Below are 114740 nucleotides of genomic sequence, written 5' to 3' on the forward strand. Positions count from 1 at the left end.
TGGATCTCCGGCGCCAGGGCCCCGAACACGATGGGCCCGAGCAACAGGCCCGCCGCCATTTCGCCGATCACCGCGGGCTGGCCGAAATATTTCAGCACCAGGCCGCACCCCCGGGCCGCAGCCAGGATGACCACCAGCTGCAACAGCAGCATCGAATGCGTCACGGCGCGAGCGCCGGCGCAGGCGCGGGCGCGTGGATCGGCGCCGTGGGCATGCGCGCATACCACGCGTCGGCCAGGCACGGCGAAGGCGGGCCATCGTCGCGGAAGGCCGCCAGCTGCGCATCCAGTCCGTGATCGTCGATGTCGGGGTGCGTGCGCCGTGCCTCGTCGAGCATCTCCGCCGCCAACCAACGCATGCGCACGACGTTCGCGCGCAGGCGTGCTTCGAACTGCGTGTCGTCGAGCGTGTCGTTGAGCGCGCGATTCATCTCATGGAACCAGTCGATGCCCCACTGGTTGAGGAAGCGGCGATCGGGCACCAGCGGCCCGGTGTTGCGCTCGCCCCATTCGCGCAGCAGCGCCTGCATCGACAAGTTGAGGTCCCGGCCCTGCATGAAGGCATCGCGCAGGCGCCCGAGCAGCGAGATCGCCGTGAGCCGGCCCGCGAAGAACACCGGCGCCAGCAGCGCCCAGTAATAGGTGTAGTCCCAGATCACCTTGAGCGGCATGACCTGCGCATCGCCGAACAGGGGATATTGATCCTGGTAGAGCGTCAGCGTGTTTTCGTAGAAAGACACGTACAACTGTTCGTAGATCGAAGCGTAGGGCGCCACCGGTTGGCCCGCGCGGTCCTTCTCGATCAGGTCGACGATGAAGGTGTTGCTCATCGCGATGAAGTCGCTGCCCGGCGAATAGAACGGATCCAGGAACAGGCCCGCCTCGCCCGTGAGCGCCCAGCGGTCGCCGGAGAAGACCTGCTTGCAGCCGTAGGAGAAGTGGCGGAAGAACAGGAAGTCCTGCAGCGCGTGTTCGGGTTTGTCGACGGCGCGCGCGACGCCGGGCTGGTGCTCGCGCAGCCAGTCCATCGCCTTGGCGTGCGTGTTCATCGTGTCGAGCGGATGCATCTTCGCGTCGCACACGATGCCCAGCGAATGCGCGTTCGACGCCAGCGGGATCAGCCAGAACCAGTAGCCCGGGCCGCACATGTGGTTGGTCGAACGCCAGCGCGCCGGCGGATTGCAGCGGGCGAGCCAGTCCGGATCGTCGGACCACTGCTGCGGTTCGATGTAGCCATCCACGCGCCACCACACCGCGTTCGCGTCGTGGTCGTTGGGCTGCGCCAGATCGAGCTTGCGCTTGATCAGGCCGGCACGCCCCGCGGCGTCGACCACCCAACGCGCCGAAATCGTGTGCGCCGCGCCGCCGCGGTCGAAACCGACGACATGCGGCGCGTCGTCCTTCGACAGATCGATGGTGCGCACCGTCGTGTCGTCGAGGAACTTCGCGCCGAGCGCGCGCGCCTGCTCACCGAGGAAGTTCTCGAAGCGGCCGCGGTCGAGCTGCCACGAATGCGTGGGCAGCAATTCGCTCACGCCCAGCTCCGTGCACTGGTCGAGATCCTCGCGTCCTTCGCTGAAGAAGAAGCGGAAGCCGAACTTGCGCAGTTGTTGCGTTTCGAGGTGTTCGCGGAACCCCAGGACGTCGGCGAAGTAGTGCGCGCCGATCTCGACCGTCGATTCGCCGACCTTGAACGCCGCCTCGCGCACCGGATGCGTGCGCCGCTCGAGCACCGTGACCGCCAGCGACGGGTCGCGCTGCCGCAACTGGATCGCGAGAGTCAGGCCGGCGAGGCCACCCCCGAGGATGACGACGTCGGCCTGCGCGCTCATGGGCGATCCTGGAGGGAGTGTTCGTGTATCGGTTGCAGGGAGGCGCCCACGGTGCCGAACTCGCCCGTCGGATCATGGATGACCGGCGGGTGCGCGCGCGTGCGGCGATATTCTTCAAACGCGTTGCCGTAGCGCAGGATCTGCCGCGTGACGTGCGAGGTGATGCGCCACAGATCGCGCAAGGGGCGGAAGTGGCTCTTGCGGAACTGCGCGGCGGCGCCGGGGCCCTGGTACCGCGATTCGATGGGGACCGACACCACGCGCACGCCGAGTTCGCGTGCCGCGGAAATCAGGATCTGCGCTTCGAAGACGAAGTCTTCGCCGGGCACGTCGTCGAGCGCGCACACGTTCGCCGGATAAAAGCGCTGGCCGCTTTGCGTGTCGCAGATGCGGTAGCCGCATCCCCACGCGATGCCCCAGTCGCCGAATTCGTTGGCCAGGCGGCGATGCTTGGGCTGCTGCACGCGCTTGCGCACGCGCGAACCGATGATCAGCGCGCCCGGATACAACTGCGCGGCCTCGAGCAGGCGCGGAATATCGTCGGCGTGGTGCTGGCCATCGCCATCCATCGTCAACACGCCGTCGAACCCGCGCCGCAGGGCGTCGGCGAAGCCTTCGCGCAAGGATGCGCCCTTGCCTCGGCGTTGTTCGTGGCGAATCAAGGTGATCGGCAGGTCGCGCACGCAGTCGGAGGTGCCGTCGTCGGACCCATCGTCGATGACGAGCACGTTCGGGCAATGCGCGAGCGCGCCTTCGACGACTTCGCGGATCCGCAGCGACTCGTTGAGCGCCGGGATGACGATGCAGGTGCGACGCGCGAGATCCGTCATGCCGCTCATGCGATCGCCACCTGCAGGGTGCGCCCGCGTCCGGCGAACAGCTGCGCTTCACCCCGCGCACCGGCGAGCGCCTCGAACAAAGGCAGCATCTGCGCCATCGCGTTGCCGCCTGCGACATCGGAAAGACGCGCCGCCTCGGCGGGCCGTTGCCCTTGTTGCAACGTGACTTCGATCCGCGGCGCATCGGCCTTCGGCGTGCGCGACAACACCAGCGCGCCGCCCAGCAACCCCGCGCTCCTGGCAATCGACGTCAACGGACCGGTGGCGCTGCCGTCGTAACCGACCAGCAGGACCGCGTCCTCACCCGCCGCCAATTGCACGAGCGCTTCGATCAGGCCTTCGGCGAAGGTCGCGTCGTAGGCGCTGATCGCCGTGGTGGCTTCCGTGCAGCCCGCGCCGATGGTCCAGTAGCCGGCCGCGGCGTTGTGGACCGAGTTGTGGAAGCGCGTCGGCGAGATCGCACGCGGATCGGCGGCGAGCGTCGCGCACATGTAATCGGTGATGCCCAGGTCGCCGTGCGTGGAGGCGAAGACCGACGGCAAATCGCGCGGGTCGCGTCCGGCGGCGGTGCATGCGGCCAGTGCGACCTCGAGCGCGACCGCGACGGTGTCGGGCGCGCGACGGCGTTCGTTGGGCGCGAGCAATTGCGGCGACGGACGCGCGGGCGCGCCCTCGGGCAGCGCGCCATCGCGCACGTAGGCGCGTGCGGCGCTCCAGTCCGGCAGTCCGTTGCTCCAGAAGCCGATGCCTTCGATGGTGGCGGACAAGGGCGTCATGCCGCGAACACCAGCGAACAATTGTTGCCGCCGAAGCCGAAGGAGTTGTTCATCGCATATCGGATCGTGCGTTGTGCGTTGTCGAAGCGGATCTGCGCGCCGCAGGCCGCATCGCGCTGTTCGCTGTTGAGGATGCCGGGCAGCACGCCGTGTTCCAGCGCCAGCAATGCGCAGACCGATTCGACGATGCCGGCCGCGCCGAGCGTGTGCCCGGTCCAGCCCTTGGTCGAACTGGCGTGCAAGGTGTCGGGAAACAGTGCGGCGATGGCCTGCGCTTCGATCGTGTCGTTGGCGGGCGTCGCGGTGCCGTGCAGGTTGAGGTAGCCGATGTCGGCGGCCTGCACGCCCGCACGCGCGAGTGCATCGCCCATCGCCAGGCGCGCACCCAGGCCTTCGGGATGCGGCGCGGACATGTGGTGCGCATCGCTCGATTCGCCGTAGCCGCGCAAGGACAAACCGGGCGCCGCGCCGTCTTCGACGCGTTCGAGCAGCGCAAAGCCGCCGGCTTCGCCGAGCGACAGCCCGTCGCGCGTGGCATCGAAGGGTTTGCACTTGGCCTGCGAGACCAGGCCCAGCGCGTTGAAGCCGTACAGCACACTGCCGCACAGGGTGTCGACGCCGCCGACCAGCGCGGCATCGGCAAGCCCCGCCTGGATCAGGCGCGCGGCCTGCGCGAAGACTTTCGCGCTGGAAGAACAAGCGGTCGCGACCGTGACGCAGGGCCCTTCGAGCCCGGTCGCATGCGCGATGAAATCGCCGAGCGAATGCGGCGTGTGCACGATCGGGCGTTGCATGTCGCTTGGGAACGCGGGGCCGGCATCCGTCGTATCCAGGCGCGCGTAGGCTTCCTCGCTGGCGCCGATGCTGGAGGTGGAGGTGCCGACGACGATGGCGACGCGGTCGGCGCCGAAGCGATCGCGCGCTTCGCGGACCGCTTCGAGCATCCCGTCCTGTTGCAGCGACAGCCAGGCCAGCCGGTTGTTGCGGCATTCCCAATGCGCGAGCGACTCGGGCAGCGCTTCGGTCTCGAGCCCGTCGACGCGGCCGATCCAGCAGTCCAGGCGGTCTTCGCCGCCGAAATCATTGGGACGCAAGCCGCCGCGCCGGTCCCTGAGCGCATTCAGTTGTGCATCGCGCCCGCGGCCCAACGCGGTGGTCGCGGTGTAGCGACGGATCGCCAAGGGCGGAACGGGCGTGTTGGGCGAGCCTGGCGGCAGGGAAGACAAATGCAAACAAGGCTCCGGAATGCGGGTTCAGCGAAAGACGGGCCGAGTATAGCCATCGCCCCGTCGCCGGCCAGCGTGGCGCATCCGCCGCGGAAGTCGGATGATGTCGGCCTTCGGGCACGCTTTGTTTTCGACCCCACGCCCCCATCAAGCGGCCATGCCGTCCCACGTCTCCCATCGTTTGCGCCTTGCCGTCGACCGCGATGTCCTTCACACGGGCGTCGTGACGCTGCTTGCCTGCATGTTGAGCGCCGGCGTGGTCTACCTGGGCTACTTCTGGCACGTCCTGCGCGTGGCGCGTCGCGCGCCGACCACGCCCGAGCACGGCGACACGGTCCTGGTGTTCGGCAAACACGCACCGCATGGGCGCATCGACGCGGATTTCGCCGCGCGCCTGGAGCGCACCGCGGTGCTGTGGCGCGAACGCCCGCCGCGTGAAGTGATCCTCCTCGGCGGCGGCGCGCCCGACGAACCCACCGAGGCGGAAGTCGCGCAGGCCGCACTGCTCGCGCGCAACCTCGACGCCGGCCCGGCGTTGCGCCTGGAAGCGCAATCGCGCGACACCCTGCAGAACCTGCGCAACGCGCGCGCATTGATGGTCGGCGAAAACACGCGCCGCGTGACCCTGCTCAGCAGCCGCTACCACCTCGCGCGCTGCGCCCTGTTCGCCCGCCAGCTCGGTTACGACTGGGAGCTGTGCGCCGCCGAACCGCGTTTGCGCCTGAAGCCCACGACCCTGCTGCACATCGCGGCCGAAGCGTATTTCGTCTGCTGGACCGACCTGGGCACCCGCTGGGCGCGCCTGATCGGCTCGGACCGGATGCTCGCGCGCGTGACCTGAGGTCTCGGAAGGGTCCGCCGAATCGAGACGCCCGTCCCTCGAACAGGACCACCGGCATGGGCCGGCGACGGGGGTGGTTGCGCTAGGATCGGGCGCTTACGTATCCGTATCGGAGCAGGGGCATGGGTGTGAAGTTGGATCGCAGCGCTTGCGCGCTGGCTATTGGCGCGGGTCTCGCGCTCTCGTCGGGCGCCTTCGCCCAATCGCCTGCGAAGGTCACCACCGCCGATTACGACCGCGCGGTGAAGATGCTTTCGCCGAACACCAATCCGCTGGTCGACCATGACGCCAAGGGCGTGACCTGGCTCGACGACAAGTCTTTCGTCTGGTTCGACAACGACGCCAACGGCGTGCGCGTGGTGCGCACCGATGCGACGACCGGCAAGTCGGTCGCCGCCTTCGACGTCGCGCGCATGGCCAAGGGCCTGTCGGCGGCGACGGGCAAGCCGGTCGACGCCAAGCGCATCGACAAGTCGATCTACGGCGTCGGGCTCAACGCCGACGGCCGCTACGACTTCTCGGTGAAGGGCACGCATTACCTGTGCGAGGTCGCCAAGCCGCGCTGCGTCGCCAAGCCGGTCGCCAAGGGCAAGGACGGCGACGGCCCGGGCAACCTCTCGCCCGACGGCAAGCGCGAAGCCTTCATCCGCAACTGGAACCTGTGGGTGCGCGACATCGCCACGGGCAAGGAAACGCAGCTGACCAAGGACGGCGTCGAGAACTTCGGCTACGCCACCAACAACGCCGGCTGGGTGCACGACGACAGCGCGATCCTGGTGTGGTCGCCGGATTCGTCGAAGATCGCCACCTTCCAGCAGGACCAGCGCAAGACCAGCACGATGGCGGTGGTCGGCACCAACATCGGCGCGCCGAAGATCGAAACGTGGAAGTACCCGTTCGTCGGCGACAAGGACGTGACCATGATCGAGCGCGTCGTCATCGACGTGCCGACGCAGAAGCTGGTGCGCCTGAAGATGCCGGCCGACCAGCACCGTTCGACGCAGTGCGACGACGTCAGCTGCTTCGGCGGCTGGGAAGACGTGCAGTGGGCGAAGGACGGCAAGTCCATCGCCTTCGTCTCCACCGCGCGCGACCACACCAAGAGCTGGGTGCGCACGGCCGACGTCGCCACGGGCGCCGTGCATGAAGTCTTCGACGAAAGCGCGAAGAACTGGTTCGAATCGGGCATCAACGCCATCAACTGGCGCTACCTGCCGGAGAGCAACGAGATCCTGTGGTGGAGCCAGCGCAGCAACTGGGGCCACCTGTATCTGTACGACCTGGGCACCGGCAAGCTCAAGCGCCAGGTGACCGAAGGCGATTGGAACGTCGCCGAAGTGCTGCGTCTGGATCCGGCTTCGCGCACGGTGTGGTTCACCGGCGTGAACCGCGAGGAAGGCCACCACCCGTATCACCAGCACCTTTACAAGGTGAACCTGGATGCCGGCGCGCCGGTGCTGCTCTCGCCGGAAGACGCGCAGCACAGCTTCACGCTGTCGAAGGACGGCAAGTACGTCGTCGATTCGTATTCGACCACCGCCGTGCCGCCGGTCACCGTGCTGCGCGACGCGAACGACGGCAAGGTGCTCGCCGAAGTCGCCAAGGCCGACATCACCCGCCTGAAGGCCGCCGGCTGGGTGGCGCCCGAGCCGATCGTCGTGAAGGCGCGCGACGGCAAGACCGACCTGTACGGCATGCTGTTCAAGCCGTCCAACTTCGATCCGAACAAGAAGTACCCGATCATCAACTACATCTATCCGGGTCCGCAGGTCGGCTCGGTGCGCACCTACGCTTTCGCCCCCTCGCACGGCGACAACCAGGCGCTGGCGGAACTCGGGTTCGTGGTCGTGGCCATCGACGGCATGGGCACGCCGTATCGTTCCAAGGCCTTCCATGACGCCTACGCCAAGAACGTCGGCGACAACACGCTGCCCGACCAGATCACCGGCATGAAGCAGCTCGGCGAGCGCTTCCCCTGGATCGACCTGACGCGCGTGGGCATCTGGGGCCATTCGGGCGGCGGCAACGCCACGGGCACGGCGATGTTCCGTTACCCCGAGTTCTTCAAGGTCGGCATCGCCGAAAGCGGCAACCACGACAACCGCAGCTACGAAGACGACTGGGCGGAGAAGTGGCAGGGCCTGTTGGTCACGGGCAAGGACGGCAAGTCGAACTACGACGACCAGGCCAACCAGAACCACGCCGCCAAGTTCAAGGGCAAGCTGCTGCTCATGCACGGCCTGATGGACGACAACGTGCCGCCGCAGAGCACGCTGCTCGTCGTCGACGCGCTGATCAAGGCCAACAAGGACTTCGACCTGTTGCTCCTGCCGAACGCGCGCCACGGCTACGGCGAGTACTCGCCGTACGTGATGCGCAAGCGCTGGGACTACTTCGTGCAGAACCTGCTGGGCGCCGAACATCCCGACGCCTACGAAGTGAAGCTGCCGAAGTAACGCACCGCAGCAAACGCGGCAACCATGCGCCTTTGCGGCGCGTGAAGACGGGGCCTTCAGGCCCCGTCTTCATTGGTGAAATCGGCGTGCAGGTGATGTTGTATCGTCTTCACGATGACAGCAGCCGCCGACAACGGATATCGTGACCGCCTGCGTGGCGCCACCAACACGGCGCACGTGCGCCTGGACACGCGCTTCGCGCAAGGCATCCGCACGCCCGCGCAGTACCGCACCTACGTGCTGGGCATGCACGCCTTCGTCGCCAACGCCGAGCGTGCGCTGGCGCGGGCGCAGTTGCGCCCCACCTGGCGTGCGTGGCGCGATCCCGCGCGCACGGGCTGGCTCGACGAAGATTTGTCCGCGATCGGCCTGGCCGCGCTTGCCGACGGGCCGCCGATGTCGGTCGTCGACGATGCCGGCGCCGCCGGCCTGATGTACGTGATCGAAGGCTCCGCACTGGGCGCCACCCAATTGCTCGGCGATGCGCAGGCGTTGGGCCACGGCCCGGGCACGGGTGCCACCTTCCTATCGCGCCACGGCGGTTTCGGCGCAGGCAAGCGTTGGCGCGCTTTCGTCCAGGAACTCGAGCGCGCCGACTTCGACCCCGGCAGCGAACGCGCGATGCTCGAATCGGCCGCACGCGCCTTCGCCTGCGCCGAACACGAATTCCATCGCGCCGAACACGCGCAGACCACCTTTACCGACGGAACTTGATTCGATGGACCACGCAACGCCGAGCGCCCCGGGCGCCGAGGCCGACTGCGCGCGCGAGGCGATCCACCTCAGTGGTGCGATCCAGCCGCACGGCTACCTGATCAGCTGCTCCCTGCCGGACTGGACGGTCCGCCACGCCTCGGCGAACGTCGCCGAACTGCTCGACACGCCGCCCGACGAAGTCATCGGCCGCAGCCTGCGCGAACACGTCGCCGACGAAGTCCTGCAACCCCTGCTCGAAGTGCTCGACATGATGGAATCGGGCGCGCCGCCGCAGCGCGCGGCGATCGGCAACATCGGCGCGATGGCGCACCTGTGCGATTTCGTCGTGCACGTGGCCGGCGACCTGGTGCACGTCGAACTCGAGCCCCGCTCGAGCATCCCGCTGCGCCAGGCACCGACCGTGGTCGCGCAGCGCATGATCGCGCGCGCCAGCGGCAGCGCGGACATGCGCGGCTTCCACCAGCACACCGCGGACGAAATCCGCGAACTCACCGGCTACGACCGCGTGATGATCTATCGCTTCCGCCACGACGATGCCGGCGAAGTCATCGCCGAATCGCGCGCGCAGGACATGGAACCCTTCCTGGGGCTGCGCTTCCCGGCCGCCGACATTCCCGCGCAGGCGCGTGCGCTGTACGTGCGCAACCGCATCCGCGTGATTCCCGATGTCGCCTACGTGCCGGTGCCGATCCTGCCCGACCACGATGCGAACGGCGCCCCGCTGGACCTGAGCCAGCACATCCTGCGCAGCGTTTCGCCGGTGCACATCGAATACCTGAAGAACATGGGGCTGGCCGCGTCGATGTCGATTTCGATCGTCAGCGGCGGGCGCCTGTGGGGCCTGATCGCCTGCCACCATCGTCAACCGCGGCTGGTGCCGCCGTCGATCCGCGCGGCTGCCGACATGTTCAGCCTGTTCGTGTCGATGCGCGTGAGCGCCGCCGACCAGGAAATCGCATCCAGGCAGGACGACCGCGCGCGCGAGGCGCGCGAACAGCTCGCGCTGCGCCTCACGGGCCAGGAAGGGTTGTCGACCGCGCTGGCCGAAGCCATGCCGGTCCTCGCCGAAATGGTGCCCGCCGATGGCATCGCGCTGCGCAGCGATGGGCAATGGTCGACGCACGGCCGCGTGCCCTCGCTCGAAGGTTTGTCGCGCGCGCTGGAATGGGCGCGCACGCAGGGCGCGGATCGCCTGCCGGCGATCGACCACGCCACGCCGTGGGCATCGCCCGACGCGAACGACGGCCTCGCCGGCGTGCTCGCCGTGCCCTTCGGCCGACGCGACGACTGGTTGTTCTTCTTCCGCTGCGAACAGATCGAAGACGTGGTGTGGGCCGGCGATCCGCACAAGCCGATGGTGCCGACCGACGATGGCGTGCGCATCGCGCCGCGCAAGAGCTTCGCCAGTTGGCGCGAAACCGTGCGCGGCCATGCCTCGCCGTGGACCGACGCCGAGCGCGCCGCCGCCGAACGCCTGCGCTGGTTGTTGCAGGAACGCCCGTGGCAACCGCTGCCCAGCGAAAGCGAGGCAGCCAACGTCCGCGACATGCGCCTGTTCCGCCGCCGCCACGTGATCGCCGAACAGAAATCGCGGCTGGATCAACTCGGCGGATTGCTCGATGGCCTGGGGTATCTGGAAGATGCGGAGACTGCGCGCATCGGCGCACGCATCGCCGAGCTGGAAGCAGAATTGCGCCAACTGATGCATCGCGCGCCGATCGAATGACGGTGCGCGGCTTGGCAAACGCGCGCAGCGGCCGGTAACCTCGGGGCAACTCCCCCGCGAATTCCCCATGTCCGATGTCGCCCCGCGCACGCGCGCGCTCAATCCGCTGCCTTCGCTGATCTTCTCTTCGCGCTGGCTGCAGTTGCCGCTCTATCTGGGGTTGATCGTCGCGCAGGGCGTGTACGTCTACCTGTTCGTGAAGGAGCTGCTGCATCTGATCGCCGCGACGCCGCACCTGGGCGAGCAGGAGATCATGTTGATCGTGCTGGGCCTGATCGACGTGGTGATGATCAGCAATCTGCTCGTCATGGTGATCGTCGGCGGTTACGAAACCTTCGTTTCGCGGTTGCGACTGGAAGATCATCCGGACCAGCCGGAGTGGTTGAGCCACGTCAACGCGAGCGTGCTCAAGGTCAAGCTGGCGATGGCGATCATCGGCATTTCGTCGATCCACTTGCTCAAGAGTTTCATCGAGGTCGGCATGGTCGGCGGGCTGCCGCTGTGCAGCACGGCCGACGGGATCGCCGCGGTCCGCGCCATGGGCGAGGCGGGGCTGAACATGAAGGCCTGCACGACCATCACGAAGGACGGCGTGTTGTGGCAGACGATCATCCATAGCGTTTTCATCATTTCGGCCCTCGGCATCGCATGGACCGACAAGTTGATGACCGGGGCGGCGAGCAAGCGCGAGCACGTTCACGCGCATTGAGGGAATGGGGAATAGGGAATAGGGAATAGTTGATTCGCCGTAGGTCGCCATCGTTCCAAGTCGCCACGTACCAACCATTCCCCATTCCCCATTCCCCGCTTTCAAGCGGGCACGCGGTGCGATGCACCGTAAAATGCCCCCATGGATGTCTCCCACCTGCTAGACGCGCTGAACCCGGCCCAGCGCGAAGCCGTTACTGCGCCTTCCGGTCACTACCTCGTCCTCGCCGGCGCCGGCAGCGGCAAGACCCGCGTGCTGATGCACCGCATCGCGTGGCTCAACGAAGTGATGGGCGTGCCGCCGCACGGCATCCTCGCGGTCACTTTCACCAACAAGGCCGCCGGCGAACTCCGCCACCGCGCCGAACACCTGCTGCGCAATGGGTCGCGCGGCATGTGGATCGGCACCTTCCACGGCCTCGCCCACCGCCTGCTGCGCCTGCACTGGGCCGATGCGGGATTGCCCGAAGGCTTCCAGGTCCTCGACTCCGACGACCAGTTGCGCCTGGTCAAGCGCGTCGTGCAACAACTCGAACTCGACGACACGCGCTTCCCGCCGCGCCAGATCGCCTGGTGGATCAACGCGCAGAAAGACGAAGGCCGCCGCCCGCAGCACATCCAACCGGGCAGCGACTGGTTCATGGACACCATGCGCAAGGCGTACGCGGCCTACCAGGAACGCTGCGATCGCGCGGGCCTGGTCGACTTCGCCGAACTGCTGCTGCGCGCGCACGAACTGCTGCGCGACAACGCCGGCCTGCTCGCGCATTACCGCCATCGCTTCGGCGAACTGCTGATCGATGAATTCCAGGACACCAACGCGATCCAGTACGGTTTCGTGCGCCTGCTGGCGGGCGATACCGGCCGCGTGTTCGTGGTCGGCGACGACGACCAGGCGATCTACGGCTGGCGCGGCGCGAAAGTGGAGAACGTGCAGCGCTTCCTGCGCGACTACCCGGGCGCGAGCACGCTTCGCCTGGAACAGAACTACCGATCGACGTCGAACATCCTCAACGCCGCGAACGCCGTCATCGCGCACAACCCCGATCGCCTCGGCAAACAACTGTGGACCGACGCGGGCGCCGGCGATCCGATCGACCTGTACGCCGCGTACAACGAAATCGACGAATCGCGATACGTGATCGAACGCATCCGCCAATGGGTGCGCGACGGCGGCAGCCACCGTGATTGCGCGATCCTCTACCGCAGCAACGCACAATCGCGGGCCTTCGAAGAAGCGCTGCTCGGCGAGCAGATCCCCTACCGCGTCTATGGAGGCCAACGCTTCTTCGAGCGCGCGGAAATCAAGGACACGCTCGCCTACCTGCGCCTGGTGGCCAACCGCGCCGACGATGCCGCGTTCGAACGCGCCGTCAACACGCCCACGCGCGGGATCGGCGAACGCACGCTCGACGAAGTGCGCCGCACCGCGCGCGAGAACAGCCTGTCGCTCTGGGATGCCGCGCGCGCGACGAGCGAAGGCAACGTGCTGGCTGCACGCGCCCGCAATGCGCTGGCCGGCTTCCTCCTGCTGATCGAAGGCCTGCAGCTGGAAACCGCCGCGCTGCCGCTGCAGGAGAAGATCGACCACGTGCTGATGCGCAGCGGCCTGCGCGAGCACTTTGCGAACGAGTCGAAGGGCCAACTGGATTCGCGCACCGACAACCTCGACGAACTGGTGTCGGTCGCCTCGCGCTTCGTGCACGGCGACGACGAGGAGTCGGCCGCGCTCAGCGAACTGGTCGCCTTCCTCAGTTATGCCGCGCTCGAAGCGGGCGAGGGCCAGGCGCAGTCGGGCGAGGACGGCGTGCAGCTGATGACCCTGCACAGCGCGAAGGGCCTGGAGTTTCCGCTGGTGTTCCTCGCGGGCCTGGAAGAAGGCCTGTTCCCGAACACCAAGTCGCAGGAAGAACCCGGCCGCCTCGAAGAAGAGCGCCGCCTGGCCTACGTCGGCATCACGCGGGCGCGGCAGAAGCTGGTGCTCACCTACGCCGAAGCGCGTCGCATCCACGGCTCGGACATGTACGGCATTCCGTCGCGGTTCCTGCGCGAAATCCCGGCGCCGCTGATCAACGAAGTGCGGCCGCGCGTGCAGGTCTCGCGTTCGTACACACCGCATTCGGGGCGTCGCGAACATGCGATGGCTGCCGTGGAGGTTCCGCCGGTGAAGCTCGGCGCCAACGTCCGGCATCCCACCTTCGGCACCGGCGTGGTCACCGATTACGAAGGCAGCGGCCCGCACGCCCGCGTGCAGGTGAACTTCGACGATGTCGGTTCGAAATGGCTGGTGCTGGCGTACGCGAACTTGACGCCTGCCTGATCAACGCGCGTCAGCCACCGACGCCTGCAACGCACTGGCCAACGCGGCATCGCCGCTGACCAGCGCAGTCCACGCGAGCTCCAGCCCCTTGCGACGGCCTTTCTCGACGAGCTTCAGGCCATCGGGGCCGATCGTCAGCGTGTACACCTGGTCGCCGATCTGCACTTCGCGGCGCATGGGCTTGTCGAGCTTGGTCATCGCGTGCTCCCCGGAAGAGAATCACCAGCCATAAAGCTTGAAATAGACCGGCACGTTGCGCGTGCCGTCGCTGTTGCGGTCCAGGCGGCCGTCGCCGTCGGAATCGGTCACGTAATAGGTCGGGCCGTTCTTCGGCACCACGCGCACCATCGCCAGCGAGCCGCCGACGCGGTACTCGGTGACCACATCGCCGTTGGACTCGGTGCGCGTGGCTTGCTGCGCGCCTTCGGGCACCGGCGGCACCGCGTTGGGATCCTGCGGGGCGGTGGCGCAGCCTGCCGCGAGCGCGAACAGGGCGAGGGCGGCGAACCGGTGCGCTGAGCGATGACGGGTCATGTGAGCCCTCCTCCCTGCGGGTTACGGAAGCCAAGCATAGGTCCGGCCGCCGTAAAGCCCGAGTGTTCGACCCGGGCGCGTAGAATCCGCGGATGCCAAGACTGGTCCTGATCGACGGGTCCTCGTACCTGTACCGCGCGTTCCACGCGCTTCCGCCCCTCACCAACAGCGCCGGCGAGCCCACGGGCGCCCTGTTCGGCGTCGTGAACATGCTCCGGGCCACGCTCGCCGAGCAGCCCGACTGCGCGGCCTTCGTCGTCGACGCACCGGGCAAGACCTTCCGCGACGATCTGTATCCCGAGTACAAGGCCAACCGGTCGGCCATGCCCGACGACCTGCGCGCGCAGGTGCAGCCGATGTGCGAAATCGTGCAGGCGCTGGGGTTCCCGCTCCTGCGCGTGGATGGCGTGGAGGCCGACGATGTCATCGGCACGCTCGCGCTGGAAGCCGCGCGCGCCGGCAGCGAGGTCACGATCTCCACCGGCGACAAGGACTTCGCGCAATTGCTCGGGCCCTTCGACAACGGCGGCAGCATCCGCCTGGTCAACACGATGAGCGGCAGCGTGCTGGACTCCGACGAAAGCGTGATGGCGAAGTTCGGCGTCCTCCCGCACCAGATCGTCGACATGCTCGCGCTGATGGGCGATGCGGTGGACAACGTGAAGGGCGTGGACAAGTGCGGCCCGAAGACCGCGGCCAAATGGCTCGCCGAATATGGTTCGCTCGACGGCGTGATCACCAATGCCGAGAAGATCGGCGGCAAGATCGGCGAAAACCTGCGCGCCGCGTTGCCGCGCCTGCCGTTGAATCGCGAACTGGTGACGATCAAGACCGACGTCGCCCTGGATTCGGCGGCGCACCAGCTGGGCCTGCGCCCGCGCGACGTCGACACGCTGAAGATCCTCTACGCGCGCTACGGCTTCAACGCCGCGCTGAAGGAACTCGGCGGTACGCCGCCTGCACCGACCGAGCGCAAGGTGTCGATGCGCGGCACCGAAGCGGGCTGGGCCCGCACGGGTGCGGCGCCGGCCGAAGCGCCGGATGCGAAGCTCGGCGAAAAGGTCGGCTACGAAACGATCCTCACGCGCGAACAGTTCGATGCGTGGCTGGCGAAGCTGCAGGCGGCCGATGCCTTCGCCTTCGACACCGAAACCGATTCGCTGGACGCGCTCTGCGCCAACCTGGTCGGCCTGAGCATCGCGACCGAGCCTTACGCCGGCGCTTACATCCCGTTCGGCCACGATTACCCGGGCGCACCGGCGCAATTGCCGCGCGAGGACGTGCTCGCCGCGCTACGCCCGCTGTTCGCCGATGCGTCGAAGAAGAAGGTCGGCCAGCACGGCAAGTACGACCTCCACGTCCTGCGCTGCCACGGCGTGACCGTGCACGGCTACGACGACGACACGATGCTCGAAAGCTTCGTCTTCAACGCCGGTGCGAGCCGGCACGACATGGATTCGCTCGCCAAGCGGTATCTGGGTTACGACACCGTCCGCTACGAGGATGTCGCGGGCAAGGGCGCCAAGCAGATCCCGTTCTCGCATGTCTCGCTCGAGGATGCGACGCGCTACGCGGCCGAAGACGCCGACATCGTGCTGCGCCTGCATTCGGTGCTGGGCCCGAAGCTGGCCGCCGAGCCTTCGCTGGAAAGCGTCTACCGCACGATCGAAATTCCGTTGGTGCAGGTCCTGGAGCGCGTGGAAGCCAACGGCATCCTGGTCGATGTCGCCGAGTTGCGCCGCCAGTCCGCCGACCTGGGCAAGCGCATGCTCGAAGCGCAGCAGCAGGCGACCGCGCTCGCCGGCCGCACCTTCAGCCTGGACTCGCCCAAGCAGGTGGGCCAGTTGCTGTTCGACGAACTCAAGCTCCCCGTGCAGGTGAAAACCTCCACCGGCCAGCCCAGCGTGAACGAAGAAGCGCTCGAAGCCATCGCCGATCTGCACGAACTGCCGAAGATCATCCTGGAATACCGCGGCCTGGCGAAGTTGCGCAGCACCTACACCGACAAACTGCCGGACATGGTGAATCCCAACACCGGCCGCGTGCACACCAGCTACCACCAGGCCGGTGCGGCGACGGGGCGCCTGGCCTCGTCGGACCCGAACCTTCAGAACATCCCGATCCGCACCGACGACGGGCGCCGCATCCGCAAGGCGTTCATCGCCCCGGAAGGCCGCCGCATCGTCGCGCTCGACTATTCGCAGATCGAGCTGCGGATCATGGCGCACCTGTCGGAAGACCCGAACCTGCTGAAGGCCTTCGGCAGCGGCGCGGACATCCATCGCGCGACCGCGGCGGAAGTCTTCGGCAAGGCGATGGACGATGTGTCCAACAACGAGCGCCGCGCGGCGAAGGCGATCAACTTCGGCCTGATGTACGGCATGAGCGCCTTCGGACTGGCGCGGCAGCTCGGCATCGGCCGTGGTGAGGCGCAGGACTACATCGCGCTCTACTTCTCGCGTTACCCGGGCGTGCGGGATTACATGGAGCGCACGCGGCAGGACGCGCGCGAGAAGGGGTATGTCGAGACGGTCTTCGGCCGCCGGCTGCACCTGGAGAACATCCATGCCCGCAACCAGGGCCTGCGCGCGGGCGCCGAGCGCGCGGCGATCAATGCGCCGATGCAGGGCACGGCCGCGGATATCGTCAAACGCGCGATGATCGAGATCGATGCCTGGCTCGCCGGCGACGCACGTGCGCTGATGCTGTTGCAGGTCCACGATGAGCTCGTCTTCGAAGCCGACGCCGGTTTCGTCGACGAACTCATCGTTGGCGCGAGGGCGCGAATGGCCGCTGCTGCACAGCTGCGTGTCCCCCTGTTGGTGGATGCGGGCACCGGCGCCAACTGGGACGAAGCGCACTGACGAGCGCGTCTCAGGGATTAGGTTTGTGAGGCCTCTCCGGAAGCAATGAATTAAAACTGAATCCAACGGTTCCTTAACCTGAATCTTCACGAACCATCCATGTACGGGGTGGTCATATAGCTCGCGTCAGATGCAAGGTCTGACGCAGATCTCTCCCTCCCCTGGAGTGATCCCCGGAGCGGTGACTCCTCCCCAAGTCCCGTTCCCCAGCCCCGCCGGTCTCCCCCTGGCCAGCGGGGCTTTTTATTGCCTGTCGAAAAGTGGGCCTGCGATACAGTGCAGGCCGGAGCCGCCAAGGGGAAATGCATGTTCGAGCTGTCCATGCCCGTGTGGGAGTACCTGCTGCGGGCGGTCATCGTCTACGTCGTACTGCTCGGCATGATCCGGATCTCCGGCAAACGCACGATGGGCCAGTTCACGCCCTTCGACATGTTGCTGATCGTCCTGCTCGGCAATGCGGTGCAGAACGCGCTGCTCGGCAAGGACACCTCGCTGATCGGCGGACTGCTGCTCGCGGCGGTGCTGATCACGCTGAACTGGACGACCGGCTTCATCGCCTCGCGCAGCCGCATCGCCGAAAAGGTGATCGAAGGCGAGCCCATCGTGCTCGCCAAGGACGGCCTGTTGTTCAAGAAGGTGCTGCGCCGCGAACTGGTGAGCGAGAACGACTTCGAAGAAGCGCTGCGCCAGGCAGGCGAGCTGTCGCTGGAGGACGTGCGTTTCGCGATCCTGGAAACCGACGGGCAGATCAGCGTCGTGCCGAAGCGCAAGTCCGACGACGACTAGCCGGCACGCAACTCCGATAGCCAATCGCGCGGGCGCAGGTAGTCGGCCAGCCGGGCTTCGTCGCTGCCGGCTTCGGGTTGGAAGCCGTACTCCCACCGCACCAACGGCGGCAGGCTCATCAGGATCGACTCGGTGCGGCCGCCGCTCTGCAGCCCGAACAGCGTGCCGCGGTCGTACACCAGGTTGAATTCCACGTAGCGCCCGCGCCGATAGAGCTGGAAGTCGCGCTCGCCCTCGCCGAAGGGCATCGCGCGGCGGCGTTCGACGATCGGCAGGTAGGCGTCGAGGAAACCGTCGCCGACCGCGCGCTGGTAGGCGAAGTCGCGTTCGAAATCGGCGTGCAGGTCGTCGAAGAACAAGCCGCCGACGCCGCGCGTCTCATCGCGATGCTTGAGGAAGAAGTACTCGTCGCACCAGCGCTTGTGTGCCTGGTAGCGCTCATTGCCGCCGAAGGGCTCGCACAGCGCACGCGCCGTGCGATGCCAATGCAGGACGTCTTCGTCGAAGGGGTAGTACGGCGTGAGGTCGAAGCCGCCGCCGAACCACCACGCGACCGTCTGGCCATCGCGCATCGCGCGGAAGTGGCGCACGTTGGCGTGGGTGGTGGGGATGTACGGGTTGCGCGGGTGGAACACGAGCGAGACGCCGACCGCGCGCCACGTGGCGCCGGCGAGCTCCGGCCGCGCGGCGGTCGCCGAGGGCGGGAGCTTCGAACCCGAGACGTCCGAGAAGCCGATGCCCGCCTGCTCGAACACCGCGCCGTCGCGCAGGATGCGCGTGCGTCCGCCGCCGCCTTCGCTGCGCGTCCAGGTGTCCTCGCGGAAGCGCGCGACACCGTCCACGCCTTCGATGGCCGCGCAGATGCGGTCCTGCAGATCGGTCAGATAGCTGCGGACGCGGGCGAAACCGGCGTCGTCTTCCTGTTCGGCGGGCGTGGACATGCGCGGCATTCTAGGCGACGCCGCCGGCCGGGTCTCATTCGCGCAGGCGGGGAACGCCGTGCGCGTCGCGGACTTCGATCGCGGCCTCGTCGGCGATGCGATCGCGCAGGCCGCGGTTGGGCAGGGCGAGGGTCGTCTCGCCGCGCATCGCGCGAAGGGCGTTGGCGTAGGACAGGCGCGCGGCTTCGGCGTCGCCCGCGGCCGTATAGCCTTCAGCCAGCGCTTCCCACGCCGATGCCCCGCCGCCTTGCGCGACCGCGCGGTGCAGCGAGCCCTCGGCGATCGGCCAGGGTTGCAGGCGTGCGAGTGCGCGCAGCGTCGCCGGGCTTTCGGGGTGCGCGGCGAGCCAGCTTTCCAGTTGCGTGCGGCGTGCTTCGGGCGAAGCGATCGGCAGTGCGCCGTAGCGGTCGACCAGCGCTTCGTCCCACTGCGTGGCCAGCGCCTGCTCGATGTTGCGCGCGGCGGCCACGTCCCAGCGCATGTCCGAGGCGCGCGCGGCGTAGGCGCCGACGACGGCCGCGTCGGATTGCAGCGCCTTCGGCAGCGCGTCCCACCGATCAGCCAACGCGTTCGCATCGGGAGCCTGCGCGAGCGAGGCGGCGGCCCAGCGCGCCTGCAAGGCATCGAGGCGATCGGAGGGCAGCGCCTGCTGCTGGCGCATGGCGCCGAGCATGCCGTAGGCCTCGTGCGCGCGGCCGACATCGGCCAACGCTTGCGCGCGCAGGATCAGCCCGCGCGGCGGCAGCGGTTGCGCGGTGGGCGCATCGAGGATCGTGAGCGCGGCGGTGGGATCGCCACCGGCGAGCGCGCGTTCGGCGCGTGCGATGGCGCTCGCGAGCGGTGCGCGCTCTGCGAGTGCATCCAGATGGCGTTGCACCGCGGCCGAATCACCGCGCGCTTCGGCCGCCTGCGCCGCACCGACGCGCGCCACGGCCGCGGCTTCGTCGCGATCGGCCGCGAGTTCGAGTTGTTTTTCCGCGCGCGCCCAGTGGCCCAACTGCAGCGCGCCCAGGCCGTCGGTCAAACGCAGGCGCGCCTGCCGATTGCGGAAACCGCGCCAGCCGCGGAACGGCAAGGCCAGTACCGTCCACAGCAGCCACAGCGCGAACACGGCGAGCAACAGCAGCAGGAACGCGCCGACCACCGTGCTGCGGTAGTCGTGCCCGCGGAAGCGCACCAGCACTTCGCCCGGATCCTGCACCAACACCTGCGCGACGAGCGCGCCGACCAGCGCCAGGGCGATCCAGAACAACAGGTTGCGGAACAAGTTCATGCGACCTCCTGTCAGCGCGCCCGCATCGAGCGCAATTGCGCGAGCGTCGTGCCCACGACCGGCGAGGCGATCGCCAAGGGTTGCGCGCGTAACCCGCGCAGCATCGCCCGTTGCGCGCGCAGCGCCGGTGAATCCGGCCACAGGCGCGGCAGCCACGCATCGGCGCGGACCAGCGACGCCCGCCAGGCCTCGACATCGCGCCGCTCCAGGGCGGCGCGCGCCAGCGTGAGTTCGATGCCGAGCGCTTCCATCGCCGCCGAGCGGTCGCTCGCCGCGCGCAACTGCGCGCGATCGGAGGGCTGCACGTCGACCAGCTTGGAGGCGACGCGCCGCCACCAGGGTTGGTCGCCGGCGTCGGGAAGTGCTTGCGCCGCCGGCAGGCGGGCGAGCGCGGATTCGAAAACGGTGAGTTTTGCGGAGGCCTCGTGCACCGGATCGACGCCTTTCGCATCGAGCGTGCCGCGTTCCTGCGCGAGCGTCTGGCGCAGGCTCAGGTAAGCCGGATCGTCGATGCCGTCGAGCATGCCCGCCGCAAGCGCATACGCGCGCCGCGCGCCGTCGAGATCCGAGGCGAGCTGTAAACGATGCTGCGCCATTGAGAGCAGCATCTCGACTTCGTCCAGACGGATCGCTTGCGCACCGTGGCGATCGGGATCGGCGAGCTTCGACACGCTGTCCTCGAGCAAGGCTGCACGCTGGCCGAGGCCCAGCAATTCGTCGCGCAGCACGCGGTTCGTCGCTTCGGCTTGCTGCAGGCGTTGCTGTTGGGCGCGTTGCTCGCTGCGCAGCGTCGCGAGGCGGTCTTCGACGGCGGCCAGGCGTTGCGAGGCATCGTCGGCAGCGGCGCGCTCATTCTTTGCGCGCGTATTCCAGGCGTGCCACGCCCATGCGCCGCCCAGCACGAGCAGCAACACGACGAGCCACGCGAGGGGCGCGCGGGAACGACGGACCGGCGGTTCGGGCGGGGGGTCGGTATCGAGCACGGCCTGGAGGTGTCGCGAAGAGGTGCGGACGATGCTACCGGATGCCGCGTCGTGGACGGCCATCACGCGCGGCGACCAGATCGGCTGGGCGGGCGCCGGCCGCCAGGCGCAGGTCGCGGAAGCCGAGTGCGCGCGCTTCGTCGGCCAGGCGCGCGCTGCCGGCGAGCACGCGCGCGGCGCGGAGTTTCGGCGCCAGGTCGGCGGGCGCGTGGTCCATCAGGGTCTGCAGCGCTTCGCCGCTGCTCACTGCGATCGCCCACCGGCCGCGCGCGGCGCGCAGGGCGGCGAAGGCGCGTGGCGTGGGCGGCTGGGCTTGTCGTGCATAAACATCGGCGCGCACGACCTGTGCGCCGCGCTTGCGCAGCCCCGGTTCGATCCGGTCGCGCCCACCCGGTGCGGTGACCAGGCCCACGCGCAGGCCGTCGATGTCCTGCAGCGCATCCATCGCGAGCAAGGCCTCGCTGTCTGCGCGCGCAGGCACCTGGACATCGGCGATGCCCGCGCGACGCAAGGCCGCCGCGGTACCCGCACCGATCGCGAAGAAGTGTTGCGTGCGCTTGCGACGCAGCGGCGTCATCGCCGCCGCGCAACGCACGGCATTCGGGCTGGTGAACACCACGCGCGGCGCGGCGAGGGCGTCGCGCAATCGACGACGCGAGTGCGCGTCGTCGTTCGAAACGATGCGCATCGTCGACAGCGCGACGCATCCCATGCCCGCGCGCGCGGCCGCGCGGCGCACGGCGCCGTGCTGCCCCAGCGGGCGCAGGGAGATGACGTACCATGCCGCCGGTCGTGGACTTGCCGCCTCGCGCATGCGCGCAGCTTGCGGCGTGTCGCGCCGCCCCGCAATCGCAGGTTGTCTCCCGATGTCGCACGAACACCTTCTGTCCCACCTCGACGCCCACTACCGCGGCATGCCGCCGGTCGCCGCGATGGACGTGTCGATCGTCGGCTACGACGGACAGGCGCTGGTGCTGCGCGCGCCGTTGTCGCGCAACATCAACGACAAGGGCTGCGCATTCGGCGGCAGCCTCTCCTCGCTGATGACACTCGCGGCCTGGGGCGTGGTGTCGCTGCACATCCAGGGCGCGGGCATGGAGGCCGAGGTCTACATCGCCGACTGCCAGGTGCGTTACCTCGCGCCGCTGTATGCGGACCTGGAAGCGCAGGCGCAGGCCGGGCCCGACGTGGATTGGCACGCCTTCCTCGCCACCCTCGCCGAACGCGGCCGCGCGCGCGCCGAACTCGTGGCGCGCGTCCCGCTTCCCGAGGGCGGCGATGCGGCGACCTTCACCGCGCGGTTCGTCGCCTTCCGGAAAGGCTAGGATGCGGTTGTCGCGACCGGGGACAACGACATGCGGAAGATGACCTTGTGGTCCATGTGGCTGGGGCTGTGCCTGTGCGTGCTTGCGCTCGCCGGTTGCGCGTCGTCGAAGGGCGACACCAACAAGCTGGACACGCAAACTTATGCGTATTCGGCCGCCATCCGCTGGGGCGACTTCGAAGGCGCGTGGACGCTGGTGGACCCGAAGTACCGCGAAGAGCACCCGCTGAGCGACGTGGAGCTGGAGCGCTACAAGCAGATCCAGATCGCCGGGTATCGCGACCTCGCCACGCAGACGCTGCCCGACGGCGACGTGCTGCGCGAAATCGAGATCGACGTGGTGAACCGCCACAACCTCACCCAGCGGCAGACGCGCTACACCGAGCATTGGCATTTCGACCCGGTGGCCAAGCAGTGGTGGCTGGTGGTCGGCCTGCCGGACCTCTGGCAGGACTGATCGGCGGCCCTTTTGCGCGGAGGGGCGGCGCGGGCGACAATCCCCGCCCGCTCGCCACCCGCAGAACCGAAGTGAATTACGCCGAACTGCTCGATTTCGCCCAACGCCACATCTTCTATGTGATCGCCCTGGTGGGCATCACCCTCGCGCTGGGCTACACCGAGATCGCGCGCCTGTTCCGCCCGTTCAAGGCCCTGCGCCCGGCCGCGCTGACCAACCTGATCAACCGCGAGAACGCGCTGGTCGTGGATTTCTCGGCGATCAACGATTTCGAGAAGGGCCACATCCCCGGCAGCAAGAACGTGGTGTTCAGCCAGTTCGACCCCGACAACAAGGTGCTGGCCAACGCCAAGTCGCTGCCGGTGGTCGCCGTGTGCCGCACGGGCCAGGCCTCCGAAGGTGCCGCCAAGCGCCTGAAGAAGGCCGGCTTCGAACACGTCTACTGGCTGGACGGCGGCATCGCCGCCTGGCAGCAGGCCGAGCTGCCGCTGGTAAAGGGCCGCTGAGTCCCCATTCCTGAGGCGGCAGCCCCCGGAACGACCGCGGGCCGCATGCCATAATCGCCCTCTTTTTCGCAGCATTTGCCGGAGCAACAACGATGTCCGAAGAGACCACGCAGCAGCCGCAGGCCGGCGCTTCCTTCACGGTCGAGAAGATCTACGTCAAGGACGTCTCGTTCGAGGCGCCCGGCGCCCCGCAGGTGTTCAACGAAGCCGGCGCGCCCGAGCTGCAGATGAACCTCAACCAGAAAGTGCAGCGCCTGAGCGAGTCCGCTTTCGAAGTGGTCCTCGGCATCACGCTGACCTGCAACATCGCGGGCAAGACCGCGTACCTGGCCGAAGTGCAGCAGGCCGGCGTGTTCACGCTGGCGGGCTTCGAAGACGCCGGCATCGACGCGATGCTCGGCACGCAGTGCCCGAACCTGCTCTATCCCTATGCCGCCGCCAGCGTGAGCCACCTGATCCAGTCGGGCGGTTTCCCGCCGTTCTTCATGCAGCCGATCAACTTCGAAGGCCTGTATGCGGAAAACCTGCGCCAGCGCGCGGCCCAGATCGGTTCGGGATCCGACCTCGGCGGCACGGAGACGGTCGGCAACGCCTGACCGCCCATGGGCAGCGACGCATCTGACAGTCGGTTGTCGGTCGCCGTCCTCGGCGCGGGGTCCTGGGGCACCGCGCTCGCCGCGCTGATCGCGCGCCACGGGCACGACACCGTGCTCTGGGGCCGCGATGCCGCGGCGATCGATGCGCTGAACGCATCGCACGAGAACACCCGCTACCTGCCGGGCGTGCAACTCCCGGCATCGCTGCGCGCGACGCACGACATGGCCGCATCCCTCGCCGGATGCGACCTGGTGCTCGTCGTCGTGCCTTCGCACGCATTCGCGCAAACCTTGCGCGCGCTCGCGCCGCATCGCCCCATGCATGCGGGCGTGGCGTGGGCGACGAAGGGGTTCGAACCGGGCTCGGGGCGTTTCCTGCATGAAGTCGCGGCCGAAGTGCTCGGCGACGACGTGCCGCTCGCGGTCGTCACCGGCCCGTCGTTCGCGAAGGAAGTCGCGCAGGGTTTGCCCACTGCGCTGACGGTGCATGGCGACTCGCCCGCGTTCACGCAGCAGGTCGCGCAAGTGCTGCACGGACCGGCGTTCCGCGCCTATACCGGCAACGACATGCTCGGCGCCGAACTCGGTGGTGCGATGAAGAACGTCCTCGCCGTCGCGACTGGCGTGGCCGACGGCATGCAGCTCGGCCTCAACGCGCGCGCCGGCATGATCACGCGCGGCCTCAACGAAATGCTGCGCCTCAACGCGGCGATCGGCGGCAAGGCCGAAACGCTGATGGGCCTGGCGGGCCTGGGCGATCTGGTGCTCACCTGCACCGGCGATCTGTCGCGCAATCGGCGCCTGGGCCTCGCGCTCGGGCGCGGGCAGAAACTCGACGATGCGGTGCGCGAAATCGGGCAGGTGGTCGAGTCGATCCAGACCGCCGACGAAGTGATGCGCCAGGCCGATCGCCATGGCATCGAGCTTCCGATTTCCGCGGCCGTGCAGGCCGTCCTGCATGGCGACATCACGCCGGCCGAAGGCTTGCAGCGGCTGCTCGCGCGCGACCAGAAACCCGAGTATCCCCAGGCGCTCTTCCGCTGAGCGCAGGCGAAAAAAAAGCCCGGACGATCCGGGCTTTTTTCTTCGGGTGCGTTGCGATCAGAACGACGCGCGCACGCCCACCGAATAGTGCTCCTGGTGTTCGCTGACGTCGGCTTCGCCCACGAGCGACCACGTGTGGTTGAAGCGCACTTCCGCGCCCACCGTGCCACCGAACTCGCCGTCGGTCTGCCAATCGTTGGAGTCGGTGTAATTGGCCTTCAGGGTGCCCACGAAGTGTTCGCCGAGCGCGCCACGCAGGCCCGCCGACACGCGATAGAGATTGTCCTGCTCGTCGTCGACGTCCACGCCCAGGAAGTCGGCCGACAGGTCCTGGCGGATCCAGCTCAGTTCGACCACGGCGTTGGCGTTGGCCGAGATCTTCGGATGCCAGCCGATGCCGAGCTGCGCTTCCTTCAGGTCGAAGTCGACGAATTCGTTGTTCTTCGTCTCCTGGAACCCGCCGAACACGTGGTACTCATCGGCGATGTCGACCGAGCCGCGCACGTTCCAGCCGTCGAAATCCATCGAAAAGCCGGAATCGTCGAGCGAAGTACGGGCCGCGCCCACTTCGACGTAGGTCCACGACACCGACGTCAGGTTGGTCGGCGTGATGTCCTGCGCGCACGCGCCGAACGATGCGAAGGCCAGCACGGCCGCCGCGAGAAGCTGCTTCTTCATTTGTTCCCCAGCCTTGGTTGAAATAAAACGCCGCCTCCCCGGCGGCGGCGCGCACCGTAACAAAACGGCAACGCGTCTCGTAGATGACTCTTGGGGGAGTGACCGGAAGCGGGCGCGCAAAAAAGAAGCCCGGCTTTCGCCGGGCTTCGCATCGCGCTGCTGGAGGAGGGGGAGACTGCAGCGCGAATCCTGTGCTGCGGTTTACCAGGTGAAGCGCGGGCCGATGAAGTACTGCTTGTCGCCGCCTTCGACGAACTTGATGTCGCCGGCCAGGCCCCAGTTCTGGTTGAACTTCACCTGCGCGCCGACCTTGCCGTAGAAGTCGCCGTCCATGCGTTCGAAGTCTTCCCAACCGGCCATCGCGTAGCCTTCGAACATGTCGTTCGCCGCGCCGCGCACGCCTACTTCGGTGCTGTAGCCGTCGACGTCGAGGTTCGCGCCCGCATCGAGCTTCTCGTAGGCCACGCGCGTGACCAGGTCGATCTTCGGCGCGATGGTGTGGTTGTAGCCGATGCCGAAACGGTACTGGTCGAAGTCGCCGTTGACGTCCTTGAAGTCCTGGTTCTGCCAACCGCCGAAGAGGTGGAAGTTGTCGTGGATGGCGACCGAGCCGTCGAGGCCGAAGCCGTCGGCGTCGAGGCCGGAGTGATTCGGGTCGGTGGCGACGTAGCCACCCTGGACGTAGTTCCAGGAAACGCCATCGGCGGCCGAGGCGGCGAACGGCGCGGCCGCGAGGACGGCCAGGAGGAGGAAGGAACGCTTCATGCGAAAACTCCAACGATCATTGGGGGATGTGCCTGCTTCCCTTGTTGGTCGGGAAGCTCAGCGGCGGCAATCCTTACAATTTCGTTACGAACGCTTCCTGAATACAGAACCGGCGAGTTCAGGAACTTTTTCGAAGCAGCCCGGTCCACGCGTGCGCACTCCCTTTTTCGTTGGCCTTGGACCCTTGTGGCCCGCAAAAGAGTCCCCAATCCGTGTGAAGGGGAGTTTCCGGGCGATCGCGGGCCTGCCGGCCTGACGGATCGCCGACACCCGGTGTGGCATACGAAGGTCCGCGGCGTACCGGCCCAGGACCGGCGTTTGTTGCATGAATGCAACACTGCGAACTTTTCCTACCCCGTTGTATCCAAGAAGGCCATTGCTAGAATCCCTGCCATGACCCAGAACCCGATTTCCACCGCCCTCGTCGCGAACAACCTCCCGATCCCCAGTGCGCTGGGTTCGCTGGACGCGTACATCGGCGCGGTGCACCAGATCCCCGTCCTCAGCGTCGAAGAAGAGCAGGCACTCGCGCACCGCTTCCGCGACGGCGAAGACCTCGATGCGGCCCGCCAGCTCGTGCTGTCGCACCTGCGCTTCGTCGTGCACGTCGCGCGCGGCTACAACGGTTACGGCCTGCAGATCGGCGATCTGATCCAGGAAGGCAACATCGGCCTGATGAAGGCGGTGAAGCGTTTCGACCCCGCGGTCGGCGTCCGCCTGGTGAGCTTCGCGGTGCATTGGATCCGCGCCGAGATGCACGAGTACATCCTGAAGAACTGGCGCATCGTCAAGGTCGCCACGACCAAGGCGCAGCGCAAGTTGTTCTTCAACCTGCGCAAGAGCAAGACGCGCCTGGGCTGGATGAATGCCGAGGAAGTGCGCGCCGTCGCAGCCGACCTCAAAGTCTCCGAGCGCGAAGTGATGGAAATGGAGTCGCGCCTGTCCGGTCGCGACATCGGCTTCGATGCACCGAGCGACAGCGGCGACGAAGATCACATGCCGCCGGCGCCCGTGTCCTATCTGATGGCGAACGACGAAGACCCGTCGATGGCCTACGAGCGCGCCGACAGCGAAGACAACCAGCTCGAATTGCTGCGCGAAGGCATGTCGCGCCTGGATGCGCGCTCGCGCGACATCGTCAAGCGTCGCTGGCTGGATCCCGACAGCAAGGTGACGCTGCAGGAACTGGCCGACGAATACGGCGTGTCGGCCGAGCGCATCCGCCAGGTCGAAGCGAATGCGCTGAAGAAGATGCGGGCCTTGTTCACCGCTTGACGCGGCTTGCATCGATGGCAGAAAAACGGCGCCCCGCAGGCGCCGTTTTTCATTTGCGCATCTTCATTCCTGCTCGCGCCCGAGCACGATCCGCGCGTTGCGCTGGTAGGTCCAGTACGCCACCGCCCAATCGAGCAGCACGACCACGCGGTTGCGGAAACCGATCAGGAAGAACACGTGCGCGATCAGCCAGAACGCCCACGCGAAGTAGCCTGAAAAGCGGAAGCCGTGCAGGTCGACGACGGCGGCGCGGCGGCCGATCGTGGCGAGGTTGCCGTAGTCCTTGTAGCCGAAGGCCGGCGGCGCGGGTTCGTTCGCCAATCGCGCGCGGATCACGCGCGCGACGTAACTGCCCATCTGCTTGGCCGCCGGTGCGACGCCGGGGACCAGGCGTTCGCCCCACTTCACCGTCGCCAGGTCGCCTGCGACGAAGATCTCCGGATGGCCGGGCAAGGTGAGGTCCGGTTCGACCGACACGCGCCCCGCGCGATCCAGCGGCACCTCGAGCGTGCGCGCGAGCGGCGAGGCCGCCACGCCCGCGGCCCACAACACCGTGTGCGCATCGATGCGTTCGTCGCCGAGGACGAAGCCCGATGCATCGATGCGCGAGACCGGAACCCCCGTTCGCACATCCACGCCCAGGCGCGCGAGCGAACGCGCCGCCTTCGCCGATAGTTGTTCGGGGAACGTGGCAAGGACGCGCGGTCCCGCTTCCAGCAACATCACGCGCGCGTTGCCCGGATCGATGTTGCGGAATTCCTTGCGCAGCGTGTGGCGCGCGATTTCCGCAAGCGTGCCTGCCATTTCCACGCCCGTCGGGCCGCCGCCGACGACGGCGAAGGTGAGCAATGCCGTCCGCCGCGCGGGGTCGGTTTCGGCTTCGGCGCGTTCGAAGGCGGTGAGGATGCGGCGGCGGATCGCGAGCGCGTCGTCGAGCGTCTTCAGGCCGGGCGCGTGCGGCGCCCATTCGTCGTGGCCGAAATACGCGTGCGTCGCGCCCGTGCACACGAGCAGCGTGTCGTACGCAAGCGACGTGCCGTTGGCGAGTTGCACGCTGCGCGCAGCCTTGTCGATGCCCACCGCTTCGCCCATCAACACAGTGACGTTGCGCTGCCCGCGCAGGATGTGGCGCAGCGGCGCGGCGATGTCGGGCGCGGACAGGCCGGCGGTGGCCACCTGGTAGAGCAAGGGTTGGAACAGGTGATGGTTGCCGCGATCCAGCAGCGTGACGCGGACCGGCGCGCTCGCCAGCGCACGCGTCGCCCACAGGCCGGCGAAGCCGCCTCCCACGATCACGACATGCGGCACGTCGGCCATCGCGTCCTGCTGTTCCCGTCGTTGCGCGCATTCTGGCGCAAGCGTGGGCCGATCAGTAGAGGTCGACCGGATCCACGTCGAGCGACCAACGCACGCGCTTGCCCTCCGGTGCATCGCGCAGCGCCGGCAACGCGGCGTCGAGCGCCGCGTGCAGCGCACGCCGCTGCGGCGCCGACACGAGCAATTGCGCGCGCTGGAACCCCGCACGCCGCGGCATCGGCGCCGGCAGGGGGCCGAACACCTCGACGCCGGTGATGCGAGCATCCTCGATGCACGCTTTCGCCAACGCGAGGAAGCGCGTATTCGGATCGGCGGATTTCGCTTCGGCACGCAACAGCGCCAAATGCGCGAACGGCGGGAAGCCCGCGGCTTCGCGCTCGGCGAGTTCGGCATCGGCGAACGCGCGATACCCGCCCGCGATCAAGGTCTGCAACAGCGGATGCGTCGGATGGTGGGTCTGCAACCACACCTCGCCGGCGCGATGCGCACGCCCCGCGCGCCCGGCGACCTGGATCAGCAGCTGCGCGAGTTTTTCGCCAGCGCGGAAATCCGCGGAGAACAGGCCTTCGTCGATGCCCACCACCGCGACGAGCGTGAGGTTCGGTAGATCGTGGCCCTTGGCGAGCATCTGCGTGCCCACGAGGATCCCGGGACGATCGCCGAGTTGCGCCAACAGCGACTCCAATGCATCGCGCTTGCGCGTGCTGCCGCGATCCACGCGCAACACGGGCACGTCGGGGAACAACTCGACGAGGCGCTCCTCCAGGCGCTCGGTGCCCACGCCCTGCGGTTGCAAGGCCAGGCCGCCGCAATCCGGGCAGGCCATCGGCGAGGGCTGGCGCGCGCCGCAGTGATGACATTGCAGCCGGCGACCACCGGCATGCACCGTCATCGGGCGCGGTTGATCGGGCGTGCTGCAGCGTTTGCACGCCGCGCTCCAGCCGCAGTCGTGGCACAGCAGTACCGGCGCATAGCCGCGGCGATTGCGGAAGACCAGGACCTGGCCGCCGGATTCGACGCTCGCACGGATCTTCGCCAGCAACTCCGTGGAAAGACCTGCGTCGAGCGCGCGCTTGCGCACGTCGAGCACGCGCACGCTCGGAGGTTTCGCATCGCCGGCGCGTTTGGAAAGCCGCAGGTGCGTGTAACGGCCCGCCTGTGCGTTGTGGAGCGTTTCCAGCGACGGCGTCGCGCTGCCGAGGACCACGGGCACGCCGAGCGCCTTGCCGCGGACCAGCGCGAAATCGCGCGCGTGATAGCGGATGCCGTCCTGCTGTTTGTAACTGCCGTCGTGCTCTTCGTCGACGACGATCAGGCCCGCCTCGGGCAGCGGAATGAACACCGCCGAGCGCGTGCCCACGATCACGCGCGCTTCCCCGCGCGAAGCGGCGGCCCAGACGCGCGCACGCGCCGTGTCGTTGAGGCCCGAGTGGAGCGCGTGCACGTCGATGCCGAGCCGCGCGCGGAATCGCGCGAGCGTCTGCGGCGTCAATCCGATTTCCGGAACGAGCACGAGCGCCTGCCGACCGCGCGCGAGACAGTCGGCGATCGCCTGCAGATACACCTCGGTCTTGCCGCTGCCGGTCACTCCTTCGAGCAACAGCGCGCCGAAACCGGCCTGCGCCTGGATCGCGTCGACGGCGAGGCGTTGTTCGTCGTTGAGCGACGGCCCCGGCGCGCCGCCGACCGCGTCGCGCGCAGGCGTGGTGCGAATCGATTCGGCCAGGCCTTTGCCCGCCAGCGCGCGTGCAGCGGTGCGCCAGCCCGGCAGGGCATCGTCGAGTTCGTCTTCGCTCCGATCGCGTTGGGCCAGCAGCGTCGCCAGGCGATGTGGCATCGCGTCGCGCTTGAGCTTGTCGAGCGAGGCGCCCGCGACCACGCGCCACATGATCTCATCGGTGTCGGGCAGCGGCCCACCCTGGCGCAAGGCCGCGGGCAGCGCGGTGGCGAGCACTTCGCCGAGCGGCGCGTGCGCATAGCGCGACAACCAGCGTAGCGAGTCGAGCAGTTCGCCGTGGAGCAAGGGCGCATCGTCGAGCACGGCCAACGCCGACTTGGTTTCGCGCGCGTCCGCATCGATCGGCCCGACACCGGCGACCACACCGATGAGTTCGCGCGGACCGAAGGGTACGCGCACGCGCGCGCCCACCTGCACGCTGTCGACGCTCGCGCCATCGGGCGCGCGATAGTCGAACAGTCGAGCCAGCGGCACGGGCAAGGCCACACGCAGGACGGTGTCGTCGGAGGACATCGCGTGCAGTCTAAGCGCGCGCAGCAAGCGACATGAATGCGTCTCCCGAGGTGTCCCGCAATCCCACCATCGGTTTGCCGGAAATTGTTTCCGTGTTCGTGACGTAAGTCATGCAAGTGATTGGCACGTAACGCCTTTCGTCCTTATCCACACGATCTGTGGATAAATCTGTGCATGGCGCGATTTCAAAGCACTGGGCAAGGCAAAAAATGCGAATTAACTCTACGATGGTGAAAAAAGTGCCATCCCACAAGAAGCCTGCAAAAACAACGGCTTGGGCGTGAAACCAACTTGCAACACGGCCGCGCCGCACCCCGCGACGCGCCAATGTGACGTTCCTGTTATCGCTGTGCACAACCGTTTTCGACGAAAGCCGCGCGGGGCTTGGAGGAGCGGCGCGTTGACCGTTCGTCAAGACATTTTTAACGCGCGCTGCGAATCGCATTCGTGGGCGCTGCGTGGCTATCATCCGAGCCGATGAGTACGCCGCACGAATGACCAGCACGTCGTCACCCGGCAGCACGGCGACGGGTGCGCCGGCGGCCTTCCTGCGCGGGGTCGAACGCCGCGCCGCGGTGTTCGCAGCCCTGCAGTGCGGATCGGCCGATCGCGGCGATGCGGCCGTCGCCGCCGCCTTGCGCGCCTTCACGCGGATCGCGCCGGATTCGCCGATGGCGACCTGGCCGGTCGCCTTCTGGTCGATGTTGCTCGCCGCGCCCGACCTGCGCCGCCCCGCGGCCGATGCTGCATGGCCGGCGACCTGGTCGTCGCTTGCGTCGCTGGGCAACGGGCCGCGCGCGGCGCTGCTCTTGCGCCTGGTGGCCGCGCTGGAGATGGACGACGCGGCGGCCGCGCTCGGCGTTTCGGCCGACGCGTATCGCGAAGCACTGCAACGCGCGGTGCCCTATCGCGAAGACGGCACGCCCGATCGCGACGCCTGGCAGGCGTGGGTGGCCGACGTACGCGCAGCCACCGAAGGCATGTCGCCCGAACGTCTCGCGCGGCTGCATGCGCCGCCGCAGGCGCCCCGCGCGATGCCGGCGGCGCCAACACCGCAACCGAAGCCCGCGCGCGCGCCAGCGGCGCGCAGGTTCGCGATCGGCGCCCTCGTTGCGCTCGCGGCCGGCATCGGCGCGATCGTCTTGTTGCGCCCGCAGTGGTTCGACGCCTTGCCCTTCCGCGGCGAGCTCGTTCGCAGCGCCACCTTGCCGCCCGCCGACGAACCCATCGCGCGTTACGACGCGGACCTCGCGGCGTGGACGCATCGCGATTTCCTCGTGATCGCCGATCCCGACGGCGTGCGCCGCGCCGACGAATTTCCCTTCTTCGCCTGGTATGCCGCGACGCTCGCGGTGCAGCCGGCCGCCGATGCGTCCGCGCCGGCGAAGCCCGAGCCGGCCGTCGTGCCGGCCGCAGCGCTCGCCGAACCGGCGCCGGCATTCGTCGCACCGCCGCACACGACGCCGTTGCCGATCCCGCGCAGCATCACGTTGCCCGAATCGACGAGCTCGGCGATCGCACGCGTCCCCGCACCGCTGCAGCAGGACCTGCGCGACCAAGCGTCGCTGTGGCAAGCCTTCTCGCCGACGCAGCGCCGTGACTTCCAACAACGCGCGGCGCAATGGGATGCGCAGCCCTGGCCGACGCGGGTGCGCCTGCGCGAACGTTACGCAGCGTGGCGCGCGCTGGATCCGGTGTCGGCCGAGGCGATCGAAAGCGCCGTGCAGGCCTTCGCGCATCGCACGCCGGAGCAACAGGCGGCGCTGCGCGCGCAATTCGATGCGCTCGATCCGATCGCGCAGCGCGGATGGCTGCTGGGCCCGGCGATCGGCGGCGACTACCCGAAGTTGCACGCCCTGCTCGCGCAACTGCCCGAAGCGCAGCACGCGCCGATGTTGCGTTTGTTGCGCAGGATGGACAGCGCGCAGCGCGCCGACCTGTCGGTGCTCGCGCAACGCGTGCCGCCGCAGGACCGCGCGGCCCTGGTGCAAGCCTTGTTGTCGACCGCCGATGCGCAGCGCACCGCGTGGTTGCAGGTGCGCCTGGCGCAGTAACGCTTCGGTTAGAGCACCACGTCCCGCAGGATGCGGCGCCGATAACGCACGCCTTCCTCGCCGAAGCGCGACAGCCCTTCGGCGCGCAGGCGCGGCGCGTGTTCGCGCTGGTAGGTTTCGAGCGCGCCCAGGTCGCTCACCATGTAACGCACGCACAAGCCCTGGCGGCCTGCGGTGGGTAGGGGATCGACGACATCGTGCACCTGCGCCGAAAGGAAGCCGGGGAGCGCGAGCAATTCCTGCACGTGCGCGGCGAGCCACTCGCGGTAGGGCGCGGCGATCGCCACGTCGAATTCCAGGTTGACTTCGTAAACGACCATTTCACATCCAGACAAGGCCCGCCAGCATGGTGAACGCGGCACCGATGCTGAGCAGGACGGAATAACAAAGGCCCAGCACGCAGTATTTCAACAGGGTCATGATCCAGCCTTGACCGTAGACACGTTTTTGCATGATGAGCAGGTACAGCGGCATCCAGATCCCCAGCCCCACCTCGCCCAGCTTGATGAGCGAGTGGAACGGGGAAGCGACGGCGCCGAGCGAATCCTGGAGCGCCATCAGCCCGAACATCACCAGCAAGGCCAGGCAGAGGAACGCATGGCTGTGCAGGGCGACGATCAGGTGTTCCATGTACAGCCTGCGCTTGAAGGCGTAGGCGATCTTCAACATCAACGCGAACAACGGCAGCATCACGATCAGCGCCGTGGGCACGGTGCTCAGCACCGCATCCTTGATGAGGTTGGGGTCCTTCTCGCCTCGGCGCACATTGTCGCGGAAATGGCCGGCCATTTCGTTGAGTTTCCGATTGGCGGGGGCGGGCAGCCAATCGAAGTGAACGGGGTTCTTGACCGGATCCCAGGGCTTGCCGTTGAAGGAGATGTCGTCGTCGGCCTCGTCGCTGTCGGGTGAGGTCACGCCCGGAGGCGGCGGCGGGCGACCGGCCTTGGAGGCGGCTTCCAGCATCGCGATGCGGCGGTCGGCCTGCTTGTTGATCGCGGTCTTCGCCGCATCCAGGCCCACGCTCACGCCCGGCGTGTCGGCGGTTTCTTTCCGCGCCTTTTCGAGTTCGCGCACCGCCCCGTCGCGGCGCGCGTTGACCTGCGCGACGGTGGTCGCCTTCGCGATCTCCTGGTCGCCGCCGCCGTCGAAGCCCACCTTCATGCCGCTGAAGTCGACCGACAGTTGCGCGACGAAGAACGTCACGATGCTCAGGAACACGAACAGCCGCACCGGGCTGACGTAGCGGACGCGGTGGCCCGCGAAATATTCCAGCGACAGGCAACCGGGCTTGGTGAACAGCGGCCCCAGCGTGCGGAACACGCGCGCGTCGATGTTGAAGACCGTGTCCAGCAGGTCGCCCATGATGCTGCTGAAGTGACGCACCAGGCCCTTCACGGGCTGGCCGCAGGCGTGGCAATGCTCGCCCAGCAGCGGAACCCCGCAGTTCTGGCACGTCGGCCTGGGCGGCGCGGCGGCGCTGGTGTTCGTCATCTGACTGCCCATGAGGCTCCCCGTCTGGCGGCTAAGATAGTACGCGGCGCCCTTCAAATCCCCGCGCCCCTTCCCGATCAAGCCCTTGCGATGTCCCCCCAGCCTCCGTTCGCGCGGGAACTGCGCACCAGCGCAACCCTCGCCGCGCCCCTCGTCCTCGGCCACCTGTCGACCGGCCTGATCGGCTTCGTCGACAGCGTGATCGCCGGCCACCACGGCACGCGCACGCTCGCGGCCGTCGCCGTGGGCACGGCCTTGTTCTGGCTGCCGATGATGGTGCCGATGGGGACGCTGATGGCCTTTCCGCCCGCGGTCTCGCAGCTGGATGGTGCCGGGCGTCGCGACGAGATCGCGCCCCTGTTCCGCCAGGCGCTGTGGTTGGCGGCGATGCTCGGCGTGGTGTTGTTCGCGTTCCTGAGCGTGGTGACCATCGCGCTGGAACCGATGGGCATCGCGCCCGAGATCCGCCCCGGGGCGATCGCATTCCTGCATGGCATCCGCTGGGGCGTGCCGGCGCTGACGCTGTACCTGTGCATGCGCTATCTCAGCGATGGCCTGCATTGGACGCTGCCGACGATGGTGCTCGGCTTCGGCGGCCTGGTCGTCCTCGTGCCACTGGGCTATTCGCTCACCTGGGGCGTGGGCGGATTGCCTGAACTCGGCGCCGGCGGGCTCGGGCTGGCGTCGGCGGCGATGATGTGGGCGCAGGCGATCGCGTTCGCGTTGTATCTGCGGCGTTCGAAACGCTTCGAACCGCTGCGCCTGTTCGCGAAGTTCGAACCACCGCGCTGGCGCGACCTGCGCGACCTGCTCGCCACCGGCCTGCCCATCGGCGTGACCGTGATGATGGAAGGCAGCTTGTTCATCGTGACCGCGTTGCTCATCGGGCGGCTCGGCGGCGTGGAAGTGGCCGCGCACCAGATCGCGATCAACGTCGCGAGCCTGTGCTTCATGATTCCCTTCGGACTGGCCGAGGCGACGACGGTCCGCGTCGGCCATGCGCTCGGCCGGGGCGATCGCGGGGGCCTGCGCCGTGCGGCCTTCGCCGGCTTCGTGCTGATGTTCGCCACGCAGGCGGTGTCGGGCCTGCTGCTGTTGTTCGGCAACCACGCGCTCGCCGGGCTCTACACCGCGGACACGACGGTGGCCACGCTGGCGGCGACGCTGCTGTTGTATGCGGCCGCCTTCCAGTTCCCCGACGGCGTGCAGGTGCTCTCCGCCGGCGCCTTGCGCGGCCTGCGCGACACGCGCCGCCCGATGCTGCTCGCCGCGCTCGCCTATTGGGGGGTCGGCATGCCGCTCGGCGCGGGCCTGGGGCTCGGGCTGCGTTGGGGGCCGCAAGGGATGTGGGTGGGCCTGATCGTCGGCCTCACGACCGCCGCCGTCCTGTTGTCCACGCGCTTCTTGCGCTCATCGCGCCGTGTCCCCATGAACGCAGGCACGGCAAGCGAATCGTCGCCATGACCGACGGCGCATGAAGTCCACACACGCCTGCCGCTAACCTGTCGCATTCTCCGGGCCCCGGCCCCGGCGCACCCCCTTCCAGGAGCTTCACCGCAATGAACGAACCCAGCCGTCGTGGCCCCATCGCCCGCGCCATCGTGGGCATCTGGGACGCCATGAACTTCACGCGGCGCCTGGTGTTCAACCTGGTGTTCTTCGCGCTGCTGATCCTGTTCCTGATGTTCGCCTTCTCCGGCGGCTCGCTGGCGCCACTGAACGACCGCACGACGCTGGTGATCGCGCCGGAAGGCCGCCTGGTCGAGCAGTACAGCACCGACATCGCCAGCCGCGCGCTGTCCAAGGCGATGGGCGATGGCGGCAACGAGGAAGTGCAGTTGCGCGACCTGTTGCGCGCGCTCGACGCCGCGGCGAACGACAAGCGCATCGAACGCGTCTTCGTGCGCTTCGATCGCCTGCAACCCACCGGCTATGCATCGCTGCGCGAACTGGCCGCGGCGCTGGCGAAGGTGCGCGCGTCGGGCAAGCAGGTCGTCGCGTTCGGCGAAAGCTTCATGCAGGAGCAGTACCTGCTCGCCGCGCAGGCCAACGAGGTGTACCTGGATCCGATGGGCGGCCTGGTGCTCGAAGGCCTCGACCGTTATCGCCAGTACTACCGCGAAGGTTTGCAGGACAAGCTCGGCGTCGACGTGCACCTGTTCAAGGTCGGCGAATACAAATCGGCCGCCGAGCCCTACGTGCTCGACGCCGCCTCGCCGCAGGCGAAGGAAGCCGACCTGTACTGGATGAACGATGTGTGGCAACGCTACCTCGGCGACGTCGCCAAGGCGCGCGACCTGTCCGCGCAGCAGCTCGCCGCCGGCATCGACACCCTGCCCGAAGGCCTCGCCGCCGCGCGCGGCGACCTGGGTCGCTATGCGTTGCAACAAAAACTCGTCGACGGCCTGAAGACCGAAGAAGAAGTCGATCGCCTGCTCACCGAGCGCGGCGTCGCCGACGCCGATGCCGAAGGCGGTTTCCGCCAGGTCTCGTTCGAGACCTACCTGCGCCACATCGACACCACGCTGCCGGCGACCGACCTGCGTCCGCAAGTCGCCGTCGTCGTCGCCGAAGGCGAAATCGAAGGCGGCGAGAAGCCGCCGGGCAAGATTGGTGGCGTGTCCACCGCCGCGCTGTTGCGCGAAGCGCGCGACGACGATCACGTCAAGGCCGTCGTGCTGCGCGTGGATTCGCCCGGCGGTGAAGTCTTCGCTTCCGAACAGATCCGCCGCGAAGTCGTCGCGCTGAAAGCCGCCGGCAAACCCGTCGTCGTCTCGATGGGCGACCTCGCCGCATCGGGCGGCTACTGGATCTCGATGAACGCCGATCGCATCTATGCCGATCCCTCGACCATCACCGGTTCGATCGGCATCTTCGGCGTGATCCCGACGCTGCCGCGCGCGCTGGACAAGATCGGCGTGCACACCGACGGCGTGGGCACCACGCGCTTCGCCGGTGCGTTCGACATCACGCGCCAACTGGATCCGGCCGTCGGCGACATCGTGCAGTCGGTGATCGACAAGGGCTATCGCGATTTCACCGGCCGCGTTGCGCAGGCGCGCAAGCGTTCGGTGGACGAGATCGACGCCATCGCACGCGGCCGCGTGTGGACCGGCGCGCAGGCGCGCGAACGCGGCCTGGTCGACGACTTCGGCGGGCTGCAGGCGGCGGTCGCCGATGCGGCGGCGCGCGCGAAACTCGGCAAGCCCGACGCCTACAACGTGCATTACATCGAACGCGAAGCCACGCCGTTCGAACGCTTCTTCGCCGGCTTCGTTTCCAGCCGCGCGGGCGCGACGATGATGCGCGACTCGGGTTTCGCGCAAGGCGTGGCGCGCGCGATCGTCGCGCGCAGCGTGCCGCAGATGGATGCGGACCTGCGCTTCCTCGACGCCGCGCTCCAGCGCCGCCCGGGCGCGCCGGTGAAGGCGCTGGCGTACTGCTTCTGCGAACTCTGATGCGCGTCAGGCGCGACGCGCGCGTCGGTTACTGATCCGACGGCGGCGGGGCATCGCCCTGCTCCTGCGCATCGATGGACGCGCGTTGCGCGTCGGCCGCCTCGAGGGTCGTGGCTTCGGCCGACTTGGCCTTGTTGATCGGCCGCTGGATCGCGTCGCTGAGTTCGGTCGCGGGCTTCTCGCGCTTGCTCGCGTCGTTCCAGGTGTCCGGATCGGGCTGGCTCGCCGCCGCCTGCGGGGCCGGCGGGCGTTCGGTCTCGGGCTTTTCGGGCTTGGAACAAGCACTCAGGGCCAGCACGCACAACACGGCAACCAGGGTTCGCGACATCGCGGCGGCGTCCATTGGAAGGCAGCGGCTATCCTACGCCGACCCGGGCGGATGCAAACGAGGCAGGCAGCATGGATCCGAAGCGCTGGCGGCTGGATGGACAACTCGCCCTGGTGACCGGGGGGAGCGCCGGCATCGGCCGCGCGATCGCACGCGAACTGCTCGGCTTCGGCGCCGACGTCTTGCTCGCCGCGCGCGATGCCGCTGCGCTGGAATCCACGCGCGCCGAACTGTCCGAAGACTTCCCCGATCGCGACGTGCAGGGCTTCGTCGCCGATGTCGCCGAAGACGACCAACGCCGCGAACTGCTCGACTGGGTCGAGGATTTCGGCGAAGGCCTGCACATCCTGGTCAACAACGCCGGCGGCAACCTCACCCGCGCGGCCGTGGATTACACCGAAGACGAGTGGCGGAAGATCTTCGAGATCAACTTGTTCTCCGCCTTCGAGCTCTCGCGTTACGCCCATCCGCTGCTGACGAAACACGCAGCGTCGAGCATCGTCAACGTCGGCAGCGTTTCCGGCGACACGCACGTGCGCAGCGGCGCGCCCTACGGCATGAGCAAGGCCGCGATGCACCAGATGACGAAGAACCTGGCCGTCGAATGGGCCGAGGACGGCATCCGCGTCAACGCGGTGGCGCCGTGGTACATCCGCACGCGGCGCACGCACGACAAACTCGCCGATCCCGATTACCTCGACGAGGTGCTGCTGCGCACGCCGCTGGGCCGCATCGGCGAACCCGAGGAAGTCGCCGCCGCCGTCGCGTTCCTGTGCCTGCCTGCGGCGTCCTACGTCACCGGTGAATGCATCGCGGTGGACGGCGGATTCCTGCGCTACGGTTTCTGACGAACGGCGCGTCGCTTCACCCGCCGCTTCAGCACCGGCAGGCATCCTGCGCCCACATCGCCAGACAGGCTCGGGCCCATGCTGCTGCGCATCGCCAGGACAATGGTTCTCGCAGGCACGCTCGCCATCGCCGCATGCGGCGGCGGCAGCACCAGCGGCACGATCAACGTCGGCAATGCGCCGCCCGTCTTCAGCTCGCCCAGTACCGTCGCCGTGCAGGAAGACACCGCCGGCGCGTTCTACGCGTCCACGGCCACCGACATGGATGGGCAATCGCTCAGCTATTCCATCGCTGGCGGTGAAGACGCGGCCGCGTTCCGCATCACCACGGCAGGGGCGTTGTCGTTCGCCGCGCCGCCGGATTTCGAAGCACCCACCGACGTCGGGCTCGACAACGTCTATCGCGTGATCCTCGCCGTGAGCGATGGGTTCGTCGAATCCCAGATGCTGCTGACCGTCACCGTGACCAATCGTCCCAGCGCTGCGTTCCGCGTGCGGCGCGTCGTGGCAGGCGCGGCCTCGCCGGTGTTCGTCGCGGCCGTGCCCAATGGAACCGGGCGCGTTTTCGTCGTCGAGCTTGGGGGCCTGGTCCGCATCCTGTCGCCGAACACCGGCACGTTCGCAGCGACGCCCTTCCTCGACGTGCACGACCAGGTCTCGACCAACGGCGAGCGCGGACTGCTGGGCTTCGCCACCGCGCCGGACTTCGCGACCTCCGGCGTGTTCTACGTCTTCCTGACCGACCCCGTCGGCACCATCGAAGTGCGGCGCTACACGGTGAGTGCGACCAACCACGATGTCGCCGATCCCTCGACGATGCGCGTGATCCTTCGCCAGCCGCACCCACGCATCAACCACAACGGCGGATGGATCGGGTTCGACGCTAGGGGCCTGCTCTACATCGCGATCGGCGATGGCGGCGGCGCGGGCGATCCCGACAACAACGGACAGAACCGCGATACCTTGCTCGGCAAGATCCTGCGCATCGACGTCGCGGCCGACGATTTCCCGCTCGACGACACGCGCAATTACGCGATCCCGCCGGACAACCCGTTCTCCATCGCGGGCGGCGCACCGGAAGTGTGGGCGCTGGGCCTGCGCAATCCCTTCCGCGCAAGCTTCGACTTCGGTCCGCTGGGCACGGGCGAAGGCGGCCTGATCATCGGCGACGTCGGCGAAACCGCGGTCGAGGAAATCGACGTGATGCTCGGGCCCGACGACAACCAGGGCGTGAACTTCGGATGGTCGATACGCGAGGGATCGCAGCCCTTCAAGGGCCCCGACAGTCCCGCATTCCGCTTGCCCGCGGCCGAATACCTGCACGGCAACGGGCCGCGCGTGGGCAACACGGTGATCGGTGGCGTGGTGTATCGCGGGCCGGTGGAATCGCTGCGCGGGCAATACCTGTTCGCCGATTTCATCGAAGGCAACCTGTGGTCGCTGCCGGTCGACGATCTGTATGGGATCACGCCGGTGACGAGCGACCTGTTCACCTTGCGCAACGCGACGTTCGCGCCGGATGCGGGCGTGATCGACAACCCCGTCGCGTTCGGCACCGATCAGTCGGGCAACGTGTACATCGCCGACCTGGATGGCGAGATCTTCGTGATCGAACCCGTGCCCGGTCCTGGCCCATCGCGGCCCGTGCCGGTGCAATCGCGCGCACAGCGGCAGACATCCACGGTGAAGCGCCATTGGTGCGCCGAAGCCTGGGACGGACACACCGTGCGCTGGGTCGATGGGCAGATGGTGATCGGCGGGCAGGGCTTCGTGTGCGTGCGGAAGTACTACGAACGCCTGCGCGCGCAGGCCGCACAACCCTGAACGAAAACGCCCGCATGCGCGGGCGTTTTCGTGTGGTCGGTCGAACAGTGGCTCAGCGGTTACCGCCGGGTTCGTTGCCGCCGAATTGGTTGGGGGGCGCGTTCTGCGGAGTGTTCTGGGTGCGGTTGCCGCCGGAAGCTTCGCCACCCTTCCGGCCGATCATCGACATGTGTTCACGATCGCGGCTGACCGCTTCGCCGCCTTTTTGCGCGATCTTGCGTTGCGTTTCCGGATCCATGCTCGCGAATCCGCGATTGCTGGTGCCGCGGGTCTGGTTCGCCATGCTGTACGCCTCGGTGCTCGGGGGAGGGAACAGCGACCATAGGGAGATGTGAGTTAGGAAGTTGCGTGGTACAGGTCAAGAAATAGTAAGTCGGCGCAATTCATCCATGCATCGGGCGCGAATCGTCATCAACGCACGAAATGTTTCAGCGCCGTGTCAGCGGCACGTGCTGTCGATGAATGCAGTGCGTTGGCGCTCGTAATCGGCTTCGCGCTGCGCTTTGTCGGCGGGCGCGGCGTAGGCCACGCGGAATTTCGCTTCATCGATGCGGCGCTGCCAACCGCTGCAGAGCGCCTTGTCGGTGAGGGCCGTACATACATCGCGTTTGATTTCGCAGGCCTGGCCCGCGCCACCGCCGCCATTCAGGCCCACGGTGTCCATGGGCGCGCAGCGCTCCTCGGGGGTATCGGCCTCACTGAGATAGACCTTGGATTCCCAGGTCTTGCATTCGAACAGGGGCGGCGGCGGCTTGCGATCGGCCTCGGGCACCTGCGATTCGGGCAGCGCCTCGGTCGCCGGGCCGCGGACGAGTTCGAATGACGCGCCCGCGGGTGGCTCGCTCGGCGGTTTCACCGTTTCCGCGCGCGGTGCGGGCGCCGGCGCCGTCGGCAGCTCGCCGATCGTGCGCACTTCCTGCTTTTCGCCCGGTGCGCACGGCTTGTCGTTCTGCATCGTCACCGTGCCCTTGGCATCGGTGCACTTGTAGATCGTGGTCGCGCGCGCGCCCGGCGCCACGAAGGACGACAGCGCCAACAGCAGGGCGACCAGGGCGAAGGACGATGCGCGGCTCATGCGGCAAGCGTGCCACACGCAAACCTCATTGGCCGCCGCAATCGTTGTCCAGGCGTGCATTGAGGCTGCGTTCCTCGACGCGCAGCACATCCCGCTCGCTGGGCATCGCGTTGAAGAAGCGCGTGCGCACTTCGTCGCGGCGGTCGCGGGTGCGCGCGCACACGTCGGCGGGCGGCAGCATGTAGCAGGTGTCGCGGACGTAGGTGCCGTTGTAGTTGCTCGGCCCGCTCCAGCTCGGCCCGATCATCCCCGAGCCCACCCGGTTGAAGGCGGGGTAACCCACCGTCCACAACGGCACCCAGCGCGGATTTCCATCGCCGGTGTCGCTGGTGTAACTCACGCCGTCGGGCGTGATGCATTCGTACATCGGTCGCGGCGGTGCGAGATAGGTATCGCGCGAGGCGACCTGCGGTTGTTCGTATTCGTGCTGCTGCGGCGGCGGCTGGCTGGTGGCGGGCTCGGCGTGTTTGCGCGGCGCGTCCTGCGGGCGCGCCATCGTGCGCGCCTCTTGTTTCTGGTCCTTCTCGCACGGCGTGTCGCGCAGCGTGAGGTGGCCCTTGTTGTCGATGCACCGGTAGATCGTCACGTCCTGTGCGTGCGCGAAGCGCAGCGCGCCCATGGCCGCCAGCCCGGCGATCAGCAGGACGATCTCGCGCGTTGCACTTGCCATGCGCGCATCTTGCGCCGATTGAAAGCGGCCGGATCGTGGCGGCCGACCGGCGGTTCAGCCGGCGCGCAGTTCGGCACCCGTGGCGGCGTCGCGGATCGCGGTGGGCGCACGCAGGCCGCCGGTTTCGCCCGCGCCGATGCCGTCCACCTGCGCCAGCACCGCCGTCGACAGCGCATCGAAGGTGAAGGCCGGCGGCTCGCCGGCCAGGTTGGCGCTGGTCGACACGATCGGGCCGCCGAAGGCGAGACACACCGCCACCACCTCCGGGTGATCGCTGACGCGCACGGCGACGCCGCTGTGCGTGCCGGTGATCCAGCGCGGCACGCGCGAAGTCACCGGAACGATCCACGTGCGCGGGCCGGGCCATTGCGCGCGCACGAGATCGGCGCGCTCGCGCGGCAGCGCATCCCATGCAAGGAGATCGTCGAATTGCGAGACATCGGCGCCGACGAGGATCACGCCCTTGTCGACGGGCCGCTGCTTGATCGCCAGCAGGCGCATGACCGCGGCTTCATCGAAGGGATCGCAGCCCAGTCCCCACACCGCTTCGGTGGGATAGGCGAGCACGCCGCCGCCGCGCAGCAGCGTTGCGGCAGCGGCGGGCGACAGGCGTTGCATCAGGTCGCCTTGGAAACCGTCTTCTTCGCAACGGTCTTCTTGGTGGCCTTCTTTGCAGCGGTCTTTTTCGTCGCCTTTTTCGCGGCTTTCTTCGCAGTCTTCTTGGCTGCTTTCTTGACCGTCTTCTTCGCGACCTTCTCGACCGGCTCCTTCTTTGCCGCCGTCTTCTTCGCCGCGAACTTCTTCCCGAAGCGCCCACGCATCGGCTTGCCGGTTTCCTCCATCAGCTTCTGCACTTCCTCCAGGGTCAGCGAGGCGGGCTCGCGATCCTTGGGAATGCGGCCGTTGAGCTTGCCGTCGCTGATGTAGGGGCCGTAACGCCCGTTGAGCACCTGGATGTCGCTGCCGTCGAAGGACTTGATGATGCGGTTGCGCGCGATCTCTTCCTTTTCCTCGATCAGGGCGACGGCCTGCGCCAGCTCGATCGTGTACGGGTCGTCGTCCTTCTTCAGCGAGGCGTAGGTGGTGCCGCGCTTGGCGAACGCACCGAAGCGCCCGATGCCGACGCTGACTTCGTGCCCGTCGCTCTGGCCGAGCTTGCGCGGCAGCTTGAACAGCTCCAGCGCATTCTCCAGCGAGATGGTGTGCATCGACTGGCCCGGGCGCAGCGAGGCGAACGTCGGCTTGTCTTCGTCCTCGGCCGTGCCGATGGCCACGTACGGCCCGTAACGGCCCAGGCGCACGCTCACCGGCTTGCCGGATTTCGGATCGACGCCGAGTTCGCGCGCGCCGGTGGCTTCGGAACGGTCGACGCTTTCGGTCTTGTCCTCGACCAGTTCCTTGAACGGGCCCCAGAACTTCTCCATCAGCGGCACCCAATCCTCTTCGCCGCGCGACACCGCATCGAGCTCGTCTTCGAGCTTGGCGGTGAAGTCGTAGTCCACGTAGCGCGTGAAGTGGCTGCTGAGGAAGTTCGAGACCGCGCGGCCCACATCCGTCGGACGGAAGCTGCGGCTTTCCATCTCGACGTACTTGCGGAACAACAGCGTCTGGATGATGGAGGCGTACGTGGACGGACGGCCGATGCCGTATTCCTCGAGCGCCTTGACCAGCGCCGCTTCGGTGAAGCGCGGCGGCGGCTGCGTGAAATGCTGGTCGGCATGCACGCGGTCGAGCGGAATGCGATCGCCCGTCTTCATCGCGGGCAGCTTGCGGCCTTCGTCTTCGTCGTCCGCCGACTTGGTGTCCTTGCCTTCTTCGTAGACGGCGAGGAAGCCCGGATCGACGACGGTCGTGCCGCTGGCGCGGAAGTTGTGCTCGCTGCCCGCGGCCAGGTCGACGCTCACGGTGTTGAGCGTGGCCGGCACCATCTGCGAAGCGAGCGCGCGCTTCCAGATCAATTCGTACAGGCGGCGCTCGTCGTCGTTGAGATAACGCGAGACCTGCGAGGGCGTGCGCAACGCGGAGGTCGGGCGCACGGCTTCGTGCGCTTCCTGCGCGTTCTTGGATTTGGTCTGGTAGAAGTTCGGCTTGTCGGGCAGTGCGCGCGTCCCGAAGTCGCGGGCGATGACATCACGCATTTCGCTCAGCGCTTCGGCCGACAGATGCACCGAGTCGGTACGCATGTAGCTGATCAGGCCGACGGTGCCTTCATCGCCGATCGCCACGCCTTCGTACAACTTCTGCGCGACCTGCATCGTGCGCTTGGTAGTGAAGCCGAGCTTGCGCGCGGCTTCCTGCTGCAGCGTGGAGGTGGTGAAGGGCGGCGCGGGACGGCGCTTGCGTTCCTTGCTCGCGACGTCGGTGACGTGCAGCGCACCGCCGGCGGCCTTGAGGATGCGCTGGCGCGCGTCCTCGGCGGTGTCGCCGTCGGTGACGGTGAATTGTTCGAACTTCTTGCCGTCGAGCTTCGTCAGCTTGGCGGTGAAGTTCTGCGAGGGATGCGCGAGCTCGGCCTCGATGCTCCAGTACTCGCGTGCGACGAAGGCTTCGATCTCTTCCTCGCGCTCCACGATCATGCGCAGCGCCGGCGACTGCACGCGGCCCGCGGACAAACCGCGCTGCACCTTGCGCCACAACACCGGGGAGAGATTGAAGCCGACCAGGTAATCCAGCGCGCGGCGCGCCTGCTGCGCATCGACCAGGTCCGAGGCGATCGCACGCGGGTGCGTCATCGCTTCGCGGATCGCGCGCGGCGTGATCTCGGTGAACACGACGCGTTGCAGCGTCTTGTCCTTCAGCAGCCCGCGCTCCTTGAGGATCTCGGCGATGTGCCAGGAGATCGCCTCGCCTTCGCGGTCCGGGTCGGTCGCGAGGAACAGGGCGGTGGCGCTCTTGGCGGCCTTGGCGATCGCATCGACGTGTTTCTCGTTCTTGTCGATGAGGTCGTAGCGCATCGCGAACCCGTTGTCGGGGTCCACCGCGCCTTCCTTCGGCACCAGGTCGCGCACGTGGCCGTAGGAGGCCAGGACGGTGAAGTCCGGGCCGAGGTACTTGTTGATCGTCTTGGCCTTGGCGGGCGATTCGACGATGAGGAGGTTCTTGGCCATGGGGGCTGGATGGGTCCGGCGGCGTCGGGAATTCCCAACGCGAAGAAGGCGACGCCCGGGGCCATCTGGCCACGGGCGTGAGTGGATTCCTTTTTTAGTGGTGTCACGCGGCCGGCGGCCGTGTCAAGCCGGACCGCCGTCCATCCCCCCGAATGGCGACCCCCGTCGAAGCCCTGGACCGGCGTTCAGTGGACCGGTTCGGGCTCGTCCAGGAACATCTGGGTCTCCATCCAGGCGTAGGCCGCCTCGGACCCGGGCTGGTTGAACAGGACCATCAGGACCACCCATTTGAGGTCGTCCAGGTCCAGTTCGTCCTGGTCCAGCGCGATCGCACGGTCGAGGACGAGTTCGCGCTGGTCGGGGTCGAGGACGCCGTGCTGTTCCAGGAACAGCAGGAATCCGCGGCATTCGACGTCGAGCTTGTCGAGTTCGGGGCCGTGGAAGACGCGGGTCGGGCCGTTGGTGCGGGGCGCAGCCGATTCCGGACGCTGCTCCGCGAGGGCGTCCAGCCAGTCGAAGGCCTTGGTGATTTCCGCAGGGCTGAAACCCGCTCCGGTGAGTTCGGAAAACAACGGGCTGCTTTGGAGGGTGTCGCGGTCGCCCACCGGTGGAACGGTGTCGTTGGTGAAGTAGTGCTCGAACAGGTAAAGCAGGACGTCCAGGATGCTCTCTTTCATTTCCCTCGGCCTGCGCCCGTGGGCGCTGTGGAGGTTCAGGATGCCTTGCGGGTGTAGCGGCCGTGTTCGGAAACCACGCGCCCTTCCAGCTCCATGACCAGCAGCATGGAGACAAGTTGCGCACTCGTCAATCCAGTTCTTGCCACCAGCACGTCCATAGGGGTTGGGTCGTATCCGAGCGCGTCCCACAAGCGCTTGTTGTTCGCATCGAAGCCAGATGAATCGCTTCGTGCCACGACCGCAGAGTTGGGGATGTGAAGACGCGTACGCAAGTCGCCGGCGTAGGCCGTCAACAGGGGCTTCAGCGCGGCGATGACTTCCGCCGGCGACTCGACCAGTTGCACGCCCTCGCGGATCAGCCGGTGGCAGCCGCGCGCCATGGGGTTGTGGATGGAACCGGGGAGGGCGAACACCTCGCGCCCGGCCTCGGCGGCCAGGCGCGCGGTGATGAGGGCGCCGGACCTGTGCTGCGCCTCCACCACCACCGTGCCGAGGCAGAGCGCCGCCACGATGCGGTTGCGCCGCGGGAACTGGCCACGGTGGGCCGGCACGCCAGGCGGGTATTCGCTGACGACTGCGCCGGATTGCGCAATCTCCTCCATCAGCGGCGCATTGCCTCGCGGATACGGCTGGTCGATGCCCGTGCCGAGCACCGCGACGGTCGGCGCCTGCAGGTCGAGCGCGCCACGATGCGCCGCGGTGTCGATGCCGGCCGCCATTCCGCTCACCACGCACCAGCCGGCGCGTGCGAACGCCCGGGCGAAGGTGCGCGCGTTGTCGAACCCGTTGGGCGTGGCGGTGCGGCTGCCGACGATGGCGATCGCCGGATGCCACAGGCACGCGACGTCGCCGCGCACGTACAACTGCGCCGGTGCGTCGGGCAGGCGGCGCAACAGGGCGGGGTAGTCCGGGTGGTCGATCGTCAGGCACTCGTGCATCGCGCAAGCGTGCGATGCAAACGACGACGGCGCCCTGGGGCGCCGTCGCGTTGTTGCGTCAGGGAATCCTGATTTACAGCAACCTGATTTTTACTGCATCGCGTCCGGATGCTTGAGCTCGTAGCCGATCCGGGTCGGCTTGATGCCGTCCATGAGCAGGCCGTAGCTCATCTTGTCGAAGGTGCGGAACACCATGACGTGGCCGACATATTCGTCGGGCAGGCGTACGCGGCTGGCATCGCCGAACAGGTCTTCGCTGCGGTTGTTGGAGTACTCCACGCGGTCGGGCACGTTGCTGCCCACGCGCCACACCGAGAACACCGTGCCGTTGTCGACGCCTTCGCGCGTCCCCACCGACAGCGCGATGACATCGCGCGTGCCGCCGGTATACAGCGCATCGGGCACGCCGATCACCTGCGCGCGGCCGTATTCGAACTGCTGGCGCGGCGGATGCGGGAAGAACTGCAGGTCGTAGGGCTGTGCCTGCACCGGGATCAGGCGATCGCCGACGCGCACTTCCATGCCGCCGGCGTCCATCACGACGGTGGTGGCTTCGACGCCGCCGCCTGCCACCTGGGTGACCGAACCGGCGTTCATCGTCCGGAGCTCGTAACCCAGCTGCTCATACCCCTTGTCCGGGGTGACGGCCGTGGTCCAGTACTCCTGGTAGTCGGCGAACACGCGTGCGCCGCGGAAGTCCAGGTCGGTCTTGTAGCCGAAGTCGCAGCACTGCGTGCGGTCCAGCCACGTGAAGCGCACCGTCGGGCGCACGATCAGGTAGCGCTGCCCGGGCTGCGCGCCCTCCAGGCCCTTCACGTAGGCGGACATTCCGGAAATCGCGTGGTTGCGGTCCGCCTCGAGGCCGACCACGTAGGGCAGGTGCTCGAATTCGTCGACGACGCGCAGGTCCTTCAGGAACGGCTCGACCTCCGACAGCGGCACGCCCGTGATCGGCGCCTCCTCGCGAGGACCTTCCTGCACCGCGACGCGGTCGAGGTAGGCCAGCGACAGCACGTCGCCGGGGTAGATCAGATGCGGGTTCTGGACCTGCGGGTTGGCCTGCCAGATCTCCGGCCACAGCCACGGGCGCTTGAGGAACTTGCCCGCGATGTCCCACAACGTGTCGCCTTTCTTGACGACGTAGGTGTCCGGATGGTCGCCGCGCGTTTCCACGGCAGCGGCATAACTGCCGACCGTCAGCAACGCGACCGCGCAAACCGGAAGAAGCCGTTTAAGCATGGCGGCCATGTGCCCGCTCCCCTTGAGTTTTTCCCCTTGTAGCCGGGCCACTATAGCCCACAATCCTCGGGCCTTTGCAAGCGCGCGGCGCTACAATCGCGACCCTAGGACACCCCATCGCTTGCGCCTGTGACCGGCGCCCCCATTTCGACACCATGGCCCTTCTCCCCATCCTCGAGTTTCCCGATCCGCGTCTTCGCACGAAGGCCGCCCCCCTGACGCCGGAGCAGGTGGCCGACCCGGCGTTCCAGCGCCTGGTCGACGACATGTTCGAGACCATGTACGAAGCGCCGGGCATCGGGCTGGCGGCGAGCCAGGTCGACGTCCACCAGCGCTTCATGGTGATTGACGTGTCGGAAGAGAAGAACCGGCCGCTGGTGTTCGTCAATCCGGAAATCCTCGAACGCGCGGGCGAGCAGGTCTACCAGGAAGGTTGCCTGTCGGTGCCCAACATCTTCGCCGACGTCACGCGCGCCAACGAGATCCTGGTCAAGGCCCTCGACCGCAACGGCCAGCCGTTCGAAATGCGCGTGGATGGCCTGCTCGCCGTGTGCATCCAGCACGAGATGGACCACCTGGAAGGCAAGCTGTTCGTGGACTACCTCTCGCCGCTCAAGCGCGAGATGGTCCGCAAGAAGCTCGCGAAAGCGCGCCGCACCGCGGCCGCCTGACGCACGCATGCGCATCGTCTTCGCCGGCACGCCGGAATTCGCCGTGCCGTCGCTGGTCGCGGCCGCACAACGCAATGAAGTGGTTGCGGTCTACACGCAGCCCGATCGCCCCGCGGGCCGCGGCCGCACCCTGGCGCCCTCGCCGATCAAACGCGAAGCACTCAAGCGCGGCCTACCCGTGCTGCAACCCGAAACGCTGAAGACCGAGCTCGCGCGCGATGTCCTGCGCGCGCTGCAACCCGACGTGCTGGTCGTGGTCGCCTACGGATTGCTGTTGCCGCAATCGATCCTCGACATTCCGAAGTTCGGTTGCTGGAACGTGCACGCTTCCTTGCTCCCGCGCTGGCGCGGCGCCGCGCCGATCCAGCGCGCGATCGAAGCCGGCGACACGCAGACCGGCGCGTGCCTGATGCAGATGGAAAAAGGCCTGGACACCGGCCCGGTGCTGCTCAAGCAGTCGCTCGAGATCGGCCAGTACGAAACCGCCGGCCAGTTGCACGATCGCCTGTCGACGCTCGGCGCGCAGGTGCTCGCCGATGGCCTCGGCCTGTTGCGCGCGGGCATGCGCCCGGTGCCGCAGCCGCAGCCCGAAGCGGGTGCGACCTACGCGCGCAAGCTCGAGAAATCCGAAGCGCGCCTGGATTGGACGCAGGCGGCCGACGTGCTCGCGCGCAAGGTGCGTGCGTTCGACCCCTGGCCGATGGCCGAAGGCGAGATCGCCGGCGACATCGTCCGCATCCATCGCGCCGCGCCGATCGAAGGCCGCGGCACGCCCGGAACCGTGCTCGCTGCGGGCCGCGACGGGATCGACATCGCCTGTGGTGAAGGCGCCTTGCGCATCCGCGTGCTGCAACGCGCGGGCGGCAAGGCGATCACGGCCGCCGATTACCTCAACGGTCGTCGCGACCTGCGCATCGGCACATGAAGCCTGCACCGGGCGTCGCACTGCGCATCGCGGCCACGCAAACGCTGGGCGTCGTGCTGCAGCGGCAGCGTTCGCTCAAGGCCGAACTGGCGCAACGCCTGCCGACGCTGCGCGACGTGCGCGATCGCGCGCTGCTGGAAGCCATCGTGTTCACCGCGATCCGCGGGCAGCCGCGTTACGACGCCGCGTTGAAGACCTGGATCGCCAAACCGCTCGGTTACCGCGACGAAGATCTGCGCACGCTGTTGTATGTCGGCCTGGCGCAGGTCGAGATGGGACTTCCCGCGCACGCCGCCGTCGATGCGACGGTCGAAGCCACGCGCGCGATGGGCCGCACGCACCAGGCCGGCATGGTCAACGCCATCCTCCGTCGCGCATTGCGCGAAGGATTGCCTGACGTCGCACCCGAGACCGCGTGGCCCACTTGGCTGCGCACGCGCGTGCAGCGCGATTGGGGCGATGCAGCGGCTTCGGTCTTCGCCGCGAGCGCGATTCCCGCGCCGATGTGGCTGCGCGTGAATCGCACGCGCATCGATCGCGATGCGTATCGCGCGCGTTTGCAGGACGCCGGCATCGAGGCGACGGCGCCCGCGTTTCCCGAAGATGCGCTCGTGCTCGCCAAGCCTGTCGCGGTGAGCGAACTGCCTGGTTTCGCGGAAGGCCTGGTGTCGGTGCAGGACGGTAGCGCGCAATGCGTCGCCGATGCACTGTCGCCGCGCAAGGGTGCGCGCGTGCTCGACGCGTGCGCGGCGCCCGGTGGGAAGTCGGCGCATCTGCTCGAACGCGATCCGACGCTGCACATGTTCGCGCTCGACATCGATGCGCAACGCCTGCGGCGCGTGCACGAAACGCACACACGCCTGGGCGTCGGCGCGAATGCACACCTTCAAGCCGCCGATGCCGCCGCACCCGACACGTGGTGGGACGGCGTGCCCTTCGACGCGATCCTGATCGACGCGCCGTGTTCGGCCACCGGCATCGTGCGCCGCCAGCCCGACGTGCTGTTGCATCGGCGCGAGACCGATATCGATTCGCTGCGCGAGATCCAGGCGCGCCTGCTCGACGCCGCGTGGACGATGCTCGCGGCTGGCGGGACGCTGTTGTATGCGACGTGTTCGATCCTCCACGAGGAGAACGCCGCGCAGGTCGACGCATTCCTCCAGCGCACGCCCGGCGCCGTCGTCGAGCCGCTCGATGCCCGTCTCGGTCGCGAATCCGGCGCAGGTCGCCAGCGATTGCCCGGCGAAGACGGCATGGACGGCTTCTTTTACGGACGCCTGAGCAGACGCTGAGGTAAGGTGCGCGGCGTCATGACCGATGTCCGCCGCCGCGAGTTGTTCTGGTTCTTCGCTCTCGCCCTGCTCGTGCTGGGCGCGGGCATCGGCCTGCGCGCGCCGTGGCCGGCGGACGAACCGCGCTTCGTCCTGGTCGCCAAGCAGATGTGGGACAGCGGCGACTGGTTGTTCCCGCATCGCGGTCACGAGTTGTATGCCGACAAGCCGCCGCTCTTCTTCTGGCTGCTCGGCGCGGCGTACGCGGTGGTGCGCGACTGGACGTGGGCCTTCCTGCTGCCGTCGCTCGTCGCGGCGATGGCCACGCTGTGGTTGACCTACGACCTCGCGCGCCGGCTCTGGTCGCATCGCGCGGGCCTGTGGTCGGCGATCGCCGTGATCGCCTGCTTCCAGTTTCTGTACCAGGCCAAGCGCGCGCAGATCGATCCGACGGTGGTCTGCTTCATCACGCTCGGCGTGTACGGCATCGCGCGGCATGTATTGCTCGGCCCTGCGTGGCGTTGGTTCTGGATCGGTTGCTTCGCCGCGGGCCTGGGCGTGATCAGCAAGGGCGTCGGCTTCCTCGCGCTGCTGGCCCTGGTTCCGTATGCGCTGATGCGTTGGCGCGGATGGAACGGGCTGCCCGACCTGGGCCGCGGCAATGCCTTGCGCTGGAGCGGCGGCGCGCTCGCCTTCCTTGCCGCGATCGCGCTGTGGTTCGTGCCGATGATCCTCACCGCGACGACGAGCGGCGATCCCGAGCATCAGGCCTACGTCAACGAATTGCTCTTCAAGCAGACCGCGACCCGCTACACCAGCGCCTGGCACCACACGCAGCCGGTCTGGTATTTCCTCGAAGTGATCGCCTTCTACTGGATGCCCTTCGCGCTGGCGCTGCCGTGGCTGTTCCCGCGTTGGCGCGATGCCTTCCGTGCGCGCGATGCGCGCGTGTGGCTGCCGCTGGGTTGGTCGCTGCTGGTGCTGGTGTTCTTCAGCGCGAGCCCCGGCAAGCGCGACATGTACATCCTGCCGATGTTGCCGATGGTGGCGGTCGCCGCCGCGCCTTATCTGGAAGGCGTGGCCGCGTCGAAATGGTTCCGTCGCATCCTGCTCGCGTTGGTCGTCGTGCTCGGGTTGGCGTTCGTCGGCGCGGGCGTCGCGGCGCTGCACGGCGATCCCTCGTTCGAAGTGAAGATCGAAGCCGAACGCGGCCTGGCCCCGGCGAGCGACGCGTTGTGGTGGCTGCTTGCGATCACGGGCGCCGTCATGCTCGCCGTGTGCGCCTGGTGGCGACGCGATGCATTGAAGGCTTCGGGCATCGCGCTGTCGTTGCTGGTCGTGGTGCTGTTCTCGGGCACCGCGGTGCTGCTCGATGCGGAGAACTCCGCGCGCGCGGTGATGGAACGCGGCCGCGCGATGGCCGGCGATGCGACGCTCGGCCTGGTCGCATGGAAGGAACAGAACCTGTTGCAGGCACAGGGCCCGGTCGAAGAATTCGGTTTCCGCAAACCTGTCGACCAGCAACTGCGCGCCGGTATCGCTTGGCTGGAAGCGGCGCCCGAAAAACGCCGCCTGTTCGTGCAGCAGGATGCGTTGGATGCGTGCCTGCTGCGCGAGCGCGGGCAGGCAGTGGGCACGGCGAATCGCCGCACGTGGTGGTTGTTCGACGCTTCGGCGATCGCGCCGGCGTGCCGCGTGTCAGGCCGCTGACACGCGCGCGAGCAGGTCGTACTTGCGCTTGGCGTAGCGCGCATGCAGCCAGTGGAACTGCCAGCCAGCGGCGCCATCGACCAGGCCGCCCCGCAACAACAGATTCTTGAGCAGGTAGGCGGCCGCCGCGAACCAACCGCGCAGCGGGCCCGCTTTCTTTCCCTTCGCATGTTGCTCGCCCGCCCACAACGCGGCGTAGCGCTGCAACTTCGACCAGTAATCCTCGGCGCTGCGCGCGGTGTCGTGCTCGAGCACGATCTGCGAAGGACGCACCGTGCGGCCTTCGACATCCAGGTATTCGTGCACCGCGCGCAGGCCGTGGCGGATGTTGGACCGGAACAGGCGATGCACGGGCTCGCGCGCGAAACTCCCGCCGCGCAGGGCATGGCCGAGGAAATGCGTGCGCCGCATCAACAGCCAGACATCGGATTGTTCGATGTCGCCGGCGAAGAGTTTGCGCACCTGTTCCTGCGCGGCGGGCTCCAGCCATTCATCCGCGTCGAGCAGCAGCACCCAGCGCTCGCGCGCCATCGCGATCGCCGCGTTCTTCTGCAAGGCGAAGCCCTGCCATTCCAGTTGTTCGATGCGCGCGCCGAGTTCGGCGGCGATACGCACCGTGTCGTCGGTCGAACCGGAATCGAGCACGATCACTTCGCTGCACAAGGGCAGCATCGACGCGACGCATCGCGCGATGCGGTCGGCCTCGTTCTTCGTGATCACGACGCCGGACAGGGGCAGGGGCTGCGACATGCACGGGATTATGCCCGCCGCGGCCGGTAGACTGCGCGCCATGTCCGCCCCCGTCGACGCCAATCCGCCCGCGCCGCGGCCCGTCCGCGTCCTGCATTTCGTCACCGGCGGATTTTCCGGCGGTGCGACGCAGGTGGCGATCGCGCTGACCCAGGCAGGCGTGGACAGCCCGCAGATCGAACCGCTGCTTGTCCTGCGCCGCAAGCGCCGCACCGATCCGCGCCGCATCGCCGAGCTCGAACAGGCCGGCGTGCCCTTGCGCGTGGTGCCGGGTTGGTCGCACGCCGCGACGATTTGGGCGCTGGTGAAGATCTGCCGCGAATTCAAGCCCGACGTGCTGATCGCGCACGGCTTCAGCGAACACCTGTGGGGTCGCTACGCGGGGCTGATCGCGAAGGTGCCCCACCTGGTGCACGTCGAACACAACACGCGCGAGCGCTACACCGCGTGGCGCCTGAAGCAGTCGCGATGGTTGGCCAAGCGCAGCGCGCGCATCGTCGGTTGCTCGGAAGGCGTGAAGGACGAATTGCTCGCGCAGGGCATGCCGCCGGATCGGACGATCGCGATTCCCAACGGCATCCGTCTTGCACCGTTCGACGGCGCCGATGCGCATCCGCTCGCGCAACGCATCCCGGGCATCGTCATGGTCGCGCGCCTGTCGAAGCAGAAGGACCACGCGACCCTGATCCGCGCCGTCGCGCATCTGCGCGATCGTGGACATGTCGTGCCGGTGTCCTTCGCCGGCGGCGGCAAGACGCGCCATCGCGCGCCGCTGGAACAACTGGTGCGTTTGCTGGGCCTGGAAGACCAGGTGCGTTTCCTCGGTGTCGCGCGCAACGTGCCGGAGTTGCTGCTGACGCATCGCATCGCGGTGCTGTCCACGCACTGGGAGGGCATGCCGCTCGCGCTCATCGAAGGCATGGCCGCAGGGTGCGCGGTGGTGGGCAGCGCCGTGCCCGGCGTGCGCGAAGTGATCGACGATGGCGTCGACGGCCGCCTGGTTCCCGAGAACGACGACGTGGCCTTGGCCGATGTGTTGCAGGACCTGTTGACCGACGATGCGCTGGCGACACGCTTGGGCGCCGCGGCGCGCCGGTCCGCGCAGGAAAAATACGGTCGCGAACTGATGCACCAGCGCTACGAAGCGCTGTGCCTGGAACTCGCGCGCTGAATCACCAGCGCAGTTTGCGCGCCGCAAGCCGCCGCGCGAGCCGATCGCACAACGCGCGTGCTTCCGCTTCGGGCATGTGCGCGATGCGCAGCGGGCCGGACATCGCGCCGACGCCCGCGGTGTCGAGCCACAGGGTCGCCATGCCCCAGCGCCGGTCGAGCGGGCCGGTTGCGATGCGCAGCGCCTGCAACTTGTCGATCTCCGCGAACCGCCATTGCCGCGACCACCAACCCGCGCGCACCGCGATGATCTTCTCGTTCACCGCGTAGCCCGAGCGACGCGCGTGGTGGCGCGCGACGAACCAGGTCCACGCCGGCCACGCGAGCGCGAGCAGGCCGATCCAGCCGAAGCGCCAGGTCAGCGCGATCACGACGAGTACGGGGAACCACGCATTCGCGAGGAAAACGCGGATCGCCGATTTCGGATGCACGCGTTGCCACTCGAGCGAAGACCAGCCCACGTCGGGCAGCAGGTGTTCGATCAGCGCATCGCATTGCGCGGGCGTGGCGACCGGCGCCAATTCACGGAACGCACGCGGTGCCTGGCCCTCGCGCGTTTGTCCGCCCGCGGTATCGACCTGCAAACTGCGGCGCCCGAGCAAGCGATGCAGCACGCCTTCCTGCAGGGTCCACGCTTGCAGCCGGCGCTTCGACGCGGAGTTGCGCGAACGCGCGAGCAGTCCGCGCTCCACCGTGAGCCGCGGCCCGTCTTCGCTCAGCACGAAGCCGTAGTACTGCAGCAAGGCCAGCGCGAGGGACAACAGCCGCATCATGGCCAGCAGTGCGATGACCAGCGTCGCACCGGCGATGGCGTAATCCTGCACGCCGAAGTGGTGCGATTCGGCCCAGCCGAACATCGCCTTGCCCCAGGTTTCGAACAGGTTTTGCGCCAGGCCCGGCGAGAACTGCATCGAAGCGGCGTAACCGCCGAGCAGGACGAGCAGCCCGCGATTGGAGAGCAGGCCCAGGCGCAGGACTTCGCCCGGCGACAGGGCGAGCAGCACGTGCGACGACGGCGCCTGGTCTTCGGCCGCGACATCCACCGTCGCGCCGCGATGCCGGATCAGCCGCTCCAGTGCGAGCGCATCGTCCATGCGCAGCACGCGCATCGTGGCTTCGGGTTTATCGCCGCCTGCCGAATCCAGCCGCAGTTCGGCCACGCCGAACATCCGATGCAACACCGTCTGGTTCACCGACACGTTGTGGATGCGCGCGTAAGGGATCTCGCGGCGTTGCCGATGCAGCCAGCCGCTGCGGATCGTCAGCCCGTCGCGGCCGACGCTGTAGCGATAGGTGACGTATTGCAGCACCGAGGTCAGCGTCAGCACGCCCACGCCGATCAGCGGCCACAACTCGTTGCGGTCGCCGCCGAAGAAGAACGCGGCGATGATCGGAACGATGAACTGCCGCAATTGCTGCAGCAGCACGAACAACCACGACCACGGATGCAGCCGCCGATCCGGCGGCGCCGCGTCAGAGGGCGTCATCGTCGTCGAGCTGCCGCGCGAGGCGGTCGCGCAGGGCTTCGGCATCCCCGGCGTCCAGCCCGGTCACCGAGACCGCGCTCATCTTGCTGCCCGCGGTGTGGACGACCAACGTGGCGAGGTTCCAGCGTCGCTCGAGCGGGCCGTGCTTGAGGTCCAGGTGTTGCACGCGCGAGGCGGGCACGCGCGTCTCGCGAAAGAACAGGCGACCGCGGCGATAGGCGAATCCGTCCTCGCCAAGGCGCCACGCACTCGATCGAAAACGCTTGATGCCCACGAGGATGCCGAGCGTCAGCAACAACGCCCACGACAACAACGCGATGGCGGCTGCGCCCCCGGTGCCGATGCGCGCGCCGAAGGAAAACGCCAGCACCGCGACCGGAATGCCCGCGACGAACCCGATCGCACCATGGCGCAAGGCGTACAAGGTCTTCGCGCGTGGCGACAACGGCCGCCACTGCGCGTCGATCGGCATCGCTTCGTCCGTTGCGGCTTCGCTCACTGCGACCCCTCATCCCCGGTGCGCGCCAGCGCGCGTTGCGCGCTCGCAGGGTAGCAGTCGGGCCAGTACGGATTGCCGAGCGGACTACCGGGCGCGGGAATCGAGAAGCGCTTGTACGTCCATTGATATTGCGCAGGGTCGCGGCGCGCGACGCGTTCGATGGCTGCATTCAACGCGGCGACATCCTGTGCCGCATCGGGCACCGCTTCGAAGCGCAATGCGAAGGCCGGGCCGTCGTCGGTCTGCCCGATGCGTTCGCAATAGCCGACCAGCACGGTTGCGCCCGTGCGCTGCGCCAGACGCGTGAGCAGCGTCATCGTCAACGCCGGGATCCCGAAGAACGGCGCGAACTCGCCATCGCCGGCCTTGGGCTGCTGGTCGGGCAGGATCCCGGCGACACCGCCGCCCTGCAGCAACTTGAACAAGCCGCGGATCGCCGGGCCTTCGGCGCGCACCTGCGTCACGCGGTCGGCATCGCCGTGCGCGGCGCGCACGCGGCGCAGGAAGGCTTCGCCGATCTTCGAATCGGGCGGTGCATAGAGGATCGCCAACTGCGTGCGCGAGGCCAGCCACTGGTTCAACAGTTCCCAGTTGCCGTAATGCGGCGCAGCGACGATCAGGCCCTTGCCCGCGGCGAGCGCGGCATCGAACAGTTCCACGCCTTGCGATTCGCGGATCAGTGCGAGGTTCTGCGCGTGCGGCCGTGTCCAGAACCGCAGGGTTTCCAGCGCCTGTCGCGTGGTGGTCCGCAGGACATCGGCGGTCCGCTGCGCCCGCTGCGCAGGCAGCCATTCGGGATAGGCCAGCTCGAGGTTCCGCCGCACCACCCGGGCGCTGCGCGCATCGCGGCCGCCCCAGATGCGGGCGAAGGCGTCCGCCAGCCCCCGCAGCCACGGCCAGGGCAGGCGGGCGAACCAGGTGGCGAGGAGGTGGATGAGGCCTGCGGCGAAGTCGGTCACGTGGGAAGTCTAGCGGGCGCGGTCTGCTAGCTTGGCGTACCCGGCCACGATCGCAACGCCATGCTCGCCCTGATCCAGCGCGTCACTCAAGCCAGCGTGGAGGTCGACGGCGCCATCGTCGGGGCCATCGACGCCGGCCTGCTCGCCTTCGTCGGCATGGAACCTGGGGATACCGACGCGCAGATCGCGCGGATGGCCGAACGCCTCCTCGGATACCGTGTTTTCGAAGACGCGCAAGGCAAGATGAACCTCGGGCTGAAGGACACGGGAGGCGGGCTGCTGCTCGTCAGCCAGTTCACCCTGGCCGCGGACACGCAATCGGGCATGCGCCCCAGCTTCAGCACCGCCGCGCCGCCGGAAGTCGCTGAACCCGGCTTCAACAAACTTGTCGAAGCTTGCCGGCAGCGGCATGCGGGAAGGGTGGAAACAGGCCGGTTCAGGGCCCATATGATCGTTCGTCTCGTCAATGACGGGCCGGTCACCTTCCTTCTCCGACCCTGATCATCACCCCCGGCGGGTATAATGCCGGGTTCCCTCAGACCCTCATAAACGGTGGCGCACCACATGGCAACCGAACGCCAGGCCCCCCAGTCCGACATCAAGCAGCTGATCAGCAAGGGCCTGGAACAGGGATACCTGACCTACGCCGAAGTCAACGATCACCTGCCCGACGACGTCGTCGATCCCGAACAGATCGAAGACATCATCGGCATGATCAACGGCATGGGCATCGAAGTGCACGAAGTTGCACCCGACGCCGAAACCCTCCTCCTCGCCGGCTCGTCCGGCGGCGGTCGCGAAGTCGACGACACCGCGGCCGAAGAAGCCGCGGCCGCGCTGACCGCGCTGGACTCCGAAGGCGGCCGCACGACCGACCCCGTCCGCATGTACATGCGCGAGATGGGCACGGTCGAACTGCTGACGCGCGAAGGCGAAATCGCCATCGCCAAGCGCATCGAGGAAGGCCTCAACCAGATGCTCTCGGCACTGGCGAGTTTCCCGTGGTCGATCCAGCTGCTGCTGGAGGAATACGACCTGCACAAGGCCGGCAAGAAGCGCCTTGCGGAAATCGTCGCGGGCTTCAACGACATCGAGGAGCCGGTCGCCGAAATCCCGGTGCCCGCCGAAGTCGACGAGAACGCCGCCGAAGTCGAGGAAGAAGAAGTCGCCGAAGGCGAGGAAGCCGCCGAGGAAACGGGCCCGACCGGTCCGGATCCGGCCGAAGTCCTGCGCCGCATGGAAGCGATGGGCGCCCTCTACCAGAAGTTCCAGAAGTCCTACCAGAAGAACGGCCCGACCGCGAAGCCGGTCGCCAAGCTCCGCGAGGAGATGGCCGAAATCTTCATGACGCTCAAGCTGCCGCTGCCGCTGACCGATACGCTGGTCCGCAAGCTGCGCGACGTGGTGGGCGAGATCAAGGACCACGAGCGCCGCATCCTCGACCTGGCCACGCGCGTGGCGCGCATGCCGCGCAAGGATTTCCTGCGCGCCTGGGAAGGCAACCAGACCAACCTGGGTTGGGTGGACGACGTCCTCAAGCGCAAGCAGAAGTGGTCGTCGGGCCTGCGCGACGTCAAGGAACAGATCGTCGCCGAGCAGGAAGCCACCATCGCGGTGGAGCAGGCGCTGTACCTGCAACTGCCCGACATCAAGGAAATCTCGCGCGCGATGGCCTACGGCGAGGCGAAGGCCCGCAAGGCCAAGAAGGAGATGGTCGAGGCCAACCTGCGCCTGGTGATCTCCATCGCCAAGAAGTACACCAACCGCGGCCTGCAGTTCCTCGACCTCATCCAGGAAGGCAACATCGGCCTGATGAAGGCGGTCGACAAGTTCGAATACCGCCGCGGCTACAAGTTCTCCACGTATGCCACCTGGTGGATCCGCCAGGCCATCACGCGTTCGATCGCCGACCAGGCGCGCACCATCCGCATCCCGGTGCACATGATCGAGACGATCAACAAGCTCAATCGCATCTCCCGCCAGATGCTCCAGCAGTTCGGCCGCGAGGCCACGCCGGAAGAGTTGGCGAAAGAGATGGACATGCCCGAGGACAAGATCCGCAAGGTCATGAAGATCGCGAAGGAACCGATCTCCATGGAGACGCCGATCGGCGACGACGAGGATTCGCACCTGGGCGACTTCATCGAGGACACCAACGTGGAGTCCCCGATCGAAAGCACCACCAACATCAACCTGTCCGAAACGGTGCGCGACGTGCTCGCGGGCCTGACGCCGCGGGAAGCCAAGGTGTTGCGCATGCGCTTCGGCATCGACATGAATACCGACCACACGCTGGAAGAGGTCGGCAAGCAGTTCGATGTCACGCGCGAGCGCATCCGCCAGATCGAAGCCAAGGCGTTGCGCAAGCTGCGCCATCCCAGCCGGAGCGAACAGCTCCGCAGCTTCCTCGACATCGATTGACCGCAACACCCGAAGCCCCGCGAAAGCGGGGCTTCTGCTTTAACATGCGCGCATGGACCTGCTCCGCCTCGAACACTTCGCGCCGCACGTGAACACCACCTTCTCCGCGTCTTACGACGGGATGGAAGTGCCGTTCGAACTCGTCGAAGCGCGCGCGCTGCCGCAACGCACGCCGGGCGCGATGCGCGCACCGTTCTCGCTGTTGTTCCGCAACACCTCGCCCATCGTGTTCCCGCAGCAGATCTATCCGATGCGCCACGACAAGATGGGTGAGCTGGGCATCTTCATCGTGCCCATCGCGCAGGAGCGGGGCGGGTTCCTGTACCAGGCCGTCTTTAACTGAGCGACGCCGACCAGCGCATCAGCGCGTGCGTCCCGGTGTCGCCGGCCACCGAAAACCCCAGCTTTTCGTAGAGGCGCCGCGCGTTGCGATTCTGGTGCGACACATGCAGCGTGACCGCGCAACCGTCGGCGGCTGCCTGCTGCTGGCACTCGCGCAACAACGCGCCGCCGATGCCACGGCCGCGCCAGTGCGCCTGCAGTGCGATGTCCACGATGCGCCATTCGCCCGCGTCGTAGGAGCGATCGAGGATCCAGCGGCCGATCGCGCCCTCGCTTTCATGTTCGATCGCGAGGAAGTCCGCGCACGCATGGTGCGCGATGAAATGGTTGCGCTGCAGCCCGTACTGCTGCGCGATCAAATGCTCACGCGCGAGGGCGGGCAAGGGCACCCACGTCAGTTCCGGCCGCGATTGCGCGAACAGCGTGTGCTGCCAGGCCGTGTCGTCCTCGGTGAGCGCACGAAGGCGAACGCCGAGTGCGCGCAATGCCGCGGTCATCAGTCGCGCGCGGGGAAGATGCCTTGCAACGCGATGCAGAAGTTCATCGCGAGGTAGGGCTGGCTGTTTTCGTGCGGCTGCGAACCGCCGGAGAAGGGGCCGAGCATGCCCGGCGCCAAGGTCGTATCGGGCGATGCGTTGAACGTGCGCGAGGTCGTGCTGGCCGCGAGAAACGACAGCCCGCCGTTGGCGACCGGCGTGCCCGTGCCGCTGCCCGGCGCGGTCTGCGAGTACGCGTTGAACGCATGCGTGTGCGTGGGGACTTCGGTCTGCAACAGCGCGACGCTCGCGCTGCCGAAGGTCTCGCCGATCTGGCGCGGCGACAACCCGGCGCCCTGGCCCTGGCCGGCGGCCGCGCGTCCGGTGAAGTTCGGCAACTGGTAGGTCGTCATCCCGTTGCCGCCGTAGGTGGTGCCGAGCAGCGAGAACAGGGCGGTGTTCTGCTGGATCGCCATCGTCGCGCCGTTGCAGAACGCCCAGCCGTTCGGATTGAAATTGAATCCGAAGATCTGGATCTCGCCGAGGAAGGGTTCAGTCACGTCAGGCTCCGGATCAATTCTGGCTCGGGAAGATGCCTTCCCACGCGATGCACCAGCGCGCGGTCAGGGTCGGCATCGTGTTGTCGTGCGGCTGGTTCGAGCCTGCAGGCGTGGTCGACGCCGGCGACATCGCCGCGGCGTTGTTGCCCGCGAGCCCGTTGACGTAGAACGTATCGCCGCTCACCGCGGCGGGCAGCAGGCCCGGTCCGGGCGTCGTCGATGTCGCCGCGGCCGTCGTCGCGTAGACCGGGTGCGTGTGCGCAGGCATCTGCGCGGTGGTGAGCGTCACCGTTTCGGTGCCCGCGCGTTCGCCGAGAATGCGATTGCTCAGGCCCGGGCCTTGTCCGACATGGATCGGCGCACGGCCGCGCAGGTCGGGCAAGCCGAAGGTCGTGACGCCGTCGCCGCCGTACGTGGTGCCGAGGAGCACGTAGAGCACCTCGTAATCCGCGATCGACAACAGTTGCCCCGCGCAGTCCATCCATCCGCGCGGCGCGAAGTTGTACGGAAACAGGCGAATTTCGCCGATATAAGGTTCCATGTTCGCGGTCTCCGGCGGCGTCAGCTGCGCGAGGGATAGACGCCCGAGAGGGCGATGCAGAAATTCAGCGCCGTGTACGGCTGCATGTTCGGGTGCGGCTGGTTCTGGCCCGCCTGCGCGACGGTGGCCGGATTCAACTGCACCGTCGTGCCGCCCGCGGGCGCATACAAGGGCACGGCCGCGCCGGCGGTGTTGGTGCTCTGCGCGAAGACGCGCGCACTCGGCAGCCGGTTGTTGCCCGCGCCGGTGGACGCCCTGGCCTGGTGCGCGTGCGAGGGCACCTGCGCGTTGTTGAGCGTGACGTTTTCGGCGCCGCCCACCTGGCCCTGTTCCATGTACGACTGCCAGCCCGGGTCGACCGAACTGCCCGCGCCGACCGGCGTGCGACCGCGCAGGTCCGGCAATGCAAAGGTCTGGACGCCGTTGCCGCCGTAATAAGTGCCGAGCAGCGAGAACAAGGCGGCGTTCTGCTGGATCGACATCAGCTGGCCGTTGCACTGCGCCCAATATTTCGGCGCAAAGCCGAAACCGACCAGCATGACCTGGCCAAGGTAGAACTCGGACATCGCGTTGTTTTCCCCTGCGTCGACGTGGCGACGGAACCCCGCGACGACACCGTTTCCCCCGGCCGTCGCGACGCGACACTGTGCAGGCATCCGTTCGTGTCGGCAAGTATCTGGAACGAATGTCTCCTTTCGGTAGCTGAAGCCGTCACGCTTTACCCTTGTCACCGCGGCGTGTTTCAATCGCCAACGCTTTTGTAGCCGCGCGCGTCGCCCCGGGGATGGGGCCGTGCGACGGATCCAGGGAATCAGGGGACAATCCGAATGCAGCTTCCGATCACGCGTCGCGCGTGCGACGTCCGTCGTTTTGCGTTTCTTTTTTCGATTTTGCTGTGCTTCGGCGCGCTCTTTCCCTCCCTGGCGTTCGCGCAGAATTCCCTCTACTGCCCGACGATCGACGACGCCGTCGCCCAGGGCGCGTCGGTGCAGATCGACGTGAGCGATTGCGACGGTCCCTTCGACGGCGGCATGAGCGAACCGCTCGCCGGCTTCGGCGCGAGCCACGGCACCGTGACGATCGAGGCGAACAACGCCGGCGTGCAGTTCGTCACCTACGCCCACAACGGCGACACGGCCACCTCCGATGTTTTCCGCCTGGAAGACAACGACGGCGCGCTGGTGCAGGTCAACGTGACCATCACCGCGGCCACGTCCACCATCGTCGTGTCCCCGGCCTCGCTCAACGCGATGGTCGTCGGCGCCGCGTTCTCGCAGACCCTTTCGTCCACCGGCGGCAATGGCGGGCCCTATACCTATTCGGTCGGCAGCGGCGCATTGCCGGCGGGCCTGAGCCTCGCGGCGAACGGCACGCTCAGTGGTGTACCGACGCAGCGCGGCCCCTACAGCTTCGGCGCGGTTTCGAGCGATGGCGTCGAATCCTCCGAGAAGGGTTACACCGGCACCGTCGGCAATCCGAGCCTCGCACTCGGTACTTCGACGATCACCGTTCCGCAGAACATCGCCACCTCGCAGACGCTCACCGCCACCGGTGGCATCGCGCCTTATATCTTCACCGTCGAAACCGGTTCCTTGCCTGCGGGCCTGACGCTCTCGACCGCCGGCCTGCTGAGCGGCACGACCAGCGTCGCCTCCGGCAATTACACCGTCACGCTGCGCGTCACCGATGCTAGCGCCGGCCCGGGCACGTATTTCGAACTCGAAACCCTGACCATCGCCGTGACCACGCTGCCGACCGTGTCGATCAGCGTTTCGCCGGCCAGCGTCAGCGAAGACGGCGCGACCAACCTGGTCTACACGATCAGCCGCGGCGCGATCACCAGCGGCGCGCTCACGGTGAACCTGACCTACGGCGGCACCGCGACGGCAGGCACCGACTACACCGGCAACACCGCCACGGTCGTCATTCCCAATGGCAGCAGCTCGGTCACGCTGACGATCGATCCGACCGACGATGGCACCGTCGAAGCCAACGAAACCGCGATCGTCACCGTCGCCAGCGGTGCCGGTTACACCGTCGGCGCGCCCGCCGCGGCGACCGGCACGATCCTCAACGACGACTTGCCTGCGGTGTCGGTCACCGTCTCGCCGGCATCGGTGTCCGAGGACGGCGCCACGAACCTCGTCTACACCTTCACGCTCAGCCAGCCCGCACTCACCAGCACCTCGATCAACTGGGCCTTCGGTGCAGGCTCGGCGACGGCGGGCACGGACTTCGCGAACGTCGTCGGCCCGCTGGTCATCCCCGCCGGTGCGACGAGCGGCACGGTGATCGTGGATCCCACCGCCGATGCGACGCCCGAGCCGGATGAAACCGTCGTGGTCGTGCTCAACCCGGGCGCCGGCTACACCACGGCGCTGCCGATCGGCGCCACCGGCATCATCGCCAACGACGATCTGCCGACGCTGACGATCAACGATGTCTCCGTCTCCGAGGGCGCGGGCACGGCGACCTTCACCGTGTCGCTCAGCGCGCCTGCGTTGGCCGGCGGCGTGACGTTCGACATCGCGACCGCGAATGGTAGCGCCACCGCGGGCGCGGACTACACGGCAAACAGCCTGGTCAGCCAGACCATTGCGGCAGGCAGCAGCACCTACACCTTCACCGTCGCGATCAACGACGACGCACTGAACGAGGCGTCGGAGAATTACTTCGTCAACGTCGCCAACGTGACCGGCGCGACCGTCGCCGACGCGCAGGGCCAGGGCCAGATCACCGACAACGATGCGGCGCCGACGCTCTCGATCGACGATCTGTCGGCCAACGAAGGCAACGTCGCGACCGCGGCCAACCCCGTCACGGTGCGCCTGAGCGCAGCCAGCGGCCAGGCGGTCACCGTGAATTACGCGACGGCCGATGGCACGGCCGCAGCGCCCGGCGATTACGTGGCCGGTTCGGGCACGGTCACCTTCCCGGCCGGCGCGACCGTGCGCACGCTTTCCGTGGGCATCGTGGGCGACATCTCGCCCGAGGCCGACGAAACCTTCAGCGTCAACCTGTCCGGTGCGACGAACGCGACCATCGCCGACGCCAGCGCGCAGGTCACGATCCTCAACGACGACGTGCCGGTCAGCATCACGACCGCGACGGTGCCGAACGCCACGGTTGCCACGGCCTACAGCCAATCGATTTCCGCCACGGGCGGCGCCGCACCGTATTCGTACGCAGTCACCGCGGGCGCGTTGCCCGCCGGCCTGACGCTGTCGACGTCCGGCACGCTCTCCGGCACGCCGACCGCCGGCGGCGCGTTCAACTTCACCGTCACCGCGACCGACAGCAGCCCGTCGCCGGGCCCGTTCACCGCGAGCCGGGCCTACACGCTGACCGTCAGCGCAGCGACGATCACGCTGCCCGCGACGACCCTGCCGGGTGGCACGTTGTCGCAGGCCTACAGTGCTTCGCTCAATGCGGCATCGGGCGGCACCGCGCCCTATTCCTACGCCGTGTCCAGCGGCGCGTTGCCGGGTGGTCTTGCGCTCAACGCATCCACCGGCGCGATCACCGGCACGCCGACCGCGATGGGCACCTTCAACTTCGCCATCGTCGCGACCGACAGCAGCACGGGTACCGGTCCGTTCGCGTCGACGGCGCGCAACTACACGATCGGCATCACCGACCTCACGCCCGTCGCGAATGCGAGCACGCATGCCGCGGCCTACGGTTCCGCCGCCGCCGCCGTGACGCTCGACATCACCGGTGGTGCGCCGACGAATGTCACGGTCGCGACCGGCGCGACGAACGGCGTCGTCAACGCCAGCGGCGTGACCATCACTTACCAGCCCAACGCCGGCTTCGCAGGCACCGACAGCTTCACCTACACCGCGACCAACAGCGGCGGCACGTCCGCGCCGGCGACGGTCTCGGTCACGGTCGCCGATCCCACCATCGCGATCGCCGCGACCGCGGGCTTCAATGCAATGGTCGCCGCGGCTTACACGCAGACCTTCACCTTCAGCGGCGGCGCCGCGCCGTACTCCGGTTACCAGGTGACGAACCTGCCGGCCGGCGTGTCGGTCACCGGCACCACCGCGAACAGCGTGACCATCGCGGGCACGCCGACGCAGGCCGGTACGTTCGCGCTCTCGGTGTCGGCCACCGACAGCAGCACGGGCACCGGTCCGTTCACCACGACGCAGGCGTTCTCGCTGGATGTCGCGGTGCCGACGATCGCGCTTGCACCGGGTGCGACGACGTTCAATGCGCCGTATGCGGCCGCGTTCTCGCAGGCCTTCACCGCCAGCGGCGGCGTCGGCCCTTACACCTACGCGCAGACCGGCACCTTGCCGGCAGGCGTGACCTTCTCGGGCAACACGCTCTCGGGCACGCCGACGGTGCCGGGCACGTACAACGTGACCATCACCGCGACCGACACCGGTGCGACGGGCGCGGGCGCGCCGTTCACGATCGCGCAGGCTTACACGATCAACGTCGGTGCGCCGACGATCGCCGTCACGCCGGCGACCGTGCCGAATGCGACGGCGGGCGCCGCGTATTCGCAAGCGCTCTCGGCCAGCGGTGCAGTCGCGCCGTACACCTTCGCGATCACCGCGGGCGCGCTGCCCGCGGGCGTGACGCTGTCGCCGGCCGGCGCACTCGCCGGCACGCCGACCGCATCGGGCACGTTCAACTTCACCGTGCAGGCGAGCGATGCGAATAACCAGGTCGCCACGCACGCTTACACCTTGAACGTCGCGGTGCCGACCATCGCGCTGACGCCCGCCACGCTCGCCGGCGGGACCGCGGGCACCGCGTACACGCAGGTGCTGACGATCTCCGGCGGCATCGCGCCGTACACGGCGACGCTCACCGGCGCGCTGCCGGCGGGCATCGCGTTCGATTCGGCGACGCGCACGTTCAGCGGCACGCCGACGCAGGCCGGTACGTTCAACGTTTCGGTCGCCGTCGCTGACAGCACGGGCGGCACCGCGGCCACGGTCACCAACGCGTACACGCTGGTGATCGCATCGCCGACGCTGGCGCTCACGCCGGCGACGCTGGCGGCGGGCACCGCGGGCGTTGCGTACGCGCAGACCTTCGCGACCACCGGCGGCATCGCGCCGTACACCTACGCGATCACGGCCGGCGCACTTCCGGCGGGCCTGGCGTTGAATGCTTCGACGGGCGCGCTCTCGGGCACGCCGACGGTCGCCGGCAGCTTCACCTTCACCGTCGATGTCGTCGACAGCACGACCGGTACGGCCGCGACTGCATCGCACGCGTACACGCTGGCGATCTCCGCGCCGACGATCACCATCACGCCGACGACGCTGACCGTGGGCACGCAAAACCAGGCCTACGCGCAGACCTTGACCGCGACCGGTGGCTCGGCGCCGTACACCTTCGCCGTCACCGCGGGTGCATTGCCCGACGGGCTCACGCTCACGACGGGCGGCGCGCTCTCGGGCACGCCGACGACGGATGGCAACTACAGCTTCACCGTCACCGCGACCGATGCGCTCGGCTTCACCGCCACGCAGGCCTACGCCTTCGCCGTCATCGCGCGTCCGGATCCCACGCGCGATGCCGAAGTGCGCGGCCTGCTCGATGCGCAGGCGCAAGCCACGCAACGCTTCGCCAACGCGCAGATCAACAACTTCCAGCAACGCCTGGAAAGCCTGCACGGCGCCGGCGCACGCGGCCTGACCAACAGCGTGAGCATCAACGCACGCATGCGTTGCCCCGAAGCGCTCCGCGGCCCGAAGCAGGACCTGTGCACGCCGCAATCGGCGATGCAAAACGGCGCCTCGCTTGCTGATGCGCCCGACAGCACGCTGCCCGCCACCACGGGCGACGGCGCGTGGGGCGCATGGATCGGCGGTGCGATCCGTTCGGGTTCGACCGATGCGCGCAATGGCGCGGCCGGTGCCGATTTCGAAACCGACGGTCTCAGCGTCGGTGCCGACTGGCGCTTGTCGAAGTCCTTCGTGTTCGGCGCGGGCGTGGGCTACGGCCGCGACCAGAGCGACGTGGGCGAGCGCAACAGCCAGGTCGATGGCGAATCCTTCTCCGTCGTCGCCTACGCCAGCTACCACCCGGGCGAGACGTTCTTCCTCGACGGCCTGGTCGGTTACCAGGACATGCGCTTCGACCTGCGCCGCTATCTCACCATCAACGGCGGATCGGTGACCGGTGCGCGCGATGGCACGCAGTGGTTCGGTTCGCTCTCCAGCGGCGCGGACATCGTGCAGGGCAACGTGCAATACACCCCGTACGCGCGCCTGGACGTTTCGCGCGCCACGCTCGATGCGTACACCGAGCAGGGCGACGCGGTGTATTCGCTGGCCTACGGCGAACAGAACGTCGATGCGACGACCGGCAACGTCGGCCTGCGCGTGGAGATGAAGCACGACACGGATTGGGGTGTGTTCACGCCGACGTTCCGCGCCGAATACCAGCACGACTTCAAGGCCGACGGCTTCACGACGATGCGCTACGCCGACCTGATCTCCGGTCCGGTGTACGGCGCCGACGTGGCGGGCTTCGATCGTTCGCGCTGGATGCTCGGCCTGGGCGCCAACTTCGTGGTCGACGGCGCTTACTCCATCCGCGTCGAATATCGCGGCGTCTTCAGTTCGTCGGGCGATCGCGACAACGCCTTGCAGCTGATCTTCCAGAAGTCCTACTGAGCGGGGAACCGACATGAGCCGTAGCCGCACGATGAGTGAACTGCTGCGAATCGCCCGCCTCGCGGAGCGTTGCGAGCGCACCGGCGAAAGCGCCGACGAAGCGATCGGCCAGGAAGGCGTGCAGAACGAAGATCGTCGCCGCCTCTTCCAGGGAGCGACCGCGGGCGCGGCGATCGCGGCGGCCGGCGCGATGGCGCCGGGCGCGTGGGCCGCGGCGACGCAGGCGGTGCGCACGGTCGTCGCGAAAACGACCAACACCCGCGGCGTGGCTGTCATCGGCGCCGGCATCGCGGGCCTTGCGTGCGCGACCGAACTCGCGCGCTTGGGCGTCACTGCGCGTGTGTTCGAAGCGGGCACGCGCGTCGGCGGCCGCATCTTCAGCCTGCGCGGTTTCTTCCCGGGCCAGGTGGCCGAGCGCGGCGCCGAATTCATCGGCACCTCGCACCACGTGATGCTCGGCTATGCGCGTCAGCTGAACCTGCAGCTCGAACCCTTCGCCCGCGCCGGCGTGGAGAAATTCCACTTCGCCGGTCGCGCGTATTCCGAATCGCAGGTCGTCGACGAATACCGCGCGTTCACCGGCGCCATCGGCGACGAACTCGCGCGTATCAAATCGCCGACCGCCGACAATCACATCGAAGCGGCGACGCTGCTCGATCTGATGAGCCTGTCGGACTTCCTCGACCTGTACGGCGCCGGCGACCTGCTGCGCGCGATGATGCAGGCCGCGTGCGAAGCCGAATTCGGCGTCGAGCCGAGCGAGCTCAGCGCGATCGCGTTCCTGCGCTTCGTGCACGGCGATCGCCGCACCAAGTTCGGTGCGTACAACGATGGTCGCGAAGATCACCTGCACGTCGCCGGCGGCAATGATTTGATCGCCACGGGCCTGGCGGCGAAGCTGCCCACGCCCGTCGCGCTCGGCCATCGCCTGGCCGCGGTGCGCAAGACCGCCGGTGGCGCGGTGCGCCTGACCTTCGCCGTCGCGGGGCGTTACGTCGACTACGACCACGATGCGGTCGTGCTCGCGCTGCCCTTCAGCGTGCTGCGCAAGGTGGCGTTCGATTCGAGCGTCGAGATGCCGGCGTACAAGCGCCTGGCGATCGACCAATCGCGCACGGGCGATGCGAGCAAGTTGATGCTCGGCTTCAACCAGCCGTACTGGGCCACGCGCGACAATGCGAACGGCACGGTGTCGGCCAATCTCCCGCGCCTGCGCAACACCTGGGAATCCAACCCCACGCACGGTGCCGCAACGCGCGCGGTGCTCACGCACCACGTCGGCGGCGCGGCCGCACGCGTGCTGCGCCAGGAAACGATGCAGTCCGACGCGAAGGCCTTCCTGAGCGACCTCGAACGCGTGCTCCCGGGCGCCGCCACCGCCGTCCGCCGCGACGCGAGGGGCAACCTGCAGGCCGCCATGCACAACTGGTCGCTGGATCCGAATGCGCTCGGTGCCTACCCCGCACCGCGCCCCGGCTACTTCACGACCATCGCGCACAACGAAGCCAAGCCGATCGGCAACATCTACTTCGCCGGCGACCAGACCAGCAGCTTCTACGAGTGGCAAGGCTTCATGGAAGGCGCGGCGTTGTCGGGGTTGCGCGCGGCGGGCGAGGCGGCGAGTTTGATGTTGGGGCGCTGAGCGACGCGGCATCGAAATCCACGAAGCCCCGCGAAAGCGGGGTTTCTGCTTTAATGCGCCCGCGACGGGCCTATAGCTCAATGGTTAGAGCAGAGGACTCATAATCCTTTGGTTCCAGGTTCGAGTCCTGGTGGGCCCACCACCGTCGCCCTCGCGGCATGCGCCTACACTGCCCGCATGACCGCCCCCGACCCCACCACCATCGTGCTGCACAAGCCCGTCGGCTTCGACGCGATCGAGGGCCGCAAACTCACGCGCACCTTGATCACCCCCGAAGCGCGCTGGCCCGAAGACACGACGGGCATCGCTTCGATCGACGACCACTTCGTCCGCCTCACGCCGCTCGTGCCGCTGGATCGCGAAGACAGCGGCATGATGGTGTTCACGCAGGACGGCCGGATCTGGCGTCGGCTCACCGAAGACGCGGACAGCATCGAGCACGAGTACATCGTCGAGGTGTCCGGCGAGATCGCGCCGTGGGGTCTGCGACGGCTGAACCACGGGTTGTTTTTCAAGCGACGCGAGTTGCCGCCCTGCAAGGTGAGTTGGCAGAACGAGATCCGCCTGCGTTTCGCGATCAAGGGCGCCGAACCCGGGCAGCTGCGCGACATGTGCAAGCAGGTGGGCCTGGACGTGGTGGCGATTCGCCGCATCCGCATCGGCAAAGTGTCGCTGGGCAAGATGCCGGTGGGGACGTGGCGTTATTTCCCGGTGGGCGAGAAATTCTAGTCGCACACCACGGCGCCGCGACTCACTTCACCGAGACGAGCTTCCCCGACATCTCGTCGTGCATGTGCATCATCGATTCCATCATGTGCTCGTCCGCGCTCGAGCACACGCCGAGCAGCAGCACTTCCTCGCAGCCTTCGGCGGCGATGTACGCGTGGCCCATGTTCGAGTCGATGTACACCGATTCGCCGGCTTCGAGCACGATCGGGTCGTAGAACTCGGTGTGCACTTCGGCGCGGCCTTCGATGACGTGGATGTATTCCTCGCCAGGGTGGCGCACGAGTTCGCCGAACTCGGCGATGCTCTTCGCACGCACGCGCGTGAGGACCGGGATCATGCGTTTGCGGCGCAATTCCGGGCACAGATAGAAGTAATCGTAGTTCGGCGTGGTGACGCGCACGGCGTCGTCGATGCGGCCGATGCTGCGGCGCGCGGTGACCGCCGGTTCCGGCGCCGCGGTTTCTTCGGCGAACAATTCCGACATGCGCAAGTTCAAGCGCTGGCTGATCTGCAGCAGCTTGTCGTAGGTGAGGCTGAGGCGGTCGTGTTCGACTTTCGACAGCGTCGACAGCGGGATGCCGCACCGCTGGCTCATTTCCTTCAGCGTCCAATCGTTTCGGGTGCGCAGCCCGCGGAGGAGTGCGCCGATCGTCGGGTGTTGCGGTGTCATGCGGTTTCCGTGCCCCCAGCGGCTGTTCTGCGCCCCAGTCAGGGACGCCAGTGCGACATTACTGGAGAGGATTCTAGGCTGGAATGACCAAAGTAGGTTGACATTTCTCCGATCAGGACGTTTATTCTCATTAACGGCCAAATCACCGCGGGGCGCGGGGGCCATCGAGATGACTCTGGGGAGAGAAAAGATGCGTTTGATCCAACGACCGTTGTTCACCGCCTTGTTGGCGCTGGGCGTCGCGTTCACCGCGGCCGCGCAGCAGCCGCCGGTGACGGCGCCGCCCGCCATGCAAGCACCCGCGGCGGCCGCCGCGCCGTTGTCGCCCGATGCGGTGCCCGCCCCGGCGGACCGCATGACCGCCACCGATGTCGAAGCCTGGCTCGACGGCTTCATGCCCTACGCGCTGGAGCAGACCGACGTCGCCGGCTCGGTGGTCGTGGTGGTGAAGGACGGCAAGGTGCTGCTGAAGAAGGGCTACGGCTTCTCCGATGTGGCCAAGCGCACGCCGGTGGATGCCGACAAGACGCTGTTCCGCCCGGGTTCGATCTCCAAGCTGTTCACCTGGACGGCCGTGATGCAGCTGGTCGAGCAGGGCAAGCTGGACCTGGACGCCGACGTCAACCAGTACATCGACTTCAAGATCCCGCCGTACGAAGGCAAGCCGGTCACGTTGCGCAACATCATGACCCACACCACCGGGATGGAAGAGGTGGTGCGCGGGCTGATCGCGAACAACGAGAGCGAGATCCTCCCGCTCGACGCGACCCTCAAGCACTGGATCCCCGCGCGCATCTACGCGCCGGGCACCACGCCCGCGTATTCGAACTACGCCACCGCGATCGCCGGTTACATCGTGCAGCGCACGTCGGGCGAGCCGTTCGACCAGTACATCGCCAAGCATATCTTCACGCCGCTGGACATGAAGCATTCCTCCTTCAGCCAGCCGGTGCAGAAGGAATTCCTCGAGACCACGTCGAAGGGGTATTCGACCGCGTCCGACGGCAAGGCCAAGCCGTACGAGTACATCAACCTCGCGCCGGCCGGCAGCCTGACCTCCACCGGCGCGGACATGGGCAACTTCATGATCGCGCACCTGCAAAACGGCGCGTTCGACGGCCAGCGCATCCTGCGCGAGGAAACCGCGCACGAGATGCACGAGACCGGCCAGACCTCGGTCGGCCCGCTCAACAAGATGATGCTCGGCTTCTACGAAACCACCGCCAACGGCCACCGCGCGATCGCGCACGGCGGCGACACGCAGTGGTTCCACAGCGACCTGCAGCTGTTCCTCGACGACAACGTCGGCATCTACGTCTCGACCAACAGCGCCGGCAAGGACGGCAGTGCCCGCCTGATCCGCGACGGCCTGGTCACCGCCTTCGTCAACCGTTACCTGCCGCCGAAGAACCCGGCGCCTGAAGTGGCCGGCGTCGATGCGGCCACCGCGAAGCAGCACGCACAGATGATGGCCGGCACGTACAACAGCAGCCGCCGCGCCGATTCGAACTTCATGAACCTGGTCTACATGCTCGGCCAGATCAAGGTGGTCGCGAACGACGACGGCACCATCAGCTCGCCGATGTTCTCCACCTACAGCGGCGCACCGAAGAAGTGGCGCGAGATCAGCCCCTTCGTGTGGCAGGACACCAACAGCGGCGACCGCCTCGCGGCCGACGTCGTCGACGGCAAGGTCACGCGCTTCAGCGGCGAACCCTACGCGTCGATCATGGTGTTCCAGCGCGCCGCGTTCTGGCAGACCCCGCCGGTGTTCCTGACGATGTTGTTCGGCAGCCTGGCCGTGTTGTTGCTGACGGTCCTTGCTTGGCCGGTCTCGGCGATGGTGCGCCGCCATTACGGCACGCGTTACACGCTGACGGGCCAGGATGCGCGCGCGCATCGCTGGATCCGCATCGCTTCGCTCGCGGTGCTCGCCTCCTTCGGCGGCATGCTCGGCCTGGTGGTCGCGATGTTGTCGAACTTCGACCTCATGACGCCCGCGCAGGACGGCATGATCATCGCGGTGCGTTCGCTGGTGTCAATCCTGTTGCCGCTCGGTGCGATCGTCGCGCTGTGGAATGCCTGGAAGGTGCTCACCAGCCAGCGCAGGAAGTGGGCGAAGTTGTGGGCCGTCGTGCTCGCCGCCGCCTTCCTCAGCCTGCTGTTCATCGGTTTCGCTTGCCACGTCATCGGCTTCACCGCCGACTACTGACGGACCCCCGCGCGGCGGCCGAAAGCCGCCGCGCATTTTTTTCCAGAGAATTTCCCGTGATCCAGACCGACCGCGTCGAGCTCGTGCTGCGGAATGAACTGCTGCGCCTGTCCGAACCTTTCCGCATCTCCGGCCATGTCTTCGAAGTCTCGCCCGTCACCGTGGTCAACCTGCGACAGGGCCACGCCATCGGACGCGGCGAAGCATCGGGCGTCTATTACCTGCGCGATGAACCCGCCGACATGCTGCGCACGCTCGATTCGATGCGCGAGCGCATCGAAGCGGGCATCACGCGCGAAGAACTGCGCGAGATCCTGCCGCCCGGCGGCGCACGCAACGCCCTGGACTGCGCGTTGTGGGAACTCGAAGCGCGCATCCTCGGCATTCCGGCCTGGCAACTGGCCGGCATGCAAAAGCCCAAGGCGCTGACGACGACGTTCACCGTCGGCGCCGATCGCCCCGACGTCATGGCCGAGAAGGCGTTGGCTTACACGCATGCCCGCGCGATCAAGCTCAAGCTCACCGGCGACGTCGATCTCGACATCGCGCGTTTGAATGCGGTTCGTGCCGTGCGTCCCGAAGCCTGGATCGGCGTCGACGCCAACCAGGGCTACGTGCCGGCGACGCTGCAGCGCCTGCTGCCCGCGCTCGTCGAGGCGAAGGTCGCGCTGCTCGAACAACCCTGCCGCCGCGGCCGCGAGAGCGAGCTCGACGGCATCGATCGCACCGTGCCGATCGCCGCCGACGAAAGCATCCTGTCGCTGGTCGAACTCGAAGAACGCGCGCACTGGTTCGACGTCGTCAACATCAAGCTCGACAAGTGCGGCGGGCTCACCGAAGGCCTGTTGATGGCGCAGCGTGCGCGCGAACTCGGCCTGAAGGTCATGGTCGGCAACATGGTGGGAACGAGCCTGGCGATGGCGCCCGCGTTCCTGCTCGGGCAGTTCTGCGACATCGTCGACCTCGACGGCCCGATCTTCCTGCAGCGCGATCGCACGCCGGGCGTGGTGTATTTCGACGGCCTCGTCGATTGCCCGGCCGCGGTGTGGGGCTCACCGGACGTCGTGTTGTGAACGCGCTGCCGCAAGCCATCGCCAAACCCGGCTGGCTGCGGCAGCCACCGGGCCTGGCGGTCCTGTTCTTCACGCAGATGTGGGAGATCTTCTCCTACTACGGCATGCGCACGCTGCTCGTCTATTACATGACGAAGCAGTTGCTGTTCTCGCAACAGCACGCCTCGATGGTGTACGGCGTGTACATCGCGACGTTCTACTTCACGCCCTTGCTCGGCGGCATCGTGTCCGACCGTTGGCTCGGGCGGAAGCGCTCGGTGATCATCGGCGCGGTGGTGATGTCCTTCGGCCATTTCCTGATGGCCTCCGAATCGATGCTGTATTTTGCGCTCGCCGCGATCGCATTGGGCAATGGCCTGTTCCTGCCGAGCCTGCCGAGCCAGATCGACGATCTGTACGCGAAGGACGATCCGCGGCGCGGGTCGGCGTACAACTTCTATTACGTGGGCATCAATGTCGGCGGGCTGCTCGCGCCTTTGGTGTGCGGCACGCTCGGCGAGTTGTACGGATGGCATTACGGCTTCGGCGCGGCGGGCGTCGGCATGTTGGCGGGCCTGGCGATCTACACGCTCGGCGGGAAGTGGTTGCCGCCCGAACGCCCGAAGGTGCGCGACCTCGCACCGTCCGCGCGCATGCCGCTGTTCGCGATGAAGCAACGCATCCTCACCCTGTCGGCCGTGGCCGTGTGCGTGATGATCTTCCGCGGCGCATACGAACAGACAGGCAACACCATCGCCTTGTGGGCCGATGTCGGCCTGGATCGCAGCGCCGGCAACTTTGTCATCCCGATGACGTGGTTCCAGTCGCTCAATCCTTTCCTCGTGATTTTCCTCACGCCCTTGCTCGTCGCGCTGTGGACGAAGCAGGCCAGCCGCGGCCGCGAACCGGCGCCGGCGAAGAAGATGGCGCTCGGCGCATTCGGCGTGTCGCTGGCATTCCTGTTGCTGGCCATGGTCGATGCGAGCGCGCAGGGACATGCGCACTGGGTGTGGCTTGCTGCGTTCTTCGTCCTGTTCACCGCGGGCGAGCTTTTCATCCTGCCGATCGGGCTGAGCCTGTTCGCGCGCCTGGCGCCCGCCGGTTACGCGGCGACGTCGATCGCCGCCTGGTACTTCGCCTCCTTCGGCGGAAACCTGCTGGCCGGCGCGCTCGGCACGCTCTGGAGTTCGATGGGGCACGCGGCGTTCTTCGTCGTCATGGCCGGTGTCGCCGCGCTCGCGGGGACCTTGCTGCGACTGCTCCACACCGCGGTCGTCCGCGCCGAAGCGATGAATGCGCCGGCATCCGACGGGCGGCACCTGAAACCGTCCTACACCGATTGACAATTTTCCGATCAGGATGCTTACATCCTGATAAGGCAACACAAAAACCTTCTGGGGAGAAAGGCATGCAACAGCACCACCGCGCCAAGTCGATGCGTCGTCATTCGCTGACCTCGGCGATCACCCTCACCCTGGCGATCGGCCTCGCAGGCCCGGCCTTGGCGCAGCAGGCCGCGCCGGCCGATGCACAGGCCGGCCAACAGTCCGCGACCGCGCAGGAACTGGACGTCGTCACCGTCACCGCGAACAAGCGCACCGAGAACATCCGCGAAGTCGCCACCTCGGTGACCAAGCTGAGCGACCAGCAGCTGGAAAACATCAACGCCACGCAGATGTCCGACTACGCGAACTACGTGCCGGGCCTGCAGGTGCAGGATTCGGGTTCGCCGGGCCAGACGCAGGTGTCGATGCGCGGCATCGCGGCGATGTCCCCGGGTTCGACCGTCGGCACGTATGTCGATGAAGCGCCGGTCGGTTCCAACAGCCTCTACCAGCAGGCCACGCTGTTCGCGCTCGACCTGCTGCCTTACGACATCGACAGCATCGAAGTGCTGCGCGGCCCGCAGGGCACGCTGTACGGCGCCGGCGCGATGGGCGGCCTGATCAAGTACGTGATGAAGAAGCCCGACACCACGCAGAACGAATTCCGCGTGGGCATGGGCATCTCCGACACCCAGGGCGCCGGCGGCGCGTCCTACGACTACCGCATCGGCGGCAACCTAGTGCTCGTGCAGGACAGCATCGCCTTGCGCGGCAGCTTCGCGAGCAACCAGCCCAACGGCTACGTCGACAACCTCGTCAACGGCCGCGAAGACATCAACGATTCCTCGCAGAGCAGCGGCCGCGCGTCGTTCCTGTGGAAGAACGACAAGGCGAGCGTGCAGTTCGCCCTGATGAAGCAGAAGATCGACAGCCCGAACAATGCGACGATCGCGCTGGATCCGACCACGCACGACGACATCTACGGTCTTGCGAACTTCGTCGTCGTCGATGAAGTGTTCAAGAAGGACGTCGAGAATTACGCGCTGACCGTCGACTACGACCTGGGCTGGGCGAACCTGGTCTCGGCGACGAGCTACGGCGATGTGTTCACCTCGATCACCAGCGACCAGACCTACACCTACGGCCCCTACACGGCCCTGGGCGGCCTGCCGGACGGCAGCGCGTATCTCACCAACGACCTGCGCCTGAAGCAGTTCACCCAGGAATTCCGCCTGAGCTCGAAGGCCGACGCGCCGTTCGAATGGCTGCTCGGCGGCTTCTACGACGACGAGCGCGGCGACAACCACCAGTTCGTGCCGCTGACGCAGCTCGATGGCACGCCGCTGCCGCCCCCGTTCGACTCCATCCTGGGCGTCCTCGGCGACCTGTACCTGCCGAGCACGTACGAAGAAACCGCGGTCTTCGCCAACGGCGCGTACAAGTTCAACGATTGGTTCAAGCTCGGCGCCGGCGTGCGTTGGGCGCGCAACAAACAGGAATTCACCCAGGACGTCGTGGCTGGCCTGCTCGCACCGGTCGGCACGCAGTTCAACACGTCCGAAGAAGACGTCGTGACGTGGAGCGTGACGCCGCAGTTCCAGGTGTCCAAGGACGTGATGGTGTACGGCAAGGTCTCCACCGGCTACCAGCCCGGCGGCCCGAACATCATCATCAACGGCCTGCCGCCGCAGGTCGATTCCTCGACGCTCACCAGCTACGAACTCGGCATGAAGTCGGCGTTCGACGACAACCGCGTGCTGCTGGATGTCGTCGCCTACCAGATCGATTGGAAGGACATCCAGGTGGCTTCGCTCGTCAACGGCGTCAGCGGCCTGGTCAACGGCGGCCAGGCGACGAGCCGGGGCCTGGAAGTCGCGGCGAACTTCCGTCCCATCGACGGCCTGACGCTCGGTCTCAACGCGGCCTACAACGACTCCAACATCGACGAAGACTTCCCGCTGATCACGGTGTCCGGCGGCCCCGGCGTGGATGTATTGATCAACACCGGCCTGAAGGGCGATCGCATGCCCTACGTGCCCGACCTGACCTGGTCGGCCACCGCCGATTACTACCTGCCGTTCTCGGGCGACTGGGGCATGAACATCGGCGGCGGTTACCGCTACGTCGACGACCGCACCACGGCGACCACGCAGCGCCAGGTCATCGCCGTCGGCGGCACGCCGGTCGACACCGAACTGACGCCCGGCCTGAACATCGACAGCTACGACGCGCTCGATCTGTATGTGTCGGTCTCCAACGCACATTGGTCGATCCGCGGTTACATGAAGAACGCGTTCGACGAGCGCGCCTATTCGACGATGGCCGACGTCACCAACCAGGTCACCGGGGTCACCCACCACACGGCGGCGACGCCGATCATGCCGCGGACCATCGGGCTCGAGGTCGATTACCGCTTCTGATCCACCGACCTCGTACGAACTTGGTGAAACCGCCGCGATGACCACCATTGCGTTGCCCCAGCCTTACCTGTTGTTCCTCGGCGATACCACCGAGCCTGGCTATGCGAAGACGGCGTTCGGGTTGCGCGATTGGGCGCCCGAACGCTGCATCGGCGAGTTCTCGATCGCGGGCGCCACGGTCACGACGGGCCTGCCGTTCCTCACGCCCGCACAGGCGCATGCCGCCGGTGCGCAGGCGATGGTGATCGGCGTGGCCAACGCAGGCGGGTTCATTCCGCCTGCGTGGCTCGATGCCCTGGTCGAAGCCATGGAAGCAGGGCTCGACCTGATCGGCGGCATGCATGCGCGGCTGCGTGATTTCGCGCGACTGCGCGAAACCGCCGAGCGCCTCGGGCGTCGCCTGATCGACATTCGCATTCCACCCGAACGCATTCCGGTCGCTTCCGGCAAAGCGCGCACCGGCCGCCGATTGCTGACCATCGGCACCGACTGCGCATTGGGCAAGAAATACACCGCGCTCTCGCTCGCGCGTGCGTTCCAGTCCCGAGGCGTCGATGCGACGTTCCGTGCGACGGGACAGACCGGCATATTGATTGCCGGCGGCGGGATCCCGATGGATGCAGTCGTGGCCGACTTCGCCGCCGGGGCCGCCGAGCTCCTCACGCCCGATGCCGCACCGACGCATTGGGACGTGGTCGAAGGCCAGGGCTCGCTGCATCATCCGGCGTATGCGGGCGTGTCGCTCGCGCTGCTGCACGGGAGCCAGCCCGACGTGATCGTCGTGTGCCACGAACCGGGACGCGAGCGCGTGCTGGGCCATCCGGACTATCCGGTGCCGGGGTTGCGCGAAACGATCGAACTCGCCTTGCGCCTGGGTGCAAGGACCTCGCCGCGCATTCGTTGCGGGGGCATCAGCCTCAATACCGGCAAGCTCGACGCTGAACAAGCGCACCGCCTGATCGCGTCCGAAAGCCAGCGCCTGGGGTTGCCCGTCGCCGATCCGATCCGCGGCGGCGATGCGTTCGAACGCCTCGTCGACGCCTGTCTGGCATGAGCGCACCCGCCCACACCGGGCGCTTCCGGCGCTGGATCCTGCCGGGGCTGGCGTTCAAGGCCGCGGTCATCGGCGGCGGTTACGCGACGGGCCGCGAACTGGCGGAGTACTTCATCCCCAGCGGCCCGCAGGGCGGGGTGATGGCGATCCTGGTCGCGATGTTCGCGTGGAGTGCGTTGTGCGCGCTGACCTTCGCGCTCGCGCACGCGACGCGGAGTTACGACTACCGGACGTTCTTCGCGAACCTGCTGGGGCCGTTCGCGTTCGTCTTCGAGCTCGCGTACCTGGTGTTCATGGTGTTGATCCTCGCCGTGTTCGGCGCGGCGGCAGGCGCGATCGGGCAGGCGGTGTTCGGTTGGCCGACGCTCGTCGGCACCCTGCTGCTGATGCTGGCGATCGGCGCGTTCACGGCGTTCGGCAATCACTCGGTCGAACGCTTGTTCAAGTACGTCTCGTTCCTGTTGTACGGCGTGTACGTGTTGCTGATCGTCTTCGTGGTCACCAAGTTCGGCGGGCAGGCCGCGCAACAGTTCGCGACACCCGTGCCCACCGATGGCTGGCTGTCCGGTGGCCTCACCTACGCCGGATACAACATCGTCGGCGCCGTGATGGTCCTGCCGCTGGTGCGTCACTTTCTCACGCAGCGCGATGCGGTCGTCGCAGGCGTGCTCGCCGGGCCGCTTGCGATGCTGCCGGGCTTGCTGTTCTTCATTTGCATGATCGCCTGGTATCCGTCGATCGGGGCCGAAGCCTTGCCGTCGGATTTCATGTTGCGGCAATTGAACATGCCGATCTTCCACGTGCTGTTCCAGCTGATGATCTTCAGCGCGTTGCTCGAAAGTGGCGCGGCCTGCGTGCACGCGGCCAACGAACGCATCGCGGCCACGTGGCGCACCTCGCGCGGCGTCGAGCTGTCGAGCGGCGCGCGCTTCGCGATCGCCACGGTCCTGTTGATCGGCTCGATCTTCATCGCCTCGCGCTTCGGCCTGGTCGCCCTGATCGCGCGTGGTTATCGCGGACTGGCGTGGCTGTTCCTCGTCGTTTACGTCCTCCCCTTGCTCACCGTCGGCGTGTGGCGCCTGCGGAATCGCGCGCCGCGGCCGATCGCCGCGCCGCAAAACTAAAAACCCTCTTCGAAGGAAACGTTCGATGTCCCGATCCCTGGTTCGTTCCGCGCTCGCCATGGCGACGCTGCTGCTTGTCGCCGATGGTGCATTCGCCGCGGTGCCCACCGACCTCGACGCGCAGGTGGAAGCCGCGATGCGTGCCAACGGCGTGCCGGGCATGGCGATCGCGATCGTCGAAGACGGCAAGCCGGTCCTCGCCAAGGGTTACGGCGTGCGCAAGCTCGGTTCGCCCGAGCGCGTGGATGCCGACACGATCTTCCCCACCGGCTCGACCGGCAAGGCGGTCACCACCGCGGCGCTCGCCGTGCTCGTCGATGACGGCAAGCTGCAGTGGGACGACAAGATCATCGACCACATGCCGTGGTTCCGCATGTACGACCCGTGGGTGACCAACGAGATGACGGTGCGCGACCTGCTCACGCATCGCAGCGGCCTGGGCCTGGGCGCGGGCGACCTGATGTTCGTCCCCAGTTCCTCGCGCAGCCGCGCCGACACCGTGCGCGCGCTGCGTTACATCAAGCCCGCGACGAGCTTCCGCAGCGGTTATGCGTACGACAACCTGCTGTACGCCGTCGCCGGCCAGCTGATCGAAGAAGTCAGCGGGCAAACGTGGGAAGTGTTCGTGCGCGAACGCGTGCTCAAGCCCGCGGGCATGACCAGTTCGGTGACCGAGCAATCCGCGCGCTTCGCCAATCCCAACCGCGCGTGGCCGCATGCCCGCATCGGCGGTCGCGTGCGCGGCCTGGGCGACCAGCAGGTGCTCGACGAGCGCAAGACGCTCGGCGACAACGCCGCGCCGGCCGGTGGCATTTCGTCGAGCGCGAACGACATGGCGCACTGGATGCAGGTGCAGCTCGGCCACGGCACGTGGACGAACGCCGACGGCAAGCAGATCAAAGTGTTCAGCGAAGCGCAGTCGCAGCAGATGTGGACGCCGGCGATCCTCACGCCGACCGCGATGTATCCGGGCAAGCTCGCTCCGTTCTCGCCGAAGTTCTCCGCCTACGCGTTGGGCTGGAGCGTGCGCGATTACCGCGGCTTCAAGGTCATCGACCACGGCGGCGCGGTCTTCGGCGTGCAGACCTACGTTGCGCTCGTGCCGGAAAAGAATCTCGGCATCGCGGTGCAGATCAACTCCGAGGACTTCCAGGCGATGCGCGGCGTCGCGATGGAGTTGCTCGACCATTACCTCGGCGCGCCGGACACCGATTGGCTGGCCGCGTTCGACGAATTCGCCGACAACCGCATCGCCGGCGGCGTCGCCGCGCTCGACGAAGCGGCGAAGGCGCGCGGCCCGTCGCCGGGCAAGGCATCGCTCGCGACCGCCGACTACGCGGGTCGCTACAACGATCCCTGGTACGGCCCGATCGCGATCACCAACGACAAGGGCGGCCTGCGCATCGACTTCACGCGCACGCCCGGCATGGTCGGTCGCCTGGAGCACGCGCACCACGACACCTTCCGCGCCGTGTGGGACGACGCCAACATCGAACCGGCCTACGTGACCTTCGGCCTGGACGCGGAAGGCAAGATCGCGCGCGTGACGATGAAGGCCGTCTCGCCGATCGCCGACTTCAGCTTCGACTACCAGGACCTGCTCTTCACCCCGGTCAAGACGCAGTAACATCGGTCCGGTCGGACGTGGCGCCCGCCACGTCATGGGGATCGCAATGCGCCGGATCGCTGGGATCGCTTGCCTGACCGTCGTCGCCGGATTCGCCACGCTCGCCGGCAGGGCACAGACACCGGCGCCGGAAACGGCGCCGATCGTTTTACAGGCCGCGCACTTGTTCGACGGCGCGAGCGGCAAGCTCGTCTCGCCCGGCCGCATCCTCGTGCGCGGGAAGACCATCGAGGCGGTGGGCAGCGACGTCGTCGCGCCCGCGGGGGCGCAGGTGATCGACCTGGGCGACGCGACGCTCGTGCCCGGGTTCATCGACGCGCACACGCACATGACCAGCGATTACGACGAATCGTGGACGCGCGGTTTCTACAATTCGATGATGCGCCTGCCCGTGGAGCAGGCCTATCACGCCGAACACAACGCGCACGTCACCTTGCAGGCCGGCGTCACCACCATTCGCGAACTGGGCGCGCCCGATGCCATCGACGTCGCGCTCCGCAATGCGATCGCCGAAGGCCTGGCCGAAGGGCCGCGCATGTTGGTCTCGGTGCACGCGATCGGTTCGACCGGCGGCCATTGCGATGCGCCCAACTTCCCGCCCGGCGTGGTGCGCGAGTTCGGCGAGAAGGATGGTGTGTGCAACGGCGCCGATTCCTGCCGTCGCGCGGTGCGCGAGCAACTCAAGGCCGGTGCGGACAACATCAAGATCTGCGCGTCGGGCGGTGTGTTGTCGGAAACCGATCCGGTCGACGTGCCGCAGCTCACGCCTGAAGAACTGCACGCCATCATCGACGAAGCGCACGCGTGGCGCCGCAAAGTCGCCGCGCACGCGCATGGCGATCGGGCGGCGCGTATGGCCGTCGATGCGGGCGTGGATTCGATCGAACACGGCAGCTTCCTCACGCCCGAAACCCTGCAGCGGATGAAGGACAAGGGCGTGTACCTGGTCCCCACGCGCGTGGCGGTGAAGTTCGTGCTGAAGCAGGCGGACACGTATCCGCCGCAGGTCGGCAAGAAAGCGCGGGAGGCCGCGGCTTCGCACGGCGGCATGATGAAGAACGCGCTGCGCATCGGCGTGCCGATCGCTTACGGCACCGATGCATCGGTCTATCCGCACGGGATCAACGCGCAGGAGTTCGGCGATTACGTCGAGCTCGGGATGGCGCCGGCGCAGGCGCTGATGACGAGCAGCCAGGGCTCGGCACGTTTGCTCGGCATCGACAAGGAGACCGGCACGCTGGAAGCCGGCAAGTTCGCGGACATCGTGGCGGTCCCGGGCGATGTATTGCAGGACATCCGCGCGACCGAGCGGCCCGTGTTCGTCATGAAGCAGGGCGCGGTGGTGCGGAAGGACCGCTGAGGGATCACTTGATCCGCGACAGCAGGGCCTCGAAGCGCGGGTTGCCGTGCAGGGGGTCCAGGTCGCTGTCGTGTTCCATCCACGCGCGATCGCCCCAGCCCAGGGCGACCGCCTGCTCCAGCAGGTCGATCGCGCGTTCGATGTCTTCCTGCTCGCAATAGAAGCAGGCGAGGTTGTACAGCACGACCGGTTCGTCCTGCGCCTGTTTCAGCGCCTGCTCGGCCATCAGGATCGCGCGTTCCTTCTCGCCCACGCGCCACAGGTCCTGCGCGGCGAAATACAGGGCGCGCGTGTCGTGCGGGTTGAGCTTGATGTGGCGCTCGAGCGTGTTCAACGCACCGAGGCGCACGCGCATTTCGTCCTGCTTGCGGCCCAGCGAGGCCAGCGTCTGCGCCAGGAACATCGGCACCTGGAAATCGGTGGGATTCACTTCGGCGGCGCGCGCGTATTTCTTCGCGGCGTTCTCGTGGTCGCCGCGCGAGGAGCACGCCAGGCCATAGTAGTACCAGGCGTCGAACAGGTTCGGGTTTTGCGCGACCGCGGTTTCGAATTCCTGTTCGGCCGCGTCGTATTGCTCGCCGATCAGCAGCGCCAGCCCGCGCGAAGCGTGCGCTTCGGCCGATTCGGGATCCAGCACGACGGCCTGTTCGCTCGCGCGGTTGGCGCGCGTGGCGTTCTCGGGCGTGGCCGCGGCGTAGCGATACAAATGCGAGTAAGCATCGGCCATGCCCGCGTAGGCGAGCGCGTATTTCGAATCCACCGCGATCGCCTGTTCGAACATGCGGATCGCGTGCTCGTAATCGCGGCGTGCCATCGAATACATGTAGCTGCGGCCGCGCAGGTAGTAGTCGTAGGCCTCAGGATCGGAGGTCGCCACCGAGACGAGCGCGCGACGTTCCTGCGGTGTCAGCGTCACCTGAAGCGCCTTGACGATGCTGTGCGCGATGTCGTCCTGGATGGTGAACACATCCTTCATTTCGCGATCGTAGGTTTCCGACCACAGGTGCGAGTCGCTGCCGGTGTCGATCAGCTGCGCGGTGATGCGCACGCGCTCGCCGGCCTTGCGCACGCTGCCTTCGAGCAGCGTGGTGACGCCCAGGTCGCGGGCGACGTCGGGAATGGTGAAGTCCTTGCCCTTGTAGGCGAATGCGGACGTGCGCGAGGCCACCTTCAACTGCGGCAGTTGCGTCAGCAGGTTGAGGATTTCCTCGGCGATGCCGTCGCTGAAGTATTCGTTCTCCGCATCGCCGCTCATGTTCACGAAGGGCAGCACGGCGATGGTGCGGCGGCCGTCGGTGCCGGGCGTTGCGCGCGATGTTGGCGTGGGGGCTTCGGTCGCGGGTTCGGGCGGCGGCGGGATCGGCGCACGCACGAGTGCCGGCGCGGCCGTGGGCGGTTCGACGGCTGGCGGGTCGGCCGACAACGGCGGTGTGCGTTCCAGCCCGCGCGGCCCGGCGTCGAACATCCAGGCCATCGCGATGGCGATCGGCAGGCCCAGCACGACAAGCACGATGACCAGCGTGACCGTCCACGGCGGCAGGTGCAGGCTCGGCAGCACGGTGGCGGCGACCTGGATCACCAGCCAACCGGCGATGGCGTAGACGGCCAGCACGCGCACCACGCGCCGCCGGCGCAGTTCCGCGAACAGCCGCCCGAGCGAACTCGCCATGCGCGCCTCCCTCAGGGAACGCGGAGACGCGCCCCCATCGCCAAGCAAACGGGGCGCACGGCCGGCGTCGGACAGCATCCGGTGCAGCCTCCTTGCACTAGACTGCGCCGGAGGACCGCGGGAGACATCATGGACGCCATCGACCTGCTCGAGACCATCGAGGAAGAGACTGGACCGGATCCGCGCTGGGCCGTGCTCTGGTTGCACGGGCTGGGCGCCGACGGCCACGACTTCGTCCCGCTGGTGCCCGAACTGGTGCGCCCGCAGTGGCCCGCGATCCGCTTCGTCTTTCCGCATGCGCCCGTGCGCGCGGTGACGATCAACGCCGGCATGCGCATGCGCGCGTGGTACGACATCCGCGATTTCGACCTGGCCAATCGCGCCGATGCCGAAGGCGTCGCGGTCTCGACGGCCCAGGTCGGCGCGCTGCTCGACCGCGAACAGGCGCGCGGCATTCCACCCGAACGCATCTTCCTCGCCGGTTTTTCGCAGGGCGGGGCGATCGCGCTGTCCGCGATGCTGACGCGCAAGACGCCGCTGGCGGGGATCATCGCGCTGTCGACCTACATCCCGATGTCGCACGACATCGCAGGCGAAAAGGCGACGGCGGAAGCCCGGCAGCAACCGATCTTCCTCGCGCACGGCGAGGCCGATCCGGTCATCCCTGTCCAGGCCGGCGTGGCCACGGCCAAGACGCTCGGCGACCTGGGCTTCGACGTGACCTGGCGGTCGTATGCGATGCCGCATGCGGTCTGCCCGGAAGAAGTGCGCGATCTGCGCGACTGGTTCGATCGCAGGTTCGCCGCCTGACCATGACGGCCACGCCCGGCGAACCCTGGTTGCCGGACCTGTGCCGGCTCGGGCGACTTGCGATCATGCTCGGCGTGGCCGAGCTCGTCGTCTGCATCATCGCGCTCGCGCCCGCCTCCGAAGCCGAATGGACGCCCGCGCGCTTCGCGTCGGCCAGTGCGTTCGCGTTGTGGCTCTCGCTCACCGTCTCGGTGGTGTTGTGCGTCGCGCGCCGGTCCCTGTCGGGGATGAAGCCCTGGATGGGCGGCACGGCCGCGGTACTCATCGCCGCGCTGATCGCCGCCACCGGCGCGGCGCTCGTGCATGCAGTGGATCGCGGCCTGGCGCTCGGCTTGGTGCCCGGCACCGTGCACATCCATCGCTTCATCGGCGGCAGCGCGGCGATCGCGACGCTGATCGTCAGCGTCGTGCTGCGTTACCTCTACGCAGTGGATGGTTGGCAGAAGCAGGTGCGTGCGAGCGCGCGCGCCGAGGCCGACGCGCTGCAGGCGCGGATCAAGCCCCATTTCCTTTTCAACAGCATGAACACCATCGCCGGTCTGGTCCGCCGCGACCCGGACGTGGCCGAGCGCGCAGTGCTCGACCTGTCCGACCTGTTCCGCGCGGCGCTGGGCGCGGGCGAAGGCGATTCGAGCCTGGCCGAGGAAATCGAGCTGGCCGAACGCTACCTCTCGATCGAGCAACTCCGCCTGGGCGAGCGCCTGCAGGTGCGCTGGCGCGGGCGCGAGGCCGCCTTGCCCTGGCAGCTGCGCCTGCCGCGCCTGGTCCTGCAGCCCCTGGTCGAAAACGCGGTCCTGCACGGCATTTCGCGCCTTCCGGCGGGCGGGACGATCGACATCGAACTCGCCCAACGGCCGGATGGGCTGCATATCAGCGTTCATAACCCAGCACCCCCGCCGAGGGAACGGGACATGACGCCGGACAACCTGCCCGCCCGGGGGAGGGGAGGCAGCGGCCATGCGCAGCGTTCCATCGCGCATCGGCTGGCTTACGCATTCGGTTCCAAGGCCCGCGTGACCGGACACTGGCACGAGGGCTACTATCTGGCTGAGCTTCGGGTCCCGCTCCAAGCAGGAGGTCGCTCGTGAGAGTGTTGATCGCCGACGACGAACCCCTGGCGCGCGAACGCCTGCGGGATCTGCTTGCCGAGCAGCCGGGCATCGAACTGGTCGCCGAGGCGGGCGACGGGCGCGAGGCGCTGCACGCCTGCGCCACCCACCACCCCGACCTGGTGTTGCTCGACATCGCGATGCCGGGCATCGACGGCCTGGAGACCGCGCGGCATCTGGCCGCATTTGAACCGCGCCCGGCCGTGGTGTTCTGCACCGCATACGACGCGCACGCGCTGTCGGCCTTCGAGGCCGCGGCGATCGACTACCTCGTCAAGCCCGTGCGTCCCGAACGCCTGGCCGCCGCACTCGAACGCGCGCGCACCTTCGCCGCGGGCCGCAACGGCAACGGCGCCGCCCTCGACGGCGAGCCCCGCCACGAACAACACCGCACCCATCTGTGCGCGCGCCTGCGCGGCAGCCTGCGCCTGATCCCCATCGAAGACGTGCATTACCTGCAGGCCGAGGAAAAGTACGTCGTCGTGCACCACGCGCGTGGCGAGGACCTCATCGAGGAATCGCTGAAGTCGCTGGAAGAGGAATTCGGCGACCGCTTCGTCCGCATCCATCGCAATTGCCTGGTGGCGCGGCACGAGATCGTCGAGCTCAAGCGCGCCCCCGACGGCCACGTGCAGGCCGTGTTGCGGCACGGCGAGCATCCGCTGGAAGTCAGCCGCCGCTGCGTGGCGCATCTGCGCGAGACGGTGAAGCACCTGTAGTGCGCCGCGGGCGATAATGGGGCATGCAAACGCTCCGGATCGCCACCCGCAAATCCCCGCTGGCCCTCTGGCAGACCGAACACGTCGCCGCACGTTTGCGCGCCGCGCATCCGGGGCTGCACGTCGAACTGGTGCCGATGAGCACGCGCGGCGACGAAGTCCTCGATCGTTCGCTCGCGGCGATCGGCGGCAAGGGCCTGTTCCTCAAGGAACTCGAAGTCGCGATGCAGCGCGGGCAAGCCGATTGCGCGGTGCATTCGCTGAAGGACGTGCCGATGGTGCTCGAGCCGGGCTTCGCCTTGCCGGCGATCCTGGCGCGTGCCGATCACGCCGACGCCTTCGTCAGCAATCGCTTCGAGAACATCGATGCGCTGCCGCAGGGCGCGGTGGTGGGCACCTCATCGTTGCGTCGGCAGGCGCAATTGCGCGCGCGGCGCCCGGACCTGGATCTGCGCGACCTGCGCGGCAACGTCAATACGCGGCTGGCGAAACTCGACGCGGGCGACTACGACGCCATCGTGCTCGCGTGCGCCGGCCTTGCGCGCCTGGGCTTCGAATCGCGCATCCGCGGGCGCCTGGATGCACCCGATTGGTTGCCCGCGCCGGCGCAGGGCGCGATCGCGATCGAATGCCGCGACGACACGCCGGAAACCTTCGCGTTGCTGGCAGCGCTCGATGATGCGGCCACGCGCGAATGCGTCGAAGCCGAGCGCGCGATGAACCGCGCGTTGCACGGGAGTTGCCACGTGCCGGTGGCTGCGTTCGCGCGCCGCGAAGGAACCACGCTGCATCTGCAGGGGCTGGTGGGGTCGGCGAACGATGGGCGCGTCGTGCGCGCCGAAAGCACGGGCGCCGATCGCGAAGCGCTGGGTCTGGAGGTCGCGCAGCGCCTGCTTGCGCAAGGCGCGCGGGACTTCATCGACGCTCAGTAATACAAGGTCACCATGTGCTTGGCTTGTGCGAAGAACAGCCAGCGTTCGACGAAGGCGCCGGCCAGCGCGCTGAGCGCGGCGGCGGTGTACCAGGGCGCCGGGTTCGCGTGCACGAGCAGCCAGGCCGGCAACAACAGCAGGATCGGCAACACCGCGAACAACACGATCGCCAGCAGCCGCAATTGCTTCGCATGCTTGCGCGCGACCACGAAGCCCATTTCCTTCGTGAGGTAGTTCGCTTCGGTGTGCGGGCGTTCGAAGACCGTCGCCGTGCGCTGCGGCAGGCCGATCGCATCACCGCGCGTGGCGGGCAGCGGCACGTCGATGTCGCGCCAGTACTTCACCTTCAGCACGACGAGCACGATCGCGACCAGCGCGCCTGCGAGCGCGGCGATGTTCGACATCGGGCGGCCGAGCAGCGTGGCGATCGCGCAGAACAACAGGCCGCCGGTGAACAGGCCGAAGCCCTGGTAGGCGAACGGCACCAGGCCGTGGCGCCAGGCCGGGATCGGCTTGAGCGAGGCGTAGATCATCGCGGTGCAGTGGACGGTGATCAGTGCGGCGAGCATGGCCAAGAGCGCAACGGTTTTGCCGAGCGCGCCCAGTGCGACCCCTCCCCAGCCCTCCCCTGCGAGCAGGGGAGGGAGCATTGCGGTCGCCAACACGGCCGCGATGAAGAACGTCGCCATCGCCGCCACGCCCTCGCGCGACAACCACGAGGTGCGCCATTGCGAGAACGCGCGCCAAGCACGCATCGGCTTGCCCAGGTGCAACATCGAGCTGAGCAGGCCGATCGTCGAAAGCACGATCGCGATCGCGATGGACGCCAACAGCGTGCGCGCCGCGCTCTGCCCGGTCAGCGCATGCCACGCGGCCCAGAACAACAGCCCGTAGCCCGCGCCCGACAGCGTGGTGAAGAAAATGACCGAAAGCGCGGGATGCATTTAACGCATCACTCCAGCACGACCGCGGTACCCGACGCCGACACCATCAGCATCGAACCGCCATCCTGGATCTGGATGGTCTCGTAATCCAGGTCGACGCCGACGACCGCGTTCGCGCCCAGTTCGCGCGCCTGTTCGATCATGTCGTTGACCGCTTCGGTCTTCGCCTTGCGCAGGACCTTCTCGTAGGAACCCGAACGCCCACCGAGGATGTCGCGGATGCCGGCGAAGAAATCGCGGAACATGTTGGCGCCGAGGATCGCGTCGCCGCCGACAAGGCCGTGGTACTCGACGATGCGGCGGCCTTCGACCGTGTTGGTGGTGGTGACGAGCACCGGCGTTTGATCGGCCATGGCAGGAGTCCTCAGCGACGGAAGATGCGGTCGAGCCAGCGTTTGGGCGTGACTTCGACGGTGGGTTCGGCGATGGCAACGGCTTCGCCGCCACCGGCGCGACGCGGACGCGGCGGGAGATAACGATTGACCGGGGCGTATCCCAGTTCCGGCAACAGCGGAAGTCCGCCGCGCTCGGCGACAAGTTTCGAAACCTTCGACTCCGGATCGCCCAGGTCGCCGAAATGGCGCGCCTTCGTGGGGCACACCTGCACGCAGGCGGGCTCGCGTTCGGATTCGGGGAGGTTCTCGTTGTAGATGCGGTCGACGCAGAGCGTGCATTTCTTCATCACGCCCTCCACTTCGCTGTATTCGCGCGCGCCGTACGGGCAGGCCCACGAACACAGTTTGCAGCCGATGCACTTGTCTTCGTCGACGAGCACGATGCCATCGGAGGCGCGTTTGTAACTCGCGCCCGTCGGGCAAACGGTGACGCATGCGGGCGTTTCGCAATGCAGGCAAGAGCGCGGGAAGTGCAGCGTCATCGCAGGCTGCGCAGGCGCTTGATCCGTCGCGGGCACCTGTTCGAGTTCGTAGCTGTGGATGCGGTTGAACCACACGCCCGAGGGGTCCTTGCCATACGGATCCTCGTCGGTCACCGGGCCGGCCATGCCGCCGCTGTTCCACTGCTTGCAACCGGTTGCGCATGCGTGGCAACCCACGCAGGTATCCAGGTCGATGACGAGGCCGAGCTTCTTCTTCGACGGCGGCGGCAGATCGGTCATGGCAGCGTGTCGTCCGTCGAGGTCTTGCTCGGGTGTTCGCGATTGCGCGATTGCGCGCCGTAACGCAGCGGATGTTCGGGCGCCTCGGCGAAATGCAGCGGCGCGAATTGCGGGGCGCTTTCGCCGGCGGTCTCGGCCTTCTGGATGCGCACGCGCAGGTCGAACCACGCCGCCTGGCCCGTCACCGGATCGGCATTCGCGTAATCGCCCTTCGGCGTGACATCGGAAATCAGGTGATTGAGCAGGAAGCCGCGCTTGCTCTCCGGCGCATCTTTCGACAATCGCCACGCGCCGCGGCGCTTGCCGATCGCGTTCCAGCTCCACACGGTGTCGGGCTGCACGTTGCCGGCGAAGCGGACTTCCACCGTGATCGTGCCGTTGTGCGAGGTCACGTCGGCCCAGTCGCCTTCTTCGAGCCCGTATTGCGCACCCGTCGTCGGATGCACGTACAGCGCATTGCGCGTCTGGATCTGCCGCAGCCACGCGTTCTGCGAACCCCACGCGTGATACATGTACATCGGGCGCTGCGTGATCGCGCTCAGCGGATAGGTGTCGCGCGATGTCTCGTCGTGCTCGAAAGGCTCGTACCAGATCGGCAACGGATCGAAATACGTGGCCACGCGCGTGCGATGTTCGTCGGGCGGTTGGTTCGCACCGAAGCCCTGCGCCGCCAGGCGGAACTTCTGCAGCGTCTCCGAATACAGCTGCATCACGATCGGTTGCTCGTTGGGCACGAATCCGAAGCCGTGCGCCCAGCGCAGGTAATCGCGATTGGCCATCTTGTAATAGCGCGCCGATTCGGGAATGGGCGCGTGCCAGAATCCGCCGTGCTCGATGTACTTCTGCAGCTGGTTCGGATTCGGCGGGCCCTTGCCTTCGAGCGATCCATCCGCGCCGCGCCAACCGGCGAGCAGGCCCACGCCCGGCATGCGCTCGTGGCGCACGATGTAATCGGCGTAGTCGCGGTACTTCGGCGTGCCATCGGCTTCGACCATGCCGGGCAGGCCCAGGCGTGCGCCGATGTCGAGCAGCACGCTCTGGAAGCCGCGCACGTCGCGCGGGCGGCCGTCGTCGGTCGGTTGCGTGGCGGCGTCGAAGATCGGATGGCGGATCGCATCGCTCGCGCCATCGGCGTCGGAGATCGGGCGATCGAGCAACGAGATCGCGTCGTGACGCTCGAGGTAGGTCGTATCCGGCAACACCAGGTCGGCGTAGGCCACCATCTCCGAGGCGTACGCATCGCTGTAGATGATGTGCGGGATGCGGTACTCACCGTCGGCGAACTTGTCGGTGAGCCAGTGCATCGTCTGCGCGGTATTCATCGCCGAGTTCCAGCTCATATTCGCCATGAACATCAGCAGCGTGTCGATGCGGTAGGGATCGCCTGCCCACGCGTTGCGGATCATCGTGTGCATCATGCCGTGCGCGGCGAGCGGATAGGCCCACGAATACGCGTGGTCGATGCGGCGCGGCTGGCCATCTGCGTCGACGACCAGGTCTTCGGGCGAATGCACGAAGCCCAGCGGCGCGGCGTCGAGGCCGCCGTCGTCGCGGCGCTTCTTGCCGGGGCGGTTCGCCGGCGGAATCGGCTTGGGGAAGGGCGGCTGGAACCGGAACGATCCCGGCGCATCCACCGCACCGAGCAGCAACTGCAACACGTGCAGCGCGCGACACGTATGGAAGCCGTTGCTGTGCGCGCTGATGCCGCGCATCGCGTGCATCGACACCGGCCGGCCTTGCATGTCGGCGTGTTCGCGGCCCCAGCTGTCGGTCCACGCGATGGGAAGCGTGAGCTTCGAATCGAAGGCCGCGCTCGCCAGTTCGCGCGCGATGCGGCGAATCGTGTCGGCCGGCACGCCGCAGCGTTCGCTGACGGCGTCGGGCGAATACTGCGGGTCGAGGTAACGCTCGGCGAGCAACTGGAAGACCGGGACGGCGGTGCGCCCGTCGGGCAGGGTGTATTCGCCGACGACGGCGGGGCTGATGTCGATCGCATTCGCCGACTGCGCACCGTCGTGGGTCCAGCAGAGCGCTTCGCCATTCGCATCGCGGGCGAACAGGCCGTCGTCGGCGCCGCCGGGATTGCGGATCACCAGCCAATGCGCGTTGGCGTAGCGCACCATGTAATCCAGGTCGATGCGGTCGCTGCGCAGCAATTCATGGATCAGCGCGAAGGCGAACAAGCCATCGGTGCCCGGACGGATGCCGATCCATTCATCGGCGATCGCGCCGTAACCGGTGCGCACCGGGTTCACCGCGACGATCTTCGCGCCGCGCGCCTTCAGCTTGCCCAGGCCGAGCTTGATCGGATTGGAGTCGTGGTCTTCGGCCACGCCCCACAGCATCAGGTACTGCGTGTGGTCCCAGTCGGGTTCGCCGAATTCCCAGAACGAGCCGCCCAGCGTGTAGAGCCCGCCCGCGGCCATGTTCACCGAACAGAACCCGCCGTGCGCGGCGTAGTTGATCGTGCCGAACTGCTGCGCCCACCAGCCGGTGAGCGCCTGCGATTGGTCGCGGCCCGTGAAGAAGGCCAGTTCGTCGGGATTGCGTTCGCGGATCGGCGCGAGCCAGGACGTGGCGATTGCAAGCGCCTCGTCCCACGTGATTTCCTTGAACTCGCCCTTGCCGCGCTCGCCCGTGCGGAGCAGCGGGCGCGTCAGGCGCGCCGGCGAGTAGTGCTGCATCAGCCCGGCCGAGCCCTTGGCGCACAGCACGCCGCGGTTCACCGGATGGTCGGGGTTGCCTTGGATGTAGCGGATCCGCCCCTCGAGGGTCCACACCCGGATGCCGCAACGGCACGCACACATGTAGCAGGTGGTGGAGTGGACAGCGTCGCCCGGGGAGGGAGACGGGTTGAGCTTGGGCTCGCGCATCGGTGGATTGTAGAAGAAGCGGGAATGGGGAATGGGGAATAGGGAGCGCAGGACCTCCATTCCCTATTCCCTATTCCCCATTCCCTGCTCTAATTCCCCCATGGACCGCTACGAACGCATCAACGCCCTCCACCGCCTGCTCAAGGCGGCGCGCTACCCGGTGACCGTCGCGCGGTTGCAGGACGAACTGGGCTGCTCGCGCGCCACCGTCTACCGCGACCTCGCCTTCCTTCGCGACGGGCTGATGGCGCCGGTGGTCGGCGACGGCGAGGCCGGCTTCAAGTACGACGCCAACGAGGACGATCGCTTCGAGCTGCCCGGCCTGTGGCTGAACTCCGAAGAGCTGCATGCGCTGCTCGCCGCGCAGCAGTTGCTCTCGCGCAGCGGCGGCGGCCTGCTCTCCACCGCGCTCGCACCTCTGCAATCGCGCGTGGAAAAGCTGCTCGAGGAGCAGGCCGGCGGCAAACGCTGGCCGGTCGAGCGCGTGCGCGTGATCGCCAGCCGCCCGCGCCGCCTGGATGAACACAGCTTCCGCATCGTCGCCTCGGCCGTGCTCGGGCGGCGCAAGCTGACGTTCGACTACCGCGCGCGTTCGACGGACGAAAAGACGCGGCGCACCGTGTCGCCGCAGCGCGTCACGCACTATCGCGACAACTGGTACCTGGATGCGTGGGACGAAGACCGCGAAGGGCTGCGGAGCTTCGCCGTCGACCGCATCGCCTCGGCGAAGATGGGCGAGGGGGAGGCGCGCGACATCGAGGACGCGCAGCTCGACGAACACCTGGCCTCCAGCTACGGCATCTTCTCCGGGCCGCCGAAGAACTGGGCGACGATCGTGTTCAGTCCGAAGGCTGCGCGCTGGGTCGCCGACGAACGCTGGCATTCGCAGCAGCAGGGCCGCTTCCTGCCCGATGGCCGTTACGAATTGAAGCTGCCCTACAGCAACTCGCGCGAGCTGTTGATGGACGTGCTGCATTACGGCAGCGACGCGGAAATCGTCGAGCCGCCGGTGCTGCGGGAGCAGGCGCGCTCCTTGCTTTCGCTCGCCATTTCCAACTACGAGCGCTGATGTCGCCCGCCGATCCTCCGAAGATCCGCAGCGGGGAAAAGGTCGCGCTGGTCCTTGGCGCGGGCGGTGCGCGCGGGCTGGCGCAAATTGGCGTGATCGAAGCGCTGCAGGCGCGCGGCATGGTGATCTCCGCGATCGCCGGTTCGTCGAGCGGCGCGCTGGTCGGCGGCCTGCATGCGTCGGGCAAGTTGCCCGAATATCGCGATTGGCTGCTGTCGCTGGATCGCCGCGGGATGTTGCGGCTGCTCGATCCGGGTTTCGGTCGCTCGGCCTTGTTCGAAGGCACGCGCCTGATCGCCGCGCTGCGCGAGATCGCGGGCTCGCCGAAGATCGAAGACCTGCCGGTCGACTTCACCGCGGTCGCCGTCGACCTGTTGCGGCAGCGCGAAGTCTGGTTGCGCGAAGGCGACATGTGGGATGCGATCCGCGCCTCGTTCGCGATCCCCGGCTTGTTCACGCCGCACGTGATCCACGGTCGCGCGCTGGTCGATGGTGGCCTGCTTGCGCCGCTGCCGATCGCCGCGACGCGTCTGTCCGACGCGCATCGCCTGATCGCCGTCGACATGCACGGCTGGCCGCAACACCCGCCCGGCGAGCCGGCCGAAGCCGACGCGCCATCGGGCCCGACCAACCGCAGCTGGCTCACCGCGTGGAAGCACACGCGCGCCACCGATGCGTCGGCCGATGCCGCGCGCGTGCGCCTGGGCTTCACCGACCTCATGGCGCGCTCGCTGGATACGATGCAGGCGCAGATCGCGCGCGTGCAACTCGCGCTGGACCCGCCCGAACTCGTCATCCGCATCCCGCGCGATGCGTGCCAGTTCTATGAATTCTGGCGGGCGAAGGAATTGATCGATATCGGCCGGAAGGAAGCCGACAAGGCGCTCGACGCCGCCGGCTATTGATCGCAACCCGTGAGATGGCGTGCCTAGAAGCTCCGCTCCAACCACCAAGGAGCGCGCCCGCCATGCATCCCGCCCAGACCACCCGCCTCGCCAGCCTGTTGCGCATCGTCCTGACCTTCGGCGTCCTTGCCGTGCTCCTGCTTCCCGCCGCGCGTACCAACACCCCCGTCGGCTTCCTTCCGATGTGGCTGATCGCGATGCCCGCGAGCGCGCTCTGGGCCCTGCGCCGGGTCCACGCCAGGTGGGTGCGCGCGCGCTGAGCGGGCCGTGATAGCGTGACGGCCCTCCCATCGCTGCCGGAGCCGTCATGCCCCAAGGGTCGTCTTTCCGCCTCGTCGCAGGAATCGCCTTCGGGCTCGCCGCACTCAGCGGCGTAGGTGCCGCCGCCAACGCGCAAACCGCCGATGGGCCCCCCGCGAAGCAGGAGCCCGCCGTGGCGAACGACGATCCCTATCAATGGCTCGAGGATGTGAACGGCGACAAGGCGATCGCCTGGGTTCGCGAGCAGAACGCGAAGAGCGAAGCCGAACTCGCCGCGACCCCGCAGTTCCGCAAACTCGAATCCGACATCCGCGCGATCCTGGATTCGACCGCGAAGATCCCCGGCGTCGAGAAGATCGGCCCCTACTACTACAACTTCTGGAAGGACAAGGACCACGAGCGTGGTCTTTGGCGTCGCACGACGCTCGCCGAGTACCGCAAGCCCGACCCGAAGTGGGAAACCATCCTCGATCTCGACGCACTCAACCGCGCCGAGAAGGAAAACTGGGTCTGGCACGGCGCCGATTGCCTCAAGCCCGATTACACGCGCTGTTTGATCGCGCTCTCGCGCGGCGGTTCGGACGCCGACGTCACGCGTGAGTTCGACCTCACCGCGAAGGCGTGGGTGAAAGACGGTTTCTTCCGCCCCGAAGCCAAGGGCGGCATGGGCTGGATCGATCGCGACACCACGTATGTCTATACCGATTTCGGCGCAGGTTCGATGACGCCTTCGGGCTACCCGCGCATCGTGAAGCAGTGGTCGCGCGGCACGCCGCTTTCGAGGGCCACGAAAGTCTACGAAGGCCAGCCCGAGGACATGTACATCGCCGCGGGGCGCGACCTGACGCCAGGTTTCCAGCGCGATTTCGTTCAGCGCACCATCGCGTTCTACAACGATGAACTCTATCTGCGCGGCAGCGATGGCACGCTGACGAAGGTCGATGCGCCCAACTCGGCGATCAAGTCCGTCCACAAGGAATGGTTGTTGCTGGAGTTGCGCGATCCCTACGAAGCAGGTGGCAAGACCTGGCCGTCCGGCGCGCTCATCGCGACGAAGTTCGACGACTTCATGGCGGGCAAGCGCGCGTTCACCGAACTCTTCGCGCCCACCGACAACACCTCGCTCGCCGGATCGTCCTGGACGAAGGACCACCTGGTCCTCAATGTCATGGAAGACGTCAAGAACAAGCTGACGGTGCTGACGCCGGGCGAGGGCGCATGGGCGCGCAAGCCGCTCGCGGGCGCGCCGACGATCGGCACCGTGAGCGTGGGCGCGGTGGATGCCGACGAAAGCGATGCGGTCTGGGTCACCGCCACCGACTACCTCACGCCGACCACGCTGGCGATCGCCGACGTCTCGAGCGACGCAGCACCCGAAGTCCTCAAGTCCAACCCGCAGTTCTTCGACGCCGCCACGCACGTCATCGAACAACATTTCGCCACCTCGAAGGACGGCACGCGCATCCCGTACTTCCTCGTGAAGCCAAAGGGTGCGAAGAACGATGGTTCGACGCCGACGTTGCTTTACGGCTACGGTGGATTCGAAGTGTCGATGACGCCCGGATATTCCGGCGGCGTCGGCAAGGGCTGGCTGGAGAAGGGCGGCGCGTATGCGGTCGCCAACATCCGCGGCGGCGGCGAATACGGCCCGCGCTGGCACCAGGCCGCGCTGAAGGCCAATCGCCACAAGGCCTACGAAGACTTCGCGGCGGTCGCCAACGACCTGGTCGCGTCCAAACTCACCACGCACCAGCGCCTGGGCATCATGGGCGGCAGCAACGGCGGCCTGCTGATGGGCAACATGCTCACGCAGTATCCGGAGTTGTTCGGTGCGGTCGTCGTGCAGGTGCCGCTGCTCGACATGAAGCGCTACAGCCACCTGCTCGCCGGTGCTTCGTGGATGGCCGAATACGGCGATCCGGACACCGCCGACTGGGACTTCATCAAGACCTTCTCGCCGTATCACCTGTTCGATGCGACGAAAACCTACCCGCCGGTGTTGTTCGCCACGTCCACCAAGGACGACCGCGTGCACCCGGGGCACGCCCGCAAGATGATGGCCAAGATGCTCGCGGCGAACAAGGACGTGCGTTACTACGAAAACATCGAGGGCGGGCATGGCGGCGCGGCGAACAACGCGCAGTCGGCCCACATGAACGCGCTCGCCTACACCTTCCTGTGGAACGAACTGTCGAAGTAACCCGCCGCTAACGGACCCGACATGAAACTCACTCCCTGCCTTCTCGCCCTGACGCTGATGACTTCGACCACCTCTTTCGCCGCAGACCTCCCGCAACCTCCCGACGTCGCCAAGAAGCCGCACGTCGTCAAGGCGCCCTTCGGCGCGACGCGCAACGACGAGTACTACTGGCTGCGCGACGACACGCGCAAGAACCCGGAGATGCTCGCCTACCTCAACGCCGAGAATGCGTACACCGACGCCGTCATGGCGCCGCTGAAGCCGCTGCAGGAAAAGCTGTACGAGGAAATCGTCGGCCGCATCAAGCAGGACGACAGCTCGGTGCCGTACCACGAGCGCGGCTACTGGTATTACTCGCGCTTCGAAACCGGCAAGGACTACGCGGTGTACGCGCGCCGCAAGGGCGCGATGGATGCGGCCGAGGAAGTGTTGCTCGACGTCAACGCCATGGCCGCCGGCAAGGATTACTTCAGCGTCGGCGATTGGGAAGTCAGCCAGGACAACAATCTGCTCGCCTGGGCCGAGGACGCCGTTGGCCGCCGCCAGTACACGATCAAGATCAAGAACCTCGCCACGGGTGAGGTGTATTCGGACGAGGTGACGGGCGTCGCGCCGAACCTGGTGTGGGCCGACGACAACAAGACGCTCTTCTACGTCTGGAACGATCCGAAGACGCTGCTCACCACGCGCGTGCAGAAGCACGTGCTCGGCACGCCGGCGAAGGCCGACGAAGTCGTCTATACGGAAAAGGACGACAGCTTCTACATGGGCGTGGGCCGCACGCGCGACGACAAGTTCATCTGCATCCAGATGGACAGCACCGTGTCGAGCGAATTCCGCTGCGCGCCGGCCGCCGACCCGAAGGCCTTCGCCGTGCTCGCCCCGCGCGAGCGCGACGTCGAATACGAAGCCGACCACCACGGCGGCCGCTGGGTCATCCGCACCAACGCCGACGGCGCGAAGAACTACAAGGTCGTGACCGCGCCCGATGGTTCGGGCTCGCGCAAGGAATGGAAGGATTGGATCCCGCACAACGATGCGGTCTTCATCGACGGCTTCGAACTGTTCGACGGCTTCGCCGCGATCGCCGAACGCAGCGAAGGCCTGGAACGCCTGCGCCTGCTGCGCGCCGACGGCAAGTCCGAATACGTCAAGGCCGATGAACCGGCCTACGGCATGGGCCTGTCGGTCAACGCCGAACCGGATACCGATTGGCTGCGTTACACCTATACGTCGATGACCACGCCGGCCACCGTGTACGAACTCAACACGAAGACCGGCGTGCGCAAGCTGATGAAGCGCGACCCGGTGATCGGCTACGACCCGGACAAGTACACCACCGAGCGCCTGTGGGCGACCGCGCGCGACGGCACGAAGGTGCCGGTCTCGGTCGTCTACAAGAAGGGCTTCAAGAAGGACGGCACGGCCGCGCTGCTGCAATACGCCTACGGCAGCTACGGCTCCTCCACCGACCCCGGCTTCAACCTGCCGGTGGTGAGCCTGCTCGATCGCGGCATGGTGTACGTGCTCGCCCACATCCGCGGTGGCCAGGAAATGGGCCGCCAGTGGTACGACGACGGCCACCTGTTCAAGAAGAAGAACACGTTCACCGACTTCATCGACGTCACCGATTTCCTGGTCAAGGAAGGCTATGCGTCGAAGGATCGCGTCGCGGCCTACGGCGGCAGCGCCGGTGGTCTGCTGATGGGCGCCATCGCCAACATGGCGCCGGAGAAATACCGCGTGATCCTCTCGCAGGTGCCCTTCGTCGACGTCGTGACCACGATGCTCGACCCGTCGATCCCGCTGACCACCAACGAATACGACGAGTGGGGCAATCCCGAGAAGAAGGACTACTACGACTACATGCTGTCGTACTCGCCCTACGACAACCTCAAGGCGCAGGCCTACCCGGCGATGTTCGTCGGCACGGGTCTGTGGGATTCGCAGGTCCAGTACTTCGAACCGGCCAAGTACGTCGCGCGCCTGCGCGACCTGGATACCTCCGGCCCGGATCGCCCGGTGCTGTTCCGCGTGAACATGGATGCGGGCCACGGCGGCAAGTCGGGGCGTTTCCGCCGCTATCGCGAGTTGTCGGAGATGTATGCGTTCCTGCTGACGCAACTGCGGGCCGACGCGGGCGGCGTGCAAACCGCCGCCGCGAAGTGACACACTGGCGCCCATGAACCGAGTCCACCTCGTCGCCGTCGCCCTGTTCGCCGCCCTGCCGCTCGCCGGCTGCGGCAACAAGGGGCAGCTGATCCTCAATCCCGAACCGCAGGAGATGCCGCCGGAAGTGGCGGCATCGATGGCGCCGCCGTCGTCGTCGACGGTCGCGCCGCCGCCTGCCACGTCCATCGCCCCTCCGCCCGCAACGACGACCGCACCGCCGGCCGACACCGATGGGACGCCCGGCAAGCCGCGCTGAAACCGATCCGATGACCCAGCCGCACGCGGCCGGCGGCCGCTCCCTGCGCTTCACCAAAATGCACGGCGCCGGCAACGACTTCGTCATGGTCGACCTCCGGCATGGACAGGCCGTGCCCGATGCGTCGTTGTGTCGCGCGCTCGGCGATCGCCACGCCGGCGTGGGCTGCGACCAGATCATCACGATCGAAGCACCGCGCAACGCCTCGTCCGCCGCCAGCTATCGCATCTGGAATGCCGACGGCTCGCAGGCCCAACAATGCGGCAATGGCGCACGTTGCGTCGCCGCGTTCGTCGTGCGCGACGGCACGGCCCAAGGCGCGCGCTTCGAACTCGACAGCCCTGCGGGGACGCATGCGGTCGATGTGTTGCCCGGCAATCGTTATCGCATCGCGATGGGCGTGCCTGATTTTGCGCCGGCGCATGTTCCGCTCGCCGGACAGGGCGAGCAGGTGCGCGATGCGTACGAGATCCAGGTCGATGGCGCGACCTTGCGCTTCGGCGCCGCATCGATGGGCAACCCGCACGCGCTGGTCGAGGTCGACGACATCGCCACCGCGCGCGTCGGCGTGCAGGGCCCGGCGCTGCAGCGCAGCGCGGCGTTTCCCGAATCGGTGAACGTCGGTTTCGCGGAAGTGCAATCGCGCGACCGCATCCGCCTGCGCGTGTACGAACGCGGGGTCGGCGAAACGCTCGCCTGCGGCAGCGGTGCGTGCGCGGCCGCGGCGATCCTGATGCGGCGCGGCCGCATCGATCGCGATGTCGTCGTCGCCCTGCCGGGCGGCGAGCTCCGCGTCGCCTGGCCCGACGACAACAGCCCGATCACCATGGCCGGTCCGGCCGCATTCGTATTCGAAGGGGAGTGGTTGCCATGAGCGAGACGACCGAAAAACTCGGTGCCCACGAAGTCGCCGCCTGGTTGCGCCGGCATCCCACGTTCCTCAAACAGTTCCCGGACCTGGCGATCAGCCTGGTCGTGCCGCGTGAAGACGGCCCCGCCGCATCGCTGGCGAGTTACCAACTCGAAGTGTTGCGCGACAAGAACCGCGAGCTCGCGCGCCGCCTGCAGGAGTTGTTCGCCAACGCGCAGGAAAACGAACGCCTCGCGGTGCGCACGCACCAACTCGCCCTGGGCCTGATGCGCCAGGACACGCCGGCGGCAACGCTGCGCGCCATGGCCGCGACGCTCGAAGAAGATTTCCAGGGCGACCTGGTGCGCATCCTCACGTTCGCGCCGATCGCCGGTCTCGACGACGCCGATTGGTGGCAGTCGATTCCCGCCGGCGATCCACGCCTGGCGCCGTTCCGCGACGCGATCACCGATGGCGAGCCGATCTGCGGTCGCCTGCATCCGGACAAGCACGCGCTGCTCTACGGAGCGCGCGCCGAGGAAGTGCAGTCCACCGCGCTGCTTTCGATTCCGGGCATCGGTTTGATCGGCGTCGGCAGCCGCGATCCCAACCGCTTCTTCCCCGGCATGGGCACCTTGTTCCTGCGCATGATGGGCGAGACGCTCTCGGTCGCCTTGCAGCGCTTCCCGGGCTGACGTCGGCGCGCACGGCCATGGCCGCGATCGCCGAGTACCTCGCGCACCTGGAAGTGGAGCGGCGCATGTCGCCCCACACGCTCGACGGCTATCGTCGCGACCTGGAGGGATTGCAGGCGTTCGCGACCGTGCAGGGACTGGACGTCGAATCGATCCATACCGAGCAGCTGCGCGCATTCATCGCGTCGGAACATCGGCGTGGCCTTTCGCCGAAGAGCCTGCAACGCCGGCTCTCGGCGTGCCGCAGTTTCTATCGCTGGTTGCTGCGTCACGGGCGCATTCCGGCCAATCCCGCGCAACCGATCCGTGCGCCGAAAGCGCCGCGCAAGTTGCCGCAGATCCTCGATGCCGATGAGGCGAAGGTCCTCGTCGAAGTCCCGACCGACGTGCCACTCGGCCTGCGCGACCGCGCGTTGCTCGAACTGTTTTATTCCTCCGGCCTGCGTTTGTCGGAGCTATGCGCACTGCGCTGGCGCGACCTCGACCTGGGCGCCGGCATGGTCACCGTGCTCGGCAAGGGCAAGAAGCAGCGCACGGTGCCGGTCGGTTCCTTCGCGCGCGCAGCCCTGGGCGAATGGAAGGCCGAGCAGAAACCCTCCGCCGACGATGCGTTCCTCTTTCCCGGCCGCAACGGCCCGCTGACCTCGCGCGCCGTGCAACTGCGCCTGCGCACGCTCGCGCAACGGCAGGGCCTGTTCAAGAACGTGCACCCGCATCTGCTGCGCCACAGCTTCGCCAGCCACGTGCTGGAATCCTCCGGCGATCTGCGCGGCGTGCAGGAATTGCTCGGCCACGCCGACATCTCCACCACGCAGATCTACACGCACCTGGATTTCGGCCACCTGTCGAAGGTGTACGACGCCGCACACCCCAGGGCCAGGCGCAAGAAGGTTTAGCCCGCCGTCGTGCCGCAGGGCACGATGCGGAATTCCACGCGCCGATCCAGCACGTCGATTGCATCGTCGGTGCCCGAGCCGATGAGGTTCTCCTCGAAGCCCAGGCCGATCGCCTTCGTGCGCGTCTTCAACACCGGCGCCTCCGCGATCAGACCCGCCTGGATGCGCGCGGCGCGACGCAACGACAGCGCCTGGTTCACGGACTGCTTCCCGGTGCGGCTGGCGTGCCCCGCAACATCCAGGCAGACATCGGCGGCGACGGCCTCGCGCGCGATCTGGCGCAACCACATCGGATATGGACTGTGGATGCGCGGATCGACATGGAACGCCGTGCCGCCGGGTTCGAAGAGGAACTTCACGCTCAGCTGCCGATACGCGATGCCCATGGCGACCACGCGCGCGAAGGCGGCTTCGGATTCTTCGGTCTGCCCGAGTTTCGCCGCCGCCATGTAGATGCCGTTGAGGACGCGCAGTTGTTCGCCGAAGGGAGCGGCCAGCGCGCTGCGATATTCGCCGAGCGCCTCGCGGTAGCGCGCCTGGTTGTACAGATCGGTCGCTTCGTTTGTCACCGTCGCAGACGCGATGCGTTCCAGGTAAACACGATCGCCCTGTTGGCCGCGCGGCGTGCGCGCGGTACGCACGTAGCCTTCGACGACCTGGTCCTTCACCAGCACCGGGCTGTCGCGGTAGTAGGGCAGCGGCGCGTGGTCCAGCCGGTCGTCGATCGCGAGCGCGCCGGCCTGCGCGGCGACCATGCCCGTTGCGATCTCCACGAGCGCCAGATCGACGCGCAAGATGCGCGCACCCGCGGCGCCATCGCGCGAGAGGGTGCTGACCAGCAGATATTCGGCATTCGCCAGGTTTGCGGAACGGAATGGAAGCAGGTCGAACTGCTTGTACTGCGTTTGCAGATGCGTCGTGGCGAGCGTGTCGAGCCGCTGCGTGGTCATGGTTTGCTGCGCGGTCTCGGCATCGAGCGTCGGGTCGTGCACGATGCCCCGCTTCGACAGTTGTGCGATGAAGGACGGCATGGCATGGGTCTGCGCGACCAACGCGTCGGTGGCATCGCGCACGGCCTCGTCGAACGGAACCGGGCCCTGCACGACGACCGGTTTCGTCGCGCATGCGCCGAGCAATGCGAGCATCGCGAACACGCCTGAAAGGCGCAGGAAGAACGACTGGGGTTTCATTGGGCACATCCTCGGCGAAGGAGATCGAGTTCGTCGGCGCTCAACGACTCGAGGGAGAATTTCTGCAGCAGTGCCACGCATCGCGTGGTGTCGGGTGTCTCCACGACCGCGTGCATGGCCGGGGGCACCGCATCGCGCAGGGAGGGCAGCGCCCATTTCATGGGATCGACCGGCTTGCCGTGTTCGCGCACTTCGAAATGCAGGTGCGGCCCGGTCGCAACGCCCGTATTCCCGACCGCGCCGATGGTGCGTCCCACCGCGACGGTGTCGCCCGAGCGCACATCGATGCGGCTCAGATGCGCGTAAACGGTGTGCTCGCCAGGTTTGTGTTCGATGTAGACGACCTTGCCGTATCCCTTCTGCCATCCGGCGAAGGTGACGCGCCCATCGGCCACGGATCGCACCGGCGTGCCGTGCGGCGCGGCGAAATCCACGCCATGGTGGAAGTGCACGCGCTTCTTCACCGGATGGCGCCGCGCCGCGAACCCCGATGTCGTGCGCACCGGGTCGAACGAAGCGAGCAAGGTGCGCACCAGGCCCTGCGGCGACGGTGCATGATCCGCGTCTGCGGCATGCGCACCCGCCGCTGCAAACGCGAGCGGCAGGGCGAAGGCGCAGGCGAGATCGCGCAGGAATCGGCGGGAGAAGGGCACGGCGGGCATCGGAACAGTCTGTCGAGGCCCCCGCGCACTGCAGACCCCGAACGTTCCCCCCGCCAGGGCCGACGCCTCCATCGATTCGGCTTGATCCCCCGTCGGACGTCCCCACCTCAAGCTAAACCGTTCCGGAGCCACTCCCCCGATGGATCCCAATCGTTTCCACGCCACCACCATCCTGTCCGTCCGCAGGGACGGCAAAGTCGCCGTCGGTGGCGATGGCCAGGTCACGCTCGGCAACACCGTGATGAAGGCCAATGCGCGCAAGGTGCGCCGCCTCGGGCGCGGCGGGCAGGTGCTCGCCGGGTTCGCCGGCGCGGCGGCCGACGCGTTCACGTTGTTCGAACTGTTCGAATCGAAACTCGAAAAACACGGCCAACTCACCCGCGCCGCGGTGGAATTGGCGAAGGATTGGCGCACCGAACGCCGCCTCGGGAAACTCGAGGCGTTGCTGGCGGTCGCAGACAAGGAGACCTCGCTCATCGTGTCCGGCACGGGCGACGTGATCGAACCCGAGGACGGGATCATCGCGATCGGTTCCGGCGGCCCGTATGCGCTGTCGGCGGCGCGCGCGCTTTACGCGCACACATCGCTCGACGCGAAGGCCATCGTCACCGAAGCGCTGAACATCGCCGGCGACGTTTGCATCTACACGAACCGCAACATCGTGGTGGAAGAGCTCTGATGACCAACTTCGCCGTCCAAACCTCCTCCACCATGACGCCGCGCGAAATCGTGCAGGAACTCGACAAGCACATCGTCGGCCAGCACGCCGCCAAGCGCGCGGTCGCCATCGCGTTGCGCAATCGCTGGCGCCGCATGCAGCTGGAACCCGACCTGCGCGACGAGGTGATGCCCAAGAACATCCTGATGATCGGCCCCACCGGCGTGGGCAAGACCGAAATCGCGCGCCGCCTGGCGACGCTCGCCAACGCGCCCTTCGTGAAAGTGGAAGCCACGCGCTTCACCGAAGTCGGTTACGTGGGCAAGGACGTCGAACAGATCGTGCGCGACCTCGCCGACACCGCGGTGAAGATGTATCGCGAACAGGCCAAGCTGCGCGTGCGCACGCAGGCCGAAGATCGCGCCGAAGAACGCATCCTCGCCTCGCTGCTGCCCAAGCGGCAGGTGCCGACCGTGTTCGGTTTCACCAGCGAAGAGACGCCCGAAGAGGTCTCGCCGGAAGAAACGGCCACGCGCGCCAAGCTGCGCAAGCAGCTGCGCGCGGGAACGCTGGACGAGCGCGAGATCGAACTGGAGATCGCGATGAACGTCGGCGTGGACATCATGGCGCCGCCCGGCATGGAAGAGATGGGCCAACAGTTGCGGCAGATGTTCTCGCAGGTGGCCGGCGGCAAGACGCACACCAAGCGGATGTCGATCAAGGCCGCCCGCCCGCTGCTGATCGAGGAAGAAGCGGGCAAGCTCGTCAATGAAGACGACGTCCGCGCTTCGGCGATCGAAGCCTGCGAACAGCACGGCATCGTGTTCATCGACGAGATCGACAAGGTCGCCAAGCGCTCGGAAGGCTACGGCGCCGATGTCTCGCGCGAAGGCGTGCAGCGCGACCTGCTGCCGCTGGTGGAAGGCTCGACGGTGAGCACCAAGTACGGCCCGGTGAACACCGACCACATCCTGTTCATCGCCTCCGGTGCGTTCCACCTGGCCAAGCCCAGCGACCTCATCCCCGAAATGCAGGGCCGCTTCCCGATCCGCGTGGAGCTCTCGGCGCTGAGCAAGGCCGACTTCGTCCGCATCCTCACCGAACCGCGCGCCGCACTCACGCGCCAGTACGTCGAACTGCTGAAGACCGAAGGCGTGTCGCTGCGCTTCGACGACGCAGCGATCGATCGCCTGGCCGACATCGCCGAACAGGTGAACGACCGCCAGGAAAACATCGGCGCGCGCCGCCTGCACACGGTGATGGAACGCCTGCTCGATACCCTGAGCTTCGAAGCGCCGGACAAGGACGGGACCTCGCTGACGATCGACCGCGACTACGTCGAGCAGCACCTGGGCGAACTGGTGCAGGACCCGGATTTGTCGCGCTACATCCTCTAGGGCTTGGCGTTCCGCGGATCGTCCTTCGGATTCACGTAGTTGATCTGGAACGGCCCCATCCCGTTGACCTGCACGACGGCGCCGCCTTTGGTCGACGCCTCGTGCTGCATCTTCGCGGGCAGGTTGACGTAATCGCCGGCGACGAAGTCCGCGTCGTGCGCCTTGGCGCCTTCGTCCATCGCCAGGTGGAAGTCGCCTTCGATGATCGTCACCTGCTCATCGGTGGGATGCCAATGGCGCGGGATCTTCCCGCCCGCCGGCGCCTTCAGGCGGATCGCGAAGGGCCCCGACTTCGCGGGGTCGCCGTACAGCACGGCCGCCTGCACGCCCTTGGGCAGGAACGCCGGACCGTCGCCCCACTTGGTGTCGGCCGCCTTGACCATGACGTGGGCGCCCGACGCGCCGGCCTCCTGCGCAGACGCGGTCTGTGCCAAGGCAAGCGCGGGCACCAGGGCAAGGGTGAACAGGGCGGTGGTCTTCACGGATCGACTCCCGTTGGGGTGTGCCACCGCCAACGCATCGCGCGGATGGAACCGGCCTTGGCGTTGTGGGCGATAATCCAACGCATGAGCCAGCCCAACGACCGCGACACCACCCATTTCGGCTTCCGCGACGTGCCCGTGCGCGAGAAGCAGAAGCTCGTCGGCGAAGTCTTCTCTTCGGTCGCCGGCAAATACGATTTGATGAACGACCTGATGTCGCTCGGCATCCATCGCGTGTGGAAGCGTTACTTCGTCGCCACCGCGCAAGCGAAGCCCGGCGATCGCGTGCTCGACCTGGCGGGCGGCACCGGCGACATCGCAGCACTGTTGCGCGATCGCGTCGGCGAGCAGGGCGAAGTCGTCATCGGCGACATCAACGGCGCGATGTTGCGCGTGGGCCGCGATCGCATGACCGACCGCGGCAACGTACGCGGACTGTCGTATGTGCAGATGAACGCCGAAGCCCTGCCGTTCCCCGACGCGAGCTTCGACCTGGTGACGATCGCCTTCGGCCTGCGCAACGTGACCGACAAGGACGCCGCGCTACGCGAGATGCATCGCGTGCTGAAAGTCGGCGGCCAGATGCGCGTGCTGGAGTTCTCCGAAGTGAAGGCGGAGTGGTTCAAGCCGATCTACGACTTCCATTCCTTCAAGGTGCTGCCGCAACTGGGCAAGTTGTTCGCGCAGGATTCCGGCAGCTACCAGTACCTGGCCGAGTCGATCCGCAAGCATCCGCCGCAGGAGCAGTTGAAGGCGATGATGGAAGCCGCCGGCTTTGCACGATGCGACTTCAAGAACCTCAATGCCGGCATCGTTGCGGTGCATACCGGATACAAGGTGTAAAGAGCGAGTCCTCTTCGGAGGGACGCCACGCGGCGAGGCTCACCTCGACTGAGGCGGCTGCTCCTTCGGCGCGAAAGTGCAAAGGCTTATCTCAGGTCGCCGCGAAGGTGCCTTGCCCGAGAGAGGACATCGCGCTGGCGAGGACATGCACCCACGTATGCCGCGATGTCCTCGACGGGCAAGGCGCCGCCCGTCGGGTGTGCTGGCTGCAGGCGCGAATCGATCAATCGCGACGAAGCCACTCAAACACAGGTGTCGCGCCACCCAAAGCGTGGTGCGCAGTGGTCGTCGTGTTGGAGGCCACATTGCGGAGCGTGAGCTCTTGCGGAGCAATGTGGCCTCCAATGCGGCGGCCGATGCGCCGCCCTCGTGGAGGCGCTCCCAACAAGCCGCAGACGCTTCTGCGCACCGCCTTTAATCAGCCCGGCTGCCACGCATAACTGATCTTGAGGAACAAACTGCGCGTATTGGTGAACATATTGCGCACCTCGTCGTCCTCGAACCCGCCTTCCGAATACCCCGCATACAGCGCACTGCGCGGATTGAGCTTGTACGAATACAACACCTGCGCCGCAACATCGCTCGAATGGCGCAACACCGGAACCTCGTACAACGCCGGATCCCGATCGATGTCGCTGCTCTGCACCGACAGACGCACCCGCTGACGCGGATCGAACTGCCAACTCAGCCGCCCGTCCAGAACGCGCGCGTCGTACGCCGTGCCACCGTCCCGATGCAACTGCTGCAAGGTGTACGTCACGTTGAGATTGATCCCCCGCCCGATGTCCAACTGCACGAACGGCTCGGCGTCGACCAGATGCCCCGTGCGCGAAGCGAGCAGATCCAGCGCGGCACCGTCCTGGAAATTACCGCCGACCTTGATCGGCGCCCACGGCACCAGTTCGAAGTAGAACGTGCCCCACTGCTCGTCGAACATCCGGCCGCTCCAGAAACGCGTGCGCGACAGCCCACCGAGTTCGTAATACCCTTGGCGTGACGCGCGCGCCGAGAGATAGCCCTCGAGCTCCTTCTCGAGCAACTGCCCGTCGAAGCGATGCGTGATGTCCCAATCGCCGTTGAATTCGATCCGGCTCACCGTCGAACCCTTCGGCATGAACCACGTGCGGCCGCCACCGATCGTCTGCTTGTCGTAACCGACCTGCGTGATGAAGCCCAGGTCCGCGCGGAAACCGTCGTCGACGGCCTGGTGCTGCACATTGAAACGCCAGTTGCGGTTGGCGAACGCATATTTGAGGTACAGCGCGTCGCCCTTCGGCGACGTGTCGCGCAGCGCGAGGCCATCGGGATACACCGAATCGCTGCCCAGCCACTGGCCGATCAGCGTGTGCTCGTCCTTCTGGTAGCGCGCGTCGATGCCGCCGACCGAGTTGCGATAGCCATCGCCGGAACGGTAGGTCGCGATCGCGCCCACGCTGGTGTACGCGTCCAGGTCGTAGCGATAGCGGCCGACGAAATCGTCCGCCGATTGCTCGAGGAAACGGAACGACGAACCCAGCGGTCCCGGCACGAGCAATTGCGTGGTCGCGTCGCGCGCGAGGATCGCGCCGTAGGCCTGCCCGCCGTTACGGCCGGTGACGCGCAAACCGCCATCGGGGTCGGCGATCTGGCGCGTGTAGAGCACCTGCAGCGGCGTGGTGAAGTAATCGGCGCCTTCGAGGAAGAACGGCCGCTTCTCCGGGAAAAACAACGCGAAGCTCGTATTGAGGTCGAGCTGCGCCTGGTCGGTTTCGACCTGCGAGAAATCCGGATTCAGCGTCGCGTTGAGCGTCAGGTTCGGGCTCGGCGCCCAGGCCACGTCGACGCCCGGTTCGATGTCGGTGCCGTCGTTGGTCCATTCCGCGCCGGGGCGCGCGCGCTCTTCGGCGTGCAACATCGTGAGCGTCGGCGTGATCTCCAGGTTCTTGCCCTGCTTCACACCGACGAAGCCATCGACCTTGTCGAAGGTGCACGTCATGCACTTCGAACCGCGCTCGACGCGGTTACTGAAGTACTGGTACCGGAAATCGCGCGGACGCACGCGCAGGAACGTCGCGCCCCAGCGGCGCGTGCCGTCGGTGTCGCGGAAGCGCAGCGTCGCGAAGGGGATGCGCATTTCCACGTCGTAACCGTGTTCGGTCACCTTCGCCGCGCTTTCCCACAGGCCGTCCCAGCTGTCGTCCTCGGAGTTGGTCGACTCTTCCTTGATCAGGTCGGCCTGCACGCCGAAGGGATTGACGAAGAACTCGTACGCGCGGCGTTGGTCGTCGAAGGTGTCGAGCATCACGCCGACGAAGTCGTCGCTGTACAGCGAATCGCGATCGCGCAGGAACGCGCGCAGCTTCGTCGGATCGGGATCCTCGGCGTGGAAGGAAATCAGCAGCGCGTCGTCGGTGTAGGCCATGCGCGCGGTGGTCTTCACCGGCGCGGGCGTGTTGTCGTTCGGCGTGACCTCGAAGACCAGGTCGATCGGCGTCGCCGAGGCCCACGCGACATCGTCGAGCACGCCGTCGACGACGATGTCCGAGGGCGCGCGCGGAATGTCGCGCACGACGGTCCGGGTCGCGGGCGCGGCGGGGGCCGCGGTCTGCGCGAGGGCGGGCGTGGCCGCGACGAGCGCGACAAGGCAGAACAGGGCGCGCCGGAGCGGGCCGCTCGAAGTCAGGACAGGCATGGGCGCGGAGCATGGAGATTCGCCTCGCGCGGCGAGCGTGCCGGAAGTCGGGGCGTGGAGGCATTGCGTCCCGTTGTGGACACGGCCTCACCAAAGGCCGATGGAGCCGCGCCGACGCCGCCGTCAGCATCGCCCGCACACCAACCCCGAGGTTCCAAGCAAATGCAACGTTCCTGTTTCGCCCTCGTCCTGCTCGCCGCCCTGCCGTTTGCGGCATCTGCCAAGGCCCCCGACCTGTCCTACACCTACGCCGAAGCTGGTTACGTTCACAGCGACGCCGGCCGCGACGCCGATGGCTGGGCGATCAACGGCTCCTGGGCGTTGAACGAGAACTTCCACGTCTTCGGCAGCTACGCCGATCACAGCATTGCCGTTTCGAACGTCTACTCCGATTTCGACACCACGCAGTGGTCGCTCGGCATGGGCTACCGCCACGGCCTCAGCGACAACGTCGATTTCGTCGGCCGGCTGGCCTGGACCATGGCGGATTCGGAATACATCAGCTACGGCCGCAAGTTCAGCAACGACAACAACGGCGCTTCCATCGAAGGCGGCGTGCGTGCCGCGATGGGCAAGCACTTCGAAGGCTACGCACTCGGCGGATACGGCGACGTGGCGTACGGCAACGGCGAGTTCTACGCCCGCGTCGGCGCGCAGGCCAAGTTCAGCCAATCCTTCGGCCTTGCGGCGGACGTGAAGTTCATCGGCGGCGATACCCAATGGTTCGTCGGCCCGCGCATGAGCTGGTGATTCACCGCCGGACAGGTCCTGCCATCGCCACCCGCAGCCCGGCTTCGGCCGGGCTGCGTCGTTCAGGGCGCCTTTGCGCGTGCGGGCGGCGTCGAGGCTACACTCGGCCGCCTCGGTTCCCCGGAGAGTCCGCCCGCATGCGCCACGCCCCCCTCATGCTGTCCCTGGCCGTCACGCTCGCGCTCAGCGCCTGCGCGAAGAACGAAACCCCTGCGACGCCGGCCACGCCCGCTGCGTCCTCGACTGCCGCCGCCGCCCCCGCCACGCAGGCCGCCGCCGTGACCGACGAACACTCCTATTCGCAACCCGACAAGGTCCGCACGACCGACCTCGCGCTCGACCTCGCGCTCGACTTCGCGAAGAAGACCCTGTCGGGTACCGCCACCTATTCGCTGGACTGGGTCGACCCCACCGCCACGCAACTGGTGCTCGACACCCGCGATCTCACCATCGCGAAGGCCGAGGGCCTGGGCGCCGACGGGAAGTGGGCACCGCTGCAGTTCAAGCTCGCCGACGGCGCCGACAAGGTGCTCGGCACGAAGCTCACCATCGAAACGCCGCAGCGCCCCAAGCAAGTGCGCGTGACGTACACGACGTCGCCGAATGCCTCGGGCCTGCAGTGGCTCGAACCGTCGATGACGGCCGGCAAGAAGCAGCCTTTCATGTTCAGCCAGTCGCAGCAGATCCACGCGCGTTCGTGGGTGCCCTTGCAGGACACGCCGATCGTGCGCTTCTCCTACACCGCGCACGTCACCGCACCGAAGGACGCGATGGTGCTGATGAGCGCCGACAACGATCCCAAGGCCGCGCGCGACGGCGACTACAGCTTCAAGATGCCGCAGAAGATCCCGTCCTACCTGCTCGCGATCGCGGCCGGCGACCTGGTCTTCCAGCCGATCACCGACAGGGCCGGCGTGTGGGCCGAACCGGGCACCGTGAAGCCGGCGGCCGCCGAATTCGCCGACACCGGCAAGATGATCGACACCGCCGAAAAGCTGTACGGCCCGTATCGCTGGGACCGCTACGACATCCTCGTGCTGCCGCCGTCGTTCCCCTACGGCGGCATGGAAAATCCGCGCCTGACCTTCGCTACGCCGACCGTGATCGTCGGCGACAAGTCGCTCGTCTCGCTGGTGGCGCATGAACTCGCGCACAGCTGGTCGGGCAACCTGGTGACCTTCTCCACCGCGAAGGACGCCTGGCTCAACGAAGGCGTGACCAGCTACGTCGAAAACCGCATCGTCGAAGCGCTGTACGGCAAGCCGCGTTCGGACATGGAGCTGGTGATCAACCGCAACGAGCTGAAGTCCGAATACACCGAGGACAACAAGCCGCTGCAGAAGCTCGCCGGCGCGCCGGGCGAACTGAAGGATCCCGACGACAACCTCAGCTCGACGGTCTACACCAAGGGCGCGTGGTTCATGCAGTTCCTCGAGCAGCGCTTCGGCCGCGACAACTTCGATGCGTTCCTGCGCGGCTACTTCGACCATTTCGCGTTCCAGTCGATCTCCTCGCAGCAATTCGCCGACTACGCGAAGGCCAACCTGCTCGACAAGTATCCGGGCAAGGTCACGCAGCAGGAGTTCGACGAATGGCTGCACCAGCCCGGCGTCCCCTCCGATGCGCCGCAGACCGCGTCGCCGCGCTTCGACGCCGTCGATGCCGCACGCAAGGCCTGGCTGCAGGACGGCACGCTGCCGGCCGCCGATGCCACCGGCAAGTGGTCGACGCAGGAGTGGGTGCACTTCATCGAAGGCATGCCCACCACGCTCAACACCAAGCAGATGGAAGAACTGGACACGGCGTACAAGTTCACCGGCACGCCGAACGGCGAGATCGCGCAGCGCTGGTATCCGCTCGCGGTGCGCAGCGGTTACACGCAGGCCAATGAAGCCATCGCCGCGTTCCTGCAGAAGATCGGCCGTCGCAAGCTGATCATGCCGACGTACAACGAGTTGGTGAAAACGCCGGCCGGCCTGAAGCTCGCCGAGGAAACCTTCGCCAAGGCCAAGCCGGGCTACCACCCGATCACCACCGGTTCGGTGCAAGCGGTGATCGACGCGGCGAAGTCCAAGAACGCGCAATAAGCGGATGACGCGATCCCGCCAAGTCGCCCTCGCGGCCGCCCTCGTGGCGGCCGCGTTGCTTGCGTTGTTCGCGTACGTCCTCGTCGATCCGGACGCGGCGATCCGCATGGATTTCGCGCGGCAACGGCACGATGCG

Annotated in this window: 101 protein-coding genes and 1 tRNA gene (2 of these 102 cut by a window edge); 58 read left to right on the forward strand and 44 right to left on the reverse strand. The window is 67.4% G+C overall.

All coding sequences use genetic code 11. The annotated features are described in order from the left end of the window. The 5 genes in view from AB4059_RS08140 to AB4059_RS08160 are tightly spaced (at most 8 nt apart) and all read right to left on the reverse strand, a layout consistent with a single transcriptional unit that may run on beyond the window. Nucleotides 1-152, reverse strand: partial view of a cation:proton antiporter gene (locus tag AB4059_RS08140; protein ID WP_498979041.1) — the 5' end (the start) only. The gene continues 1084 nt to the left of window position 1, outside the view; only the first 152 of its 1236 coding nucleotides appear in the window; it begins with the start codon at nucleotides 150-152; its stop codon lies beyond the left edge, outside the window. Nucleotides 153-160: 8 nt separating this feature from the next. Beyond that, nucleotides 161-1831 carry an NAD(P)/FAD-dependent oxidoreductase gene (locus tag AB4059_RS08145; RefSeq protein WP_498978351.1) on the reverse strand — a complete coding sequence of 557 codons (1671 nt, stop codon included), beginning with the start codon at nucleotides 1829-1831 and terminating at the stop codon, nucleotides 161-163. Then, nucleotides 1828-2670 carry a glycosyltransferase family 2 protein gene (locus AB4059_RS08150; RefSeq protein WP_498978353.1) on the reverse strand — a complete coding sequence of 281 codons (843 nt, stop codon included), beginning with the start codon at nucleotides 2668-2670 and terminating at the stop codon, nucleotides 1828-1830. Before AB4059_RS08150 ends, AB4059_RS08145 begins: the two co-directional genes overlap by 4 nt. Beyond that, entirely contained in the window at nucleotides 2667-3446 is a 780-nt protein-coding gene (locus AB4059_RS08155) for a beta-ketoacyl synthase chain length factor (RefSeq protein WP_498978355.1), read from the reverse strand. Before AB4059_RS08155 ends, AB4059_RS08150 begins: the two co-directional genes overlap by 4 nt. Beyond that, nucleotides 3443-4663, reverse strand: a complete 1221-nt coding sequence (locus AB4059_RS08160) for a beta-ketoacyl-[acyl-carrier-protein] synthase family protein (protein ID WP_498979043.1) — start codon at nucleotides 4661-4663, stop codon at nucleotides 3443-3445. The genes AB4059_RS08155 and AB4059_RS08160 overlap by 4 nt, the downstream gene beginning before the upstream one ends. A 166-nt stretch (nucleotides 4664-4829) precedes the next feature. On the opposite strand from AB4059_RS08160, the gene AB4059_RS08165 reads away from it, so the two are divergent. From AB4059_RS08165 to uvrD, 6 genes are all read left to right on the forward strand, one after another. Further along, nucleotides 4830-5513 carry a YdcF family protein gene (locus AB4059_RS08165; protein ID WP_498978357.1) on the forward strand — a complete coding sequence of 228 codons (684 nt, stop codon included), beginning with the start codon at nucleotides 4830-4832 and terminating at the stop codon, nucleotides 5511-5513. Nucleotides 5514-5635: 122 nt separating this feature from the next. Beyond that, complete coding sequence (locus tag AB4059_RS08170) at nucleotides 5636-7969, forward strand: S9 family peptidase (RefSeq protein ID WP_498978359.1); 2334 nt, start codon at nucleotides 5636-5638, stop codon at nucleotides 7967-7969. A gap of 114 nt (nucleotides 7970-8083) precedes the next feature. Then, nucleotides 8084-8683, forward strand: coding sequence for a biliverdin-producing heme oxygenase (locus AB4059_RS08175; RefSeq protein ID WP_498978361.1), 600 nt, complete (start codon nucleotides 8084-8086; stop codon nucleotides 8681-8683). A gap of 4 nt (nucleotides 8684-8687) precedes the next feature. Beyond that, on the forward strand, nucleotides 8688-10412 hold the full coding sequence (locus AB4059_RS08180; protein ID WP_498978363.1) for a GAF domain-containing protein: 1725 nt from the start codon (nucleotides 8688-8690) through the stop codon (nucleotides 10410-10412). A gap of 67 nt (nucleotides 10413-10479) precedes the next feature. Then, complete coding sequence (locus tag AB4059_RS08185; RefSeq protein ID WP_498959477.1) at nucleotides 10480-11121, forward strand: TIGR00645 family protein; 642 nt, start codon at nucleotides 10480-10482, stop codon at nucleotides 11119-11121. Between the two features lie 141 nt (nucleotides 11122-11262). Next, nucleotides 11263-13440, forward strand: coding sequence for a DNA helicase II (gene uvrD / locus AB4059_RS08190; protein WP_498978366.1), 2178 nt, complete (start codon nucleotides 11263-11265; stop codon nucleotides 13438-13440). Here the strand turns inward: uvrD and AB4059_RS08195 are convergent, their stop codons facing one another. Continuing rightward, nucleotides 13441-13638, reverse strand: coding sequence for a hypothetical protein (locus tag AB4059_RS08195; protein WP_498978368.1), 198 nt, complete (start codon nucleotides 13636-13638; stop codon nucleotides 13441-13443). A 21-nt stretch (nucleotides 13639-13659) separates the two neighbouring features. Further along, nucleotides 13660-13974, reverse strand: coding sequence for a DUF2782 domain-containing protein (locus AB4059_RS08200; RefSeq protein WP_498978370.1), 315 nt, complete (start codon nucleotides 13972-13974; stop codon nucleotides 13660-13662). Between the two features lie 92 nt (nucleotides 13975-14066). On the opposite strand from AB4059_RS08200, the gene polA reads away from it, so the two are divergent. Then, complete coding sequence (gene polA, locus AB4059_RS08205; protein ID WP_498978372.1) at nucleotides 14067-16838, forward strand: DNA polymerase I; 2772 nt, start codon at nucleotides 14067-14069, stop codon at nucleotides 16836-16838. 306 nt (nucleotides 16839-17144) lie between these two features. Beyond that, nucleotides 17145-17624, forward strand: coding sequence for a DUF421 domain-containing protein (locus tag AB4059_RS08210; RefSeq protein WP_498978374.1), 480 nt, complete (start codon nucleotides 17145-17147; stop codon nucleotides 17622-17624). On the opposite strand, the gene hemF is transcribed toward AB4059_RS08210, so the two are convergent. From hemF to AB4059_RS08230, 4 genes are read right to left on the reverse strand one after another with little or no spacing between them, the layout of a single operon-like run. Next, nucleotides 17621-18565: an oxygen-dependent coproporphyrinogen oxidase gene (hemF, locus tag AB4059_RS08215; protein ID WP_498978376.1), complete on the reverse strand. Its 945-nt coding sequence runs from the start codon at nucleotides 18563-18565 to the stop codon at nucleotides 17621-17623. The two genes, AB4059_RS08210 and hemF, sit on opposite strands and share 4 nt — an antisense overlap. 34 nt (nucleotides 18566-18599) lie before the next feature. Continuing rightward, on the reverse strand, nucleotides 18600-19838 hold the full coding sequence (locus AB4059_RS08220) for a heme biosynthesis protein HemY (protein WP_498978379.1): 1239 nt from the start codon (nucleotides 19836-19838) through the stop codon (nucleotides 18600-18602). An 11-nt stretch (nucleotides 19839-19849) separates the two neighbouring features. Then, nucleotides 19850-20884 carry a uroporphyrinogen-III C-methyltransferase gene (locus AB4059_RS08225; protein ID WP_498978381.1) on the reverse strand — a complete coding sequence of 345 codons (1035 nt, stop codon included), beginning with the start codon at nucleotides 20882-20884 and terminating at the stop codon, nucleotides 19850-19852. Beyond that, nucleotides 20856-21635 carry a uroporphyrinogen-III synthase gene (locus AB4059_RS08230; protein ID WP_498978383.1) on the reverse strand — a complete coding sequence of 260 codons (780 nt, stop codon included), beginning with the start codon at nucleotides 21633-21635 and terminating at the stop codon, nucleotides 20856-20858. Before AB4059_RS08230 ends, AB4059_RS08225 begins: the two co-directional genes overlap by 29 nt. 52 nt (nucleotides 21636-21687) lie before the next feature. On the opposite strand from AB4059_RS08230, the gene AB4059_RS08235 reads away from it, so the two are divergent. From AB4059_RS08235 to AB4059_RS08255, 5 genes are all read left to right on the forward strand, one after another. After that, nucleotides 21688-22146, forward strand: coding sequence for a YiiD C-terminal domain-containing protein (locus AB4059_RS08235; protein ID WP_498978385.1), 459 nt, complete (start codon nucleotides 21688-21690; stop codon nucleotides 22144-22146). 39 nt (nucleotides 22147-22185) lie between these two features. Beyond that, nucleotides 22186-22602, forward strand: a complete 417-nt coding sequence (locus AB4059_RS08240; RefSeq protein WP_498978387.1) for a hypothetical protein — start codon at nucleotides 22186-22188, stop codon at nucleotides 22600-22602. Between the two features lie 71 nt (nucleotides 22603-22673). Next, nucleotides 22674-23108: a rhodanese-like domain-containing protein gene (locus AB4059_RS08245; RefSeq protein ID WP_498959499.1), complete on the forward strand. Its 435-nt coding sequence runs from the start codon at nucleotides 22674-22676 to the stop codon at nucleotides 23106-23108. Between the two features lie 92 nt (nucleotides 23109-23200). Next, nucleotides 23201-23704 carry a protein-export chaperone SecB gene (gene secB / locus AB4059_RS08250; protein ID WP_498978389.1) on the forward strand — a complete coding sequence of 168 codons (504 nt, stop codon included), beginning with the start codon at nucleotides 23201-23203 and terminating at the stop codon, nucleotides 23702-23704. A gap of 6 nt (nucleotides 23705-23710) precedes the next feature. Next, nucleotides 23711-24748, forward strand: coding sequence for an NAD(P)H-dependent glycerol-3-phosphate dehydrogenase (locus tag AB4059_RS08255; RefSeq protein WP_498978391.1), 1038 nt, complete (start codon nucleotides 23711-23713; stop codon nucleotides 24746-24748). 57 nt (nucleotides 24749-24805) lie between these two features. Here AB4059_RS08255 and AB4059_RS08260 read toward each other — a convergent pair whose 3' ends face one another. Both AB4059_RS08260 and AB4059_RS08265 read right to left on the reverse strand, forming a co-directional pair. Next, on the reverse strand, nucleotides 24806-25426 hold the full coding sequence (locus AB4059_RS08260) for a hypothetical protein (RefSeq protein WP_498978393.1): 621 nt from the start codon (nucleotides 25424-25426) through the stop codon (nucleotides 24806-24808). A 201-nt stretch (nucleotides 25427-25627) separates the two neighbouring features. After that, on the reverse strand, nucleotides 25628-26191 hold the full coding sequence (locus AB4059_RS08265) for an outer membrane beta-barrel protein (RefSeq protein ID WP_498978395.1): 564 nt from the start codon (nucleotides 26189-26191) through the stop codon (nucleotides 25628-25630). Nucleotides 26192-26584: 393 nt separating this feature from the next. Between AB4059_RS08265 and rpoH the strand changes: the two genes are divergently transcribed. Beyond that, the gene (rpoH, locus tag AB4059_RS08270; RefSeq protein ID WP_498959509.1) at nucleotides 26585-27466 is read left to right on the forward strand and encodes an RNA polymerase sigma factor RpoH; all 882 of its coding nucleotides are present in this window, start codon (nucleotides 26585-26587) and stop codon (nucleotides 27464-27466) included. Nucleotides 27467-27529: 63 nt separating this feature from the next. On the opposite strand, the gene AB4059_RS08275 is transcribed toward rpoH, so the two are convergent. Together AB4059_RS08275 and AB4059_RS08280 are read right to left on the reverse strand one after the other, a co-directional pair. Continuing rightward, nucleotides 27530-28783 carry an NAD(P)/FAD-dependent oxidoreductase gene (locus tag AB4059_RS08275; RefSeq protein WP_498978397.1) on the reverse strand — a complete coding sequence of 418 codons (1254 nt, stop codon included), beginning with the start codon at nucleotides 28781-28783 and terminating at the stop codon, nucleotides 27530-27532. Nucleotides 28784-28835: 52 nt separating this feature from the next. Continuing rightward, complete coding sequence (locus tag AB4059_RS08280; RefSeq protein ID WP_498978399.1) at nucleotides 28836-31034, reverse strand: primosomal protein N'; 2199 nt, start codon at nucleotides 31032-31034, stop codon at nucleotides 28836-28838. A 494-nt stretch (nucleotides 31035-31528) separates the two neighbouring features. Between AB4059_RS08280 and AB4059_RS08285 the strand changes: the two genes are divergently transcribed. After that, nucleotides 31529-33088, forward strand: coding sequence for a DUF3106 domain-containing protein (locus AB4059_RS08285; RefSeq protein ID WP_498978401.1), 1560 nt, complete (start codon nucleotides 31529-31531; stop codon nucleotides 33086-33088). Nucleotides 33089-33096: 8 nt separating this feature from the next. Here the strand turns inward: AB4059_RS08285 and AB4059_RS08290 are convergent, their stop codons facing one another. Continuing rightward, nucleotides 33097-33408, reverse strand: coding sequence for a DUF4286 family protein (locus AB4059_RS08290; RefSeq protein ID WP_498978403.1), 312 nt, complete (start codon nucleotides 33406-33408; stop codon nucleotides 33097-33099). Between the two features lies 1 nt (nucleotide 33409). Then, complete coding sequence (locus tag AB4059_RS08295) at nucleotides 33410-34579, reverse strand: DUF3667 domain-containing protein (RefSeq protein ID WP_498978405.1); 1170 nt, start codon at nucleotides 34577-34579, stop codon at nucleotides 33410-33412. Between the two features lie 90 nt (nucleotides 34580-34669). Here AB4059_RS08295 and AB4059_RS08300 point away from each other — a divergent pair, with 90 nt between their 5' ends. Then, nucleotides 34670-36043, forward strand: coding sequence for an MATE family efflux transporter (locus AB4059_RS08300; protein ID WP_498978407.1), 1374 nt, complete (start codon nucleotides 34670-34672; stop codon nucleotides 36041-36043). Between the two features lie 95 nt (nucleotides 36044-36138). Then, entirely contained in the window at nucleotides 36139-38037 is a 1899-nt protein-coding gene (gene sppA, locus AB4059_RS08305; protein ID WP_498978409.1) for a signal peptide peptidase SppA, read from the forward strand. A gap of 28 nt (nucleotides 38038-38065) precedes the next feature. Here the strand turns inward: sppA and AB4059_RS08310 are convergent, their stop codons facing one another. Next, nucleotides 38066-38365, reverse strand: a complete 300-nt coding sequence (locus tag AB4059_RS08310) for a hypothetical protein (protein ID WP_498978411.1) — start codon at nucleotides 38363-38365, stop codon at nucleotides 38066-38068. Nucleotides 38366-38436: 71 nt separating this feature from the next. Between AB4059_RS08310 and AB4059_RS08315 the strand changes: the two genes are divergently transcribed. Then, nucleotides 38437-39213, forward strand: coding sequence for an SDR family oxidoreductase (locus tag AB4059_RS08315; protein ID WP_498978413.1), 777 nt, complete (start codon nucleotides 38437-38439; stop codon nucleotides 39211-39213). Between the two features lie 78 nt (nucleotides 39214-39291). Continuing rightward, a complete protein-coding gene (locus AB4059_RS08320; RefSeq protein WP_498978415.1) occupies nucleotides 39292-41037 on the forward strand; it encodes a PQQ-dependent sugar dehydrogenase in 1746 nt (581 codons plus the stop codon). A 52-nt stretch (nucleotides 41038-41089) separates the two neighbouring features. Here AB4059_RS08320 and AB4059_RS08325 read toward each other — a convergent pair whose 3' ends face one another. From AB4059_RS08325 to AB4059_RS08360, 8 genes are all read right to left on the reverse strand, one after another. Further along, on the reverse strand, nucleotides 41090-41320 hold the full coding sequence (locus AB4059_RS08325) for a KGG domain-containing protein (RefSeq protein WP_498978417.1): 231 nt from the start codon (nucleotides 41318-41320) through the stop codon (nucleotides 41090-41092). 156 nt (nucleotides 41321-41476) lie between these two features. Then, a complete protein-coding gene (locus AB4059_RS08330) occupies nucleotides 41477-42112 on the reverse strand; it encodes a DUF4124 domain-containing protein (RefSeq protein ID WP_498978419.1) in 636 nt (211 codons plus the stop codon). A 25-nt stretch (nucleotides 42113-42137) separates the two neighbouring features. After that, nucleotides 42138-42782 carry a DUF4124 domain-containing protein gene (locus tag AB4059_RS08335; RefSeq protein WP_498978421.1) on the reverse strand — a complete coding sequence of 215 codons (645 nt, stop codon included), beginning with the start codon at nucleotides 42780-42782 and terminating at the stop codon, nucleotides 42138-42140. Between the two features lie 54 nt (nucleotides 42783-42836). Further along, a complete protein-coding gene (gene tsaC, locus AB4059_RS08340) occupies nucleotides 42837-43400 on the reverse strand; it encodes an L-threonylcarbamoyladenylate synthase type 1 TsaC (protein ID WP_498978423.1) in 564 nt (187 codons plus the stop codon). Next, entirely contained in the window at nucleotides 43400-45889 is a 2490-nt protein-coding gene (locus tag AB4059_RS08345) for a DNA topoisomerase I (protein ID WP_498978425.1), read from the reverse strand. Before AB4059_RS08345 ends, tsaC begins: the two co-directional genes overlap by 1 nt. Nucleotides 45890-46074: 185 nt before the next feature. Then, on the reverse strand, nucleotides 46075-46566 hold the full coding sequence (locus AB4059_RS08350) for a DUF494 family protein (protein ID WP_498978427.1): 492 nt from the start codon (nucleotides 46564-46566) through the stop codon (nucleotides 46075-46077). 35 nt (nucleotides 46567-46601) lie between these two features. After that, nucleotides 46602-47504 (reverse strand): DNA-processing protein DprA, encoded by a 903-nt coding sequence (gene dprA / locus AB4059_RS08355; RefSeq protein WP_498978429.1) that lies wholly within the window; start codon nucleotides 47502-47504, stop codon nucleotides 46602-46604. A gap of 90 nt (nucleotides 47505-47594) precedes the next feature. Then, nucleotides 47595-48743, reverse strand: coding sequence for a LysM peptidoglycan-binding domain-containing protein (locus AB4059_RS08360; protein ID WP_498979044.1), 1149 nt, complete (start codon nucleotides 48741-48743; stop codon nucleotides 47595-47597). Nucleotides 48744-48898: 155 nt separating this feature from the next. Here AB4059_RS08360 and def point away from each other — a divergent pair, with 155 nt between their 5' ends. The 4 genes from def to AB4059_RS08380 are packed head-to-tail and all read left to right on the forward strand — an operon-like array spanning nucleotide 48899 to nucleotide 53320. Beyond that, complete coding sequence (gene def / locus AB4059_RS08365) at nucleotides 48899-49414, forward strand: peptide deformylase (protein WP_498978431.1); 516 nt, start codon at nucleotides 48899-48901, stop codon at nucleotides 49412-49414. Between the two features lie 7 nt (nucleotides 49415-49421). Then, nucleotides 49422-50339 carry a methionyl-tRNA formyltransferase gene (gene fmt, locus AB4059_RS08370; RefSeq protein ID WP_498978433.1) on the forward strand — a complete coding sequence of 306 codons (918 nt, stop codon included), beginning with the start codon at nucleotides 49422-49424 and terminating at the stop codon, nucleotides 50337-50339. Continuing rightward, nucleotides 50336-51631 (forward strand): 16S rRNA (cytosine(967)-C(5))-methyltransferase RsmB, encoded by a 1296-nt coding sequence (rsmB, locus tag AB4059_RS08375; RefSeq protein WP_498978435.1) that lies wholly within the window; start codon nucleotides 50336-50338, stop codon nucleotides 51629-51631. Before fmt ends, rsmB begins: the two co-directional genes overlap by 4 nt. 18 nt (nucleotides 51632-51649) lie before the next feature. Beyond that, nucleotides 51650-53320: an ArnT family glycosyltransferase gene (locus tag AB4059_RS08380; RefSeq protein WP_498978437.1), complete on the forward strand. Its 1671-nt coding sequence runs from the start codon at nucleotides 51650-51652 to the stop codon at nucleotides 53318-53320. Here the strand turns inward: AB4059_RS08380 and AB4059_RS08385 are convergent. Next, complete coding sequence (locus tag AB4059_RS08385) at nucleotides 53309-54070, reverse strand: glycosyltransferase family 2 protein (protein WP_498978439.1); 762 nt, start codon at nucleotides 54068-54070, stop codon at nucleotides 53309-53311. The two genes, AB4059_RS08380 and AB4059_RS08385, sit on opposite strands and share 12 nt — an antisense overlap. 40 nt (nucleotides 54071-54110) lie before the next feature. On the opposite strand from AB4059_RS08385, the gene AB4059_RS08390 reads away from it, so the two are divergent. Next, entirely contained in the window at nucleotides 54111-55241 is a 1131-nt protein-coding gene (locus AB4059_RS08390) for a glycosyltransferase (RefSeq protein ID WP_498978441.1), read from the forward strand. A 1-nt stretch (nucleotide 55242) separates the two neighbouring features. Here AB4059_RS08390 and AB4059_RS08395 read toward each other — a convergent pair whose 3' ends face one another. Genes AB4059_RS08395 through AB4059_RS08405 form a run of 3 tightly spaced genes read right to left on the reverse strand, consistent with a single transcriptional unit; the run spans nucleotide 55243 to nucleotide 58185 of the window. After that, entirely contained in the window at nucleotides 55243-56727 is a 1485-nt protein-coding gene (locus AB4059_RS08395; protein WP_498978444.1) for a PH domain-containing protein, read from the reverse strand. Beyond that, nucleotides 56714-57199, reverse strand: coding sequence for a PH domain-containing protein (locus AB4059_RS08400; protein WP_498979045.1), 486 nt, complete (start codon nucleotides 57197-57199; stop codon nucleotides 56714-56716). Before AB4059_RS08400 ends, AB4059_RS08395 begins: the two co-directional genes overlap by 14 nt. A 23-nt stretch (nucleotides 57200-57222) precedes the next feature. After that, entirely contained in the window at nucleotides 57223-58185 is a 963-nt protein-coding gene (locus tag AB4059_RS08405; RefSeq protein ID WP_498978446.1) for a lauroyl acyltransferase, read from the reverse strand. Between the two features lie 60 nt (nucleotides 58186-58245). Here AB4059_RS08405 and dtd point away from each other — a divergent pair, with 60 nt between their 5' ends. The 3 genes from dtd (at nucleotide 58246) to AB4059_RS08420 (ending at nucleotide 60949) form a co-directional block, all read left to right on the forward strand. Next, a complete protein-coding gene (dtd, locus tag AB4059_RS08410; RefSeq protein WP_498978448.1) occupies nucleotides 58246-58686 on the forward strand; it encodes a D-aminoacyl-tRNA deacylase in 441 nt (146 codons plus the stop codon). Between the two features lie 63 nt (nucleotides 58687-58749). Continuing rightward, on the forward strand, nucleotides 58750-60606 hold the full coding sequence (gene rpoD / locus AB4059_RS08415) for an RNA polymerase sigma factor RpoD (protein WP_498978450.1): 1857 nt from the start codon (nucleotides 58750-58752) through the stop codon (nucleotides 60604-60606). A 52-nt stretch (nucleotides 60607-60658) separates the two neighbouring features. Next, entirely contained in the window at nucleotides 60659-60949 is a 291-nt protein-coding gene (locus tag AB4059_RS08420; RefSeq protein WP_498978452.1) for a DUF6916 family protein, read from the forward strand. Here the strand turns inward: AB4059_RS08420 and AB4059_RS08425 are convergent. The 4 genes from AB4059_RS08425 to AB4059_RS08440 are packed head-to-tail and all read right to left on the reverse strand — an operon-like array spanning nucleotide 60942 to nucleotide 63091. Beyond that, on the reverse strand, nucleotides 60942-61445 hold the full coding sequence (locus tag AB4059_RS08425) for a GNAT family N-acetyltransferase (protein ID WP_498978454.1): 504 nt from the start codon (nucleotides 61443-61445) through the stop codon (nucleotides 60942-60944). The two genes, AB4059_RS08420 and AB4059_RS08425, sit on opposite strands and share 8 nt — an antisense overlap. Continuing rightward, nucleotides 61445-61984 (reverse strand): phage tail protein, encoded by a 540-nt coding sequence (locus AB4059_RS08430; RefSeq protein ID WP_498978456.1) that lies wholly within the window; start codon nucleotides 61982-61984, stop codon nucleotides 61445-61447. Before AB4059_RS08430 ends, AB4059_RS08425 begins: the two co-directional genes overlap by 1 nt. Nucleotides 61985-61997: 13 nt before the next feature. Then, nucleotides 61998-62525, reverse strand: a complete 528-nt coding sequence (locus tag AB4059_RS08435) for a phage tail protein (protein ID WP_498978458.1) — start codon at nucleotides 62523-62525, stop codon at nucleotides 61998-62000. 20 nt (nucleotides 62526-62545) lie between these two features. Beyond that, nucleotides 62546-63091 carry a phage tail protein gene (locus tag AB4059_RS08440; RefSeq protein ID WP_498978460.1) on the reverse strand — a complete coding sequence of 182 codons (546 nt, stop codon included), beginning with the start codon at nucleotides 63089-63091 and terminating at the stop codon, nucleotides 62546-62548. Between the two features lie 261 nt (nucleotides 63092-63352). Here AB4059_RS08440 and AB4059_RS08445 point away from each other — a divergent pair, with 261 nt between their 5' ends. The 4 genes from AB4059_RS08445 to AB4059_RS08460 all read left to right on the forward strand — a co-directional run bounded on the left by AB4059_RS08445 (nucleotide 63353) and on the right by AB4059_RS08460 (nucleotide 71543). Then, nucleotides 63353-69172, forward strand: a complete 5820-nt coding sequence (locus AB4059_RS08445; protein WP_498978462.1) for a putative Ig domain-containing protein — start codon at nucleotides 63353-63355, stop codon at nucleotides 69170-69172. A 13-nt stretch (nucleotides 69173-69185) separates the two neighbouring features. After that, on the forward strand, nucleotides 69186-70814 hold the full coding sequence (locus AB4059_RS08450) for a flavin monoamine oxidase family protein (protein WP_498978464.1): 1629 nt from the start codon (nucleotides 69186-69188) through the stop codon (nucleotides 70812-70814). 66 nt (nucleotides 70815-70880) lie between these two features. Further along, a tRNA-Ile gene (locus tag AB4059_RS08455) sits at nucleotides 70881-70956 on the forward strand. Nucleotides 70957-70991: 35 nt separating this feature from the next. Beyond that, on the forward strand, nucleotides 70992-71543 hold the full coding sequence (locus tag AB4059_RS08460; protein WP_498978466.1) for an RNA-binding protein: 552 nt from the start codon (nucleotides 70992-70994) through the stop codon (nucleotides 71541-71543). 22 nt (nucleotides 71544-71565) lie between these two features. Here the strand turns inward: AB4059_RS08460 and AB4059_RS08465 are convergent, their stop codons facing one another. Next, the gene (locus AB4059_RS08465) at nucleotides 71566-72213 is read right to left on the reverse strand and encodes a helix-turn-helix domain-containing protein (protein ID WP_498978468.1); all 648 of its coding nucleotides are present in this window, start codon (nucleotides 72211-72213) and stop codon (nucleotides 71566-71568) included. A gap of 190 nt (nucleotides 72214-72403) precedes the next feature. Here AB4059_RS08465 and AB4059_RS08470 point away from each other — a divergent pair, with 190 nt between their 5' ends. The 8 genes from AB4059_RS08470 to AB4059_RS08505 all read left to right on the forward strand — a co-directional run bounded on the left by AB4059_RS08470 (nucleotide 72404) and on the right by AB4059_RS08505 (nucleotide 84387). Beyond that, nucleotides 72404-74425 carry a serine hydrolase domain-containing protein gene (locus AB4059_RS08470; RefSeq protein ID WP_498978470.1) on the forward strand — a complete coding sequence of 674 codons (2022 nt, stop codon included), beginning with the start codon at nucleotides 72404-72406 and terminating at the stop codon, nucleotides 74423-74425. A 56-nt stretch (nucleotides 74426-74481) separates the two neighbouring features. After that, entirely contained in the window at nucleotides 74482-75498 is a 1017-nt protein-coding gene (locus tag AB4059_RS08475; protein WP_498978472.1) for a dipeptide epimerase, read from the forward strand. After that, entirely contained in the window at nucleotides 75495-76820 is a 1326-nt protein-coding gene (locus AB4059_RS08480; protein ID WP_498978474.1) for a peptide MFS transporter, read from the forward strand. Before AB4059_RS08475 ends, AB4059_RS08480 begins: the two co-directional genes overlap by 4 nt. A 65-nt stretch (nucleotides 76821-76885) precedes the next feature. After that, a complete protein-coding gene (locus AB4059_RS08485; protein ID WP_498978476.1) occupies nucleotides 76886-79222 on the forward strand; it encodes a TonB-dependent receptor in 2337 nt (778 codons plus the stop codon). Nucleotides 79223-79259: 37 nt separating this feature from the next. Beyond that, entirely contained in the window at nucleotides 79260-80276 is a 1017-nt protein-coding gene (locus AB4059_RS08490) for an N-acetyltransferase DgcN family protein (protein ID WP_498978478.1), read from the forward strand. Continuing rightward, nucleotides 80273-81400 (forward strand): YkvI family membrane protein, encoded by a 1128-nt coding sequence (locus tag AB4059_RS08495; RefSeq protein ID WP_498978481.1) that lies wholly within the window; start codon nucleotides 80273-80275, stop codon nucleotides 81398-81400. The genes AB4059_RS08490 and AB4059_RS08495 overlap by 4 nt, the downstream gene beginning before the upstream one ends. Before the next feature lie 25 nt (nucleotides 81401-81425). Further along, on the forward strand, nucleotides 81426-83027 hold the full coding sequence (locus AB4059_RS08500) for a serine hydrolase (protein ID WP_498978483.1): 1602 nt from the start codon (nucleotides 81426-81428) through the stop codon (nucleotides 83025-83027). 46 nt (nucleotides 83028-83073) lie between these two features. Continuing rightward, entirely contained in the window at nucleotides 83074-84387 is a 1314-nt protein-coding gene (locus AB4059_RS08505) for a metal-dependent hydrolase family protein (protein ID WP_498978485.1), read from the forward strand. 4 nt (nucleotides 84388-84391) lie between these two features. Here AB4059_RS08505 and AB4059_RS08510 read toward each other — a convergent pair whose 3' ends face one another. After that, nucleotides 84392-86056: a TPR end-of-group domain-containing protein gene (locus AB4059_RS08510; protein ID WP_498978487.1), complete on the reverse strand. Its 1665-nt coding sequence runs from the start codon at nucleotides 86054-86056 to the stop codon at nucleotides 84392-84394. Between the two features lie 129 nt (nucleotides 86057-86185). On the opposite strand from AB4059_RS08510, the gene AB4059_RS08515 reads away from it, so the two are divergent. The 4 genes from AB4059_RS08515 to hemC are packed head-to-tail and all read left to right on the forward strand — an operon-like array spanning nucleotide 86186 to nucleotide 89626. Continuing rightward, nucleotides 86186-86866: an alpha/beta hydrolase gene (locus AB4059_RS08515; RefSeq protein WP_498978489.1), complete on the forward strand. Its 681-nt coding sequence runs from the start codon at nucleotides 86186-86188 to the stop codon at nucleotides 86864-86866. A 2-nt stretch (nucleotides 86867-86868) separates the two neighbouring features. Beyond that, complete coding sequence (locus AB4059_RS08520; RefSeq protein WP_498978491.1) at nucleotides 86869-87954, forward strand: sensor histidine kinase; 1086 nt, start codon at nucleotides 86869-86871, stop codon at nucleotides 87952-87954. Then, nucleotides 87951-88694, forward strand: a complete 744-nt coding sequence (locus AB4059_RS08525) for a LytR/AlgR family response regulator transcription factor (protein ID WP_498959649.1) — start codon at nucleotides 87951-87953, stop codon at nucleotides 88692-88694. The genes AB4059_RS08520 and AB4059_RS08525 overlap by 4 nt, the downstream gene beginning before the upstream one ends. Nucleotides 88695-88717: 23 nt before the next feature. After that, entirely contained in the window at nucleotides 88718-89626 is a 909-nt protein-coding gene (gene hemC / locus AB4059_RS08530) for a hydroxymethylbilane synthase (RefSeq protein ID WP_498978493.1), read from the forward strand. Here hemC and AB4059_RS08535 read toward each other — a convergent pair. From AB4059_RS08535 to AB4059_RS08550, 4 genes are read right to left on the reverse strand one after another with little or no spacing between them, the layout of a single operon-like run. Further along, nucleotides 89620-90570, reverse strand: coding sequence for a dimethyl sulfoxide reductase anchor subunit family protein (locus tag AB4059_RS08535; RefSeq protein WP_498978495.1), 951 nt, complete (start codon nucleotides 90568-90570; stop codon nucleotides 89620-89622). The genes hemC and AB4059_RS08535 overlap by 7 nt on opposite strands. 8 nt (nucleotides 90571-90578) lie before the next feature. Further along, nucleotides 90579-90923 carry a YbjQ family protein gene (locus AB4059_RS08540; protein ID WP_498978496.1) on the reverse strand — a complete coding sequence of 115 codons (345 nt, stop codon included), beginning with the start codon at nucleotides 90921-90923 and terminating at the stop codon, nucleotides 90579-90581. An 11-nt stretch (nucleotides 90924-90934) separates the two neighbouring features. Next, entirely contained in the window at nucleotides 90935-91687 is a 753-nt protein-coding gene (locus tag AB4059_RS08545) for a 4Fe-4S dicluster domain-containing protein (RefSeq protein WP_498978497.1), read from the reverse strand. Then, entirely contained in the window at nucleotides 91684-94560 is a 2877-nt protein-coding gene (locus AB4059_RS08550; RefSeq protein WP_498978498.1) for a molybdopterin oxidoreductase family protein, read from the reverse strand. Before AB4059_RS08550 ends, AB4059_RS08545 begins: the two co-directional genes overlap by 4 nt. Before the next feature lie 100 nt (nucleotides 94561-94660). Here AB4059_RS08550 and AB4059_RS08555 point away from each other — a divergent pair, with 100 nt between their 5' ends. The 9 genes from AB4059_RS08555 (at nucleotide 94661) to xerC (ending at nucleotide 103864) form a co-directional block, all read left to right on the forward strand. Beyond that, a complete protein-coding gene (locus tag AB4059_RS08555; protein ID WP_498959661.1) occupies nucleotides 94661-95629 on the forward strand; it encodes a helix-turn-helix transcriptional regulator in 969 nt (322 codons plus the stop codon). Then, nucleotides 95629-96534 carry a patatin-like phospholipase family protein gene (locus AB4059_RS08560; protein ID WP_498978499.1) on the forward strand — a complete coding sequence of 302 codons (906 nt, stop codon included), beginning with the start codon at nucleotides 95629-95631 and terminating at the stop codon, nucleotides 96532-96534. Before AB4059_RS08555 ends, AB4059_RS08560 begins: the two co-directional genes overlap by 1 nt. A 62-nt stretch (nucleotides 96535-96596) precedes the next feature. Beyond that, the gene (locus tag AB4059_RS08565) at nucleotides 96597-96794 is read left to right on the forward strand and encodes a hypothetical protein (protein WP_498959665.1); all 198 of its coding nucleotides are present in this window, start codon (nucleotides 96597-96599) and stop codon (nucleotides 96792-96794) included. 47 nt (nucleotides 96795-96841) lie between these two features. Continuing rightward, nucleotides 96842-98995, forward strand: coding sequence for a prolyl oligopeptidase family serine peptidase (locus AB4059_RS08570; protein ID WP_498978500.1), 2154 nt, complete (start codon nucleotides 96842-96844; stop codon nucleotides 98993-98995). A gap of 57 nt (nucleotides 98996-99052) precedes the next feature. Continuing rightward, a complete protein-coding gene (locus AB4059_RS08575) occupies nucleotides 99053-101164 on the forward strand; it encodes a S9 family peptidase (protein ID WP_498979046.1) in 2112 nt (703 codons plus the stop codon). 13 nt (nucleotides 101165-101177) lie between these two features. Continuing rightward, nucleotides 101178-101423, forward strand: coding sequence for an LPS translocon maturation chaperone LptM (gene lptM / locus AB4059_RS08580; RefSeq protein ID WP_498978501.1), 246 nt, complete (start codon nucleotides 101178-101180; stop codon nucleotides 101421-101423). A 10-nt stretch (nucleotides 101424-101433) separates the two neighbouring features. Beyond that, nucleotides 101434-102297 carry a diaminopimelate epimerase gene (dapF, locus tag AB4059_RS08585; protein WP_498978502.1) on the forward strand — a complete coding sequence of 288 codons (864 nt, stop codon included), beginning with the start codon at nucleotides 101434-101436 and terminating at the stop codon, nucleotides 102295-102297. After that, a complete protein-coding gene (locus AB4059_RS08590; RefSeq protein ID WP_498978503.1) occupies nucleotides 102294-102968 on the forward strand; it encodes a DUF484 family protein in 675 nt (224 codons plus the stop codon). The genes dapF and AB4059_RS08590 overlap by 4 nt, the downstream gene beginning before the upstream one ends. Nucleotides 102969-102985: 17 nt before the next feature. Beyond that, the gene (gene xerC, locus AB4059_RS08595) at nucleotides 102986-103864 is read left to right on the forward strand and encodes a tyrosine recombinase XerC (protein ID WP_498978504.1); all 879 of its coding nucleotides are present in this window, start codon (nucleotides 102986-102988) and stop codon (nucleotides 103862-103864) included. On the opposite strand, the gene AB4059_RS08600 is transcribed toward xerC, so the two are convergent. Then, nucleotides 103861-105054 (reverse strand): OmpA family protein, encoded by a 1194-nt coding sequence (locus tag AB4059_RS08600; protein WP_498978505.1) that lies wholly within the window; start codon nucleotides 105052-105054, stop codon nucleotides 103861-103863. The two genes, xerC and AB4059_RS08600, sit on opposite strands and share 4 nt — an antisense overlap. Next, the gene (locus tag AB4059_RS08605; RefSeq protein ID WP_498978506.1) at nucleotides 105051-105716 is read right to left on the reverse strand and encodes a M23 family metallopeptidase; all 666 of its coding nucleotides are present in this window, start codon (nucleotides 105714-105716) and stop codon (nucleotides 105051-105053) included. The genes AB4059_RS08600 and AB4059_RS08605 overlap by 4 nt, the downstream gene beginning before the upstream one ends. A gap of 139 nt (nucleotides 105717-105855) precedes the next feature. Between AB4059_RS08605 and hslV the strand changes: the two genes are divergently transcribed. After that, a complete protein-coding gene (gene hslV, locus AB4059_RS08610; RefSeq protein ID WP_498978507.1) occupies nucleotides 105856-106395 on the forward strand; it encodes an ATP-dependent protease subunit HslV in 540 nt (179 codons plus the stop codon). Nucleotides 106396-106427: 32 nt separating this feature from the next. After that, nucleotides 106428-107771, forward strand: a complete 1344-nt coding sequence (gene hslU / locus AB4059_RS08615; RefSeq protein ID WP_498979047.1) for an ATP-dependent protease ATPase subunit HslU — start codon at nucleotides 106428-106430, stop codon at nucleotides 107769-107771. Here hslU and AB4059_RS08620 read toward each other — a convergent pair. Then, nucleotides 107768-108253 carry a cupin domain-containing protein gene (locus tag AB4059_RS08620; protein WP_498978508.1) on the reverse strand — a complete coding sequence of 162 codons (486 nt, stop codon included), beginning with the start codon at nucleotides 108251-108253 and terminating at the stop codon, nucleotides 107768-107770. The two genes, hslU and AB4059_RS08620, sit on opposite strands and share 4 nt — an antisense overlap. Nucleotides 108254-108337: 84 nt before the next feature. On the opposite strand from AB4059_RS08620, the gene ubiE reads away from it, so the two are divergent. Next, entirely contained in the window at nucleotides 108338-109096 is a 759-nt protein-coding gene (gene ubiE, locus AB4059_RS08625; protein ID WP_498978509.1) for a bifunctional demethylmenaquinone methyltransferase/2-methoxy-6-polyprenyl-1,4-benzoquinol methylase UbiE, read from the forward strand. 418 nt (nucleotides 109097-109514) lie between these two features. Here the strand turns inward: ubiE and AB4059_RS08630 are convergent, their stop codons facing one another. Further along, nucleotides 109515-111767, reverse strand: coding sequence for a carbohydrate binding family 9 domain-containing protein (locus AB4059_RS08630; RefSeq protein WP_498978510.1), 2253 nt, complete (start codon nucleotides 111765-111767; stop codon nucleotides 109515-109517). A 162-nt stretch (nucleotides 111768-111929) separates the two neighbouring features. On the opposite strand from AB4059_RS08630, the gene AB4059_RS08635 reads away from it, so the two are divergent. The 3 genes from AB4059_RS08635 to AB4059_RS08645 form a co-directional block, all read left to right on the forward strand. After that, entirely contained in the window at nucleotides 111930-112517 is a 588-nt protein-coding gene (locus tag AB4059_RS08635; RefSeq protein WP_498978511.1) for an outer membrane beta-barrel protein, read from the forward strand. 137 nt (nucleotides 112518-112654) lie between these two features. Then, nucleotides 112655-114604 (forward strand): M1 family metallopeptidase, encoded by a 1950-nt coding sequence (locus AB4059_RS08640; protein WP_498978512.1) that lies wholly within the window; start codon nucleotides 112655-112657, stop codon nucleotides 114602-114604. 4 nt (nucleotides 114605-114608) lie between these two features. Then, nucleotides 114609-114740: the start of an alpha/beta fold hydrolase gene (locus AB4059_RS08645; RefSeq protein WP_498978513.1), read on the forward strand. 840 nt of this gene lie beyond the right edge of the window; 132 of the gene's 972 nt are visible here — the first part of the coding sequence; its start codon is at nucleotides 114609-114611; its stop codon lies off the right edge, out of view.

Source organism: Lysobacter sp. 2RAF19 (assembly GCF_052115395.1).
Taxonomy (GTDB): Bacteria; Pseudomonadota; Gammaproteobacteria; order Xanthomonadales; family Xanthomonadaceae; genus Noviluteimonas.

Bases quoted from the DNA above. Each gene is read 5' to 3' on its own strand.
- AB4059_RS08145 (WP_498978351.1), bottom strand. From the start codon at position 1,831: ATGAGCGCGCAGGCCGACGTCGTCATCCTCGGGGGTGGCCTCGCCGGC.
- AB4059_RS08150 (WP_498978353.1), bottom strand. From the start codon at position 2,670: ATGAGCGGCATGACGGATCTCGCGCGTCGCACCTGCATCGTCATCCCG.
- AB4059_RS08155 (WP_498978355.1), bottom strand. From the start codon at position 3,446: ATGACGCCCTTGTCCGCCACCATCGAAGGCATCGGCTTCTGGAGCAAC.
- AB4059_RS08165 (WP_498978357.1), top strand. From the start codon at position 4,830: ATGCCGTCCCACGTCTCCCATCGTTTGCGCCTTGCCGTCGACCGCGAT.
- AB4059_RS08170 (WP_498978359.1), top strand. From the start codon at position 5,636: ATGGGTGTGAAGTTGGATCGCAGCGCTTGCGCGCTGGCTATTGGCGCG.
- AB4059_RS08175 (WP_498978361.1), top strand. From the start codon at position 8,084: ATGACAGCAGCCGCCGACAACGGATATCGTGACCGCCTGCGTGGCGCC.
- AB4059_RS08180 (WP_498978363.1), top strand. From the start codon at position 8,688: ATGGACCACGCAACGCCGAGCGCCCCGGGCGCCGAGGCCGACTGCGCG.
- AB4059_RS08185 (WP_498959477.1), top strand. From the start codon at position 10,480: ATGTCCGATGTCGCCCCGCGCACGCGCGCGCTCAATCCGCTGCCTTCG.
- uvrD (WP_498978366.1), top strand. From the start codon at position 11,263: ATGGATGTCTCCCACCTGCTAGACGCGCTGAACCCGGCCCAGCGCGAA.
- AB4059_RS08195 (WP_498978368.1), bottom strand. From the start codon at position 13,638: ATGACCAAGCTCGACAAGCCCATGCGCCGCGAAGTGCAGATCGGCGAC.
- AB4059_RS08200 (WP_498978370.1), bottom strand. From the start codon at position 13,974: ATGACCCGTCATCGCTCAGCGCACCGGTTCGCCGCCCTCGCCCTGTTC.
- polA (WP_498978372.1), top strand. From the start codon at position 14,067: ATGCCAAGACTGGTCCTGATCGACGGGTCCTCGTACCTGTACCGCGCG.
- AB4059_RS08210 (WP_498978374.1), top strand. From the start codon at position 17,145: ATGTTCGAGCTGTCCATGCCCGTGTGGGAGTACCTGCTGCGGGCGGTC.
- hemF (WP_498978376.1), bottom strand. From the start codon at position 18,565: ATGTCCACGCCCGCCGAACAGGAAGACGACGCCGGTTTCGCCCGCGTC.
- AB4059_RS08220 (WP_498978379.1), bottom strand. From the start codon at position 19,838: ATGAACTTGTTCCGCAACCTGTTGTTCTGGATCGCCCTGGCGCTGGTC.
- AB4059_RS08225 (WP_498978381.1), bottom strand. From the start codon at position 20,884: ATGGCCGTCCACGACGCGGCATCCGGTAGCATCGTCCGCACCTCTTCG.
- AB4059_RS08230 (WP_498978383.1), bottom strand. From the start codon at position 21,635: ATGCGCGAGGCGGCAAGTCCACGACCGGCGGCATGGTACGTCATCTCC.
- AB4059_RS08235 (WP_498978385.1), top strand. From the start codon at position 21,688: ATGTCGCACGAACACCTTCTGTCCCACCTCGACGCCCACTACCGCGGC.
- AB4059_RS08240 (WP_498978387.1), top strand. From the start codon at position 22,186: ATGACCTTGTGGTCCATGTGGCTGGGGCTGTGCCTGTGCGTGCTTGCG.
- secB (WP_498978389.1), top strand. From the start codon at position 23,201: ATGTCCGAAGAGACCACGCAGCAGCCGCAGGCCGGCGCTTCCTTCACG.
- AB4059_RS08255 (WP_498978391.1), top strand. From the start codon at position 23,711: ATGGGCAGCGACGCATCTGACAGTCGGTTGTCGGTCGCCGTCCTCGGC.
- AB4059_RS08260 (WP_498978393.1), bottom strand. From the start codon at position 25,426: ATGAAGAAGCAGCTTCTCGCGGCGGCCGTGCTGGCCTTCGCATCGTTC.
- AB4059_RS08265 (WP_498978395.1), bottom strand. From the start codon at position 26,191: ATGAAGCGTTCCTTCCTCCTCCTGGCCGTCCTCGCGGCCGCGCCGTTC.
- rpoH (WP_498959509.1), top strand. From the start codon at position 26,585: ATGACCCAGAACCCGATTTCCACCGCCCTCGTCGCGAACAACCTCCCG.
- AB4059_RS08275 (WP_498978397.1), bottom strand. From the start codon at position 28,783: ATGGCCGACGTGCCGCATGTCGTGATCGTGGGAGGCGGCTTCGCCGGC.
- AB4059_RS08280 (WP_498978399.1), bottom strand. From the start codon at position 31,034: ATGTCCTCCGACGACACCGTCCTGCGTGTGGCCTTGCCCGTGCCGCTG.
- AB4059_RS08285 (WP_498978401.1), top strand. From the start codon at position 31,529: ATGACCAGCACGTCGTCACCCGGCAGCACGGCGACGGGTGCGCCGGCG.
- AB4059_RS08290 (WP_498978403.1), bottom strand. From the start codon at position 33,408: ATGGTCGTTTACGAAGTCAACCTGGAATTCGACGTGGCGATCGCCGCG.
- AB4059_RS08295 (WP_498978405.1), bottom strand. From the start codon at position 34,579: ATGACGAACACCAGCGCCGCCGCGCCGCCCAGGCCGACGTGCCAGAAC.
- AB4059_RS08300 (WP_498978407.1), top strand. From the start codon at position 34,670: ATGTCCCCCCAGCCTCCGTTCGCGCGGGAACTGCGCACCAGCGCAACC.
- sppA (WP_498978409.1), top strand. From the start codon at position 36,139: ATGAACGAACCCAGCCGTCGTGGCCCCATCGCCCGCGCCATCGTGGGC.
- AB4059_RS08310 (WP_498978411.1), bottom strand. From the start codon at position 38,365: ATGTCGCGAACCCTGGTTGCCGTGTTGTGCGTGCTGGCCCTGAGTGCT.
- AB4059_RS08315 (WP_498978413.1), top strand. From the start codon at position 38,437: ATGGATCCGAAGCGCTGGCGGCTGGATGGACAACTCGCCCTGGTGACC.
- AB4059_RS08320 (WP_498978415.1), top strand. From the start codon at position 39,292: ATGCTGCTGCGCATCGCCAGGACAATGGTTCTCGCAGGCACGCTCGCC.
- AB4059_RS08325 (WP_498978417.1), bottom strand. From the start codon at position 41,320: ATGGCGAACCAGACCCGCGGCACCAGCAATCGCGGATTCGCGAGCATG.
- AB4059_RS08330 (WP_498978419.1), bottom strand. From the start codon at position 42,112: ATGAGCCGCGCATCGTCCTTCGCCCTGGTCGCCCTGCTGTTGGCGCTG.
- AB4059_RS08335 (WP_498978421.1), bottom strand. From the start codon at position 42,782: ATGGCAAGTGCAACGCGCGAGATCGTCCTGCTGATCGCCGGGCTGGCG.
- tsaC (WP_498978423.1), bottom strand. From the start codon at position 43,400: ATGCAACGCCTGTCGCCCGCCGCTGCCGCAACGCTGCTGCGCGGCGGC.
- AB4059_RS08345 (WP_498978425.1), bottom strand. From the start codon at position 45,889: ATGGCCAAGAACCTCCTCATCGTCGAATCGCCCGCCAAGGCCAAGACG.
- AB4059_RS08350 (WP_498978427.1), bottom strand. From the start codon at position 46,566: ATGAAAGAGAGCATCCTGGACGTCCTGCTTTACCTGTTCGAGCACTAC.
- dprA (WP_498978429.1), bottom strand. From the start codon at position 47,504: ATGCACGAGTGCCTGACGATCGACCACCCGGACTACCCCGCCCTGTTG.
- AB4059_RS08360 (WP_498979044.1), bottom strand. From the start codon at position 48,743: ATGCTTAAACGGCTTCTTCCGGTTTGCGCGGTCGCGTTGCTGACGGTC.
- def (WP_498978431.1), top strand. From the start codon at position 48,899: ATGGCCCTTCTCCCCATCCTCGAGTTTCCCGATCCGCGTCTTCGCACG.
- fmt (WP_498978433.1), top strand. From the start codon at position 49,422: ATGCGCATCGTCTTCGCCGGCACGCCGGAATTCGCCGTGCCGTCGCTG.
- rsmB (WP_498978435.1), top strand. From the start codon at position 50,336: ATGAAGCCTGCACCGGGCGTCGCACTGCGCATCGCGGCCACGCAAACG.
- AB4059_RS08380 (WP_498978437.1), top strand. From the start codon at position 51,650: ATGACCGATGTCCGCCGCCGCGAGTTGTTCTGGTTCTTCGCTCTCGCC.
- AB4059_RS08385 (WP_498978439.1), bottom strand. From the start codon at position 54,070: ATGTCGCAGCCCCTGCCCCTGTCCGGCGTCGTGATCACGAAGAACGAG.
- AB4059_RS08390 (WP_498978441.1), top strand. From the start codon at position 54,111: ATGTCCGCCCCCGTCGACGCCAATCCGCCCGCGCCGCGGCCCGTCCGC.
- AB4059_RS08395 (WP_498978444.1), bottom strand. From the start codon at position 56,727: ATGACGCCCTCTGACGCGGCGCCGCCGGATCGGCGGCTGCATCCGTGG.
- AB4059_RS08400 (WP_498979045.1), bottom strand. From the start codon at position 57,199: ATGCCGATCGACGCGCAGTGGCGGCCGTTGTCGCCACGCGCGAAGACC.
- dtd (WP_498978448.1), top strand. From the start codon at position 58,246: ATGCTCGCCCTGATCCAGCGCGTCACTCAAGCCAGCGTGGAGGTCGAC.
- rpoD (WP_498978450.1), top strand. From the start codon at position 58,750: ATGGCAACCGAACGCCAGGCCCCCCAGTCCGACATCAAGCAGCTGATC.
- AB4059_RS08420 (WP_498978452.1), top strand. From the start codon at position 60,659: ATGGACCTGCTCCGCCTCGAACACTTCGCGCCGCACGTGAACACCACC.
- AB4059_RS08425 (WP_498978454.1), bottom strand. From the start codon at position 61,445: ATGACCGCGGCATTGCGCGCACTCGGCGTTCGCCTTCGTGCGCTCACC.
- AB4059_RS08435 (WP_498978458.1), bottom strand. From the start codon at position 62,525: ATGGAACCTTATATCGGCGAAATTCGCCTGTTTCCGTACAACTTCGCG.
- AB4059_RS08440 (WP_498978460.1), bottom strand. From the start codon at position 63,091: ATGTCCGAGTTCTACCTTGGCCAGGTCATGCTGGTCGGTTTCGGCTTT.
- AB4059_RS08445 (WP_498978462.1), top strand. From the start codon at position 63,353: ATGCAGCTTCCGATCACGCGTCGCGCGTGCGACGTCCGTCGTTTTGCG.
- AB4059_RS08450 (WP_498978464.1), top strand. From the start codon at position 69,186: ATGAGCCGTAGCCGCACGATGAGTGAACTGCTGCGAATCGCCCGCCTC.
- AB4059_RS08460 (WP_498978466.1), top strand. From the start codon at position 70,992: ATGACCGCCCCCGACCCCACCACCATCGTGCTGCACAAGCCCGTCGGC.
- AB4059_RS08465 (WP_498978468.1), bottom strand. From the start codon at position 72,213: ATGACACCGCAACACCCGACGATCGGCGCACTCCTCCGCGGGCTGCGC.
- AB4059_RS08470 (WP_498978470.1), top strand. From the start codon at position 72,404: ATGCGTTTGATCCAACGACCGTTGTTCACCGCCTTGTTGGCGCTGGGC.
- AB4059_RS08485 (WP_498978476.1), top strand. From the start codon at position 76,886: ATGCAACAGCACCACCGCGCCAAGTCGATGCGTCGTCATTCGCTGACC.
- AB4059_RS08490 (WP_498978478.1), top strand. From the start codon at position 79,260: ATGACCACCATTGCGTTGCCCCAGCCTTACCTGTTGTTCCTCGGCGAT.
- AB4059_RS08495 (WP_498978481.1), top strand. From the start codon at position 80,273: ATGAGCGCACCCGCCCACACCGGGCGCTTCCGGCGCTGGATCCTGCCG.
- AB4059_RS08500 (WP_498978483.1), top strand. From the start codon at position 81,426: ATGTCCCGATCCCTGGTTCGTTCCGCGCTCGCCATGGCGACGCTGCTG.
- AB4059_RS08505 (WP_498978485.1), top strand. From the start codon at position 83,074: ATGCGCCGGATCGCTGGGATCGCTTGCCTGACCGTCGTCGCCGGATTC.
- AB4059_RS08510 (WP_498978487.1), bottom strand. From the start codon at position 86,056: ATGGCGAGTTCGCTCGGGCGGCTGTTCGCGGAACTGCGCCGGCGGCGC.
- AB4059_RS08515 (WP_498978489.1), top strand. From the start codon at position 86,186: ATGGACGCCATCGACCTGCTCGAGACCATCGAGGAAGAGACTGGACCG.
- AB4059_RS08520 (WP_498978491.1), top strand. From the start codon at position 86,869: ATGACGGCCACGCCCGGCGAACCCTGGTTGCCGGACCTGTGCCGGCTC.
- hemC (WP_498978493.1), top strand. From the start codon at position 88,718: ATGCAAACGCTCCGGATCGCCACCCGCAAATCCCCGCTGGCCCTCTGG.
- AB4059_RS08535 (WP_498978495.1), bottom strand. From the start codon at position 90,570: ATGCATCCCGCGCTTTCGGTCATTTTCTTCACCACGCTGTCGGGCGCG.
- AB4059_RS08540 (WP_498978496.1), bottom strand. From the start codon at position 90,923: ATGGCCGATCAAACGCCGGTGCTCGTCACCACCACCAACACGGTCGAA.
- AB4059_RS08545 (WP_498978497.1), bottom strand. From the start codon at position 91,687: ATGACCGATCTGCCGCCGCCGTCGAAGAAGAAGCTCGGCCTCGTCATC.
- AB4059_RS08550 (WP_498978498.1), bottom strand. From the start codon at position 94,560: ATGCGCGAGCCCAAGCTCAACCCGTCTCCCTCCCCGGGCGACGCTGTC.
- AB4059_RS08555 (WP_498959661.1), top strand. From the start codon at position 94,661: ATGGACCGCTACGAACGCATCAACGCCCTCCACCGCCTGCTCAAGGCG.
- AB4059_RS08560 (WP_498978499.1), top strand. From the start codon at position 95,629: ATGTCGCCCGCCGATCCTCCGAAGATCCGCAGCGGGGAAAAGGTCGCG.
- AB4059_RS08565 (WP_498959665.1), top strand. From the start codon at position 96,597: ATGCATCCCGCCCAGACCACCCGCCTCGCCAGCCTGTTGCGCATCGTC.
- AB4059_RS08570 (WP_498978500.1), top strand. From the start codon at position 96,842: ATGCCCCAAGGGTCGTCTTTCCGCCTCGTCGCAGGAATCGCCTTCGGG.
- AB4059_RS08575 (WP_498979046.1), top strand. From the start codon at position 99,053: ATGACTTCGACCACCTCTTTCGCCGCAGACCTCCCGCAACCTCCCGAC.
- lptM (WP_498978501.1), top strand. From the start codon at position 101,178: ATGAACCGAGTCCACCTCGTCGCCGTCGCCCTGTTCGCCGCCCTGCCG.
- dapF (WP_498978502.1), top strand. From the start codon at position 101,434: ATGACCCAGCCGCACGCGGCCGGCGGCCGCTCCCTGCGCTTCACCAAA.
- AB4059_RS08590 (WP_498978503.1), top strand. From the start codon at position 102,294: ATGAGCGAGACGACCGAAAAACTCGGTGCCCACGAAGTCGCCGCCTGG.
- xerC (WP_498978504.1), top strand. From the start codon at position 102,986: ATGGCCGCGATCGCCGAGTACCTCGCGCACCTGGAAGTGGAGCGGCGC.
- AB4059_RS08600 (WP_498978505.1), bottom strand. From the start codon at position 105,054: ATGAAACCCCAGTCGTTCTTCCTGCGCCTTTCAGGCGTGTTCGCGATG.
- AB4059_RS08605 (WP_498978506.1), bottom strand. From the start codon at position 105,716: ATGCCCGCCGTGCCCTTCTCCCGCCGATTCCTGCGCGATCTCGCCTGC.
- hslV (WP_498978507.1), top strand. From the start codon at position 105,856: ATGGATCCCAATCGTTTCCACGCCACCACCATCCTGTCCGTCCGCAGG.
- hslU (WP_498979047.1), top strand. From the start codon at position 106,428: ATGACGCCGCGCGAAATCGTGCAGGAACTCGACAAGCACATCGTCGGC.
- ubiE (WP_498978509.1), top strand. From the start codon at position 108,338: ATGAGCCAGCCCAACGACCGCGACACCACCCATTTCGGCTTCCGCGAC.
- AB4059_RS08630 (WP_498978510.1), bottom strand. From the start codon at position 111,767: ATGCCTGTCCTGACTTCGAGCGGCCCGCTCCGGCGCGCCCTGTTCTGC.
- AB4059_RS08635 (WP_498978511.1), top strand. From the start codon at position 111,930: ATGCAACGTTCCTGTTTCGCCCTCGTCCTGCTCGCCGCCCTGCCGTTT.
- AB4059_RS08640 (WP_498978512.1), top strand. From the start codon at position 112,655: ATGCGCCACGCCCCCCTCATGCTGTCCCTGGCCGTCACGCTCGCGCTC.